The sequence below is a fragment of the Rhizobium sp. 768_B6_N1_8 genome (assembly GCF_051811225.1).
In the GTDB taxonomy this organism is placed as follows: Bacteria; Pseudomonadota; Alphaproteobacteria; order Rhizobiales; family Rhizobiaceae; genus Rhizobium.
The window spans coordinates 4,646,040-4,757,530 of record NZ_JBPWPV010000001.1 but is presented as its reverse complement, the minus strand read 5'-3'; the positions used below and the strand labels follow the sequence as shown (position 1 = coordinate 4,757,530).

At 60.1% G+C, this 111,491-nt stretch carries 117 protein-coding genes, 1 tRNA gene and 1 pseudogene (2 of these 119 cut by a window edge); 76 read left to right on the top strand and 43 right to left on the bottom strand.

Annotated elements, in window-relative coordinates; genetic code table 11:
- Positions 1-237, top strand: partial view of an AAA family ATPase gene (locus AB8B33_RS24065; protein WP_439017123.1) — the 3' portion only. The gene continues 2,061 nt to the left of window position 1, outside the view; 237 of the gene's 2,298 nt are visible here — the last part of the coding sequence; its start codon lies off the left edge, out of view; the stop codon is at positions 235-237.
- A 274-nt stretch (positions 238-511) separates the two neighbouring features.
- On the top strand, positions 512-979 hold the full coding sequence (locus tag AB8B33_RS24060) for a toll/interleukin-1 receptor domain-containing protein (protein WP_439017122.1): 468 nt from the start codon (positions 512-514) through the stop codon (positions 977-979).
- A 267-nt stretch (positions 980-1,246) separates the two neighbouring features.
- Here AB8B33_RS24060 and AB8B33_RS24055 read toward each other — a convergent pair whose 3' ends face one another.
- From AB8B33_RS24055 to rsmI, 6 genes and pseudogenes are all read right to left on the bottom strand, one after another.
- The gene (locus tag AB8B33_RS24055) at positions 1,247-2,977 is read right to left on the bottom strand and encodes a recombinase family protein (protein WP_439017121.1); all 1,731 of its coding nucleotides are present in this window, start codon (positions 2,975-2,977) and stop codon (positions 1,247-1,249) included.
- A 46-nt stretch (positions 2,978-3,023) separates the two neighbouring features.
- Positions 3,024-3,125: pseudogene (locus AB8B33_RS24050) on the bottom strand (ATP-binding protein); the annotation flags it as partial.
- A 307-nt stretch (positions 3,126-3,432) separates the two neighbouring features.
- Positions 3,433-4,380 carry a glutathione synthase gene (gene gshB, locus AB8B33_RS24045; RefSeq protein ID WP_439017120.1) on the bottom strand — a complete coding sequence of 316 codons (948 nt, stop codon included), beginning with the start codon at positions 4,378-4,380 and terminating at the stop codon, positions 3,433-3,435.
- A gap of 96 nt (positions 4,381-4,476) precedes the next feature.
- Positions 4,477-4,980 carry a cupin domain-containing protein gene (locus AB8B33_RS24040; protein WP_439017119.1) on the bottom strand — a complete coding sequence of 168 codons (504 nt, stop codon included), beginning with the start codon at positions 4,978-4,980 and terminating at the stop codon, positions 4,477-4,479.
- Positions 4,981-5,115: 135 nt separating this feature from the next.
- Positions 5,116-5,484, bottom strand: coding sequence for a YraN family protein (locus tag AB8B33_RS24035; protein ID WP_439017118.1), 369 nt, complete (start codon positions 5,482-5,484; stop codon positions 5,116-5,118).
- Positions 5,477-6,391, bottom strand: coding sequence for a 16S rRNA (cytidine(1402)-2'-O)-methyltransferase (rsmI, locus tag AB8B33_RS24030; protein WP_439017300.1), 915 nt, complete (start codon positions 6,389-6,391; stop codon positions 5,477-5,479). Before rsmI ends, AB8B33_RS24035 begins: the two co-directional genes overlap by 8 nt.
- A gap of 247 nt (positions 6,392-6,638) precedes the next feature.
- Between rsmI and dnaN the strand changes: the two genes are divergently transcribed.
- From dnaN to AB8B33_RS23995, 7 genes are all read left to right on the top strand, one after another.
- On the top strand, positions 6,639-7,757 hold the full coding sequence (dnaN, locus tag AB8B33_RS24025; RefSeq protein WP_113324395.1) for a DNA polymerase III subunit beta: 1,119 nt from the start codon (positions 6,639-6,641) through the stop codon (positions 7,755-7,757).
- Positions 7,758-7,868: 111 nt separating this feature from the next.
- Positions 7,869-8,462, top strand: a complete 594-nt coding sequence (pmtA, locus tag AB8B33_RS24020) for a phospholipid N-methyltransferase PmtA (RefSeq protein ID WP_439017117.1) — start codon at positions 7,869-7,871, stop codon at positions 8,460-8,462.
- Positions 8,463-9,044: a histidine phosphatase family protein gene (locus tag AB8B33_RS24015; protein WP_439017116.1), complete on the top strand. Its 582-nt coding sequence runs from the start codon at positions 8,463-8,465 to the stop codon at positions 9,042-9,044.
- 5 nt (positions 9,045-9,049) lie between these two features.
- Entirely contained in the window at positions 9,050-9,757 is a 708-nt protein-coding gene (pyrF, locus tag AB8B33_RS24010; RefSeq protein ID WP_439017115.1) for an orotidine-5'-phosphate decarboxylase, read from the top strand.
- Positions 9,758-9,782: 25 nt separating this feature from the next.
- Positions 9,783-10,070, top strand: a complete 288-nt coding sequence (locus AB8B33_RS24005) for a DUF1330 domain-containing protein (protein ID WP_007813455.1) — start codon at positions 9,783-9,785, stop codon at positions 10,068-10,070.
- Positions 10,071-10,180: 110 nt separating this feature from the next.
- The gene (locus tag AB8B33_RS24000) at positions 10,181-11,161 is read left to right on the top strand and encodes a complex I NDUFA9 subunit family protein (RefSeq protein ID WP_439017114.1); all 981 of its coding nucleotides are present in this window, start codon (positions 10,181-10,183) and stop codon (positions 11,159-11,161) included.
- 285 nt (positions 11,162-11,446) lie between these two features.
- On the top strand, positions 11,447-11,599 hold the full coding sequence (locus AB8B33_RS23995) for a hypothetical protein (RefSeq protein WP_007813451.1): 153 nt from the start codon (positions 11,447-11,449) through the stop codon (positions 11,597-11,599).
- A gap of 83 nt (positions 11,600-11,682) precedes the next feature.
- Here AB8B33_RS23995 and AB8B33_RS23990 read toward each other — a convergent pair whose 3' ends face one another.
- A complete protein-coding gene (locus AB8B33_RS23990) occupies positions 11,683-12,480 on the bottom strand; it encodes an undecaprenyl-diphosphate phosphatase (protein ID WP_439017113.1) in 798 nt (265 codons plus the stop codon).
- Positions 12,481-12,758: 278 nt separating this feature from the next.
- Here AB8B33_RS23990 and AB8B33_RS23985 point away from each other — a divergent pair, with 278 nt between their 5' ends.
- From AB8B33_RS23985 to AB8B33_RS23965, 5 genes are all read left to right on the top strand, one after another.
- Entirely contained in the window at positions 12,759-13,451 is a 693-nt protein-coding gene (locus AB8B33_RS23985; protein WP_192728435.1) for a glutathione S-transferase family protein, read from the top strand.
- A gap of 12 nt (positions 13,452-13,463) precedes the next feature.
- Positions 13,464-14,624, top strand: a complete 1,161-nt coding sequence (gene queG / locus AB8B33_RS23980; protein WP_439017112.1) for a tRNA epoxyqueuosine(34) reductase QueG — start codon at positions 13,464-13,466, stop codon at positions 14,622-14,624.
- Complete coding sequence (locus tag AB8B33_RS23975; protein ID WP_439017299.1) at positions 14,624-15,493, top strand: SDR family oxidoreductase; 870 nt, start codon at positions 14,624-14,626, stop codon at positions 15,491-15,493. Before queG ends, AB8B33_RS23975 begins: the two co-directional genes overlap by 1 nt.
- A gap of 409 nt (positions 15,494-15,902) precedes the next feature.
- On the top strand, positions 15,903-16,265 hold the full coding sequence (locus AB8B33_RS23970) for a septal ring lytic transglycosylase RlpA family protein (RefSeq protein ID WP_037070615.1): 363 nt from the start codon (positions 15,903-15,905) through the stop codon (positions 16,263-16,265).
- 167 nt (positions 16,266-16,432) lie between these two features.
- The gene (locus AB8B33_RS23965) at positions 16,433-17,722 is read left to right on the top strand and encodes an RsmB/NOP family class I SAM-dependent RNA methyltransferase (RefSeq protein ID WP_439017111.1); all 1,290 of its coding nucleotides are present in this window, start codon (positions 16,433-16,435) and stop codon (positions 17,720-17,722) included.
- A 3-nt stretch (positions 17,723-17,725) separates the two neighbouring features.
- On the opposite strand, the gene AB8B33_RS23960 is transcribed toward AB8B33_RS23965, so the two are convergent.
- Entirely contained in the window at positions 17,726-18,235 is a 510-nt protein-coding gene (locus AB8B33_RS23960; protein ID WP_113321750.1) for an HPP family protein, read from the bottom strand.
- 231 nt (positions 18,236-18,466) lie between these two features.
- On the opposite strand from AB8B33_RS23960, the gene AB8B33_RS23955 reads away from it, so the two are divergent.
- Genes AB8B33_RS23955 through AB8B33_RS23940 form a run of 4 tightly spaced genes read left to right on the top strand, consistent with a single transcriptional unit; the run spans position 18,467 to position 23,538 of the window.
- Positions 18,467-19,744 carry an imelysin family protein gene (locus AB8B33_RS23955; protein WP_439017110.1) on the top strand — a complete coding sequence of 426 codons (1,278 nt, stop codon included), beginning with the start codon at positions 18,467-18,469 and terminating at the stop codon, positions 19,742-19,744.
- Between the two features lie 47 nt (positions 19,745-19,791).
- Complete coding sequence (locus AB8B33_RS23950; protein WP_439017109.1) at positions 19,792-21,330, top strand: di-heme oxidoreductase family protein; 1,539 nt, start codon at positions 19,792-19,794, stop codon at positions 21,328-21,330.
- On the top strand, positions 21,330-22,433 hold the full coding sequence (locus AB8B33_RS23945) for an imelysin family protein (protein ID WP_439017108.1): 1,104 nt from the start codon (positions 21,330-21,332) through the stop codon (positions 22,431-22,433). Before AB8B33_RS23950 ends, AB8B33_RS23945 begins: the two co-directional genes overlap by 1 nt.
- A 4-nt stretch (positions 22,434-22,437) precedes the next feature.
- Positions 22,438-23,538 carry a DUF1513 domain-containing protein gene (locus AB8B33_RS23940; RefSeq protein ID WP_439017107.1) on the top strand — a complete coding sequence of 367 codons (1,101 nt, stop codon included), beginning with the start codon at positions 22,438-22,440 and terminating at the stop codon, positions 23,536-23,538.
- On the opposite strand, the gene AB8B33_RS23935 is transcribed toward AB8B33_RS23940, so the two are convergent.
- The 4 genes from AB8B33_RS23935 to AB8B33_RS23920 all read right to left on the bottom strand — a co-directional run bounded on the left by AB8B33_RS23935 (position 23,517) and on the right by AB8B33_RS23920 (position 26,942).
- Positions 23,517-24,599 (bottom strand): DUF2252 family protein, encoded by a 1,083-nt coding sequence (locus tag AB8B33_RS23935; RefSeq protein ID WP_439017106.1) that lies wholly within the window; start codon positions 24,597-24,599, stop codon positions 23,517-23,519. The genes AB8B33_RS23940 and AB8B33_RS23935 overlap by 22 nt on opposite strands.
- Positions 24,600-24,725: 126 nt before the next feature.
- Positions 24,726-25,733: an aldo/keto reductase gene (locus tag AB8B33_RS23930; protein ID WP_439017105.1), complete on the bottom strand. Its 1,008-nt coding sequence runs from the start codon at positions 25,731-25,733 to the stop codon at positions 24,726-24,728.
- 40 nt (positions 25,734-25,773) lie between these two features.
- Positions 25,774-26,070 carry a putative quinol monooxygenase gene (locus AB8B33_RS23925; RefSeq protein WP_113321757.1) on the bottom strand — a complete coding sequence of 99 codons (297 nt, stop codon included), beginning with the start codon at positions 26,068-26,070 and terminating at the stop codon, positions 25,774-25,776.
- A 71-nt stretch (positions 26,071-26,141) separates the two neighbouring features.
- Positions 26,142-26,942 (bottom strand): type 1 glutamine amidotransferase domain-containing protein, encoded by an 801-nt coding sequence (locus AB8B33_RS23920; protein ID WP_439017104.1) that lies wholly within the window; start codon positions 26,940-26,942, stop codon positions 26,142-26,144.
- 116 nt (positions 26,943-27,058) lie between these two features.
- Between AB8B33_RS23920 and AB8B33_RS23915 the strand changes: the two genes are divergently transcribed.
- From AB8B33_RS23915 to guaA, 4 genes are all read left to right on the top strand, one after another.
- Positions 27,059-27,967, top strand: coding sequence for a LysR substrate-binding domain-containing protein (locus AB8B33_RS23915; RefSeq protein WP_439017103.1), 909 nt, complete (start codon positions 27,059-27,061; stop codon positions 27,965-27,967).
- A gap of 153 nt (positions 27,968-28,120) precedes the next feature.
- Positions 28,121-28,570 carry a PaaI family thioesterase gene (locus tag AB8B33_RS23910; RefSeq protein WP_113321776.1) on the top strand — a complete coding sequence of 150 codons (450 nt, stop codon included), beginning with the start codon at positions 28,121-28,123 and terminating at the stop codon, positions 28,568-28,570.
- Positions 28,567-29,205, top strand: coding sequence for a 5'-methylthioadenosine/S-adenosylhomocysteine nucleosidase (locus tag AB8B33_RS23905; protein WP_310379595.1), 639 nt, complete (start codon positions 28,567-28,569; stop codon positions 29,203-29,205). Before AB8B33_RS23910 ends, AB8B33_RS23905 begins: the two co-directional genes overlap by 4 nt.
- Positions 29,206-29,297: 92 nt before the next feature.
- Positions 29,298-30,860: a glutamine-hydrolyzing GMP synthase gene (gene guaA / locus AB8B33_RS23900; protein ID WP_439017102.1), complete on the top strand. Its 1,563-nt coding sequence runs from the start codon at positions 29,298-29,300 to the stop codon at positions 30,858-30,860.
- Positions 30,861-31,087: 227 nt separating this feature from the next.
- Here the strand turns inward: guaA and AB8B33_RS23895 are convergent, their stop codons facing one another.
- Together AB8B33_RS23895 and AB8B33_RS23890 are read right to left on the bottom strand one after the other, a co-directional pair.
- Positions 31,088-31,687: an NADPH-dependent F420 reductase gene (locus AB8B33_RS23895; RefSeq protein WP_439017101.1), complete on the bottom strand. Its 600-nt coding sequence runs from the start codon at positions 31,685-31,687 to the stop codon at positions 31,088-31,090.
- A gap of 172 nt (positions 31,688-31,859) precedes the next feature.
- Positions 31,860-32,594 carry an SDR family oxidoreductase gene (locus AB8B33_RS23890; RefSeq protein WP_113321762.1) on the bottom strand — a complete coding sequence of 245 codons (735 nt, stop codon included), beginning with the start codon at positions 32,592-32,594 and terminating at the stop codon, positions 31,860-31,862.
- A gap of 291 nt (positions 32,595-32,885) precedes the next feature.
- On the opposite strand from AB8B33_RS23890, the gene AB8B33_RS23885 reads away from it, so the two are divergent.
- From AB8B33_RS23885 to ybaK, 8 genes are all read left to right on the top strand, one after another.
- A complete protein-coding gene (locus tag AB8B33_RS23885) occupies positions 32,886-33,782 on the top strand; it encodes a LysR family transcriptional regulator (RefSeq protein ID WP_439017100.1) in 897 nt (298 codons plus the stop codon).
- Positions 33,783-34,118: 336 nt separating this feature from the next.
- Positions 34,119-34,838: an AAA family ATPase gene (locus AB8B33_RS23880; protein ID WP_439017099.1), complete on the top strand. Its 720-nt coding sequence runs from the start codon at positions 34,119-34,121 to the stop codon at positions 34,836-34,838.
- A 256-nt stretch (positions 34,839-35,094) separates the two neighbouring features.
- Complete coding sequence (locus tag AB8B33_RS23875; RefSeq protein ID WP_439017097.1) at positions 35,095-35,595, top strand: 2'-5' RNA ligase family protein; 501 nt, start codon at positions 35,095-35,097, stop codon at positions 35,593-35,595.
- Positions 35,596-35,665: 70 nt separating this feature from the next.
- The gene (locus AB8B33_RS23870; protein ID WP_439017096.1) at positions 35,666-36,727 is read left to right on the top strand and encodes a peptidase M14; all 1,062 of its coding nucleotides are present in this window, start codon (positions 35,666-35,668) and stop codon (positions 36,725-36,727) included.
- Between the two features lie 104 nt (positions 36,728-36,831).
- Positions 36,832-37,962: a TIGR03364 family FAD-dependent oxidoreductase gene (locus tag AB8B33_RS23865; RefSeq protein WP_113321766.1), complete on the top strand. Its 1,131-nt coding sequence runs from the start codon at positions 36,832-36,834 to the stop codon at positions 37,960-37,962.
- The gene (phnX, locus tag AB8B33_RS23860) at positions 37,959-38,738 is read left to right on the top strand and encodes a phosphonoacetaldehyde hydrolase (protein WP_439017095.1); all 780 of its coding nucleotides are present in this window, start codon (positions 37,959-37,961) and stop codon (positions 38,736-38,738) included. The genes AB8B33_RS23865 and phnX overlap by 4 nt, the downstream gene beginning before the upstream one ends.
- A 70-nt stretch (positions 38,739-38,808) precedes the next feature.
- Positions 38,809-39,159: an ArsC family reductase gene (locus AB8B33_RS23855; RefSeq protein WP_439017094.1), complete on the top strand. Its 351-nt coding sequence runs from the start codon at positions 38,809-38,811 to the stop codon at positions 39,157-39,159.
- A gap of 3 nt (positions 39,160-39,162) precedes the next feature.
- Complete coding sequence (gene ybaK / locus AB8B33_RS23850; protein WP_439017093.1) at positions 39,163-39,636, top strand: Cys-tRNA(Pro) deacylase; 474 nt, start codon at positions 39,163-39,165, stop codon at positions 39,634-39,636.
- On the opposite strand, the gene AB8B33_RS23845 is transcribed toward ybaK, so the two are convergent.
- The gene (locus AB8B33_RS23845) at positions 39,637-40,080 is read right to left on the bottom strand and encodes a MarR family transcriptional regulator (protein WP_113321770.1); all 444 of its coding nucleotides are present in this window, start codon (positions 40,078-40,080) and stop codon (positions 39,637-39,639) included.
- 101 nt (positions 40,081-40,181) lie between these two features.
- On the opposite strand from AB8B33_RS23845, the gene AB8B33_RS23840 reads away from it, so the two are divergent.
- Together AB8B33_RS23840 and AB8B33_RS23835 are read left to right on the top strand one after the other, a co-directional pair.
- Positions 40,182-40,865, top strand: coding sequence for a glutathione S-transferase family protein (locus tag AB8B33_RS23840; RefSeq protein WP_439017092.1), 684 nt, complete (start codon positions 40,182-40,184; stop codon positions 40,863-40,865).
- Between the two features lie 127 nt (positions 40,866-40,992).
- A complete protein-coding gene (locus AB8B33_RS23835) occupies positions 40,993-42,246 on the top strand; it encodes an aminopeptidase (protein WP_439017091.1) in 1,254 nt (417 codons plus the stop codon).
- Here the strand turns inward: AB8B33_RS23835 and AB8B33_RS23830 are convergent.
- Positions 42,194-43,117, bottom strand: coding sequence for an EamA family transporter (locus tag AB8B33_RS23830; RefSeq protein WP_439017090.1), 924 nt, complete (start codon positions 43,115-43,117; stop codon positions 42,194-42,196). The two genes, AB8B33_RS23835 and AB8B33_RS23830, sit on opposite strands and share 53 nt — an antisense overlap.
- An 81-nt stretch (positions 43,118-43,198) precedes the next feature.
- Between AB8B33_RS23830 and AB8B33_RS23825 the strand changes: the two genes are divergently transcribed.
- A complete protein-coding gene (locus AB8B33_RS23825; RefSeq protein ID WP_439017089.1) occupies positions 43,199-43,696 on the top strand; it encodes a MarR family winged helix-turn-helix transcriptional regulator in 498 nt (165 codons plus the stop codon).
- On the opposite strand, the gene AB8B33_RS23820 is transcribed toward AB8B33_RS23825, so the two are convergent.
- Positions 43,697-44,287, bottom strand: a complete 591-nt coding sequence (locus AB8B33_RS23820) for an NAD(P)H-dependent oxidoreductase (RefSeq protein WP_439017088.1) — start codon at positions 44,285-44,287, stop codon at positions 43,697-43,699.
- Between the two features lie 2 nt (positions 44,288-44,289).
- On the bottom strand, positions 44,290-45,870 hold the full coding sequence (gene xseA / locus AB8B33_RS23815; protein ID WP_439017087.1) for an exodeoxyribonuclease VII large subunit: 1,581 nt from the start codon (positions 45,868-45,870) through the stop codon (positions 44,290-44,292).
- A gap of 578 nt (positions 45,871-46,448) precedes the next feature.
- Here xseA and AB8B33_RS23810 point away from each other — a divergent pair.
- A complete protein-coding gene (locus tag AB8B33_RS23810) occupies positions 46,449-46,691 on the top strand; it encodes a hypothetical protein (RefSeq protein ID WP_112541918.1) in 243 nt (80 codons plus the stop codon).
- Positions 46,692-46,702: 11 nt separating this feature from the next.
- Here the strand turns inward: AB8B33_RS23810 and AB8B33_RS23805 are convergent, their stop codons facing one another.
- Positions 46,703-48,550, bottom strand: coding sequence for a hypothetical protein (locus AB8B33_RS23805; protein ID WP_439017298.1), 1,848 nt, complete (start codon positions 48,548-48,550; stop codon positions 46,703-46,705).
- Positions 48,551-48,706: 156 nt separating this feature from the next.
- On the opposite strand from AB8B33_RS23805, the gene AB8B33_RS23800 reads away from it, so the two are divergent.
- Both AB8B33_RS23800 and AB8B33_RS23795 read left to right on the top strand, forming a co-directional pair.
- Positions 48,707-49,702, top strand: coding sequence for a glycosyltransferase (locus tag AB8B33_RS23800; RefSeq protein ID WP_310379635.1), 996 nt, complete (start codon positions 48,707-48,709; stop codon positions 49,700-49,702).
- Positions 49,699-50,088: a GtrA family protein gene (locus tag AB8B33_RS23795; protein WP_310379637.1), complete on the top strand. Its 390-nt coding sequence runs from the start codon at positions 49,699-49,701 to the stop codon at positions 50,086-50,088. Before AB8B33_RS23800 ends, AB8B33_RS23795 begins: the two co-directional genes overlap by 4 nt.
- Here AB8B33_RS23795 and AB8B33_RS23790 read toward each other — a convergent pair.
- On the bottom strand, positions 50,085-51,071 hold the full coding sequence (locus AB8B33_RS23790; RefSeq protein WP_439017086.1) for a Gfo/Idh/MocA family protein: 987 nt from the start codon (positions 51,069-51,071) through the stop codon (positions 50,085-50,087). The two genes, AB8B33_RS23795 and AB8B33_RS23790, sit on opposite strands and share 4 nt — an antisense overlap.
- A 177-nt stretch (positions 51,072-51,248) precedes the next feature.
- Between AB8B33_RS23790 and AB8B33_RS23785 the strand changes: the two genes are divergently transcribed.
- Positions 51,249-52,196 (top strand): aldo/keto reductase, encoded by a 948-nt coding sequence (locus AB8B33_RS23785; RefSeq protein WP_439017085.1) that lies wholly within the window; start codon positions 51,249-51,251, stop codon positions 52,194-52,196.
- Between the two features lie 14 nt (positions 52,197-52,210).
- On the top strand, positions 52,211-52,654 hold the full coding sequence (locus AB8B33_RS23780) for a GNAT family N-acetyltransferase (RefSeq protein WP_439017084.1): 444 nt from the start codon (positions 52,211-52,213) through the stop codon (positions 52,652-52,654).
- Here AB8B33_RS23780 and AB8B33_RS23775 read toward each other — a convergent pair.
- The gene (locus AB8B33_RS23775; protein ID WP_439017083.1) at positions 52,644-53,261 is read right to left on the bottom strand and encodes a hypothetical protein; all 618 of its coding nucleotides are present in this window, start codon (positions 53,259-53,261) and stop codon (positions 52,644-52,646) included. The two genes, AB8B33_RS23780 and AB8B33_RS23775, sit on opposite strands and share 11 nt — an antisense overlap.
- 145 nt (positions 53,262-53,406) lie before the next feature.
- On the opposite strand from AB8B33_RS23775, the gene AB8B33_RS23770 reads away from it, so the two are divergent.
- Together AB8B33_RS23770 and AB8B33_RS23765 are read left to right on the top strand one after the other, a co-directional pair.
- The gene (locus AB8B33_RS23770) at positions 53,407-53,907 is read left to right on the top strand and encodes a YciE/YciF ferroxidase family protein (RefSeq protein WP_439017082.1); all 501 of its coding nucleotides are present in this window, start codon (positions 53,407-53,409) and stop codon (positions 53,905-53,907) included.
- A 118-nt stretch (positions 53,908-54,025) separates the two neighbouring features.
- Positions 54,026-54,385, top strand: a complete 360-nt coding sequence (locus AB8B33_RS23765) for a nuclear transport factor 2 family protein (RefSeq protein WP_113182234.1) — start codon at positions 54,026-54,028, stop codon at positions 54,383-54,385.
- 50 nt (positions 54,386-54,435) lie between these two features.
- Here the strand turns inward: AB8B33_RS23765 and pheT are convergent, their stop codons facing one another.
- From pheT to infC, 5 genes are all read right to left on the bottom strand, one after another.
- On the bottom strand, positions 54,436-56,859 hold the full coding sequence (gene pheT / locus AB8B33_RS23760) for a phenylalanine--tRNA ligase subunit beta (protein WP_439017080.1): 2,424 nt from the start codon (positions 56,857-56,859) through the stop codon (positions 54,436-54,438).
- Between the two features lie 15 nt (positions 56,860-56,874).
- Positions 56,875-57,957 carry a phenylalanine--tRNA ligase subunit alpha gene (gene pheS, locus AB8B33_RS23755; RefSeq protein ID WP_439017079.1) on the bottom strand — a complete coding sequence of 361 codons (1,083 nt, stop codon included), beginning with the start codon at positions 57,955-57,957 and terminating at the stop codon, positions 56,875-56,877.
- Positions 57,958-58,105: 148 nt separating this feature from the next.
- Positions 58,106-58,510 (bottom strand): 50S ribosomal protein L20, encoded by a 405-nt coding sequence (gene rplT, locus AB8B33_RS23750; RefSeq protein ID WP_007813309.1) that lies wholly within the window; start codon positions 58,508-58,510, stop codon positions 58,106-58,108.
- A gap of 39 nt (positions 58,511-58,549) precedes the next feature.
- Positions 58,550-58,753: a 50S ribosomal protein L35 gene (rpmI, locus tag AB8B33_RS23745; RefSeq protein WP_004108077.1), complete on the bottom strand. Its 204-nt coding sequence runs from the start codon at positions 58,751-58,753 to the stop codon at positions 58,550-58,552.
- A gap of 298 nt (positions 58,754-59,051) precedes the next feature.
- Positions 59,052-59,588, bottom strand: coding sequence for a translation initiation factor IF-3 (gene infC / locus AB8B33_RS23740; RefSeq protein ID WP_113325702.1), 537 nt, complete (start codon positions 59,586-59,588; stop codon positions 59,052-59,054).
- Positions 59,589-59,768: 180 nt separating this feature from the next.
- Here infC and AB8B33_RS23735 point away from each other — a divergent pair, with 180 nt between their 5' ends.
- Together AB8B33_RS23735 and AB8B33_RS23730 are read left to right on the top strand one after the other, a co-directional pair.
- Entirely contained in the window at positions 59,769-60,566 is a 798-nt protein-coding gene (locus AB8B33_RS23735) for an alpha/beta hydrolase (RefSeq protein ID WP_439017078.1), read from the top strand.
- A gap of 210 nt (positions 60,567-60,776) precedes the next feature.
- Complete coding sequence (locus AB8B33_RS23730) at positions 60,777-61,376, top strand: transglutaminase-like cysteine peptidase (protein ID WP_113325690.1); 600 nt, start codon at positions 60,777-60,779, stop codon at positions 61,374-61,376.
- Positions 61,377-61,441: 65 nt separating this feature from the next.
- On the opposite strand, the gene mbfA is transcribed toward AB8B33_RS23730, so the two are convergent.
- The gene (mbfA, locus tag AB8B33_RS23725) at positions 61,442-62,425 is read right to left on the bottom strand and encodes an iron exporter MbfA (RefSeq protein WP_113325689.1); all 984 of its coding nucleotides are present in this window, start codon (positions 62,423-62,425) and stop codon (positions 61,442-61,444) included.
- 172 nt (positions 62,426-62,597) lie between these two features.
- Here mbfA and AB8B33_RS23720 point away from each other — a divergent pair, with 172 nt between their 5' ends.
- Complete coding sequence (locus tag AB8B33_RS23720; protein ID WP_113325688.1) at positions 62,598-63,065, top strand: truncated hemoglobin; 468 nt, start codon at positions 62,598-62,600, stop codon at positions 63,063-63,065.
- Positions 63,066-63,069: 4 nt separating this feature from the next.
- On the opposite strand, the gene AB8B33_RS23715 is transcribed toward AB8B33_RS23720, so the two are convergent.
- From AB8B33_RS23715 to AB8B33_RS23705, 3 genes are all read right to left on the bottom strand, one after another.
- Complete coding sequence (locus AB8B33_RS23715; protein ID WP_439017077.1) at positions 63,070-63,963, bottom strand: EamA family transporter; 894 nt, start codon at positions 63,961-63,963, stop codon at positions 63,070-63,072.
- A 93-nt stretch (positions 63,964-64,056) separates the two neighbouring features.
- Positions 64,057-64,608, bottom strand: coding sequence for a recombination regulator RecX (gene recX / locus AB8B33_RS23710; protein WP_439017076.1), 552 nt, complete (start codon positions 64,606-64,608; stop codon positions 64,057-64,059).
- A 10-nt stretch (positions 64,609-64,618) separates the two neighbouring features.
- The gene (locus tag AB8B33_RS23705) at positions 64,619-65,644 is read right to left on the bottom strand and encodes a histone deacetylase family protein (RefSeq protein WP_439017075.1); all 1,026 of its coding nucleotides are present in this window, start codon (positions 65,642-65,644) and stop codon (positions 64,619-64,621) included.
- A gap of 153 nt (positions 65,645-65,797) precedes the next feature.
- Here AB8B33_RS23705 and AB8B33_RS23700 point away from each other — a divergent pair, with 153 nt between their 5' ends.
- Positions 65,798-66,424: an HAD-IA family hydrolase gene (locus AB8B33_RS23700; protein ID WP_113325660.1), complete on the top strand. Its 627-nt coding sequence runs from the start codon at positions 65,798-65,800 to the stop codon at positions 66,422-66,424.
- On the opposite strand, the gene AB8B33_RS23695 is transcribed toward AB8B33_RS23700, so the two are convergent.
- Together AB8B33_RS23695 and AB8B33_RS23690 are read right to left on the bottom strand one after the other, a co-directional pair.
- The gene (locus tag AB8B33_RS23695; protein WP_439017074.1) at positions 66,406-66,924 is read right to left on the bottom strand and encodes a GNAT family N-acetyltransferase; all 519 of its coding nucleotides are present in this window, start codon (positions 66,922-66,924) and stop codon (positions 66,406-66,408) included. The genes AB8B33_RS23700 and AB8B33_RS23695 overlap by 19 nt on opposite strands.
- A gap of 29 nt (positions 66,925-66,953) precedes the next feature.
- On the bottom strand, positions 66,954-67,523 hold the full coding sequence (locus tag AB8B33_RS23690) for an XRE family transcriptional regulator (protein ID WP_113325661.1): 570 nt from the start codon (positions 67,521-67,523) through the stop codon (positions 66,954-66,956).
- A 130-nt stretch (positions 67,524-67,653) separates the two neighbouring features.
- Here AB8B33_RS23690 and tenA point away from each other — a divergent pair, with 130 nt between their 5' ends.
- Both tenA and lepA read left to right on the top strand, forming a co-directional pair.
- Positions 67,654-68,352 carry a thiaminase II gene (gene tenA, locus AB8B33_RS23685; protein WP_439017073.1) on the top strand — a complete coding sequence of 233 codons (699 nt, stop codon included), beginning with the start codon at positions 67,654-67,656 and terminating at the stop codon, positions 68,350-68,352.
- A 76-nt stretch (positions 68,353-68,428) separates the two neighbouring features.
- A complete protein-coding gene (gene lepA, locus AB8B33_RS23680; RefSeq protein WP_439017072.1) occupies positions 68,429-70,261 on the top strand; it encodes a translation elongation factor 4 in 1,833 nt (610 codons plus the stop codon).
- Between the two features lie 67 nt (positions 70,262-70,328).
- Here lepA and AB8B33_RS23675 read toward each other — a convergent pair whose 3' ends face one another.
- Positions 70,329-71,378 (bottom strand): GH25 family lysozyme, encoded by a 1,050-nt coding sequence (locus AB8B33_RS23675; protein WP_439017297.1) that lies wholly within the window; start codon positions 71,376-71,378, stop codon positions 70,329-70,331.
- Between the two features lie 185 nt (positions 71,379-71,563).
- On the opposite strand from AB8B33_RS23675, the gene AB8B33_RS23670 reads away from it, so the two are divergent.
- The gene (locus AB8B33_RS23670) at positions 71,564-71,857 is read left to right on the top strand and encodes a SelT/SelW/SelH family protein (RefSeq protein WP_439017071.1); all 294 of its coding nucleotides are present in this window, start codon (positions 71,564-71,566) and stop codon (positions 71,855-71,857) included.
- A 3-nt stretch (positions 71,858-71,860) separates the two neighbouring features.
- On the opposite strand, the gene AB8B33_RS23665 is transcribed toward AB8B33_RS23670, so the two are convergent.
- Positions 71,861-72,268, bottom strand: a complete 408-nt coding sequence (locus AB8B33_RS23665) for a BA14K family protein (protein ID WP_439017070.1) — start codon at positions 72,266-72,268, stop codon at positions 71,861-71,863.
- Between the two features lie 169 nt (positions 72,269-72,437).
- Between AB8B33_RS23665 and AB8B33_RS23660 the strand changes: the two genes are divergently transcribed.
- The 16 genes from AB8B33_RS23660 (at position 72,438) to AB8B33_RS23585 (ending at position 86,283) form a co-directional block, all read left to right on the top strand.
- Positions 72,438-72,524, top strand: a tRNA-Leu gene (locus tag AB8B33_RS23660).
- A gap of 167 nt (positions 72,525-72,691) precedes the next feature.
- The gene (locus tag AB8B33_RS23655; protein WP_162831968.1) at positions 72,692-72,844 is read left to right on the top strand and encodes a hypothetical protein; all 153 of its coding nucleotides are present in this window, start codon (positions 72,692-72,694) and stop codon (positions 72,842-72,844) included.
- 321 nt (positions 72,845-73,165) lie between these two features.
- Entirely contained in the window at positions 73,166-73,939 is a 774-nt protein-coding gene (rfbF, locus tag AB8B33_RS23650) for a glucose-1-phosphate cytidylyltransferase (protein ID WP_439017069.1), read from the top strand.
- Positions 73,930-74,994, top strand: a complete 1,065-nt coding sequence (gene rfbG, locus AB8B33_RS23645) for a CDP-glucose 4,6-dehydratase (RefSeq protein WP_439017296.1) — start codon at positions 73,930-73,932, stop codon at positions 74,992-74,994. The genes rfbF and rfbG overlap by 10 nt, the downstream gene beginning before the upstream one ends.
- A complete protein-coding gene (locus AB8B33_RS23640; protein WP_439017068.1) occupies positions 74,991-76,226 on the top strand; it encodes a methyltransferase domain-containing protein in 1,236 nt (411 codons plus the stop codon). Before rfbG ends, AB8B33_RS23640 begins: the two co-directional genes overlap by 4 nt.
- Positions 76,223-76,765 carry a dTDP-4-dehydrorhamnose 3,5-epimerase gene (gene rfbC, locus AB8B33_RS23635; protein ID WP_439017067.1) on the top strand — a complete coding sequence of 181 codons (543 nt, stop codon included), beginning with the start codon at positions 76,223-76,225 and terminating at the stop codon, positions 76,763-76,765. Before AB8B33_RS23640 ends, rfbC begins: the two co-directional genes overlap by 4 nt.
- Positions 76,762-78,006 (top strand): glycosyltransferase family 2 protein, encoded by a 1,245-nt coding sequence (locus tag AB8B33_RS23630; protein ID WP_439017066.1) that lies wholly within the window; start codon positions 76,762-76,764, stop codon positions 78,004-78,006. Before rfbC ends, AB8B33_RS23630 begins: the two co-directional genes overlap by 4 nt.
- Positions 78,007-78,122: 116 nt before the next feature.
- Positions 78,123-79,271 (top strand): DegT/DnrJ/EryC1/StrS family aminotransferase, encoded by a 1,149-nt coding sequence (locus AB8B33_RS23625; protein WP_439017065.1) that lies wholly within the window; start codon positions 78,123-78,125, stop codon positions 79,269-79,271.
- Between the two features lie 31 nt (positions 79,272-79,302).
- Complete coding sequence (locus AB8B33_RS23620) at positions 79,303-80,058, top strand: cephalosporin hydroxylase family protein (RefSeq protein WP_439017064.1); 756 nt, start codon at positions 79,303-79,305, stop codon at positions 80,056-80,058.
- A gap of 78 nt (positions 80,059-80,136) precedes the next feature.
- Positions 80,137-80,862 carry a WbqC family protein gene (locus tag AB8B33_RS23615; protein ID WP_439017063.1) on the top strand — a complete coding sequence of 242 codons (726 nt, stop codon included), beginning with the start codon at positions 80,137-80,139 and terminating at the stop codon, positions 80,860-80,862.
- On the top strand, positions 80,859-81,716 hold the full coding sequence (locus AB8B33_RS23610) for a phytanoyl-CoA dioxygenase family protein (RefSeq protein ID WP_439017062.1): 858 nt from the start codon (positions 80,859-80,861) through the stop codon (positions 81,714-81,716). The genes AB8B33_RS23615 and AB8B33_RS23610 overlap by 4 nt, the downstream gene beginning before the upstream one ends.
- The gene (locus AB8B33_RS23605) at positions 81,713-82,870 is read left to right on the top strand and encodes a class I SAM-dependent methyltransferase (RefSeq protein ID WP_439017061.1); all 1,158 of its coding nucleotides are present in this window, start codon (positions 81,713-81,715) and stop codon (positions 82,868-82,870) included. The genes AB8B33_RS23610 and AB8B33_RS23605 overlap by 4 nt, the downstream gene beginning before the upstream one ends.
- Before the next feature lie 131 nt (positions 82,871-83,001).
- Entirely contained in the window at positions 83,002-83,733 is a 732-nt protein-coding gene (locus tag AB8B33_RS23600) for a class I SAM-dependent methyltransferase (protein WP_439017060.1), read from the top strand.
- Complete coding sequence (locus AB8B33_RS23595; protein ID WP_439017059.1) at positions 83,730-84,605, top strand: NAD-dependent epimerase/dehydratase family protein; 876 nt, start codon at positions 83,730-83,732, stop codon at positions 84,603-84,605. The genes AB8B33_RS23600 and AB8B33_RS23595 overlap by 4 nt, the downstream gene beginning before the upstream one ends.
- An 11-nt stretch (positions 84,606-84,616) precedes the next feature.
- Positions 84,617-85,594, top strand: a complete 978-nt coding sequence (locus tag AB8B33_RS23590) for an ATP-grasp domain-containing protein (RefSeq protein ID WP_439017058.1) — start codon at positions 84,617-84,619, stop codon at positions 85,592-85,594.
- Positions 85,591-86,283 (top strand): metallophosphoesterase family protein, encoded by a 693-nt coding sequence (locus AB8B33_RS23585; protein WP_439017057.1) that lies wholly within the window; start codon positions 85,591-85,593, stop codon positions 86,281-86,283. Before AB8B33_RS23590 ends, AB8B33_RS23585 begins: the two co-directional genes overlap by 4 nt.
- Before the next feature lie 53 nt (positions 86,284-86,336).
- Here the strand turns inward: AB8B33_RS23585 and AB8B33_RS23580 are convergent, their stop codons facing one another.
- On the bottom strand, positions 86,337-86,663 hold the full coding sequence (locus tag AB8B33_RS23580; RefSeq protein WP_439017056.1) for a hypothetical protein: 327 nt from the start codon (positions 86,661-86,663) through the stop codon (positions 86,337-86,339).
- A gap of 70 nt (positions 86,664-86,733) precedes the next feature.
- A complete protein-coding gene (locus AB8B33_RS23575; protein ID WP_439017055.1) occupies positions 86,734-88,356 on the bottom strand; it encodes a GumC family protein in 1,623 nt (540 codons plus the stop codon).
- Positions 88,357-88,486: 130 nt separating this feature from the next.
- Here AB8B33_RS23575 and AB8B33_RS23570 point away from each other — a divergent pair, with 130 nt between their 5' ends.
- The 12 genes from AB8B33_RS23570 (at position 88,487) to AB8B33_RS23515 (ending at position 103,795) form a co-directional block, all read left to right on the top strand.
- Positions 88,487-89,542, top strand: coding sequence for a glycoside hydrolase family 5 protein (locus AB8B33_RS23570; RefSeq protein ID WP_439017054.1), 1,056 nt, complete (start codon positions 88,487-88,489; stop codon positions 89,540-89,542).
- Position 89,543: 1 nt separating this feature from the next.
- Positions 89,544-90,815 (top strand): hypothetical protein, encoded by a 1,272-nt coding sequence (locus AB8B33_RS23565; RefSeq protein WP_439017053.1) that lies wholly within the window; start codon positions 89,544-89,546, stop codon positions 90,813-90,815.
- Positions 90,816-90,869: 54 nt separating this feature from the next.
- Positions 90,870-91,886, top strand: a complete 1,017-nt coding sequence (locus AB8B33_RS23560; RefSeq protein ID WP_439017052.1) for an acyltransferase family protein — start codon at positions 90,870-90,872, stop codon at positions 91,884-91,886.
- Positions 91,887-92,100: 214 nt separating this feature from the next.
- Entirely contained in the window at positions 92,101-92,985 is an 885-nt protein-coding gene (gene purU, locus AB8B33_RS23555) for a formyltetrahydrofolate deformylase (RefSeq protein WP_310379717.1), read from the top strand.
- Positions 92,986-93,091: 106 nt separating this feature from the next.
- The gene (locus tag AB8B33_RS23550; RefSeq protein WP_439017051.1) at positions 93,092-96,019 is read left to right on the top strand and encodes an aminotransferase; all 2,928 of its coding nucleotides are present in this window, start codon (positions 93,092-93,094) and stop codon (positions 96,017-96,019) included.
- Between the two features lie 520 nt (positions 96,020-96,539).
- Positions 96,540-96,734 (top strand): hypothetical protein, encoded by a 195-nt coding sequence (locus AB8B33_RS23545; protein WP_025669973.1) that lies wholly within the window; start codon positions 96,540-96,542, stop codon positions 96,732-96,734.
- Positions 96,735-96,872: 138 nt separating this feature from the next.
- Positions 96,873-97,868 carry a P1 family peptidase gene (locus tag AB8B33_RS23540; RefSeq protein WP_439017050.1) on the top strand — a complete coding sequence of 332 codons (996 nt, stop codon included), beginning with the start codon at positions 96,873-96,875 and terminating at the stop codon, positions 97,866-97,868.
- A 44-nt stretch (positions 97,869-97,912) separates the two neighbouring features.
- Positions 97,913-98,833: a LysR family transcriptional regulator gene (locus tag AB8B33_RS23535; protein ID WP_439017049.1), complete on the top strand. Its 921-nt coding sequence runs from the start codon at positions 97,913-97,915 to the stop codon at positions 98,831-98,833.
- A 150-nt stretch (positions 98,834-98,983) separates the two neighbouring features.
- The gene (locus AB8B33_RS23530) at positions 98,984-100,513 is read left to right on the top strand and encodes an ABC transporter substrate-binding protein (RefSeq protein ID WP_439017048.1); all 1,530 of its coding nucleotides are present in this window, start codon (positions 98,984-98,986) and stop codon (positions 100,511-100,513) included.
- Between the two features lie 43 nt (positions 100,514-100,556).
- Positions 100,557-101,504: an ABC transporter permease gene (locus tag AB8B33_RS23525; RefSeq protein ID WP_439017047.1), complete on the top strand. Its 948-nt coding sequence runs from the start codon at positions 100,557-100,559 to the stop codon at positions 101,502-101,504.
- On the top strand, positions 101,504-102,367 hold the full coding sequence (locus AB8B33_RS23520; protein WP_439017295.1) for an ABC transporter permease: 864 nt from the start codon (positions 101,504-101,506) through the stop codon (positions 102,365-102,367). The genes AB8B33_RS23525 and AB8B33_RS23520 overlap by 1 nt, the downstream gene beginning before the upstream one ends.
- 36 nt (positions 102,368-102,403) lie before the next feature.
- A complete protein-coding gene (locus AB8B33_RS23515) occupies positions 102,404-103,795 on the top strand; it encodes an amidase (RefSeq protein WP_439017046.1) in 1,392 nt (463 codons plus the stop codon).
- Between the two features lie 15 nt (positions 103,796-103,810).
- Here the strand turns inward: AB8B33_RS23515 and AB8B33_RS23510 are convergent, their stop codons facing one another.
- The 3 genes from AB8B33_RS23510 to AB8B33_RS23500 all read right to left on the bottom strand — a co-directional run bounded on the left by AB8B33_RS23510 (position 103,811) and on the right by AB8B33_RS23500 (position 106,647).
- Positions 103,811-104,665, bottom strand: a complete 855-nt coding sequence (locus AB8B33_RS23510) for a C40 family peptidase (RefSeq protein WP_439017045.1) — start codon at positions 104,663-104,665, stop codon at positions 103,811-103,813.
- A gap of 51 nt (positions 104,666-104,716) precedes the next feature.
- Complete coding sequence (locus tag AB8B33_RS23505; RefSeq protein WP_113298189.1) at positions 104,717-105,067, bottom strand: MarR family transcriptional regulator; 351 nt, start codon at positions 105,065-105,067, stop codon at positions 104,717-104,719.
- 188 nt (positions 105,068-105,255) lie between these two features.
- Complete coding sequence (locus tag AB8B33_RS23500; protein ID WP_310379737.1) at positions 105,256-106,647, bottom strand: leucyl aminopeptidase family protein; 1,392 nt, start codon at positions 106,645-106,647, stop codon at positions 105,256-105,258.
- 138 nt (positions 106,648-106,785) lie between these two features.
- Here AB8B33_RS23500 and AB8B33_RS23495 point away from each other — a divergent pair, with 138 nt between their 5' ends.
- Entirely contained in the window at positions 106,786-107,619 is an 834-nt protein-coding gene (locus AB8B33_RS23495; protein WP_113320572.1) for a tetratricopeptide repeat protein, read from the top strand.
- A gap of 1 nt (position 107,620) precedes the next feature.
- On the opposite strand, the gene AB8B33_RS23490 is transcribed toward AB8B33_RS23495, so the two are convergent.
- From AB8B33_RS23490 to AB8B33_RS23475, 4 genes are all read right to left on the bottom strand, one after another.
- Positions 107,621-108,253 carry a LysE family translocator gene (locus tag AB8B33_RS23490; protein WP_037100579.1) on the bottom strand — a complete coding sequence of 211 codons (633 nt, stop codon included), beginning with the start codon at positions 108,251-108,253 and terminating at the stop codon, positions 107,621-107,623.
- Positions 108,254-108,437: 184 nt separating this feature from the next.
- Complete coding sequence (locus AB8B33_RS23485) at positions 108,438-109,421, bottom strand: type II secretion system F family protein (RefSeq protein ID WP_113320571.1); 984 nt, start codon at positions 109,419-109,421, stop codon at positions 108,438-108,440.
- Between the two features lie 15 nt (positions 109,422-109,436).
- Positions 109,437-110,444, bottom strand: coding sequence for a type II secretion system F family protein (locus AB8B33_RS23480; protein WP_439017044.1), 1,008 nt, complete (start codon positions 110,442-110,444; stop codon positions 109,437-109,439).
- 1 nt (position 110,445) lies between these two features.
- Positions 110,446-111,491, bottom strand: the 3' portion of a protein-coding gene (locus tag AB8B33_RS23475; protein WP_439017043.1) for a CpaF family protein. It continues 442 nt past the right edge of the window; 1,046 of the gene's 1,488 nt are visible here — the last part of the coding sequence; its start codon lies off the right edge, out of view; it ends in the stop codon at positions 110,446-110,448.

The following is a 111,491-nucleotide window of genomic DNA, read 5'->3' as shown; positions in this document are numbered from 1 at the left end:
GGGCTAACCGGTCAGATGGCCAAGCTTTACGCGGACTATACCGAGCTCGATCGCGACAAGTTGATGGCACTCGAACGACTAGCTCAAGTCGAATCGCATTCGGACAATTTGGACGATTTGCTATCCTTCTCTTCAATGACGCTGGAGGAAACACAAGCCGCGGCCGGCGCGCTAATCGAAATGATGGAGCAGGTCGACGGGAAGCATTTGACGGGGTTGAAGAAGCTCTGCCGATAACGTGCAGGTTTGATGAAGAATAGGAGAAGGTTTCAAAATGGCTCGATGCACAGCACCATCACGGGGCCACCGCACAGCGAGTGGTAGAGCAGAGTGCCCTGCTTGCGGCGGCAGCTCTAGCCGATATGGAGGCTATGGGTATGGGGCGTTTTCGTCCCCGTCCCGGTCTTACTCCTCCCCGTCTTACTCCTCTTCGTCGGGACGTAGCGGCGGCGGGTCCAGCACTGTTAGAGCGAGGTGGTCAAAAGCCGGCTCAACAGTTTTGTATACGCCCGTGGAAGCTAAGGCACTCGAACCGATCCGCGAAACCGTCGAGAGGCGCGCGGAACTACCTGATCTTCGTGATGTCTTCCTATGCCATGCGTGGGCCGACCGGCTGGAAGATGCCACGGAACTCTACAATCAGCTCAAAGCGCGCGGCGTATCCGTCTGGTTCAGCGAAAAGGACATTCCTCTTGGATCGTCGTTCCTTCGCGAAATTGATAGGGGATTGGCAAAGTCGCGCATCGGGATCGTGCTCGTGACACCCGCGCTTCTGCTTCGCCTTCCAACGGGAGGTGTTGCGGACCGAGAGCTTTCAGCGCTTCTTGCGACTGACCAACTCGTACCTATTATTCATAATACGACTTATGATGCTCTCCGCAACGTCAGTCCGCTGCTTGCCTCGCGAAATGGCCTGAGCACCGGGGAGGACACGCTAGCAATCGTGGCTGATAAGCTCGCTGAGCTCATAGCCACATAGCTCTATTGCGATGTTGGCTACAACGCCCGGTCTCGTCGTTTTACGACAGGTCTCGCTGAGCGTCCGAATTCGCGATATAGGCCCATAGTCGGCTGAAGCTATAGCCCGCTGACCATGGGCATATAGCCAACGTCCGATTACGGGCGCATGGCAAACACGTCACAATGACTGCGATTGGGGCGCAAAGCGGTCGCAGCAATTCAAAATATCAAGACATGTTGGCGGAGTTTCAGAAGATTTCGGAAACCCGCAAGGCGGCTTGAGAGTTCAGCTCGTTCCCTCTATCCCCCAGTTGTCATCGTCGGCGAATGTCATAACGATATGTTTGGTGGGATCATCTCGATCAACCTCGACTGCTCGAAACCTATGACCGCCGAATGAGACTGAAAAGCGCCGGTGGGACCCGTCAATCAGTGCGTTATGCCGCTTTGTAAACGCGATTGAAGCATCCAGAAGCTTGGCAACATCCGGGTCCAAACTTGCGGACATTCGCTCTATTTCGCGCCGAGGACCTTCGAGTCCGTCAGGATAAATCCTCATCTGCTGTACGTTGCGGCGAATCCAATCCGCGACCGCAATTCGACTGTCCTGATTTTCTTTTGGTCCGGCCGAGATAGCTTCAATAAGGATTTGAACGTCAAGATCGCTATCGGCCTGTCGCGCGAGTTCCTGCTTAGCCTCAGAATTGAGTTCTGCCAGCTCTTTCTCGAGCCGCTGTATTTCGCTTGCCAAGTCAGCAAGCTTTTCTCTGACGAAGTCGGTGCCAACGCTGTCATCGGATAAAAGATCGAACGCGCTCTCCCGCATTTTTTTCTTCTTCGTCAATTCGTTGGAGATCGCGGCCAGTTGCCCTTCCGCAAGCAATCGAGCGTCCTTGGCCGAAGATTCGACGATCAAGGACTGCAAATCCAATTCCTTCACAAAAAAGAGGAAGGCAGTTTCGAGGTGCTTTAGCGGCCACATCGCCGCCCAGCATTCGTTTCCACGACGGGCATTGTCACACCGAATGTAGATCCCGCCCTTTGGTCCAGAGCCCTTGTCTACAATCATCATCTTACCTTTGCAGTAGCCGCAAGTCGCCACGCCTGAAAAGAGGTTGATGTTGTTACGACCCTTGCGACCACTCCCCCGGTTCTTTCTCACAGCGCGACCAGCCTGTATCCGTTCAAACTGGTCTCGCGAAATAACAGCAGGAAAATAATCGGCGATTGGATCACTCGCCGGTGTGCGCTTGCCTTCGATATATCGATGAGGCTGAAACTCACCTAGCACGGCGCGGTTGGTCAGAAGCTTCGAGACGTAAGATTCATGCCAGCCTTGCGACGGAGCGAATGTCGGCACGCTGTCCAAATTGAGTTTTCGAGCGATCTGATAAGAACCCTTGCCGTTGTCAGCATCGTTGAAGATGGCCTGCAAAACCGCGACACGCTCAGGGATTACATCGAAAGCCCGTCGATCTTCGGATAGGCTCAGCCACGCAGGTGCGACTTGCGTGAGTTTCTTCTCGTGGATGTTCCTACGCTTGTTCTCCCATGCCGCGCCAACGCGCAGACCCTTGGTGCGAGATTCCTCATAGGCGCGAGCCATGATCACGACAGAGAGAAGGATATCAGCAACATCGGCGCTACCGGACTTGTAAACTCGCCGATCGGTTAACGTGACTATGTCGACGCCTGATTCCAGAATTTGAAGAAATAGCGCAACTGCCGTCTGAGGTTTTTCACGACTGATGCGGTCAAGAGATTCGACTATTAGAAACGACCCCTCCGGGATCAAACCATCTTCAGCAAGAGATAGAAATCTACCAAGCTCACCCTGCGCTACGTTCTTGCCGCGATAAGCGGAGACACCGATATCCTGGAGTTTGAAATCTTCGACCAGTTCGAGGTCGTTTTCGTCGCAGTAACGCTTAGACTCTTCAGTCTGTCTGCGTAGGCTGTCGCCCTTTAACTGAACATCAGTCGACATGCGGATGTAAGAATAGGCTTTTGGTTTCATGCTTTCTCCTTAAGACAAAGCACTTACCTCATAAATTAATCCACCTCAACATGTGGATTCCCATTTTACCGGGAGCGACCATGACCTGGACCTCGACCGGCACACCTTCAATGCCCTGAAATGCAACCGTGCTGACGCGCGCGACCATGCCCCTGCCCCGTAACCCTGAACCCCAACCTATGAAGGCGGTCACAATCTGGCATGGAATATGGAATAAAACAAGAACGATAAGCGAACGAATTCAGCTATCCGCTGCAATCAAATTGCAGCAGGTTGCAAAGCCGGAACGAAGGCGATCAAAGGCGGAACACTTGGAGCATTTCCGTTTTTCTTCGAAACACGAAAATTCTCTATCTCTTTGTTTTAACAAAAAAATCTCTGCACAGTTTTGCCGCAATTCCGAACGCAAAACCACTATGCACTTTTGTTGGCATTGCACTTTTGCTGGTATTGCTTTAGCCGCGCTTGCGCTCGATCGCATCCCACAACAGGCTTGCGATATCGGCGCCACCGAACTTCTTCACTTCCCGGATGCCTGTCGGCGAGGTTACGTTGATCTCTGTCATATAATCGCCGATGACGTCGATGCCGACGAGCAGGAAGCCGCGTTCGCGCAGAGCCGGGCCGATGCGCTCGCAGATTTCCTTTTCGCGCGCCGTCAGTTCGGTCGGCTCGGCGCGGCCGCCGACATGCATGTTGGAGCGACTGTCATGCTCGGCCGGGACGCGATTGATGGCGCCGGCAAATTCGCCGTCGACGAGGATGATGCGCTTGTCGCCCTTGCGCACGTCAGGCAGGTATTGCTGAGCGATGAAAGGCTCGCGGAAGAGATGGCCGAACATTTCGAGCAGCGAGGACAGGTTGCGATCGTCCTTGGTGGAATGGAAAACGCCGGCGCCGCCATTGCCGTAGAGCGGCTTCAGGATGATATCGCCCATCTCGTCGCGGAAGCGGCGGATCTCGCCCGGATCCTTGGTGATCAGCGTCTTCGGCATCAAGTCGGAAAATTCGGTGACGAAGATCTTTTCCGGTGAGTTGCGCACCCAGGCCGGATCATTAACGACGAGCGTCTTCGGATGGATGCGCTCCAGAAGATGCGTCGAGGTGATGTAGGACATGTCGAAAGGCGGGTCCTGGCGCAGCAGGACGACGTCCATGGTCGACAGGTCGATGCGCTCAGGGGCGCCGAGTTCATAGTGATCGCCCTTGACGTCGCGCAGCACCATCGGCTCGACGGCGGCATAGAGCTTGTCATCGCGGAAGCTCAGGCGATCGGGCGTGTAATGGAAGAGCTTGTAGCCACGCGCCTGAGCCTCAAGGCTCATGGCGAAGGTGGAATCGCCCGCGATATTGATGCCGGAGACATGGTCCATCTGGACCGCTACGTTCTTGATCTTGGCCATTTCCGTCCCTTGAGCTGATGCCGCCCAGATGTAGGTCGGTCAGGCGTCAAACGCAACGGCAATCAATGGCTTCGCGCGCCTCCGCCGGCGCAATTTTCAGGCCGCGATGCCGGTACCGCCGCCGTTGCGCAAGAGGTTGCGCAGGCGATAGGCAATGGCGAGCGGCTTCGGGAAAGGCTTGCGCAGGAAGGCGACCTTGCGGACATAATTGTCGACCCGCCAGTTCGCCCAGGTGCCGCCGGCAAAGAAAGCGACATCGCCCACCTGCAGCGTGCGTTCCAGGCCATCTTCGGTGGTGACGTGCACTTCGCCTTCGAGGATCATGACCGTCTCGTCCCAGCCGAAACGCCAGCGGAATTCGCCCGATGTGCAATCCCAGATCGCCGTCAGCGATGCCTCGTCATGGCCGCGGGAATGTTCTGCCGTGCGCGCCTGCGGATTGCCGCTGATGATCCAGTCCGGATTGATCGGCGTCGACTTCAGCACCATGCGGTCGCTTGCCTGCGCAACGAACGATTTGCCAGCCGTCTTCAATGCGGCGTAAGGCACGGACCGCGCAGCCATGGCGACGGCGGTTGCAAGCATCATCTTCAAGGCCATGAATTACCCCCAGTTTGCTACCCCTAGCTGAGCCGTGGATAACAAAAGAGTCGTAAAAGCCCGTTCAAGCAGACGCTAAAATTTTAACGAAAGCTTATTCGTCAGTTTTTAGCCGCCTGCGGAATTTAGCGCCCCCTAGAAAGCATCGGGGAAATGACGAGGCAGTTTTCCCGGCAATATCGCAACGATATCATAGCGCTGTGAGAGCCGGGAATAGTCCCTCTGGCGGGCGAGCCAGAGATCGCTCGCAGCCCGGATGCGTTTTTGCGAGGCGAAGGACACAGCATCCACGGCGCCCATTTCGTCGGCGCGCGCCTTGACCTCGACAAAGACGGCCAGGTCTCCCTTGCGAGCGATAATATCGATCTCGCCGAGCTTCGTTTTGTAGCGCATGGCGAGAATGCGATAGCCTTTCAGCATCAGGAAAATGGCGGCAATATATTCTGCCGCCGAGCCGCGACGCAGCGCCTTTCTCCTGCGGAGCGTGGCTTCGCCGTCAGCCATTCGCCGCCTTCATGTCGAGAAGCTTCTGGTAGAGCACCTTGCGCGGCAGGCCGGTCAAGCGGGCAGCCTCGGTCGCGGCCCCGGCGGTTGGCAGCGATTTTGAGAGATCGGCGAGAATGGCGTCGACATCCGCCGCAGTTGCCGGCTCGTCCTTCGGCGGGCCGATGACGAGAACAATCTCACCCTTCACATTGTCATGCTCTTCATAATAGGTGACGAGCTCGGCAAGCGTGCCGCGGCGGAATTCTTCATAGGTCTTGGTCAGTTCGCGGCAGACAGACGCCTCGCGTTCAGCGCCGAGCACATCGGCAGCAGCCAGCAGCGTTGCGCCGATGCGATGGGGCGATTCAAAGAAGATCAGTGTGGCCGGTGCGTTTGCGAATTCTGCGAGACGGTCGCGACGGGCCTTGTCCTTGGTCGGCAGGAAACCGGCAAATAGAAAAGCATCGTTCGGCAGCCCTGAGCCGACGAGGGCCGCAAGCGGTGCGGAGGCGCCGGGAATAGGAATGACGCGGTAACCTGCTTCGATCGCCTGCTGCGCCAGGCGATAGCCGGGATCGGAGACGAGCGGCGTGCCGGCATCGGAAACCAGCGCCACCGACTTGCCGGCTTCGAGCGCCTGCAGGAGCCGCGGCCCGGCCTCATCGGCATTGTGTTCATGATAGGCAAAGGGGCGGTTCTGAATGCCGTAGCGATCGAGCAGGACGCGGGTAACGCGTGTATCCTCGCAGGCGAGGACATCCGCACCGGCAAGCGTTTCCAGCGCCCGCAGCGTGATATCGCCGAGATTGCCGATCGGCGTTGCGACGAGATAGAGAGCCGGTTCGAGCGGGCGCGCCGGCACCGCGATATTGTGCAGGCGAAAGCCGCGCCGGGCGCCAGTTTCCGCTGTCGTCTCTTCCGTCATGTCATTCGCTTTCATTCCGCCAGCCTCTTCCCTTTATGGGCGAGCGGTGTGGCTTCGACAAGGGCCGCAATTTCTGTGAGCATTGCACTGCAAAACGGCATTTGCGGGCTTGCGGGCAGCCATGCCTCTTGCAATCGCTGGCAAAGTTCTGCCATTTTGCCCGTCCACTCCCCTCTCCCAAAGGGGAAAGCAGTGACGCGGCGCTTCCGAGCGCCCGGACAATAAAGGTCGAAAGCGGTAGCATCCCATGCGTATTACTATTGAGCGGTCAAACCTTTTGAAGTCGCTGAACCACGTGCACCGCGTGGTCGAACGCCGCAACACGATTCCGATCCTGTCCAACGTGCTGCTGAAGGCCGATGGGCAGAGCCTCGACATGAAGGCGACCGACCTCGATCTCGAAATCACCGAAGCGACGCCTGCCAATGTCGAGCAGGCCGGCGCCACCACCGTTCCCGCCCATCTTCTTTACGACATCGTGCGCAAGCTTCCCGATGGCGCGGAAGTGCTGCTTGCCACCTCCCAGGATGGCGGCTCGATGACCGTTCAGTCCGGCCGTTCGAAGTTTTCGCTGCAGTGCCTGCCGGAATCCGACTTCCCGGATCTGACCGCCGGCACCTTCACGCATTCCTTCAAGCTGAAGGCAAGCGATCTGAAGATGCTGATCGATCGCACACAGTTTGCGATCTCGACCGAAGAAACCCGCTACTATCTGAACGGCATCTTCTTCCACACGATCGAGAGCAGCGGCGACCTGAAGCTGCGCGCCGTTGCGACCGACGGCCACCGTCTCGCCCGCGCCGATGTCGACGCCCCCTCCGGCTCGGAAGGCATGCCCGGCATCATCATTCCGCGCAAGACGGTTGGCGAATTGCAGAAGCTGGTCGATACGCCTGATGCGATCGTCACCGTCGAAGTTTCCGATGCCAAGATCCGGGTCACCCTCAGTTCCATCGTCATGACCTCGAAGCTGATCGACGGCACCTTTCCGGATTACCAGCGCGTCATCCCGACCAATAACGACAAGGAAATGCGCGTCGACTGCACGAGCTTTGCCCAGGCCGTCGACCGCGTTTCGACCATTTCATCCGAGCGCGGCCGCGCCGTGAAGCTCGCGCTCTCCGATGGTCAGCTTCTGCTCACCGTGAACAATCCGGATTCCGGTAGTGCCACGGAAGAAGTCGCCGTCGGCTACGATACGGATCCGATGGAAATCGGCTTCAATGCCAAGTATCTGCTCGATATCACCGCGCAGCTTTCCGGCGACGAAGCGATCTTCCTTCTGGCCGATGCAGGTTCGCCGACACTCGTGCGTGACACCGCCGGCGATGACGCGCTCTACGTGCTGATGCCGATGCGTGTTTAAACGCGCGTCGCTTTTGCAGTTGAAACTTTCCTGATCGCGACATCGCCTCTTGTTTTTGCTTCACCCTCCTGCAATTAAGGGAAAGTTGACCGGCAGGCATGGGAGGACGGCATGGCATTGCGGCTCAAGGAACGGCTCGGCAAGAAGTTTGACGAGGAGATCCGCTTCTTCAAGGGCATGATGCAGGGGCCGAAGACCGTCGGCTCCATCGTTCCGACTTCCTCGATCACTGCCCGCAAGATGGCAAGCGTCGCAAATCCGCATTCGGACCTGCCCGTGCTTGAACTTGGTCCCGGCACCGGCGCCATCACCAAGGCGATCCTTGCCCATGGCGTGAAGCCGGAAAAGCTCGTCGCTATCGAATATTCGACGGACTTCTACGAACACCTTATGCAGCTTTACCCCGGCGTGAGCTTCATCAACGGCGATGCCTTCGATCTCGACAAAACGCTCGGCTCACTCAAGGATCAGGAATTCGATTCCGTTATTTCGGGTATACCGCTCCTGAACTTCCCCATGCAGGCGCGTATTGCGCTCTTGGAAAGCCTGCTCGACCGCATGCCGGCAGGCCGGCCGATGGTACAGATCTCCTATGGCGCGGTCTCGCCGATCGTTGCCAATGCCGATCGTTACAGCATTCATCATTTTGATTTCATCGTGCGCAATATTCCTCCTGCTCAACTCTGGATCTATCGGCGCGGATAAATGTTTGGACTTTATATCACCCACCCTCAGGTCAAGATCGACCCGCAGGTTCCCGTTCCCAAGTGGGGTCTTTCCGAGATCGGCGCCGAACGCGCCCGCAAGGCTGCCTCGAGCGACTGGGCGAAGCGGCTGACCCGCATCGTCTCCAGCAATGAGACGAAGGCGATCGAGACGGCGGAAATCCTTGCTGCGGCCTCAAGCGTGAAAATCGAGATCGTGCATGGCATGCACGAGAACGACCGCTCCGCCACTGGTTTCCTGCCGCCCGACAAATTCGAGGAGGCGGCCAACTGGTTCTTCGCCCACCCGCTGGAGAGCTTCAGAGGCTGGGAGCGGGCCGCCGATGCGCAGGCCCGCATCGTCTCCGCCGTCGAGACCGTCCTATCCTCGCATGAGGCAAATGCGCCGATCGCCTTCGTCGGGCATGGTGGCGTCGGAACGCTGCTCAAGTGCCATCTGATGGGCGCACCGATTGCGCGTGATCGCGACCAGCCAGGCGGTGGTGGCAATCTCTATGCTTTCGGCCTTGCGGATCGGCGCTTATCATGCGACTGGACACCCATTGAAGACTGGCGGGGATGATTGAGATGGACGCACGCGAGCGGTTGATCGTCGGGCTTGATGTTCCAACGATTGGCGAAGCGGAAAGATTGGTTTCCACGCTCGGCGACGACATTCTCTTCTACAAGATCGGCTATCAGCTCGTTTTTGCCGGCGGGCTGGAATTTGCCCGCGATCTCGCGGCCAGCGGCAAGAAGATCTTCCTCGACATGAAGCTGCTCGACATCGACAACACGGTCGCATCCGGTGTCGAGAACATCGCCAAGATGGGCATGTCGATGCTGACGCTGCATGCCTATCCGAAAGCGATGAAGGCCGCCGTCGAAGCGGCCAAGGGCTCCAGCCTCTGTCTGCTTGGCGTTACGGTGCTGACCTCGATGGACGCCGATGACCTCGTCCAGGCCGGCTATCAGTACGATCCGAAAACATTGGTCGCGCGGCGTGCGGAACAGGCGCGCATTGCCGGGATGGGCGGTATCGTCTGCTCTGCCGAGGAGTCCGCCAGCGTCCGCGAGATTGTCGGACCTGACATGGCGATCGTCACCCCAGGCATCCGCCCGACAGGCGCCGAGAGGGGCGATCAGAAGCGGGTCATGACGCCTTCGGATGCACTGAAGGCCGGTTCCACCCATCTCGTCGTCGCCCGGCCGATCGTCAAGGCGCCGGAGCCGCGGGAAGCGGCTCGCGCAATCCTCAATGAAATGGTCGCCGCACTCTGGCCGGCGAATCGCTGACACATCCGCTGAAGGGGAGATAAAAATGCCCAAGGGATACTGGATTGCTCGCGTCGATGTGCGCGACCTCGAGCGCTACAAGGATTACGTTGCAACCGCAAAGCCTGCCTTCGAGAAGTACGGCGCGAACTTCCTCGCCCGCGGCGGCGCGATCACCGAGCTTGAAGGCAAGGCGCGCGCCCGCAACGTCGTTATCGAATTTCCCTCGATGCAGCATGCCGTCGACTGCTATAATTCGCCGGAATACCAGGCCGCCGCAAAAATCCGCCATGAGGTGGCTGATGCGGAAATGGTCGTGGTCGAAGGCGTCTGAGCCAGTTTCGAACGGGTAAGAACTGCGGCGCGATGGCCCTTTTCGTCGCGTCGGTATTCGGCTAAGACGAAAACAATCACAGCATTCCAAAGCCTTTCGAGGAGCCTGCCATGACCCTTGCCAACCTGCCGCCGCTCGTTACCGTGTTCGGAGGGTCCGGCTTCATCGGCAGACATGTCGTGCGTGTGCTCGCCAAGCGTGGCTATCGCATCCGCGTTGCCGTGCGCCGCCCTGACCTTGCCGGCTTCCTGCAGCCGCTCGGCAATGTCGGCCAGATCTCTTTGGTCCAGGCCAACCTGCGCTACCGCAACTCGATCGACCGGGCTGTCGAAGGCGCCGACCATGTCATCAACTGCGTTGGTATTCTCTTCGAGAGCGGCCGCAACACCTTCGACGCCGTGCAGGAGTTCGGCGGTCGTGCTGTGGCGGAAGCCGCCCGCAATGCCGGCGCAACGTTGACCCACATTTCCGCCATTGGCGCCAACGCCGGTTCGAACTCCAACTACGGCCGTACCAAAGGCCGCGCGGAAGCCGCCATCCTGTCGATCAAGCCGGATGCGGTGATCTTCCGTCCGTCTGTCGTCTTCGGCCCGGAGGACAGCTTCTTCAACAAGTTCGCCGATATGGCGCGTACGTTCCCGGTCCTTCCGCTCGTCGGCGGCGGCAAGACGAAGTTCCAGCCCGTGTATGTCGAGGATGTCGCAGAGGCCGTTGCCCGTGCCGTCGACGGCAAGGTCGAAGGCGGCAAGATCTATGAGCTCGGCGGTCCTGAGGTCCTTACCTTCCGCGAATGTCTCGAAACCATACTCAAGGTTACGGTACGCAATAATCGGCTCGTTTCCCTGCCCTTCAGCATCGCATCGCTGATTGGCAGCATCGCCTCGCTCGTGCCGTTCATCGCGCCGCCGATCACGCCGGACCAGGTCAAGCTTCTCAAGCACGACAACGTCGTTTCCAATGAAGCCGAAGCCGAGGGCCGCACGCTGAAGGGCCTTGGCATCACGCCGACGATGGCGACTTCGGTGCTCGACTCCTACCTCGTGCAGTATCGTCCGCACGGCCAGTATACCGGCTCCGGCAAAGCTGCCTGATCAATCGATAGAAGACAATTCAAACGCCGTTCGCGAGCTTTCGCGGGCGGCGTTTTCCATTTTCGCGAGGCGCCAATCCGGCACAAGCCTGGCGTGTTACGCTGCATCTCATGTTGTGTGACGTTGCATAAAAGACGCATAGGAAATTTAGTGGAATTAACACCAAATTTAGCAGGAACATTTATTGCTATTTGCTATTCCACTGACTAAACACCCCCGCGCGTCTCCAGACAGACTCAAGGCGCCTCGCAGGCGTGCGGCAATCACTGTGAAAGGCTATTTCTGATGGGTAAGTCAATCGCGCTTCTTTTTGCGTGTGCGGCACTGGTAATCCTCGCAGGCTCCTTCATTGCGCCGGGCTCCGTCGCAGCGGTGAAGGGCAGTTGCTCGCCGGCTTACGGCGTCGATCCCTGCTCAACGGCCTCCATCACCCACTAACAGAAAAGCCGGTCCTTTCGAACCGGCTTCATCTTTTCTCTCGGGGTGAGCGATATATATCGCTCACTCGCGTGTCCGGTCATTCAGTTGATCATGCCGGCCATCGCCATGCCGAGCAGCACAACACCCAGAATGATGCGATAGATCGCAAATACCGTGAAACGGTTGCTCCTGATATAGGCCAGCAGCCACTTGACGGCGACGAAGGCGACAATTGTGGAAACGACGAAGGCAATACCGAGCGCGGTCCAGTCCTCGTTTGCCGCACCGCCATCCTTGAAGGTTTTCAGCAGCGAAAAGGCGCTTGCCGCATACATGGTCGGAATGCCGACGAGGAAGGCAAATTCGGTTGCCGCGGCGCGGTTAGCCGTACCCGCCAGCATGGCGACGAAAATCGTGGCACCCGAGCGGGACGTTCCGGGGAAGACGCCGGCAACGACCTGGGCAATGCCCACAAGAATGGCGACGAGCCAGGTGATCTGAGTGCTCGGCGGGCGGCGGGCGGCAGCCCATTCGGCAAAGATCATCCAGATACCGCCGATGATCAGCGCCCAGGCAACCGGCGTTGCGTTCTCAGGCAGTTCGAAACCGAGCTTCTTGACCAACAGTCCGAGAACCGCCGTTATCAGAAAGGCGACAATCAGCTTAAAGGCATAATCGCGGTTTTGCGGATCGCGCCAGCCAAGCAGCAGATCGAGCAGACGACGCCAGTAGATGATCGTAACGGCGAGGATCGCTCCTGCCTGAATGACGATGTTGAAGGTGTCGCTACGGGCGCCGAGCCACTGCTCCGCAATGATCAGATGGCCGGTGCTCGAAATCGGCAGGAACTCTGTGATCCCTTCTATAATGCCCAGAATTATAGAGTTTATGTAGTCCATAAAGTGTCTCCGGTTTGGGGTTCGGTCGGACTGGAATGGCGGTCAGGCTATATTGCACTGCACAATCATCATTCGCCAGAGCGGGAGGCAAGAAAAGGCGAGCGGGGAGTTGCGATCGTTCAGGCAGCCATGTTTTGTCCCTTGTCAGGCAGGTGTGACCCGATTCGCTTGTATTGAAGGGGCCAAGCTCCTATAGCTTCAACTAATGAGTCATGACTAGGGCGGTATAATCGGGGCGCCCCTGAACCCATGCACAACAATCAAAAGTCCGAGTATCGATGCCCACGCTTTATCATCATCCCATGTCGTCCGCGTCTCGCTTCGTCAGGCTCATTCTGGCGGAATACGGCTATCAGGCAGAGCTGATCGAAGAACAGACCTGGGAGAAACGCCGCGACTTCCTGGCGCTCAACCCGGCTGGCACGCTGCCCGTCTATGTGGACGACAGCATGCGTGCACTCTGCGGCGCGACGGTGATTTCGGAATATCTCGACGAGACGCATGGCGTGCTGAAGCGCGACCGCAGGCTGCTCGCCGAAGATCCGTTCCAGCGCGCGGAAATCCGTCGCCTGACGGAATGGTTCATGCAAAAGATGGAAAACGACGTCACCAAGCCGCTGGCGCGCGAGCGCGTCTACAAGCTGCAAATGACGGCCGACCAGGGCGGCGGCGCCCCGGATTCCAAGATGTTACGCACGGCACGCGCGAATATCCGCCAACACATGCGTTATCTCACCTGGCTCGCCGGCTCGCGCCAATGGCTCGCCGGCGAGCGGATGAGCTATGCCGATCTTGCCGCTGCAGCCTCGATCTCTATTCTCGATTATCTCGGCGAGATCGACTGGTCGGAATCGCCGCTCGCCAAGGACTGGTACCAGCGGCTGAAATCGCGCCCCTCCTTCCGTCCGCTGCTCACCGAGCGCGTGCGCGGTCTGACGCCGGTTTCCCATTACGCCGACCTGGATTTCTGACGAGGGCGTTTGATGCCCGAACCGAAAACCGAAGATATTAAGGAGCGGAAGCGCCGCGACAATTTGACCGCCTTCCTGAAGAGGGAATCGGCCGCTCTCGGCTTCGATCTCTGTCGTGTCACCCGTCCGGATTCGATCCCTGACGCAAAGCAGCGACTCGGCCAATTCATCGATGCCGGCCGGCATGGAACAATGGAATGGATGGCGGAAACGCGCGAGCGTCGCGGCGATCCGCGCACGCTCTGGAGCGATGTGCGCTCTGTTGCCGTCTTCGGCCTCAATTACGGGCCGGACGAGGATCCTCGCGGCATTCTCGACAGGAAGGATAGGGCGGCAATCTCCGTCTACGCCCGCAACCGCGACTATCATGACGTCATGAAGGGCCGACTGAAAGAGATCGCCACGCGCTTCGCAGCCAAGGCTGGCGCAGACGTGAAGGTCTTCGTCGATACCGCACCCGTCATGGAAAAGCCGCTGGCCGCGGCGGCCGGTCTCGGCTGGCAGGGCAAACACACCAATCTCGTCAGCCGCGAGCATGGCTCCTGGCTTTTCCTCGGCTCGATGTTCACGACTGCCGATCTCAATATAGATGCCTCGGAGGCCGATCATTGCGGCTCCTGCCGCGCCTGCCTCGATGCCTGCCCGACGGCTGCCTTTCCTGCGCCCTACCAGATCGATGCGCGCCGCTGCATTTCGTATCTGACGATCGAGCATAAGGGGCCGATCGATCCCGAGTTCAGGCCGCTGATCGGCAACCGCATTTACGGCTGCGACGATTGTCTTGCCGCATGCCCCTGGAACAAGTTCGCAAACGAAGCGTCGGAAATGAAGCTGAAGGCGCGTGAGGATCTGAAGGAACCTTCGATCGTCTTCCTTTTGACCCTCGACGACCCAACCTTCCGTACGTTCTTCAGCGGTTCTCCGGTCAAGCGCATCGGGCGTGACCGCTTCATTCGTAATGTGCTGATCGCTGCCGGCAATTCCGGCGATCGTAGCCTGATCGAGCAATGTCGTGCGCTCGCCGCCGATGCCTCTCCTGTCGTGCGCGGCATGGCAGTTTGGGCACTGTCGCGGCTCATGGAGGCTGGTGAATTCGAAGCCTTTGCCGCACAAAGGGAAAATGAGTCGGACGAAGAAGTCCTCAACGAATGGCGACTGGCGGGGGTAAGCTGATGCATGTGATGATCTTTGGCTGCGGTTATTCCGGTACGGCGATCGCCAGAGCCTTTGGTGACAGCGGCATGCGCATCTCCGGCACGACCCGTTCGGAGGAAAAGGCGGAAGAGCTGCGGAGATCCGGGATCGAAGCCTTCATCTTCGACGGCGAAACCCTGAGCGACGATCTGCGTGCGGCGATGGCCGGCGTTACGCATCTCGTGCAGTCGATCGCTCCGCGCGATGCCGATCCGCTGCTTGCATTGCTCGGCAAAGACAGCACGGTGCTTCTGCCGAAGCTGCAATGGATCGGCTATCTCTCCACGGTCGGCGTCTATGGCGACCACAAAGGCTCCTGGGTGACCGAGGAAACCCCTTGTGTGCCGGTCTCCGGCCGCTCCAAGGAACGTCTGGACGCTGAGGACGCCTGGCTTGCGCTCGGACGTGCCCGCGACGTACCGGCCGCAATATTGCGTCTTTCCGGCATTTACGGACCAGGACGCAACGCCTTCATTAATCTGGATCGCGGCACGGCGCGCCGCATCATCAAGAAGGACCAGGTCTTCAACCGCATCCGCGTGGAGGACATCGGCGCTTCCACCCGCTTTTTGTCAGAGCATGCGCTCGGTGGCATCTATAATGTCACCGACGACCAGCCCGGCCCGCCGCAGGATGTCATCGTCGAAGCCGCCCGCCTGATGGGCGTCGCACCGCCGCCAGAGCAATCTTTCGAGACGGCCGAGATGACGCCCATGGCCCGCTCCTTTTATGGAGAGAATAAGCGGGTTTCCAATGCCAAACTGAAGGCCACGGGCTTCCGTTTTGCCTTCCCGAACTATCCGATGTCGCTCGCCCAGCTCTGGCAAAATGAGGGGTGGCGGGGCTGACGATACCCTCCCATTCGGGTGAGAGGGCTATAATTCAAAAAGAGTAGAAATTTCCTACTTTCTTATTTTAGCGACGCGAATTTCGCTCCGCATTATGGTTAACGGCCTCTAAATTTGCGCAAATGTGGCAGCAAATATGGCGGTATGAGCAAAAATTTTTTGTGATTTCCGGCGGCCATCAAATGTTTACCGCTTTCCCGAAAAAATCGTTCGGATTTTAGCTGATTTCATTAGGTTTTTTCCACAATTCGTCAAAGCGGTGTCCTGCTACCGCAATGTTACCAGAATCACAAATGTTACAAGCTGTAACGTTCCGTGATCGCGATCGGCACTTTTTCGCCACTTTTCCCCGGATTGAAGCCCCACCGCCTGTGAAGGCGCAAGTTCAATAGTTGAGGGACAATCCGTTTTGAAGAAAATCTGCCGTTCTCTAATCACTACCGCAGCCATTGCAGCCTGCTCTTTCATCCTCCCGGCGGAAGGATTTGCTGCTAACGGATGTGGCGGTGCTTCGTGGTACGCACTTCGCTCCAAAACTGCTTCCGGGGAACGCATGAACCCGGCCATCTATACTGCCGCACATCGCTCTCTGGCGTTCGGCACCAAGGTGAAGGTCACCAACCGCAACAACGGCCGCAGCGTCGTCGTTCGCATCAATGATCGTGGTCCGTTCATCCGCGGTCGCGTACTCGACCTGTCACGCGCTGCTGCCCAGAATATCGGCATGGTCTCCACAGGTACTGCGAAGGTTTGCTACGAAGTCATGAGCTGAGGCTACGTCCTCCGCAAAATCCCTGCGCCGGATGCGGCGCTTGCTCTTGCCGTCAATCGCGGGTAACCACGCGGTTGAGACTTGTAAACAATCTGCCCCGCCATCAGGCTTCCTGAGGCTCTTTCCGCGCGGATCGTTCACTAGCCAAGGCAACAGGAGAAGTTTGAATGCGTTTGGGCGGCCGCCTCGAAGGGGCGATTTCGGTTCTGGCTGATATCGATGCCCGTAAAAGGCCTGTCGCCGATGCGCTGAAGGACTGGGGCCTCGCTCACCGTTTCGCCGGTTCCGGCGACAGGGCGGCGATCGGCAACATTGTCTACGATGCGCTGCGCATGCGACTGTCCCATGCCTATCTGATGGACGACGACAGCGCCGTTGCCATTGCCCATGCCGTCATGTTCCGCCAATGGGGTTTCACGCCCGAAACGCTGGCCGCCGAACTTGCTGACGACAAGTTCGCGCCGACGCCGCTTTCGGCCGACGCACTCGCGGCCTTTACGAGCCGCTCTCTTTCCGACGCAGCCCCGCATGTTCAGGGCGATATTCCAGAATGGGTGCAATCCTCCTTCGAACAGGCTTTCGGCGACGAATGGCTTTCCGAGGCCCAGGCGCTCGCTGGACGCCCGACGCTTGATCTGCGTGCCAATATCCTGAAGGCCACCCGCGAAAAGGCCGTCAAGGCGCTGGAACGCGCCGGCGCCAATGAGGCGAAGATCGCACGCTACGGCATCCGGATTCCCGCCGGCGAGGGTGCCTCACGTTTGCCCAACGTGACGGCCGAGCTTTCATTCCAGAAAGGCTGGTTTGAAGTTCAGGACGAGGGATCGCAGATCGTTGCGGATCTGGTTTTGCCTGGGGATGGCGAGCAGGTGCTGGATTATTGTGCCGGCGGCGGCGGCAAGACGCTCGCCATGGCGGCTGCGATGCATAACAAGGGCCAGGTCCATGCCTATGATGCCGACCGCAAGCGGCTTGCGCCGATCATCGAGCGGCTGAAGCGCGCCGGCACACGCAATGTCCAGGTCCATGACGATATCAGAGGCCTGACCAGCCTGCGCGACCGCTGCGATAAGGTGCTAGTCGACGCGCCCTGCACCGGCACAGGCACGTGGCGCCGGCGCCCGGATACGAAATGGCGACTGACGGCCAAGAACCTCGACGAGCGCACTGCCCAGCAGCAGGACGCGCTGACGCAGGCGCGCAGCTTCGTGCGCCCCGGCGGCGAACTGATCTACGTTACCTGCTCGGTGCTACCGCAGGAGAACGAAGAACAGGTGCGGCGCTTTGCCACCGACAACAGCGACTTCGAAATCGTCAGCGCCCTGCCCGCTTGGGACAGCCTGTTCGGCAAGGATGGGACGCGCCCACGTTCTTCCGACGGCAAGACGATCACGCTGACGCCGGCCTCGACGGATACGGACGGCTTCTTCTTCTGCCGCCTCAAAAGAACAGGCTGAGCCTTACGGCGACGGCGCCCGCAGCGGATATTGATGCCGCGGTGGGATGAAGTGATGCACGACGGCGATCGCGACCAGCAGGACGCCGCCGAACAGGACGACTGCAAAAAGCGTCAATCCGCCGAGATGCGAGCCGAGAGCAACAAGCGGCACGGCGCCTGCCGGCGGATGCGTGACCCTCAGCGCCAGCATGCCGGCGATTGCGATACCGACGGCGATTGCCGCGACCCACCAGAGACCCGGAAAGAAGAAAGCGGCTGCGGCGCCGACCGCCGCAGCAAGAACGTAACCACCAATGACATTTGCCGGCTGGGCGAGCGGGCTCTTCGGCTGCCCAAAGATCAGCACCGCCGTTGCGCCGAAGGGCGCAATCAGCAGCGGAATGCCTGTCGTAACAGCAAGGATGCCGACCGAAACCATGCCGATGACGGCACCAATTCCGGACTTCAGATGCGCATGGAACGCGCCCTTCGGCTCGTGGCGATGAATGAAATGCCTGATGTGATGACGCATGAAGGCCGGTCGGATGAGGTGTTCAGGAGGATCGGATGAAGGATTAAGCAGGGTGCGCAATTAATAGCGCGCCTCTTGCTGAATTTTCAAGCAAATGCTTTTCAAATAGACAGGCTCCTCGCGGAAATCCATCCTTAAAACCATTCCAAACTAGAGTGTTTGACACCAGTTTGCTTTTGGGCGAAGAGACGAATGCCGGATTCAGACGGAAATCCGTCACAGGAGAGGATTATGAAGCTCAACCGCACATTCCGAGCAGCTGCGCTGGCGATTGCCCCCGCCGCCCTGCTCGCCCTTCCCGCGTATGCGGCAACCGACGCAGCCGCTGTCGTGAAGCATTACGCCGAGGTCGCGCATGCCAAGTATGAAGATTCGCTGACAACAGCCAAGGCGCTCGACGCGGCCATCGACGCGTTTCTGAAGTCGCCTGATGATGCGACGCTGAAGGCCGCCAGGGATGCCTGGATCAAGGCACGCGTTCCCTATCAGCAGACGGAAGTCTATCGCTTCGGCAACCCTGTTGTCGACGACTGGGAAGGCAAGGTCAACGCATGGCCGCTCGACGAAGGCCTGATCGACTACGTCGATCCCTCCTATGGTACGGAAAGCGACGAGAACTCCCTCTATGTCGCAAACGTCATCGCCAACAAGACGATCAAGATTGACGGCAAGGATGTCGACGCCTCCAAGCTGACGCCGGAATTCCTCTCCGGTACGCTTGCCGAGGCCGGCGGTATCGAAGCCAACGTCGCGACCGGCTACCACGCCATCGAATTCCTGCTCTGGGGCCAGGATCTGCATGGCACGGGACCAGGCGCCGGCGAGCGTCCTGCTACTGACTATGATCTCAAGAATTGCACGCACGGCAATTGCGACCGTCGCGCCGAATATCTGAAGTCGGCTTCCACGCTGCTTGTTTCCGACCTGCAGGAAATGACCGATGACTGGGCGCCGGGTGGCGAAGCGACGAAGCACGTCGAAGCCGATCCGAAGGCTGGCCTCGTCGCCATCCTGACGGGTATGGGTTCGCTCTCCTATGGTGAACTGGCCGGCGAGCGCATGAAGCTCGGCCTGCTGCTGCACGATCCGGAAGAAGAACATGATTGCTTCTCGGACAATACCTACAATTCGCATCTGAACGACGCGATCGGCATCGCTGCTGCCTATACGGGCGAATATACCCGCGTCGACGGCACCAAGCTGACCGGCCCGTCACTGCACGACCTCGTCGTCGCCAAGGATAAGGCTCTGGACGCCGAGATGACCGGCAAGCTCAACAAGACGCTGGATGCCATGCACGCTATGGCCAAGCGCGGCGAGACGGTCGAGAAGTACGATCAGATGATCGGCGAGGGCAACAAGGAAGGCAACGCCGTCGTTCAGGCCGCCATCGACGGTCTCATCGACCAGACGAAGTCGGTCCAGCGCGTTATTGCCGCACTTGACCTCGGCACCGTCGAGCTTGAAGGTTCCGACAGCCTGGATAATCCTAACGCTGTCTTCAAATAAGCAAAAAGGCGGGCCGCTCCGAAACCGGAGTGGCCCGGACCCTTGAAATGTCGCATAACCCGGCCAGACGTCTCTTTGTCAGCGCAGCTTTCTGCGCTCTGCTCGCCGGACTTCCCGTCGCTATTGCCGGTAGTTTCGATCTTCCGACTGGACGTACCGATCTTTCCGATGCGGATTTGAAGCGCGTCGTCGATGTCACGCGGCCGACCGGCGATTTCACCAAGGCCGAACCCTACGAGGCGATGCAGGCGGGTGCGGCAACCTCTATCGATCCGGTCACCGAAGACAGTTTCTCGCACATCTCGGCCAATATCCCTTTCGAGGAAGAGCAGAATTTTCGGCTCGGCAATGCGCTCTTCCGCAAGCTCTGGGTTTCCGCGCCCTCCTCGACGCAGGCATCCGATGGGCTTGGTCCGCTCTTCAATGCCCGCTCCTGCATGAGTTGTCATGCCAATGACGGCCGCGGCAAACCACCGGATGGCGGTCCGAGCGCTACCTCGATGGTCCTGCGCGTGGCCCGTGCGGCAAAGACACTTGAGGAAGAAAAAGCGATCGCCGACGCCGATGTCGTCAATTTCCCCGATCCGGTTTACGGCCACCAGCTTCAGGATCTCGCCGTTCCAGGACTTGCCGCCGAGGGCAAGGTCGCGGTCACCTACACCGAAGAGACGATCACGCTTGCCGGCGGCGAAACGGTGAAGCTGCGCAAGCCGGCCTATTCCGTCAAAGACCTCGCCTACGGCCCGCTCGACCCGGCGACAACGATCTCGGCGCGCGTCGCCCCGCCGATGATCGGCCTCGGGCTGATCGAAGCAATTCCCGAGGCCGATATTCTGGCCCATGCCGATCCTGATGATCTCGATCATGATGGCATTTCCGGTAGGGCCGCGATCGTGCGCGATCATCGCACCGGCCAGATCGCACTCGGCCGTTTCGGCTGGAAAGCGCAAAATGCCACAGTTCGCGACCAGAGTGCGGATGCCTTCTCCACCGATATCGGCATCTCGACGCCGGATGCGCCAAACGCTGATGGCGACTGCACCGCGGCCGAGACAAAGTGCCTCGCCATGCCTGATGGCGTGCAAAAACGGCTCGGCAATGAGGAGGCACCAGGACCGGTGCTCGATCTCGTTACCTTCTATTCCGAGAACCTCGCCGTGCCGTCGCGCCGCAAAGCAAGTTTTGCCGGGACCCTGCGCGGCAAGCAGCTTTTCTACGAATCCGGCTGTATTTCCTGCCACGTGCCGAAGTTCGTCACCCGCCGCGATACGGCTGAGAAGGCCCAATCCTTCCAGCTCATCTGGCCCTATTCCGATTTCCTGCTGCACAACATGGGCGATGGCCTGGCCGACGGACAGCAAGTAGGACTGGCCGGTGGACGTGAATGGCGCACGCCGCCGCTATGGGGTATAGGACTGACCCGGACTGTCAGCGGACACAGCTTCTTCCTGCATGACGGCCGCGCCAGAAATCTCACCGAAGCAATTCTCTGGCATGGCGGCGAAGCTGAAAAAGCCCGTAGCGCATTCTCCTCGCTGTCAAAAGAGGATAGAGAGGCCCTGATTACATTCCTGGAGTCACTTTGATGCGCCCCTGGCACACCCTGCTTTGCCTCGCTTTGACCGGCCTTGCCACATCGGCTGCCGCCCAGAGCGCCGCACCACCCGCTTCGGGCCTCAACGAGGATGCTGTGCCTTCAGTCATGCAGCGCGCTGTCGACGAGGTCATCCGCCCCGGCTATCGCAATATGCAGCAATCATCCGCGCGCCTGACGACGGCCATGAACGATCTCTGCGCCTCCGGGACGCAGCAGACGCTCGACCGCGCCAAGTCAGCATTCGACGATGTGATCCGTTACTGGTCGACGATCGAGATCGTGCAGACCGGCCCGGTCATCCAAGACAATCTCTTCGAACACATCCTCTTCTATCCCGATCGCAAGGGCGTCGGCCTCAAGCAGGTTCAGGCGCTGATCGCCAAGGCCGATCCGAAGGACGCGACCGTCGATGCCATTGCCGGCAAGAGTGTGGCGCTGCAGGGCCTGACCGCACTCGAATATGTGCTATATGGCAACGGCTCCGACGACCTCATCAAGCAGAAGGGCGGCTTCCGCTGCCTCTACGGCCAGGCCGTCGCCGGTAATATCCAGCGCGAGGCCGGCGAGGTGGTCGCCGCCTGGGAGAAGCCTGACGGTGTGCAGGCGAGCTGGAAACATCCCGGCCCGCAGAGCGACGATTTCATGGACAACAAGGAAGCCGTCACCGCGCTGCTCGGCATCCTCGTCCACGGCGCCGAGAATGTCCGCGACCAGCGGTTGGAGCAGTTCTACAAGGGCAAGGATACGCCCGCTCGCCCGCGCATGGCGATTTACTGGCGTTCGAAGAACACCTGGAAATCGATGGCCGCCAATCTCGAGGGCATCCGTACGCTCTGGCAGAAGGCCGGCATGGCCGAACTGCTGCCGCCAGAGAAGAAGGCGGTTGCCGATTCAATCGACGCTAAGCTGAAGACGATCATCGACGGCGTCTCGAAGCTGAACCCGGATATCGAAGTCGCGGTCAGCGATGCGGAAAGGGCCAAGCTCGATACGTTGCTGACCGAAAGCCGCGATCTCATCACCACGATCAGCGATCAGTATGGAGCGGCAATCGGCCTGTCGGCCGGCTTCTCCTTCTCGGACGGAGACTGAGCCGATGTGGCGCAGCGCCGCCATCGACCGACGCGGCTTCATCAAGGCCGCCGGTATCGGCTTTCTGGCAGCGCTGAAACCTGAAGCGCTGCTGGCGCTCACCCGCGCCGATGCTGTCTACGCCTCCGGTATCCGCACCGCCAACGGCTCCTTTGCCGTGGCGACGGTCACCGAGCGTGGGGAGATCGTCGATCAGGTGCCGCTGCCCGCTCGCGCCCATGGCATGGCCCATAGCAGCGCAACAGGGCGCACCGTCGCCTTCGCCCGCCGGCCGGGCACCTTCGCTATGATCTTCGACCCCTGGAACAAGGGCGAACCCGTCGTCATCACCTCGCCGGAGGGCCGGCATTTCTACGGCCACGGCGTTTTTTCCCCGGATGGCCGGCTGCTCTATGCCAGCGAGAACGACTTCGACAATAACAGGGGCATGATCGGCCTCTATGATGCGACGAACCGCTTTGTCCGTATCGGCGAATATGAGACCTATGGTGTCGGCCCGCATGACATGACGGTTTCCGATGACGGCCGCATGCTCGTTGTTGCCAATGGCGGCATCGAGACACATCCGGATTTCGGCCGCACAAAGCTCAATCTCGGCAATATGCAGCCGTCGCTGGCGCTTATCGATGCGGCGACCGGCGTGCTGATCGAAAAACATACCCTGCCGCCGCAATGGTCATCCGTCTCGACACGCCATGTCGATGCCGATGCCGGTGGCCGCATCTGGTTCGCCTGCCAATATGAAGGCCACCGCAAGGACCTGCCGCCACTCGTCGGCCATTTCGCCAAGGGCGAAGACTTGAGCTTCATCGACCTGCCTGAGGAGACGACCCGACGACTTGCCAATTATGTCGGAGCGATCGCAGTCAACCGAAAGGAAGGTCTGGTCGGCGTCACCTCGCCGATCGGCGGCGCATCTGTCACCATTGATGCGAAAACGGGCAAGGTGCTGCGTGAGGACAGCGTTCGCGATGCCGCAGGCATTGCGCCTGCTCCCCGCGGCTTTGCCGTTTCCTCCTATGATGGCGATTTCCTGTCGGCTCATAGCGATGTCTCCTGGGATCAGCATATCGTGCGGATCACTCAGCCGGTGCTGATGCGGTAGTCTTTCCATTCCTTTTCAATGACTTCGGCGGCTGCCCGCGCCGCCTCATAGAGCCAGTCCTCACTGCGGGAGTGCAGGTCATTGCGAATTGCCGCAGCACCTGCCGCGTCGTCTGAATGGCAATTGGCGATCTCGAAACCCATCAGTTCCAGCATGGCGCCGTCCAGGAGCGTCTTCGCATCGGTCGCGATCTCGATCTTGCGGCTGTTCGGCGAAAGCCGGCGAACAAGAATGCGGCCCGACACTGCGAAATGAGGATCTGGGCTGCGCATCCGCCCGGCGGCGATGACACCGGTTCTGATGACGCGATCTCCTGATCTTGCCAGCGACCAGGCCGAGGGCACAAGCGCCTTTGCTTCACGCAGCACAGGCCCACCGCGCCACTCCTTCACATAGGCGACGAAACGTGGCCGCCCGAGGCTGCCCGTTCCCTTCTTTTTGACTGGTAGGGGCGTAAAACTTCCTGCACCCCTCGGCAGGGCATTCCTCAGAGCATCAACGAAACGGCCGGGAGCCGGCTTTTCATCGGGTTTACGCTTCTCCCATTTCTTCCAGAACTCCTTCCGCTCATCCTCCGAAAGCAGCAGCTTGTCGCGCAGCCAGGGATGATCACGCTCCAGGACGATGGGATTCGCATGCTCAAGGCCGCGCACATATCCTGCGAGAATGAGCTCGGCGATCGCCCTGCCAGAAACCCCGGCGTCCGGCTGAGCGAGAATGGCGCTTGCCACCAGCCGCACGAGATCCAGCCCGTAGGGCATAATCGCTGCATCGTCGAAATCATTGGCGCCCCAGACGAGCCGCCCCTCGATATCCCGCCAGGTGCCGAAGTTCTCCAGATGCGTATCGCCGATCGACAGCACTTGCGGCATGTCCGCAAGCTCCGGCCTGACGTCGTAGATGATCTCCGCCCAGCGCCAGTAGGTAGCGCGCAAGAAGGAGAATGCCTCCTCGCGCATCTTCCGGTGTTTCTCGTCGATACCCTCCTGTACGAGCTCGCCCTGCAGCTCGTGTGCCAGCCACGCCTCGTAGTCGCTCATAGATTGAGAAAATCTCTTCATCGGCTCGCCCTCAGGTTTGATTGATCATAATCCTGCGGAGCCTTATTCAGAAGAGGTTTTAGGATGATCCCAAGACGGATGCGACACGGCTCACCATGCTAAGATGAACCGCGCCGATCAATGTGATCATACGGGAAGCGGAGCTTCGGCGTTTACGAGATCCGCCTTGCGAAGCTCTCGCCAGAAATCACCTGGGACCACCTCGTCGAGTGCGGCCCGATCCTCCGCTATGCGGTCCGGTTTGCTTGCGCCGGGGATGACGGCGGCGACAGCGGGATTGGCGAGCGAGAATTGCAGCCCGGCCGCTTTCATGCTGATGCCGTAACGATCGGCGATTGACTTGATACGCGCGACCTTGTCGAGGATCGCGGGTGTGGCGGGCGCATATTCGAAGTTCGGACCGCCGACCAAAGCGCCGGAACTGTAGGGGCCGCCGACGACGACGCCGAGACCACGTTCGGCAACCATCGGCATCACGCGCTGCAGCGCCCGATCATGATCGAGCAGCGTGTAGCGGCCGGCCAGCAGAAAACCATCCGGCCGCGGTTCTTGCAGGGCCAGCAGCAGTTCGATCGGTTCCACGCGATTGACGCCAAGACCCCAGGCCTTGATGACCCTTTCGTCGCGCAGACGATCCAGTGCCTTGAAGGCGCCCTTGCGTGCGCTTTCGAAGATAGCCAGCCACTCGTCACCGTAAAAATCCTGTGCCACATCGTGGACCCAGGCGATTTCGATATGGTCGGTCTTCAAGCGTTTCAGGCTGTCCTCGATCGAGCGCAGGGTCGCATCTTCCGAGTAATCGTTGACGATCTTGTTGGGGCGGCCGTATTTGAAGACTTCGCCCTTCTCGCCGAGATCGCGGGTGCTGACGTCTTCGATCTCATCAAGGATCACACGCCCAACCTTGGTGCTGATCGCATATTGATCCCTGGGCTTACCAGCGAGCGCCTCGCCCATGCGGAGTTCGGCAAGTCCTGCGCCATAGAAGGGCGCGTTGTCGAAATAGCGGATACCATCGTTCCAGGCGGCTTCCACGGTTGCCAATGCTTCCTGCTCCGGAATATCACGGAACATGTTGCCGAGCGGAGCGGCGCCGAAGCCGAGCTTGCCCGGGAGAATGTCTTTGAGTGCCATTGTCTAGTCCTCGAGATAGTTGGGAACGTTCATCGACCTGTCAGGCAATCTGTACGGGATCGAGCACCAGCGCCCTGCGTTCGGCGAGGTCATTGATGACAGCGAAATAATCCCGGAAATGCGGCGTCTCGCGATGGGCGGCCACGGCGGCGTTGTCCGCGTAAAGCTCATCCAAGATCAAGATGTCAGCATTGGCCTGATCTTGCCAGATATCCCAGCGCATATTACCGGGTTCTGCCCTGCTGGGGCCGATCATGCCGGCGAGAAGCGCCTTCAATTCATCGGTCTTGCCCGGTCGGGCGGTCAGGATCGCCACGATCTTTATGGGATTGGACATGATTGCTTTTCCTTCCTCAGATCGGGTTCCCGCGGGATACGGAATGGTCGCACCCCACGGATTTCTTCAGATCATGCCATGGCTAGCGAACGTTCGAGCGCTGCCACGAATTTTCCTGCGAGCGCACGGTCCGAGCGCGGATTCTGGCCGGTTATGAGCTCACGGTCTTCAACCACATGCGGCTCGAAGTCGGTCGCTGTCGTGATGACCTTGCCGCCGGCGGTCTGCAGCGCGTCGACCACGTTGAAATAGAGCTTGGCGTGCAGGATGTAGTCCTCGACGACCTTTTCTTCGCTGTTGGAAAAGACGGTCATCCTGTATCCAGCGTATTGCCAGTCTTTGGCCCATTCCGCGGCCTTGGCAGGTACTCCGGCAATCAGAGCGGCACGGAACTCGCGGGCATGCGGCATCGCGGCTGCGACAGCTATCGGGCCGTGGCAGAGAAATGCGGTCGGCTTGGAGCGCTCATGGAAATGGCGCAGGACTTCACCCATATCCGGATCCTGCATCAGATCGACTACCGGCGCCTGACCGCCCGGCACGAAGACACCGGCGTAATTGTCGAGACCCTCTTCAACGATGGAACGCAGCGTGCGAACCTCATTCATGGCAGGGTCATTTGCATAGAAGGTCTTGGCGCGTTCGTAGGCAGCCTCGTCGCCGCCGAAATGATCCGGCGTGTCCGAGGCCTCGTCGATATGGGGCTTGGTGCCGTCAGGCGTTGCCAGAACGATTTCGTAGCCAGCCTCGACGATTGCCAGTGCCGGCACGACAGTCTCGTTGAGATACTGGCCGGTGGCTCCCGTGCGGCCGCCTTGGATTTCGATGCGGGTAGCGTTGGAGCCGATCAGAAGTACTTTTGCCTTGCTCATTGTCATCTCCGTTTGCCGTGGTTGGCATCCTTTTGGATGGCCTGATCATGCTCCGGGACGACATATTCCAGAAGTTTATTTCTATGATATCAGATATTCATGTGACATTATAAGTCATGCGATATGACCTCAATCTGCTACCCGTCTTCATCACGCTGATGGAAGAGCGCAGCGTCACCCGCGCCGCCAATCGGCTGGGCATTACGCAGCCGGCGCTCTCCAATGCATTGGCCCGTCTGCGCGAGATGATCCAGGATCAGCTCTTCATCCGTGAGCGCTACGGCATTCAGCCGACGCCTATGGCGTTGGAACTGGCGCCAGTCATTGCCGCGGCATTGGCAAAGATCGATGACGCCATCCTCGGCCAACAGGATTTTGATCCAAGGCAGGCCGAGCGGCTGATGACGATTGCGCCGAACAGCTATGTGGAGTTCGTGCTGGTGCCGGCGATCGTCGCGCGGCTTCGCGAGGTTGCGCCGGGCATCCGGCTTCGCCTCACGCCCTTCGGCACCGATCTCGGCGAGACCGGTGTGATGTCCGGCACCACGGCGATGGTGTTCGGCCGCATCATCGATCCGCCTGACAATCTGGTCGTGCAGCATCTGATGGATGAAGGCCTTGCCTGCGTGGTGCGTGCCGATCACCCTGAGATCGGGGACAGCATTTCCCTAGAGCAATATGAGCACATGCGGCACGTCAACGTACTTCCGCCCGGGCGGCTGCGCGTCGGCCTGTTTACAGCACTGGAACAACAGGGGATCAAGCGCGAGGTTGCAGTCTCCGTTACCCATTTTCTGGCGGTGCCGGAAATGATTGCGGTGACGGATTATTGCGCGACACTGCCGAACAGGATCTGCCAGCGTCTCGCCGCAGACCGTCGTCTGAAAGTCCTGCCGACGCCTGTCGATCTCGGCACATTCCCGGTCGAGATGGCCTGGCATGTCCGCTACCGCAATGACCCCGCGCATCGCTGGCTGCGGACACTGATCAGCGACATCGTCAAAGAAGCCCCGGACGCGAAGTAGTCGGGACGAATAATTCCTTATTCCCGCAAGCAACACAGCTCGGCGCCGCGTGATCGAAAACTTGTATCGAAAGACAAAACCTTTGTCAGCCGGATTGAAACCTTGTCGAATCCAGCCGGCCATGCCACTTTCGCGATCGCAAGAGGGACCATGATGAACGACACCGACAGGGGCGATTTCCGCGAGCGGATCAGCCAGAGTTTTTCCCGCCAGGCGGCCATGCACACCATCGGCGCGGAGTTGACGCGTGTCGAGCACGGCATGGTGGAAATCGAGCTTCCCTTCGACGTCAAACTGACACAGCAGCACGGCATTTTGCACGCGGGCATCATTTCCGCAGCGCTCGATTCGGCCTGCGGTTTTGCGGCCTATAGTGTCATCGATGCCGAAGCCTCGATCCTCACGATCGAGTTCAAGGTCAACCTCATGTCGCCGGGGCGCGGCGAACGCTTCCTCTTCAGAGGCGAGATCACCAAGCCCGGCTCCAACATCATCGTCGCCGATGGGCGAGGTTATGCGATCAGCGACGGGCCTGCCAAGCTCATCGCGTCCATGACCGGGACGATGATGGTCATTCGCGGAAGAGAGGGAATTACGGGATGAAATTCGAACTGAAGTCGGTCGCAGGCAAGTCCATCCTGTTCGTCATGGCCGCGGAGGCCGAATATGGCCCGTTCCTGCGCTCGCGCATCGAGCCGCTGATGACCGGCGTCGGCCCGGTCGAGGCGGCAATCGCGATCACCAAGTCGCTCTCCCGTCTCGATGCATCAGACGACCTGCCCGATCTCGTGGTTTCGCTCGGCTCGGCCGGTTCGGCACGCCTGCAGCAGACCGAAGTCTATCAGGTCACCTCCGTTTCCTACCGTGACATGGATGCCTCGCCGCTCGGCTTCGAAAAGGGCAAGACGCCCTTCCTCGACCTGCCGGCGGACCTCGACCTGCCGCTGCGCATTCCCGGCATTCCCGAAGCCACACTTTCGACCGGCGGCAATGTCGTTTCCGGTACCGCCTATGCCAATATCTCAGCCGACATGGTCGACATGGAAACCTATGCGGTGCTGCGCGCCTGCCAAGGCTACAAACTGCCGCTGATCGGCCTTCGCGGCATTTCCGACGGTGCGGTCGAGCTGCAGCATATTTCCGGCTGGACCGAATATCTGCATATCGTCGACCGCAAGCTTTCCTATGCCGTGGACAGCCTTTTCACCGCCCTGGAGGACGGCGTTTTCTGGTTCTGAGGGCTGAAAACAGGGACAATCGGGACAATAAAACCCGGCTGCGGCCGAATTCCCGCATTGCAAGAAGAGGCGCTTTTCATTAAAGGCTCGCCATGACCCAGACAGAACATCCCGACAGCGTTCTCATCGTCGATTTCGGCAGCCAGGTGACCCAGCTCATCGCACGACGCGTGCGTGAAGCCGGCGTCTATTGCGAGATCGTTCCCTTCCAGTCCGCCGAAGAAGGCTTCAAGCGCCTCCAGCCGAAAGCCGTGATCCTGTCCGGCAGCCCGGCTTCGACGGTCGATGAAGGATCGCCGAGGGCACCGCAGATCATCTTCGACAGCGGCCTTCCGGTGTTCGGCATCTGCTACGGCCAGCAGACGATGTGCATGCAGCTCGGCGGTTTGGTGGAAAGCGGTCATCACCGCGAATTCGGCCGCGCCTTCCTGGAGGTCGACGAGGACTGCGTCCTCTTCGAAGACCTCTGGTCCAAGGGTTCGCGCCATCAGGTCTGGATGAGCCATGGCGACCGCGTGACGAAGCTGCCCGAGGGCTTCAAAGTCGTGGCGACATCCTCCAACGCGCCTTACGCCTTCATCGCCGACGAGAAGCGCAAATATTACGGCGTGCAGTTCCATCCTGAGGTCGTGCATACGCCCGATGGCGCCAAGCTGATCGCGAACTTCATCCACAACATCGCCGGTATCAAGGGCGACTGGACCATGTCGGCGTACCGTCAGAAGGCGGTCGAGGACATTCGCCGCCAAGTCGGTGACAAGCGCGTCATCTGCGCCCTTTCGGGCGGCGTCGACTCCTCAGTCGCGGCTCTGCTCATTCACGAGGCTGTTGGTGACCAGCTGACCTGCATCCTCGTCGACCATGGCCTGATGCGCAAGGACGAGGCCGCAGGCGTGGTCGCCATGTTCCGCGAGCATTACAACCTGCACCTGATCCACGTCGATGCCTCCGACCGCTTCATCGGCGAGCTCGAAGGCGTTTCCGACCCGGAAACCAAGCGCAAGATCATCGGACGCCTGTTCATCGAGACATTCGAGGACGAGGCAAAGAAGCTCGGCGGCGCCGATTTCCTCGGCCAGGGCACACTCTATCCCGATGTGATCGAGTCCGTTTCCTTCACCGGCGGCCCCTCGGTCACCATCAAGTCGCACCACAATGTCGGCGGTCTGCCGGAGCGCATGAAGATGCAGCTCGTCGAGCCGCTGCGCGAACTCTTCAAGGATGAAGTGCGCGCGCTCGGCAAGGAACTCGGCCTGCCCGACAGTTTCATCGGCCGCCACCCCTTCCCGGGTCCGGGCCTAGCCATCCGCTGCCCCGGCGGCATCACGCGTGAGAAGCTCGAGATCCTGCGCGAAGCCGATGCGATCTATCTCGACGAGATCCGCAAGGCCGGTCTCTACGATGCCATCTGGCAGGCCTTTGCCGTGCTGCTGCCCGTCCAGACCGTCGGCGTCATGGGCGACGGCCGCACCTACGAATTCGTCTGCGCACTGCGCGCCGTCACCTCGGTCGACGGCATGACGGCGGATTTCTACCACTACGACATGGAATTCCTCGGCCGCGCCGCCACCCGCATCATCAATGAAGTGCGCGGCATCAACCGTGTCGTTTATGATGTGACGAGCAAGCCGCCCGGCACGATCGAGTGGGAGTGACGGGAAGTACCGTGGAGTAGTATCGGATAGCGCAGTCGATAGATTCTAGGCGACCCGGAGATCTGCAGCTCTGTCGGGCGTCTCCCCGCTCTTCGAACGGCGCCCATACGCCGTCAGGCCCGGCCCAACCTTCGCGAGTTTTTTGCCTTCAAATATTTGGTCGCGCGCCGCTCGAAGAAGTTAGCGCGCGACCAGTCGTCGGCGTCGATCACACGGTCGTAGATCGACTACTGCTCCTTCTTGAATAAGTCCTGGAAGATGAGCTGGCCCCAGATGCGGCCGCGCGCGTGCACCAGCGCGCCACCCTCGTTGAGCTTTCCCAGCCTGACGGGTGCGAACCCGAGTTGTTTGGCCAAGTCCGCCACGGGAGCGATCGCGTCCTCGTGGTCGCTCGACAGAAAGACCACCCGATGGCCGCCCTCGACGATCGGATCGGCAGCCAGGGTGGCCGCAATCAGGTGATTGAAACCTTTCACGAACTTGGCGCCGGTGAACGCCTTCGCAGCGAAGGCGGAGGACAGGAGGCCGTCCAGCTCCTCAAGGGGAACCAAGGCGTTCATCGCGTCGATGACCGTCTTGCCTTTCCAGCTCGGCAGGATCTTCGCGACCTCGCGATGTTCCCCGAACGGGACCGCCAAGATGATCGTGTCGGCCTCAAGTGCATCCCGCAGCGACTTGGCGACGACCGTGGGTCCAATCGCCCGAGCCTGCGGCGCCAACGCCTCAGGCGTCCGGCGGCTCGCGACGGTCACCTCGATGTTTTTACGGGCGAAGGCGTGGGCGAGGGCCTGGCCTATCTTACCGAATCCTACAATCGCATAGCTCATAATGTTTCTCCGATCTGTGTTGATATTGATTCCCCTGCCTCAACGGCACTGGGTTATCCGTTTGCCTGCATGGCGACCTTCGCGTAGACGTCACGCCGTGAACGACTTCGCGCGGCCGGCCCGGCCGTTCAGCGCCGAAGTCGTTCTACCATTCCCGCGATCCGACGCGATTTCAGATGGCCGAGAAGCCGCCGTCGACAGACAACTCCACCCCATTCACGAAGCTTGAATCGTCTGAAGCAAGAAACAGCGCGACCGCCGCAATTTCCTCAGGACGACCCATCTTTCCCCGCGGGATCAGAGATTCGAACATCTGCTTCGCCTCCTCTGTGAGAACTTGGTCCTGCATCGGTGTGGCGATCGGCCCCGGGCTCAGCACGTTCACCCGGATATTCCTGCCCTTCAGTTCGTTGAGCCAAGTGCGTGCGAATGAGCGCAACGCCGCTTTGCTCGCCGAATACACGCCGTAACCAGGAAAACCTTTCACCGAAGCAACTGACCCGGTCATGAAGATCGATCCGCCATCGTTGAACAGCGGCAAGGCCTTCTGAACCGTAAACAGCGTGCCGCGCGTATTCAGGCCGAAGGCCGCATCGAAATGCTGCTCGGTAATCTCGCCCAGTGGGACGGCTTCGCCCATGCCGGCGCTCGCGTACAGGACGTCGATCCTGCCCTTTTCCCGCTTGACCGTGTCGAACAGACGGTCGAGGTCGTCAAGATTGGACGCGTCGCCGCGCACGCCGGTCACGTTCCGGCCGATCAGCTTGACGGCCTCGTCCAGCGACTCCTGTCTCCGGCCCGTGATGAAAACATAGGCGCCTTCTTCAACGAACCGCTTGGCGCTCGCCAGCGCCATGCCGCTCGATCCACCCGTGATGACTGCAACCTTACCCTCAAGCTTTCCCATGACTTTTCCTTTCAGACTCCGTATTTGGTCCTTCGGGGAGACCCCCCGAGACCCTCGAAATGGGTCTGCGGGCGTCGGGCGTTGAGTGCGGAAGCGCGCATATCGGTGGTGCGAAATCGATCCGGCTGGATGACTGACGCCAGCCCGCATATCGGTGTCCGCCGTTCGGAATTGCGCCCCGCTTGTCGGCATGGGCTATGATGACCGCCCGTGCTACTCACATAGGAGATGCTGTTCGACGTATTGGACACGGGCTTTGGAAGGCGCACCCGAGCGGTGCTGGATTGCACCATGATCGACTGGGATGACGTTCGCTACTTTCTTGCCGTCGCGCGCGGAGGCTCGGTGCGGGCCGCCGCCGAGCGCCTCGGGGTGAACCACTCGACCGTGCTGCGGCGCGTCGCCCAACTGGAGGAACGGCTCGGAGCCCAGATGTTCGAAAAGCTGCCTTCGGGCTACCGCCTGACGGCTGCAGGGGAGGAGGTCCTCGAGCTCGCTGACCAGATGGAGGCGTCGTCGCACCAGTTGGAGACGCGCGTCTTTGGCCGCGACCAGAGCGTGCGTGGGCTTCTGCGCGTGACACTGGCACCGCCCCTCGCGACACACCTGCTCATGCCGGACTTCTCCGATTTCGCGCGTCTGTATCCGGACATCGAGATGGAAATCTTGTCGTCCGGCGAGCTGGTAAATCTGACCAACCGAGAAGCCGACGTCGCGATCCGCGTCGTCTACGACCGCAAAACTCTGCCGCTCAATCTCCATGGCCTGAAGGGACCGGATATATTCGGCGGTATCTATATGTCCCGCGATCTGCTAGCCGCGTGGCGTGCGGGCGCGCCTGATCCCATCCGGTGGATCGTCATAAGCATTCATGGAATCCCGGACTGGGCCCACGAGGGTGAGGTTCGCACCGCCGAGGTTCCGTTCAGGGTCACGGACGGTGAGGCGCAGATCGTCGCGGTGCGGCAAGGGCTCGGGATCACGACGCTGCCGTGCTTCGTCGGAGATGCCGACCCGCTACTGGTGAGGGTGCCGGGTACCGACCTGCACATGTACGGAACGCTCTTCCTTCTCACACAGGGGGAGACACGCAAGACGAAGCGCGTGCGGCTCTTCACGGAGTTCGTATCAGGCAGGCTCGCCGCGTACGCTCCGCTTCTCGGGGGGCTATCCATATCGCGCGACTGACGCCCCGCAGGTCGCCTCGCGACGCTTGAAGCGCCGTCGTTCAATCCGCGCTGTTACGCCGTGTCACACCCGACGCGAGGGCCACACTACCGACGGCGACGGACTTCACCATCGCTGACGGTCTTTTTGGCAGGCTGGAGGCGCGGCTGACCTATTGCCCGCCCCTCAATGATTGCACCCAAAAAAATCAACCTCAGACAGCATGGCTAAACAGCGCCACGCAAGGTTGCTGTTTGACCTTTTCATCTCATCACTGTGAAAGTCGCTGTTCCTTAAAGCCCGAGACGCGTCTCTCCCAGGGATGACTGCCGCCAACTCATCAACCCGAGGTAATCGATGCCAATCATTACATTTGCGAATACGAAAGGAGGGGCCGGCAAGACAACGGTCGCTCTTGTTCTTGCCACAGAACTGGCTCGCCGTGGCCATCGCGTTTCCGTTCTGGATGCCGATCCCCAGCAGTGGGCCGGCCGCTGGCACCGTCTGACCGGCGACGCAGCCGAATTCGCCGTCATCTCCGGTGTCAGCGAAGATACTATCGAACAGCAGATCAAGGACCTCAAGAAGCGCGGTGGTTATATCATCATCGACTTGCCGGCCGGTCTGAGCCCGCTGATGGCGAAGGCCATCGGCTTTTCCGATCATGTAATGGTTCCGGTGCAGGGCTGCGCCATGGACGCGGTCGGCGGCGCCCAGGTGCTTGAGATCATGAAGCAGCTTGCTGCCCAGCATGATATCCGCATCCCGCATTCGGTCGTGCTGACGCGCATCAGTTCGATCATCACCACGCGTGCATTGCTGGCGGTCAAGGGTCTGCTCGCAAAGCAGCAGGTCAATGTCATCGACACGGCGCTGATCGAGCGTGCCGCCTATCGGGACATGTTCGTTTCCGGCGGCAGCCTCTACACGATGGACCCTGCCCGTGTCAGCAATCTCGACAAGGCGCAAGACAATGCCCGCTTGCTGGCAGACGATGTTCTTCGTCTCGCACCGCCGAAGGCAGCCCGCGCCAAGTCTTCCAAGAAGGCTGTTGAGCCCGTCAAAGACGCCGCTTAAGGAGCGTGAGCTTTGCCCCTTATACAGACGCCAGCAAACGGCTGCCCATCGGCAGCCGTTTCCGTTCGCGTTTTGTTCTTGACATAATAGCCAATACTGATAGGCTCCTCCTTGGTTAACAAGGAGGCGGGCGATGTAGTCCGTAGTTCAAATGCCTCATTTTCCACTCGATCCGAATGGCGCTGATCCCCGGAAATCAAGCCCTGTCGGGAAGCCTCACCACACGATCTTCTTCGCAGTTCGACCGACCCCCGAAGTGACATCCGGAGCACTGGAGGTCGCGCAATTCTACCGCGATGCCCATTTTCTGACTGGTCCTTCGCGCCCCAGCCCCGTGCTCCATGTCACGCTCAACGGCATCGGCTCTTACCGTCGGCTACCGGATGATATCGTATTCGGCGCGGAACAGATCGCCGCCGCAGTCCGTGCTGAACCCTTCGAACTTGTGCTCGACGAAGTTATGAGCTTCCGCCATCCGGGCCAGTCACAAGCCTTCGTCGTCTGCAGCAGACAAGAAAACGGGGCGCTGATGGACCTTAGGCGGCAAATTCAAGACGGTCTGTTCGAGGCCGGACTGCCCTATAATGTCGGCGGCCATCTGACGCCGCACATGACGCTGCTCTATGATCGCAAGACCGTTCTGCCTGAAAAGCTTGACCGACCTCTCCGGTGGACGATCCGGGAGTTCCTGTTGATCCACAGCATCTACGGGAAGAGCGAGCATCACGTCATCAACCGCTGGCCTCTGCTCGGCTGAGCTGCGCTTGCACCGCGGGTGGGGATTCGCATAAAACTCCCCACTCAATATGCACATGCGGAGCAAGACAGTGGACGTTTCAGAGATCATCATCCCCGGCGATACGCCCGGCATCGAATGGCGGTTGCCGGTCATGCGCTTCAGGGGAAGCAATCCGGCGGCGCCTAAGGTCTATATCCAGGCCGCATTGCATTCCAATGAACTGCCGGGAACCGCGCTGGCGCATTTTCTCTGCCTTCAACTCAGGCAATCAGAAAGCGAAGGATGGATCGCCGGCGATATCACGCTCGTGCCGCAGGCAAATCCGATCGGCGCGGCGCAATCTCATTTCGGCGAGTTGCAGGGCCGTTTCGATTTGGGATCGCGGACCAATTTCAATCGGGACTTTCCGCTGATCTCGGTTCGCGACCGGGAGGAATTGCTTGGCGGCCTTGATGATTATCCGGCTACGGATCGATTGAAGCGAGAGCTGATTCATATGGCGCTCGGGGCCGATCTGGTGCTCGATCTGCATTGCGATGATGAATCGCTGCAATATGCCTATATCGACGAAGCCTTCTGGCCGGAGGCAGCGGACCTTGCCAATGCGCTCGACATGGAAGCGGTGCTGCTTTCGGATGGCGAAAGCTCCGCCTTCGAAGAAGCGGTCGGTTTTGCCTGGAAATATGAGGTGCCGGGCGAGCGTAAGGCCAAGCTTCCGGGCAAGCTTTCGGTGACGGTGGAACTGCGCGGCCGCCGCGACGTCTATCCCGATATGGCCGAGAAAGACGCCGAAGGCCTGCTGCAGTTCCTGATCGGGCGCGGTGTTGTCAACGGCGGGGCAGCCGGAGACAAACCCTTCTCCGGACCAGCCGTGCCGCTCGACAATGTCGAGATCGTGCGTGCGCCGCAGGGCGGTACCGTGCTCTTCCACCGCAATATCGGCGAGCGTGTCTCGGAAGGAGAGCTTCTGGCGACGATCGTCACCCGGCCCGGTTTTACCGAGGGCGATATCGACATCCGGGCGCCGCAGGACGGACTGCTGCTGACCCGCACTTCCGACCGGCTGGTGCGCCGGCGCGGCGACCTGATGAAGATTGCCGCCGACAAGCCGAGCAAGGCAACGCGAAAGGCCGGCACGCTGGAAGACTGAACCAGCGTTCTTTTCCACACGCGGATGTAAGGCTCCGCGCAACTGTCACACAGGCTTCAAGAAAATCCGCCAAGCCGTTGCAGACATGTTGCGAAGGAGCTTTTATGCCGCATTACGACATTGCGATCGTCGGCGCGGGAATTGTCGGGCTGGCGCATGCGCTGGCGGCGGCAAAGCGCGGCAAACGGGTCGTCGTTATCGACCGCGACGCACAGGCAAATGGCGCCTCGGTGCGCAATTTCGGCTTTGTGACGGTGACCGGCCAGCAGGCCGGCGACTGCTGGAATAAGGCACGCCAGGCCCGCGATATCTGGGCCGAGATTGTCGACGACGCCGGCATCGACGTCCTGCAGCGCGGGCTGCTCCTTGCCGCAAGGCTCGACGAATCCGAAGCCGTGATCGACGCCTTCCTGCGCACAGAGATGGGCGAAGGCTGCGAAAGGCTGACGATCGAGGAGGCGCGGCGGCTTGTGCCGGCACTGCGGCCGGAGGCGGGGCGCTTCACACTCTATAGCCCACATGAACTGCGGGTCGAATCCCGCACGGCCGTTCCGCTGCTCGCCCGCTATCTCGAAGTCAAATATGGCATTGAGTTCCGCCGCTCGACAGCAGTGAGCGCCGTCGAGCCGCCCCGGATCGAGACGTCAACCGGCCTGATCGAGGCGGAGACGGTGGCTGTTTGCCCCGGCGACGATTTCAAGAGCCTGTTTGCGGATCGGATCGCTGCATATAACGTGACACGCTGCAAGCTGCAGATGATGCGTGTCGTGCCGGCGCAACGGGTCTCGCTCAGCACCGCCGTCATGTCTGATCTCGGTCTCGGGCGTTATCTCGGTTATGCCGAATTGCCTGAGGCGACCGCCCTGAAGGCGCGGCTTGACCGGGAATTCAAGCCGGAGCGCGAGAACGGCATCCACCTGATCATTACGCAGTCGGAAGACGGATCGCTGATCGTCGGCGACAGCCACCATTACTCCGAAACGCCCGATCCCTTTGGGCTGGAGCGGGTTGACCGGCTGACCCTCGACGAGATGGATGCCGTGCTCAACCTGCCTGGTCGCTTCATCACCGAACGCTGGATTGGCACCTATGCCTCCGCCCCGGACCGCTGGCGGTTCACCGACAAGCCTTCCGATGCGCTGCGCATCGTCGTGGTGACGGCAGGCTGCGGTGCCTCGACCGCCTTCGGTATCGGCGAGGAAACCATCGAAGATCTTTACGGGAGCGCAGCATGACGCAATTCAAGGCAGTGGTCTTCGACTGGGCCGGCACGGTCATCGATTTCGGCTCCTTCGCACCGATGGGCGCCTTTGTAGACACCTTCGGCAAGTTCGGCGTCGAGGTGACGATTGCCGACGCACGCAAGCCGATGGGGCTCCCGAAGCGTGCGCATATCGCAGCGATGTTGGCCGAACCGCATATCGCCGCCCGCTGGCAGGCGGCACAAGGCGCGCTTCCGGACGAGGCGGCCATCGACCGCGTTTACGACCTCTTCGTGCCGCTCAACGAAGCTGTCGTGACCGATTACTGCGCGCTGGTGCCCGGTGCGATCAAGACGATCGAATACCTGCGCGAACGGCAGATGAAGATCGGCTCGACGACAGGCTATACGCGCTCGATTATGGAGCGCGTGCTGCCGCTTGCCGCTGAACAGGGTTATGCACCCGATAATCTGATCTGTGCCGACGATCTGCCGCTTGGCCGGCCGACGCCGATCGGCATGTACAAATGCTTCCTCGACCTGATGGTCTATCCGGCCTCTGCCGTCCTGAAGGTCGATGATACCGAACCCGGCATTGCCGAGGGTGCCGCCGCAGGCTGCGTTACCGTTGGCGTGACGCTCTCCGGCAATGAGGCGGGTCTGACGCCTGAAGAGGTGGATGCACTTTCGCCGGAGGCGCGAGCCGAGTTGCACAAGCGGATCGGCGAGAAGCTGATTGCTGCCGGCGCCGACTACGTCATCGAGACCGTGGCCGACCTGCCAGCACTCATCGAAGAGCTCGAGGGATAAGGGCCAGACGGCGTTTGCAGCTTTCATCCAGGGTGATATCTCCCCTGAGAAATAGGGAGATCGAACCGGCATGGCCATCACCATCTACGGTATCAAGAACTGCGACACGATGAAGAAGGCCCGCAACTGGCTGGACGAACACGGCGTCGCCTACGACTTTCACGATTACAAGGCCGTCGGCATCGACCGGGCGCATCTGGAACGATGGATCGACGAGACAGGCTGGGAAACGGTGCTGAATCGCGCCGGCACGACCTTCCGCAATCTGCCTGACGCCGCGCGCGAAAATCTCGACCGCGAAAGGGCGATCGCCCTGATGCTCGACCAGCCATCGATGATCAAGCGACCGGTACTGGAAACCGGCGGCAAGCTGCTGATCGGCTTCAAGCCGGAGATTTACGCGCGGACATTCGAGGGCTGAGCCATGTCCAAGACCACCCGTGCCACCCAGGTTCTCACGCAGGCCGGCGTCACCTTTACGGTTCATGCCTATGACTATGATCCAAACGCCGAGCGAGTCGGGCTGCAGGCGGCCGAAGCGCTGGGCGAGGAGCCGCATCGCGTGTTGAAGACGCTGATGGCGGAGGTGGACGGAAAACCGGTCTGCGTGGTCGTGCCCTCCGACCGCGAGGTCAGCATGAAGAAACTCGCGAGCGCCTTTCATGGCAAATCGGCCAATATGATGAAACCGGCCGACGCCGAGCGGCTGACGGGCTACCATGTCGGCGGCATCAGCCCGTTCGGGCAGAAAAAGATCGTGCCGACAGCGATCGAGGAAGCCGCCCTTGCCGAACCGCTCGTCTATATCAATGGCGGGCAACGCGGGCTGCAGGTGCGGCTCGATCCGAAGGAAGCGTTGAAGGCACTGAAGGCCGCCGCATCGCCGCTGATCGCCTGATCAGAGGAAGCGGTCCAGCAGGCCGGCAATCGTCTTCGCCTCGCCTTCGGCAAGCTTGCAGCCGATATGAGTTTCGATCGCTTTGCCATAGACGGTCCACATGCGCTCCCGAAGCTGCCGGCCGGCATCAGTGATCACCACCCAGCGGCCGCGCCCATCCTGTGCGAAGATCTCGCGGCCGACCAAGCCCTCTCTTTCAAGCCGGTCGATCAGGCGGGAAAGATTATACTGCGCCAACAATGTCCGCTCCTCGATCTCATAGGGGCGCAGCTTTCCTGATTGCGAGCGTGCCAATTCCCAAAGCACATCGTACCAGGCAAGCGGCGGCATGCCGGCCGCCTTCAGATCAGCTTCGATCATGCCAAGCAGTCGCTCGCGGGCGCGCATGAGGCGCGTCCAGGCTGAGACGACGGCTTCGCTCGGCTTCTTCATATTCTCAGACATAAATGCAACTACATCTATCTTGAATCTCATCGCAAGCGTTATTAGATGCATCTGCATTCATATTAAACCGGCCGATCCTTGCAAACCACCAGGAGACTTTCATGAGCAGGCTCACCCTCATCAGTCATCACCTCTGCCCCTACGTGCAGCGCGCAGCGATCGCACTCCTTGAAAAGGGCGTGCCATTCGAGTGCATCAACATCGATCTTGCCGACAAGCCGGATTGGTTCCTGAAAATCTCACCCCTCGGCAAGGTGCCGCTGCTCCGGATACATGAGGACGATGGCCGCGAAGAGGTGTTATTCGAAAGCAGCGTCATCTGCGAATATCTGGAGGAAACGCAGGCGGGTGCTGCCCTGCATCCCACCGACGCGCTGACCCGCGCTCGCCACCGCGGATGGATGGAATTCGGCTCTTCCGTGCTTTCCGATCTCTGGGGTTATGAGATGGCGCAGGATGCCGCGCAACTGGAAGCCAAGCACAAGGCGCTTGTCGCCAAATTCGCGACGATCGAGGGCGCGCTGTCGGAGGGACCCTATTTCGCCGGGGCTAACTTCAGCCTCGTCGACGCGGTCTTTGGGCCGATATTTCGGTACTTCGATCTGTTCGATACACTCGGCGACAGCCCCATCTTTGACGGGCTCGAGCGGGTCAATCGCTGGCGCAAGGCGCTGTCGGAGCGGGCAAGCGTCCGGGGCGCCGTTGGCAAAGACTATCCGCAGCGCCTGATGGAATTCCTCGAGAAGCATGACTCGATCCTGCTCAGGCTGCCCGCCGCTGCTTGACGCGCACGCACAAGCGGCCGGCATGCATCCGGCCGCCTTCAAATCGGATTCGGCGCGCTTCATTTTCGCCGTAAAGGGGTCTAAGTCTTTCACCTCCCGTCGCAGATATCAGAAGGCAGGTTGACCCATGATGTTTATGCCCCAGAGCCACAGCTCCGTCGATCCCGGCAAACTCGAGAAACTTGCGGAAGTCGCCATCAAGGTTGGCCTGCAGCTTCAGCAAGGGCAGGATCTCGTCATTACTGCACCCGTCGTGGCGCTGCCGCTGGTGCGATTGATCACCAAACACGCCTATCTCTCAGGCGCTGGCTTGGTTTCGACCTTCTATTCCGACGAGGAGACGACGCTTGCCCGCTACCAGTATGGCAGCGACGAAAGCTTCGATCGGGCTTCCGGCTGGCTTTATGACGGCATGGCGAAAGCCTACGAAAAGGGTGCCGCCCGCCTCGCCATTGCTGGCGACAATCCGATGTTGCTTTCTGAGCAGGATCCCAGCAAGGTCGGCCGCGCCAATCGCGCCAATTCCACGGCCTATAAGCCGGCGCTGGAGAAGATCTCCAACTTCGACATCAACTGGAACATCGTCTCCTATCCCAACCCTTCTTGGGCGAAGGTCGTCTTCCCCGACGATCCGGAAGCGATCGCCGTTGCCAAACTCGCCAAGGCGATCTTTGCGGCATCGCGCGTCGATGTGCCTGATCCGATCGCCGCCTGGTCCGAGCACAATGCCAACCTGCGCAAGCGCTCGTCCTGGCTGAACGGAGAGCGTTTCGCCTCGCTGCATTTCACCGGGCCGGGCACGGATCTGACCGTCGGCCTTGCCGACGGCCATGAATGGCATGGCGGCGCCTCGACGGCGAAGAACGGCATTACCTGCAATCCGAACATCCCGACCGAGGAAGTCTTCACCACGCCGCATGCACTGCGCGTGGAAGGCCATGTGTCCAGCACCAAACCGCTCTCACATCAGGGCACGCTGATCGACAATATCCGGGTTCACTTCGAAGGCGGCCGTATCATCGAGGCCAAGGCCTCGCGCGGCGAGGAAGTGTTGAACAAGGTGCTTGATACGGATGAAGGCGCGCGTCGGCTGGGTGAAGTTGCGCTGGTGCCGCATTCCTCGCCGATCTCGGCAAGCGGCATCCTTTTCTACAACACGCTGTTCGACGAGAATGCCTCCTGCCATATCGCACTCGGCCAGTGCTATTCGAAATGCTTCCTCGACGGCGCTTCGCTGAGCCAGGAGCAGATCAAGGCGCAGGGTGGCAATTCCAGCCTGATTCATATCGACTGGATGATCGGCTCCGACAAGGTCGATATTGACGGCATCAAGCCTGATGGCTCGCGGGTGCCGGTAATGCGACAGGGCGAGTGGGCGTAACAACGGCCGCCTTCGGCATCAGGCTGCGCTGGCTGAGCCAGACGCTGACCAGCACCATGGCAAAGCCGGAAAGCTGGGTTGGTGTCAGGCTCTGGTCGAGCGCCAGCCAACCGAGCAGGGTCGCGACAACGGGGCTCAAGAAGCCGAGCGACGCTGCGGCCGATGGCTCTATGCGCGAGAGGCCGCGGAACCACAGCAGATAGGTGAAGGCAGCACCAACGAGGCCAAGATAGGCAATGCCGAGGATATTGGCTGTCGTCGGCACAGGAAGCGCCGGTTCCAGGAAGATGGCCACTGGCACGAGCAGAATGCCGCCTGCGGTCAATTGCCAGGACGTAAAGATAAGGCTGGATACCGGCGGCTGCCAATGGCGGGTCAGCACCGTGCCGAAGGCCATGGAGACCGCGCCGGCGAGACCTGCGGTAACACCAACGGGATCGAGAGTCGCCTTCGGGGTCAGCACCAGAAGTGCCACACCCGCCATGCCGATCAAGCCGGCAATAACGGCAATGAAGCGGATCGGCTTGCCGAGAAAGAGACGCGAGAGCGCAATGACGATCAGGGGCTGTACGGCGCCGACCGTTGCGGCCACACCGCCCGGCAGGCGATAGGCCGAAACGAAGAGCATCGCCCAGAAGAACGAGAAGTTCAGTGCGCCAAGAATGAAGGCGCGGCCCCACCAGATGCCCGTCGGCAATTTCCGGACAATCAGCAGCAGAAACAGCCCTGCCGGCAGCGCCCGTAGCATCGCGACCGTCAGCGGGTAGCCCTGCGGCAGGAAGGATGTAGTGACGAAATAGGTGCTGCCCCAGATGGCGGGCGCAATCGCAGTCATCAACACATCGGCGACGTATCGAGTATTTGTCTTCATCTCAAGAATCTCTACTTCAAGATAAATTCAGAATAACGTGTTTTATCTTGACGTCAAGATACCTTCTGATATCGATGCAGCATGGATAAGGAGAAATCAGATCACGTCGACATGATCCTGGCGCAATGGCGGCGCGAGCGGCCGGAGCTGGATGTCGAACCCATGGGGATCTTCGGCCGGCTGAAGCGGCTGACGACGCATATCGGCCGCGAAGTAGAAGCGGTTCTGCTCAAGCACGGCCTCTCCTCCTCCGCTTTCGATGTGCTGGCCACGCTTCGCCGCTCCGGCGCGCCCTACCGGCTGTCGCCCGGAGAGCTGCTCGGCATGACGATGGTGAGTTCCGGCACGATGACGAACCGGATCGACCAGCTGGAAAAGGCCGGCTTCGTGGAGCGCCTGTTTAACCCCGAAGACCGGCGCAGCGTGCTGATTGCGCTGACCGAGAAGGGTCTGGCAACGGTGGAAGAAGCGGTCGGCGCGCATGTCGCAAACCAGCAACGGCTGACGCGCAACCTGACGGCCGACGACAAAGCCGAGCTCGACCGGCTGCTCAAAAAATTCCTGTCGGATTTCGAATAATCAGACGGCGGCGAGCGCCTTGCGGACGCGCTCCAGATACGCCTTGCGCCTGGCATCCGTCGCGCGGTCCATGTCGTGCAGGCTCAGCATCCGGAACTTCAACCGCTTGGCGCAGAAATTGGCGATGCCGCGCTTCAGCAGGCGACAGACGGGATTGCCCATGTAGACATGCACCAGCCACCAGGGCGAACCAGTTGTCGTCAGCGCGTAGAGCAGCTTGATATTGGTGAGCCGCGGCACGATACGGCCGCCGGCAGCATCATGGGTGAAGGCGACGCCCGGCGCAAAGACGCGATCGATGAAACCCTTCAATATGGCCGGGAAGTTGAACCACCACTGCGGAAAAACCAGAATGAGACCGTCAGCCGCTTTCAGCCGTGCAACGATACCGGCGACGGCGGACGTATCGTAAGGCACATCGAAATAGCCGCCCCGCTCTGCCTTGGACAGCCGCGGGTCAAAATCCTCTTCATAGAGATCCAGAAGATCGACAGTATGGCCGGAGGCTTCGAGTGCCTCGCGGGCTGTCCGCGCCACAGAAGCGGCAAAGCTTTCTGGCAGCGGATGGGCGAGAACCAGCAGAATGTGCATTGCTAGAACAGGCTTCCCTGCTTCGGTGGCTCGCCGGCCCTGACCGTGCGCTTCCTGGCTCCTGATGGAGCAGCGCCGCCTTCCGTCGTCATGGCGCCGACGCGGCCGTCGGCGAACTCAATGGCGATGCCCAGGCCGGCAGAGAGTGCTGATGCCTGCGAGACCGGCCTGTTATCCTCATCGCGGATGACGGCATAGCCGCGCTTCAGCACGTTCTTGTAGGAGAGAGACTGAAGAACGCGGTCCTGCGCGGAAAGCTCGGCGCGGGCACGCGTCAGCTGATGGCGGATTGCCGTATCGGCATGACGCGAGAGGTTGCCGAGGCGCTCACGACCGCGGTCGGTCTGTGTCTTCAGCCGGGCCGGAAGCGAGGCGAGGATGGCCTCTGCGCGTTCGATGCGAGACTTCGAGCGGTCTAGCAGGCGCTCGACGGTGCGTTCGGCCCGGGCCATACGTTCGTTCAGGAGCTGCCGACGCTCTGTGATGCGGTTGGACAGCACGTCCGGCCGCAGATGTGAGGCGACACGCTCGAAACCGCGGCGCTTGTTGATGGTGTTGAGCTCCAGCCCGCGGCCAAGGCCAGTGGCCGCCTCATCGAAGCGGCGGCGGGGCAGCGCCAGAAGCTGATCGAGTGACGGCAGGGCGCGCATCAGAGCACGGACGGACTGGCGTCGCTGATCCATCTGTCGGCTCATGCAGCCCTGCAGGCGGGCAGTGAGACCTGCACCCTGGGCTTCAAGCTCGGCCTTGACGGGCACGGCCATTTCGGCAGCACCGGTCGGTGTCGGGGCGCGGACATCGGCGGCGTAATCGATCAGCGTCCAGTCGGTCTCGTGGCCGACAGCCGAGATCAACGGAATCCGGCTATCGGCTGCGGCCCGCACGACGATTTCGTCGTTGAAGCTCCAGAGATCTTCGAGACTGCCGCCGCCGCGGGCGACGATCAGCACATCTGGGCGTGGAACATCGCCGCCAGGCTCCAGGGCGTTGAAGCCGTTGATAGCGTTTGCCACCTCCTCGCCAGAGCCTTCGCCCTGAACCTTGACCGGCCAGACGATGACATGGACGGGGAAACGATCGGAGATACGATGCAGGATATCGCGGATGACGGCGCCCGTCGGCGAGGTCACGACGCCGATTACCTTAGGCATGAAAGGCAGGCGCTTCTTGCGTGAGGGATCGAAAAGGCCCTCGGCGCCCAACCTACGCTTGCGCTCCTCGATCAGCGCCATCAATGCGCCGGCGCCGGCAGGCTCCAGCGTCTCGATGACGATCTGGTATTTGGATGAGCCGGGGAAGGTCGTGACCTTGCCGGTCGCGATCACCTCCATGCCCTCTTCCGGGCGGAACTTCAGGCGAGAAAAAGTGCCTTTCCAGATGACTGCATCGATACGCGCGCGGTCGTCCTTCAGCGAGAAGTAAGCGTGGCCCGAGGAATGCGGGCCGCGGTAACCCGAAATCTCGCCGCGTACACGCACCTGATCGAAGGCCGTCTCGACGGTCCGCTTGATGGAACCGGAGAGCTCCGAGACCGAATATTCCGCAAGGTTAGTAGGCGAATCGCCGTCAAAGACATTGCTCATCCCCCCTTTCTATTTTGATCGCCCCTAAACGGAAAGGTCGGGGTAGGAGAAGGGCGAATTTTTATACAAAAATCGGTGGGAGACCCAAGAAATAGGGATATCGCTACTCCAAAAAAAATCTTAGTATCATTCACGTTCGTAGGGAGTGGCGAACACCGACCCGAAAAATGAGCATGCTGGTGACAGTGAGTATTCCCCGCCGATGGAAGGCGCGGGAGGGATCGCTTCTTTCATCGTCGCTATGTTCAACCATTATAGGTATCGGCTCGCCCTCTTTCCGAACAACCAGTCGATCAGGCGCCGATCGAATAGTCAGCGTGATGCTGCTTCGCTCTACGTCGTTGCCGTTGAGGGGGAGTTCCGTTTACGTAAATGAGAAAGTAACGGAACTTTTCAGCCTGTAACAGAGTTGACTTATATCGAAACGCATGCCCGGCGCAAGCCGGAGGAAATGCCGTCAGGTGAACGCATCCGTAACCATGGCTGCAATTGCAGCTTTCATTAAGGGTGGCCAATAAACTTTTGTTAGCGGAGGGCCCCTAGGCTCCTCGCAAACGACCTGAAGAAGAGGTGACGACATGATCATCCTGACAGCAACCACCCTGGGCCTCACCGCTGGCCTTATGCGCTCAGCCGGCGTCATTGCAATCGTCGCCATGCTGATCGCCGTAACCTTTGCCATCGCCGCGATTGTCTCGGGCGGTGCGGTTTCATTCCTGGCGCTTTTCTACACGATCATCGGTTACAATGCCGGCCTGCTGCTTTATCTCGGCGGCCTCTTTACCACCGATCGCCTGCGGGCTGTGCTCGTCCACTCCTGAAAGACAGGACGTCAGTCCGACGCCGGCCGGTAACGGAAGAACTGGACGCCGCTGCCCGCAGCTTTTGGCAACGGGTCGAGATACGCAGGGATACTGCCCTTCCCCAGCTGCGCATAGAGCCCGTCGGGCTTCAATCTGGCGATTTCACTTGTCTGCAGATCATCCGGGCAGAAGGCAAGCACAGTGACGCCCGCTCCCTTCAGAAATGCCTCTGCTTCCTGCGGCTCGGCCAGACCGATATGCATCTCGGTCAGCATGCCGCCCTGGTTGCGATGATAGGGCGCCGACAAAACACGGTTGGCGGTGTAGCGCAGGATTGGCACACCCATCTCCGACGGCGCCGAGACGAGACCGGCAGGCAGGACGCCGAGCGGCGCGAGTGCCTGCCTGGAGGAACATGAAGGGCCCTCTGCCTCGTCTGCATTCTTTGTCTTGTTGACCTGCATCTCGACGAGCGCGCCGCCGACGGCCCATACCGCCGGCACACTTGCGAGAACCGTCACGATATAGACGAGGGCAGCTGCGGCATTTTCGCTGTCGCCGTTCGACATGCGGCGCACATCGATGATCAGCAAGGCAAGCGGCAGGATGGACAGGAGGTTTGAGAAGACGGCTCCACGGACCTGGACCAGTGCGACGGCCCAGCTGACGCTCAAGAGCGCCAGAAGGACGAGATGGACCTGCACGCGATCGCCCTGCACGGAGCGGAAAATGCAGACGGCGATCGCGAGCAGGCCAGGCGCATAGAATGCGCCGATGGAAAAGGGATCTGTCCGGCTGAGCGCGAGAATGGATTGCGCTTCCGAGACATTGCGCAGCCAGAGCTCGACCAGCATAGGATCGAGATCGGCAAGCGGATTGCGCAGGCATTCAGGCGCAATGACCATAACCGAACCGAAAACGGCGGCACCGACCGCCGCAAGCACTGCGAAACGCAAGCCGCGGCCGAGACGGCTGGCAAAGATCGCGGAGGCAAGCAGCATGCCACCGCCAATCGTCGCCAGGCTGTAGAAGCCGAGCGAGAGATTGTCGCAAGTCACCGCCGAATAGTGCTGTGGCGGCACCGTTGCAAAGAAGAGGATGCTGATCGCAACAGCGAGGCTAAGGCCGAAAGCCCTGGTGGCGGCGGCGAACGGCTCGCCTTCCCAGACCCAGAGAAATGCCACGACCAAGCAATAGATGGCAACGAAGGGCGTGGTTTCCGCACCGATCGCAATCGCCAATGCGGCTGACACGCCAGCGACGGCGTAGTTCCAGGCGCGCTGTTTTTCATCGAAGAGCATCGCCACCATGGTCGCGACGAGCGCGAGCTGGGCATTGTGATGATCGATGGCGCCGGGCGCAAAACGATTGCCAGTATAGATCGCCATGCCGGCAAAGCAGAAAGACAGGTGCATGCCGGCAAGGCCGCCGACACGACGGCCGGCAAGGCCCATGGCAAGCATGGCAGGAAAAACGAGCGACAGGGGCCAGACCACGAGTGCAGCAGCTTCCGCAGCATCATGGCCGAGGAGGAGGCCGAAGAAGCGAATGAGCGCAGCGATCGGCAGGTCGATCAGCCGCGACCAGTGCATGAGCGTGCCTTCCCCCAGACCGAGCCGATACTGCATCAGATCGAACCAGCCCTGCCCGTTCAGGAAATCCCTGACCTCCACCAAGCGCATGCCGTCGTCATTATCGGGGCCGACATAATCGACCGGACCTCCGGCATATTTCATGACGGTGATAATGCCGATCAGGATAACGGTGTAGATGAGAGCGGATGGCAGGAGACGCGTCAGCATCTGCCGGATACTGCCGACGAATCCAGTCCTGGCTGATGCGGATTGCGCCTTGGCGATCGGCTGCACTGCGTTCATCATGATAGCCAGGTCGTTGCGTGATGGGCAAACCTTAGCCTTGGCTTGTCAAGAAAGTGTAAACCACGGGACGTGACAGCTTTCGTTTCTTATAGGGGCTTGTTAACGCTGCATGGCGTAAATTCGCCGCGGTTTCTTTGTAACGAGTGTAACCTCATGGCGCGATCGCTCAGCGAAAGTCCTGATATTGCCGTTCTGCTTCCCTGCTACAACGAAGCGGCGACGATCGGGGCTGTCGTCAGGGGTTTCCGGGCGGCACTGCCCGATGCGCATATCCATGTCTACGACAACAATTCCACCGATGGCACGGCGTTGCATGCCATGCTCGCCGGCGCGCATGTCGTGCGCGAGCGGCGCCAGGGCAAGGGTCATGTGGTGCGGCGCATGTTCGCCGATATCGATGCCGACATCTACATCATCGCCGACGGCGACGGGACCTATGCGCCCGAGGATGCCGAAGAGCTGGTGCGGACGCTGCTGACGGAACGGGCCGATATGGTGGTCGGCACGCGGCGCGGCGTGCATGACGATGCCGGCCGGCAGGGACATGCCCTCGGGAACCGGCTGTTCAACATCCTCTATCGCGCGATCTTCGGGCCTGACTTCACCGACATCTTCTCCGGCTATCGAGCCTTCTCACGCCGTTTCGTCAAGAGTTTCCCCGCGGTTTCCGGCGGCTTCGAGATCGAGACGGAAATGTCGGTGCATGCGTCGCGGCTGAAATTGCCTGTCAGTGAACTGGAACTGCATTACGGGAGGCGCCCGGAAGGCTCGCATTCGAAGCTGTCGACCTTCCGCGACGGCGGCAAGATCCTCTGGATGTTTGCCATGCTGATGAAGGAAACGCGGCCCTTCGCTTTCTTCGGCACGATCAGCGCCCTCTTCATGCTGGCAAGTCTCGGCTTCATGGGGCCGGTGCTGGCAGAATATTTTGCAACCGGCCTCGTCAGCCGCATGCCGACCTGGGTGCTTTCGACGGCACTGGCGATGATCTCCATCATGCTGTTTACTGCCGGTGTAATCCTCGATTCCGTTGCGCGATCGCGGGCTGAGCAGTTGCGCATCCATTATATGAGCCTTGCGGCACCGGTTTCGGTAAAGGATAAAACCTCAGCCATAACGCTTGATGGCAAGAAAGCGGATGCCGCATGAAGAAGCTCGTTCGTTTCGCGATCGCCGGTGGGCTGGGTTTTATCGTCGATGCGGGCGTGCTTGCGCTGCTCCTGCACGTGACGCCACTCGGTCCCTTCATCGCCCGGCTGTTTGCCATTGCGCTCGCGATGGCGACGACATGGGCCTTCAACCGGACTTTCACGTTCGACCGATCAGGCCGGTCGCTGGCCGCAGAAGGCTTCCGCTACGGGTCGGTCGGCGTGACGGCCGCCCTCGTCAATTATGGGCTCTACTCGGCGCTGCTTCTATCGCTACCGGCGCTGCAGCCGCTTGTCGCGATGGTGCTCGCGACCGCAGCGTCGATGTTCTTCAGCTTCTTCGGCTATTCCCGCTTCGTCTTCCGCGGCAAAGCCGAGAAAAATTAAACGGCTTCCCAACCATCCTGCTCGCTGGCGCGGTAGATGGCGTCGATGACCTTCTGGTTGAGCTTGGAATCTTCCAGCGTAACGATCTCTTCCTTTTCGCCTGCAGCAGCGCGGGCAAAAGCTTCCGCCTGGCACCTGTACTGGCGGCTGTCCTGGAAACGGATGATCTGGGATTCGTTATGACCACGATTGGTCACTTCGATCTCCTCAGGGCCCCAGCGATTGGCGTTGAAGGGCGACTTGACCTCGATATAGCCGTCGGTGCCGTGGAAGACCATGATCTGGCGGCCGGCCATCTGGGTGGAAATATAGAAGCTCAGCTCGAAATCGCCGAAATCGGCCTTCACGCTGGAATAGATATCGGTGCCGAACTCGGCATCGCGCTCGGTGATCGCCTGGACCCAGGACGGCTCTTTGCCGGTGGAGAAGCGGGTGCTGATGACGGGATAGACGCCGATGTCAGGCAGGCCGCCGCCACCAAGCGCCGGGATGTTGCGCATGTTGCCGGGGTCGCGGTTGTAATAGGTGAAGGCGCCCTGCACATGCCGAAGCTCGCCGATCGCGCCATCCTGGAGAAGCGAGCGAACCTTCCGCCAGACCGGCGAATAGGTGACCATGAAGGCTTCGCTGATGATGACCTTGTTGCGGTTGCGGGCGGCGATGAGATCGTCGATCTCGGAGGCCTTCAGCGCAATCGGCTTTTCGCAGAGTACATGCTTGCCGGCATCCGCAGCCTTGATCGACCATTCGATATGCTGGGAGGTCGGCAGCGGAATATAGACGGCATCGATCACGTCGGACGCCAGCATTTCCTCGTAGGAGCCGAAGGCATGCGGCACGGAGAAGCGGTCCGCCATGTCACGGGCGCGCGCAAAATCACGGCTGGCAATAGCGGTAATAACGCAGTTTTCCGCATCCTGAATGGCGGGAACGACATTGTCCCGGCCGATCTTGGCCGTTGAAAGTATACCGAAACGCAACATGAAAGGTCCTCCTGAAATCCATCGGGCGCACCTTATTCAGCCCTCTCTTGCGGCGCAATGGCGCGACGGCCGATCACGGAAGTTTGGTTTCCTTCCAGGACACTCCGCGCTAGGTTACCGATGGACGGCGTTCTGCCGTTTCAGATTTCAATCACTTCAGCATTTTGGGAGAGCGCCATGGAAATGCGCCGGCTTGGAAAAACAGGTCTTTCGATCTCGCCGATCGTCTTCGGCGGCAATGTCTTCGGCTGGACGGCCGACGAGAAAACGTCCTTCGATATTCTGGACGGCTTCTTCGATGCGGGTCTCAACACGATCGACACCGCCGACGTCTATTCCGCCTGGGTGCCGGGCAATAAGGGCGGCGACTCTGAAGAGATCATCGGCAAGTGGCTGAAGAAGGGAAAGGTCTCCCGCGACAAGGCCGTGATCATCACCAAGGTCGGCTCCGACATGGGGCAGGGCAAGACGCTGAAGGCCAACTATATTCTGAAGGCAGTTGAGGACTCGCTGCGCCGGCTGCAGACCGATTATATCGACCTCTATCTGTCGCACTGGCCGGATGCCGATACGCCGCATGAGGAATCGCTTGGCGCCTATGCCAAGCTGCTCGAACAGGGCAAGATCCGCTCCGTGGGCTGCTCGAACTATGATGCGAGCCTGCTGCAGGCCTCCTTCGACGCCGCGGACAAGGCCGGCCGGCCGCGCTATCAGGCGGTGCAGCCGGAATATAACCTCTATGAGCGTTCGAGCTTTGAAGGCCCGCTTGCCGATCTCTGCGTGAAGGACGATATCGGCGTCATCACCTATTTCAGCCTCGCAGCCGGGTTCCTGTCCGGCAAATACCGCAGCAAGGCGGATACGGAGGGCCGGGCCCGCGAAGGCCGCGTTGCCCAGTATCTCAACGACAAGGGCATGCGCATTCTCGCGGCACTCGACAAGGTTTCGGCCGAGACGGGCGCCAAGCCGGCGGAAATCTCTCTCGCCTGGCTCTTGCGCAAGAAGGGCGTGACGGCGCCGATCGCCAGTGCTACCAGCCTTTCGCAGCTTGAAAGCCTGGTGAAATCGGCAACGCTCAAGCTCTCCGACGAGGCAATGGCGCTGCTTGACGAGGTAGGCGCCTGAAACGAGGTGATGGCATGACCGTGACGATCCGCGATGCGAGACCCGAAGACGAGACGCGCTGGCGTGCTCTCTGGGCCGACTATCTCGCGTTCTACGAGGTCACCGTCGATGCCGATATTACCGATTCCACCTGGCGCCGGGTCTTCGATCCGGCGTCGGCAATCTTCATGCGAGTGGCGGAACTCGACGGCGAAGTCGTGGGCTTTACACTCTGCCTGACACATGAAGGCACATGGATCCGCGGTAGGGACTGCTATCTCGAAGACCTGTTCGTATCAGAAAATGTGCGCGGCAAGGGTGTCGGCCGGGCGCTGATGGACGACCTCGTAGCCCTCTGCAAGAAGAACGGCTGGTCGCGGCTCTACTGGCATACGAGCGAGCAGAACAAGACGGCCCGCGCGCTCTATGATACATACGTCAAGAGTGACGGCCACATCCGCTACCGCATCAATTTTTGAGTTGCGGAAAGCCCTCATACCATTCGGAATGATCACCTTCCCAATTGGCCATGCCCGGCTTGGTCAGGATGCCGCGCGGGCGCACATAGCTCTGGATCACCCGCTTCGGCCGCTCATGCCACTGGATGTTGAAGGCCCATAGTTTCGGGAAGAAGCAAAGCGAGGCATAGGGTAGGTGGTCATGGATCCACCAGGCGAGCCTCTGCCAATTGCTTTCGTCACTATAACGATCGACCACCCAGGGAACGGCGATGCAGGCGGCCGCTCCCATGCAGCCGTCGAAGTCGCGCATGTCCCAGATATGATGGGCGGCGGTGGCGGCATTGGTCGAGCAGTTCAGGTTGTTCTCATTGCCGAAGCGATTGACCGCAGGCGAGCGGTAGCCGGAGCGGATATGAAGGCGCCCGAACGTCGCTTCCAACGGCTCCAGCAATTCCTCGCAGAGACGCCGGCCCGTTTCGACGGCAAGATCGGGATCGTCGGGGATGTTCGGGATGCGATAGAAATCGGCGATCTCTGAGTGGAGGAAATCGCGGAAGAAGAAGTTCCGAGACAGGCGCACCCGACCGAGATCCTCCAGTCCCTTCATCGATCCCGGGCTCTTCATGCACTGTCCTCCCCGATTGCTCCAGACATCATTGCCCGGAAAATGGAGCCGTTCCACCCGAAATGCGCCGGGAACAATTAGCGCGGTATTCGCTTCTAAGAGTGTCGCCGAAAGGGCGCGAATCCCCTAACGAAGGAACGGAACAATGGCCAAGGAAAAGACACTGGAAGATCTGTTTTACGATACGCTCAAGGACATCTATTTCGCCGAACGGCAGATATTGCGCGCCCTGCCGAAGATGGCGCGCGCTGCCCAGTCCCAGGAACTGAAGGCGGGTTTCGAGAAGCATCGCGAAGAAACCGAAGGTCATGTCGAGCGGCTGCAGCAGGTCTTCGAAATCATCGGCAAGCGCGCCCAGGGCAAGACCTGTGAGGCGATCCAGGGCATCATTGCCGAAGGCGAGGAAATCATCGAGGATTTCAAAGGTACTGCCGCGATTGATGCAGGCCTGATCTCCTCGGCTCAGGCCGTCGAGCATTATGAAATCGCTCGCTACGGGACACTGAAGACCTGGGCGCAGACGCTGGGCTTCAAGGGAGCCGTCACGCTTCTCGATCAGACGCTGCAGGAAGAAGGCAAGACCGACCAGCTTCTGACGAAGCTTGCAACGACTGCCGCGAACCAGAAAGCGTCTCGCGCAGCCTGATACTTGTCCTCATACCGGCAAGGAGAGCGGCCGGCGCCGGCCGCTCTCCTTCTCCCAGCCTTGCCTTCGCCGACGACCCCGCTATCATTTCCTTCAGAATGTGAGGCGAGGTGTCGATATGGCCGACAGGCAGGCAATCGAAGCGACGGTTCATCTCTATGTCGAGGGCATGGCCTTCGCCAATGAAGCAGCCCTGAAGAAAGCCTTTCACCCGAAGAGCTCGATCATCGGGCACTATCAGAATGCGGTGGAATGGCTCTCGCGCGATGAATTCATCGCGGCAATCCTTGAGGAAGGGGCCGCACCACCCGGAACTCAGCCTTATATGGACATCGGCAGCATCGATATTTCCGGCGATGCGGCGACTGTGAAAGTGACCGACGATTTTGCCGGCATGCGCTTCACCGACTATCTGTCACTATTGAAGATCGACGGACGCTGGACGATCGTCAGCAAGCTCTATCATCTTCACATATAAAAGACCGGCAGCTTGCGCCGCCGGTCTTCTCAAACTTTCTGTTAGCCGGATCAGCTTCTGAGGACGCCGCCGGTGAACTTGGCGACGCTGGCGACGATCTTCTGCGTCAGCGCTTCAAAATCCTCGTCGGTCAGCGTGCGGTCGGCCGGCTGGATCTGGACCTCGATCGCAACAGATTTCTTACCCTCGCCAACCGAGGCACCTTCGAAAATATCGAAGACGTTGACGCCAGTGATAAGCTTGCGATCGACGCTGGTGGCCGCCTTGATGATGGCGCCGGCTTCCACCGTCTTGTCGACGACGAATGCGAAGTCGCGCTTGACCACCTGGAAGGGCGAAAGTTCGAGCGCCGGCTTGGTGCGGGTCGCCTTCTTCTTCGGCTCTGTCATGGCATCGAGATAGACTTCGAAGCCGCAGAGAGCACCGGACACATCAAGCTTTTCAAGCGTGGTCGGATGGAACTCGCCGAAATAGCCGAGGATCACCTTCGGACCCATCTTGATCGTCCCGGAACGGCCGGGGTGATACCATTCCGGACCACCCCGCTCGATCTGGATATTGCCCGTCGGCAGGCCGCAGGCTTCGATAACGGCAAGCGCATCGGCCTTGGCATCGAAGACATCGACCGGCTGGCCGCCGCCCTTTGCCGCATTCGACCACATGCGGCCGGCGCCGGAAAGCGATGCCGTGCCACGGCGGATGCCGCCGGCGACGCGCCGCTGGCCTTCCGGCGTGTCGTTTTCGTAGGTGCCAGAGACTTCGAAGATCGCCACATCGCCATAGCCCTTATCGGCATTGCGCTGGGCGGCCGTCAGCAGACCCGGCAGCAGCGAGGGGCGCATGTCCGACATTTCGGCTGCGATCGGATTGGCAAGCTTGAGGGCCGGAGAACCACCGCCGAAGAGCTTTGCCTGATCTTCCGGAATAAAAGACCAGGTGACGGCTTCCAGCATGCCGCGCGAGGCGAGCGCGCGCTTGGCGGAGCGGGTGCGGATCTGCAGCACCGTCAGGATGCGACCGTTGACAGCAGCATGACTTTCGAGCGGCGCTGGCTTGATGTTGTCGACGCCGTGGATGCGCATGACCTCTTCGACGAGATCGGCCTTGCCGTCCACGTCAGGACGCCAGGAGGGAACCGCCACGGAGACGCGTTCGCCGGAGCCGGAAACCTTGAAGCCGAGACGGGTCAGGATCGTGTTGCTTTCGTCCGTCGAGACCTCGAGGCCGGTCAACCGCTTGACCTCCGAATAGGGGAAGTCGACGATCTTCGGCTCGTAACCCTTGTAGCCGACGATCTCCGCCTTTGCCGGGGCGCCGCCGCAAAGTTCCAGCACCAGTTCCGTCGTGCGCTCGAGGCCGGGAACCATGTATTCCGGATCGACGCCGCGTTCGAAACGGTAGCGCGCATCGGTGATGATGCCGAGCGCGCGGCCAGACTTGGCGATGTTCATCGGATCCCAGAGAGCGGATTCAATCAGCACGTCAACGGTGTTTTCATCACAGCCGGAATGTTCGCCGCCCATGATGCCGCCGATCGATTCAATACCGTCCTCGTCGGCGATGACGACATTGTTCGGGCCGAGCTTGTACTCGCGCTGGTCGAGCGCCAATACCGTCTCGCCTTCTTTGGCGCGGCGCACAGTCAGGTTGCCCTTGACCTTGGCGGCGTCAAAGACGTGCATCGGCCGGCCTTGATCGAAGGTCATGTAGTTGGTGATATCGACGAGCGCATTGATCGGGCGCAGGCCGATGGCGAGCAGCCGCTGCTGCATCCAGCGCGGGCTCGGACCATTCTTCACGCCGCGCACGAGCCTGAGGCTGAAGCCCGGGCAGAGCTTTGCATCATCGAGCTCGAGCGTCAGCTTGACCGGCGTTTCGCCTTCGACGGCGAAGGACGGCGCGGGGCGCGTCTTCAGCGTGCCGAGGCCGGAGGCTGCGAGATCGCGCGCGATGCCATAGATCGAGGTGCAGTCCGGACGGTTCGGCGTCAGGTTGATCTCGATGACCGGATCGTCGAGATGGGAATAGGCGGCGTAGCTCGTGCCCACGGGCGCATCTTCCGGAAGGTCGATGATGCCGTCGTGATTGTCGGAGATCTGCAGTTCCTTTTCCGAGCACATCATGCCGCGGCTTTCGATACCGCGGATATTGCCGACCGACAGCGTCACGTCGATGCCGGGAACATAGGTGCCAGGAGCAGCAAAGGCGCCGACGAGGCCTGCACGCGCATTCGGTGCGCCGCAGACGACCTGCACCGGAGCACCCTCACCGATATCGACCATCAGCACCTTCAGGCGATCGGCCTGCGGGTGTTTTTCGGCCGAGAGAACCTTGGCGATGACGAAGGGCTTGAAGGCCGCCTTGTCGTCGACATCTTCCACTTCCAGCCCGATCTCAGTCAAGCGGATGCAGATCTCATCGAGCGTGGCATCCGTTTCCAGATGATCCTTCAGCCAGGAAAGCGTGAATTTCATAGGTCCAATCCTCCCTTAAACGCTGAGACCGCCGAACAGCGTCGGCATGTCGAGCGGGCGGAAGCCATAGTGATTCATCCAGCGGACATCGGCATTGAAGAAGTCGCGCAGGTCGGGCATGCCGTATTTCAGCATGGCGATACGGTCGAGGCCCATGCCCCAGGCAAAGCCCTGATATTCGTCCGGATCGAGCCCGCCATAGCGCAGCACGTTCGGGTGGACCATGCCGCAGCCGAGGATTTCCATCCAGTCGGTGCCTTCGCCGAACTTGACGATCGGACCGGAGCGGTCGCACTGGATGTCAACCTCGAAGGAGGGCTCGGTGAAGGGGAAGAAGGACGGGCGGAAACGCATCGTCACGCTGTCCACCTCGAAGAAGGTCTTGCAGAATTCTTCGAGCACCCAGCGGATATTGGCGACATTGGCCTTCTTGTCGATGACCAGGCCTTCGACCTGATGGAACATCGGCGAATGCGTGGCATCGGAATCCTGGCGGTAGGTCTTGCCGGGAATGATGATGCGGATCGGCGGCTTCTGCGATTCCATCGTGCGAACCTGCACCGGCGAGGTATGCGTGCGCAGAACCTTGCGCTCGCCCTTCTCATCCGGATTGAAGAAGAAGGTGTCGTGCATCTCGCGGGCCGGATGTCCCTCGGGGAAGTTCAGAGCCGTGAAATTGTAATAGTCGGTCTCGATATCGGGGCCTTCGGCAATCGAGAAACCCATGTCACCGAATATTGCGGTGATTTCGTCGACAATCTGGCTGATCGGATGGATGCGGCCGCGCTCGGCCGGTGAGGAACGGACCGGCAGACTGACGTCGACCGTTTCAGCCTTCAGGCGGGCGTTGATCGCAGCTTCCTTCAGCACCGATTTGCGGTCGGCCAGGGCGTCGGTTACTTCGTTCTTCAGTGCATTGATTGCTGCGCCGCGGGTCTGTCGCTCTTCCGGCGTCATGGCGCCGAGCGTCTTCAGCAGCTCAGAAATCGAGCCCTTCTTGCCGAGCGCGGAAACACGAACGGTTTCGAGCGCAGGCTCGTCATTGGCGGCGGCAATTTCGGCAAGCAGAGAGGATTTAAGCTGGTCGATATCTGACATTGTCTTCTTTCCGTCCAGATCAGGCGGCGTTCGAAAGGCGGGCGCGGCAAGGCCGCGCAAGCAGTACAAAGAAAGAAAAACCCGCGCTAGCCCAAACCAGCGCGGGTTTCCCAAAATTCAAAAAAGCGTCAAGCTTGGGAAGCGCTGGTTAACGAACCGCGCCTTCAAACTCGTTAGCCGTGCCGGTTTCCTTGAGATATTCAAGGGCCTTCTTGGCGGCAGCAACCAGGGCACCGAATGCTTCCGGCTCATGGATTGCCATGTCGGAGAGAACCTTGCGGTCTACTTCGATGCCAGCCTTGTTCAGGCCGTCGATGAAGCGGCCATAGGTCAGGCCGAATTCGCGGACGGCAGCGTTGATACGCTGGATCCAGAGGGCGCGGAAGTTGCGCTTGTTAACCTTGCGGTCGCGGTATGCGTACTGCTTGGCGCGGTCAACGGCAGCCTTGGCGGTACGGATGGTGTTCTTGCGGCGGCCGTAGAAACCCTTGGCCTGCTTCAGAACCTTCTTGTGCTTGGCGTGGGCGGTGACGCCTCTTTTTACACGTGCCATTTCATGATCTCCTTAATCTAACGCGTTACCGGAATAGTCTCAGAGACCGTTCGGCAGATAGTTCTTCACAACCTTGCGGCCATCGGGTTCTGCCAGAACCATGGTGCCGCGTGCATCGCGAATGAACTTGTTCGTGCGCTTGATCATGCCATGGCGCTTGCCAGCGGCAGCCGCCTTGACCTTGCCGGTGGCGGTGATCTTGAACCGCTTCTTGGCAGAGGACTTCGTCTTCATCTTGGGCATTTTGCTACTCCGTTCTGAGAGCTCCTCACCCGCTTCATCAAAGAAGCCCTTCTGCGAAAGCCCTGTCACGGTCTTCGCCAAAGGCGCGGGAGCGTTTGTTGTTGATCTGCGGGGCCAGTGACGAAACCTGCCCGCAAGCATTCGAAACTGCCACGGCATGCCCTGCCGGTCAGTTCGGACGCGCGCTTATAACCGCAGCGTCGTGAAAGTGCAACGGGGAGGATGATGATTCTTGCACCCGCAAGAAACACAAAAGCCGCCCTGTTGGACGGCTTTGAGCGAAAGGATGCGACACCGGTTACTTCGGCGCCAGCACCATCATCATCTGGCGGCCTTCGAGCTTGGGCTCGGCTTCGACCTTGGCAATCTCAAGCGTGTCGGCCTTGACCTGCTGGAGAAGCTTCATGCCGAGTTCCTGGTGGGCCATTTCGCGGCCACGGAACTTCAGCGTTACCTTCACCTTGTCACCTTCGTCAAAGAAGCGGCCCATCGCCTTCATCTTCACTTCATAGTCATGAGTGTCGATGTTCGGACGCATTTTGATTTCTTTGACTTCAACCACCTTCTGCTTCTTGCGCGCCTCGGCGGCCTTCTTCTGGTTGGCATATTTCAGCTTGCCCAGATCGAGGATCTTACACACCGGCGGCTCGACATTGGGAGAAATTTCGACGAGGTCGAGGCCGGCTTCTTCCGCCATTCTCAAGGCCTGGTCGGTAGGCACGACGCCCAGATTCTCACCGTTCGCCCCAATCAGCTGAACTTTGGGAATGCGGATTTCACGGTTCGAACGCGGTCCATCCTTTACGGGCGCGTCGGTTTTAAAGGGTCTGCGAATGGTCGTATTCTCCTCGCGTTGTTCGGAACGTTGCAGCTTCGTGTCCCAGTTCGAAAGGGGGCACAAACGGGTCACGCCATCACTGCAACGGATTCAATAACATCCTATAGCGGAAAAATCACCTGCTGTCAGCCTGTCAAGAATCTGTTTTATAGACCAAAATAATAGGAGTTCTGCCCGATGTCCGACGAGATGCCCATTCTTCAGCCGAAGTTCCTGACAGTCGGTGAAGACGAGGACGCACGGCAGATCGCCATGCTGCTGCGGCCGGCGCGGACAGGCGCCGACCTTCCCGCCCTCGTCTGGCTATCCGGCTACCGATCCGACATGAGCGGCAGCAAGGCCGTCGAAATCGACCGGCTGGCGGAGGAACTGGGTGCCGCCTGCATCCGCCTCGACTATTCCGGTCACGGGCTTTCCGGCGGTACCTTCACCGACGGCACGATCTCGCGGTGGCTGCAGGAGGCGCTCGCGGTGATCCGCGATACCGCCCCCAAACGGATGATCCTCATCGGCTCTTCGATGGGCGGCTGGATCGCACTCAGAGTGGCGCAGGAGCTTGCGAAAGACGGCGGTCCAAAGCTCGAAGGCATGGTGTTGATAGCGCCGGCGCCGGACTTCACCTCTGATCTCATCGAGCCGCACCTCAAGAAGAAGGAACGCGCCTCGCTGGAGGAGCGCGGCTATTTCGAGGAACGCTCGCAGTATAGCCCGGAGCCCAACATCTATACACGCGCCCTCATCGAGGACGGCCGCCAGAACCGGGTGCTGACCGGCATTATCGAAACAGGCTGCCCAATCCATATCCTGCAGGGCATGAAAGATGCTGACGTGCCCTATCTGCATGCGATGAAACTCGTGGAACATCTTCCTGCCGACGACGTGGTGCTGACCTTCATCCGCGACGGCGACCACAGGCTGTCGCGCCCCCAGGACATCGAGCGGCTGCGCAGCGCCGTCAAAGGCCTCATCCGATAGACTGAAGCCAGTCGTCCACCAAAGAATATGCAACTGCCCGAATAGAGGACTTTGGTTGAGCAAGTTATGCTCAGATATCCCTAAGGTTATGTTGCATTTTAACCATGTCTACGAGTTGCAAGGCCCTCCCAAGAAGTAACGATTGACTCCTTTCAGCCCTCTCCGTTAACTGTTTGTTAATAAATGAAGGGCGATGCAGGGAAGTAGGGCGTGCGGATCAAGGGTTTCCTCGTGGCCATGATGGCCGTATTTGCAATGGCGCCGGCCGCTATTCCGGCTCCTAGCAAAAATGCCTCCATGGTGACCGGCAATGCGACATCGCAGCCGGTCGGTCATTACGACTTCTGTCAGACGCACCGCAGCGAATGCGGTGCCAACCGCAATGCCGGTCCGCTCGCCATGACCGGCGCCAAGTGGGCCACGGTCCGTTCGGTCAACGCGACCGTCAACCGCACCATCACGCCGATGACCGACAAGGAAATCTACGGCAAGGACGAGGTCTGGGCCTATCCGACCACGGCTGGCGACTGCGAGGACTTCGCGCTTCTGAAGCGCCGTATCCTCATCCAGCGTGGCTTCTCACCTGCCGATCTGCTGATGACAGTTGTTCGCAAGCCTGATGGTGAAGGTCACGCGGTGCTGACGTTGCGTACTGCCGAGGGCGATTTCGTGCTCGACAACCTGGCTTCCGACGTCAAGCCGTGGTTTGCGACGCCCTATAGCTTCATCAAGCGCCAGTCGAGCTTCAATGCTGGTCGCTGGGTCACCATCGAGAATGGCCGCGACGTTCTGGTCGGCGCTCTGAAATAATTAATTTTGAGGGGACTGTGGGAAAGGCCGGCGAAAGCCGGCCTTTTTCATTTCTGAGCTATGCTTCACGCGTTCCCGATGAAAATACCGGCTGCGAGCACGAGGCTGCCGCCGACGACCACCTGGAAGGCGGCGCGCAGGAACGGCGTCTCCATATATTTGTTCTGGATGAAGGCGATCGCCCAGAGCTCGAAGAAGACGATGATGGCGGCGGTAATGGTCGCGGTCCAGAAGTCCGGGATCAGGTAGGGCAGTGCGTGGCCGAGACCGCCGAGCGCCGTCATGATGCCGCAGGCAAGGCCGCGCTTGATCGGCGAGCCGCGGCCCGAGATCTTGCCGTCGTCATGGGCGGCCTCCGTGAAGCCCATGGAGATGCCGGCACCGACCGAGGCCGACAGGCCGACGAGGAAGGTCTGCCAGGTATCCTGCGTGGCAAAAGCCGCAGCGAAGATCGGCGCCAGCGTCGAGACCGAACCATCCATCAGACCGGCAAGGCCCGGCTGCACATAGGTCAGGACGAACTGGCGGCGCGCGGTCTCATCCTCCTCCTTTTTTACATCGTCAGGCGTGTGCTTGTCGCCCAGCATGCGGGCGATGTCCTCATGGCCCTGTTCGGCGAGAGCGAGATCGCCAAGCAACTGACGGGTGGAGGCATCGGAGGTCTGCTTGATCGCCTCGACATAGAAGCGGTAGGCCTGCTCCTCCATCGCCTCGGCTTCCTGCCTGATGGCATCGAGAGAGAGGTTGGCACGCAGCCAGTCCGGTTTGCGCTCGTAAAAGCCCTCGACATGCTCGCGGCGGATCAGCGGGATGCGTTCACCGAAGCGCTGGCGGTGAATTTCGATCAGCGACTTTCGGTGCGTGTCCTCCACCTCCGCCATATCTTCAAACACCTTGGCAGAGGCCGGAAACTCCTGTCGCAAATGCTCCGCGTAGGCGAGATAGATGCGGGCATCATCTTCTTCCGAGGCGATGGCGAGCGCCAGGATTTCCTGCTCGGAGAGAGAGCGGAAGGAACGTTTCGGTGATCTGAAAAAACGGGCCAACATAAGGAATCTCCAGTAATTTAGAATTATTCTAAATCTAAAGAGGCAACCCGCGTGGGTCAAGATCAAAGCCCGGCGGGATTGACAGAATGCCGCGATCTGCCGATCGCGCTTTGCTGAGGCAGCACGTCAACCTATATGGAAGCTGCTGCAGCACGCGGCACCGGGGTTAAAGATGAATAGCGAGATACAGGGACGAGCCGCGCATGTTGCCGCGATCCGTGAAAAAGCCGAGGCTGAGATGAAGGCGATCGGCGTGGACGAGGCCTTCATTTCGAAGCTGGTGGAGACTTTCTACGGGCGGGTGCTCAGGCATCCCGAGCTCGGACCTGTCTTTGATGCGCGGCTTTCCGGCCGCTGGCCCGAACATATGCAGAAGATGAAGAGCTTCTGGTCGTCCGTCGCCTTTCGCAGCGGCGCCTATGGCGGCAAGCCGGTGCAGGCGCATCTCGGCGTTGCGAACATGACGCCGGAGCTTTTCCCGAAATGGCTTTCGCTGTTTTCGCAAACGCTCGACGATGTGGCACCGACGCCGGAAGCCAAGGAGTGGTTCATGGCGACTGCGGAGCGGATCGCAAAGAGCCTGACGCTGTCGCTCTTCTACAATCCAGCGCTTGACGATCCCGCGAAGAAGATGGGCTGACGCTTTACTGCCTTGCCGAAAAGGTCGCGCCAGCGCTTGCGGCGACGACCAAAGCCGTTCCGGCCATCTGCAGAAGCGTCATAGGCTGTGCCAGAATGACGAAGCCTGCGAGGGCTGCAATGGCGGGTTCCAGGCTCATGAGGATGCCGAAGGAGGCCGTCGGCATGCGCCGCAGCGCGATCAGCTCCAGTGTGTAGGGCAGCAGTGGCACCAGAATGGCTAGGCCCGCCATTTCAATCAGGCCGTCGGCATCAAGCTTCGGCACCGTGCCAGCAAAGCCGAAGGGCGTTGCGACCACCGCGGCAACCATGAGCGACATGGAAAGTCCTTCAAGACCCTTGAAGCTTGCGCCGATCTTCTTCGTGAGCACGATATAGATTGCCCAGCCGGTTCCCGCACCAAATGCAAAGAGAACACCAAGGGGATCCCCAACCCAGCCTTCCCCGTCATGAGCGAGGGCCAGAACGCCGAAAGCGGCAATGAGCGGCCAGATGAGGCGCCGGCTCAATCCGTAGCCAATGGTCGCGACGGAAAGCGGTCCGAGAAAATCGATCGCGACGGCGAGACCGAGCGGAATGCGCTCGATCGACGAGAAAAAACTCATCGTCATCAGCGCCGTGGTCGTGCCGAGGACCAGGGCACTTGTCCACTGGGCGCGGCTGTAGCTGAAGATGCGCGGGCGCACCGCGATTGCCAGAAAGATGGCAGCGAAAGCGAGGCGCAGCCAGGTGGCACCGACCGGCCCATAGGTGGCGATGGCGGAGGAGGACAGCGCCGCCCCGAACTGGATGGAGGACATGGACATGAGGCACATCAAGCCGCCGGCAGCCACACCGCCAAATGCAGCAGGCGTCTTCGCCGTTAGCGTGCCCGGTCCGGCGCTCGTTCTTTCTTCCATTGATATCTCCGATTGCGCGCTCTTCATAGGAGAGCAGCGCATGAGCGACAAATTCAAACTTCTGATCGGGGCAGCAAAAGGCTTGATGCGATATCAGAGGCGGCCTGAGAGGATCACCTCTTCGGCGTCTTCGAAGCTCATACCGAAAACCTTCTTGCCGATCTCGAAGCTGAAGCCGTTGCGGGCGAAGGCAGAGAGCTCCTTTGCCTTTCGTTTTTCGTCAAGCTCGACGCGGCGGAACGGGCCGAAGGCGCGTTTGCGGGCGAATATCGCCGCGGCATAGAGATCGTCAGCCTCTTCGAGTGCAACCTCCACCTTGTCGCTGGAGACGCCTTTGACCGCAAGCTTCTGGGCAATGGCGCGCTTCGACTTGCCGCTGCGCACGGCGGAACGCGTGCTGATTTCAGCATAGGCGCTATCGTCGATCGCCTTGTTGTCATAGGCAAATTTGACGGCGAAATCGGCGACAGCCTTGATCTGCGCTGCGCTGATGTCCTCGAATTTCTCCTTCGCCTTGCGGGTGATGGCGTCAAAGAGCTGCTTTTCCGTCATCATGCGCCGCTCGAGACGATAGATGGTCGAGTTGCGTGCCCAGCTCAGCATGCGGGGCGTCGGGATATCGGATGGAACGGTCTCGTCGGTCATCAGGAGGAGATCAGACTTCCAGACCCTTGAGCACATTGGCGACATTGAGGCCGATCTCCGGCACTCCGTAGCCGCCCTCCATGCAGGTGACGACCGGCAGGCCGGCGGCTGAGATCATCTCGCCCATGCGAATGAAGTCCTCCGATTTCAGCTTGAAGAAGGAAATCGGATCGCGCTCGAACGTATCGACGCCAAGCGCCACGACGATGGCTTCCGCACCGAAGGCCTTGATGCGAGAAAGCGCATCGGCAAGGGCTGCCGACCAGACATCGAAACTGGTGCCGGGCGCCATCGGGTAATTGCGGTTGGCGCCCTCGCCCTGCCCTTCGCCGGCTTCATCGGCATGACCGAGGAAATAGGGAAAGGCGTGGATGGGATCGCCATGCAGCGAGGCGGTGAAGACATCACTGCGACGATAGAAGAGATCCTGCGTCCCATTGCCGTGATGAAAATCGACATCGAGCACGGCAACCTTCCTGGCGCCGTGATCCAGCAGACGCTGGGCCGCCACGCCGGAATTATTGATGAAGCAATAGCCGCCGAAGAGATCGATGCCCGCGTGATGGCCCGGCGGGCGGCAGAGCGCGAAGGCGAAGCGGTGGCCGGCATTCAGCCAGTCCGAACCTGTCATCGCGCAGCGCATGGAGGCAACAGCCGCCTCATAAGAGCCCTTGGTGATGGATGTGTCGGCGGCATTCGCATAATGGCCGATCACGCCGACGATGTTTTCGGGCACACGCTGGCTGGTGCGGCGGATGGGGAAGGAATTGGCGATCGCCTCGCCCTTATATCCTGCCGCCACCCAGCGATCCCACACTGTCGCCAGGAATTCCAGATAAGCCGGATCATGCACCTTGCGCGCCGTTTCGAGACCGTGCGGTTCGGGGGCGACGACATCCGAAAAGCCCGCCTCCCTCACTGCGGCGAGAATCCATTCCGCCCGGAACGGCGCCTCGAAAGGCGTCACGAGCTGGCCATCATGCAGCTCCGTCTTCGCATCACGCAGCTTGTGGTCTTCGGAATAGATGACGCGCACGAGTGTCCTCCGCAAATCAGTCTGTCAGACTCAAGCCTTACACAGGCCCGTCTAAAGAAAAAAGCGCTGAACACGCCTTGATCGCCACTGCAGATGACGCCACGTTCAACCCGATTTCAGAATGCGTCCCTTTTCCTCAAGAGATTAAGCCCGATGAAAATCCTGATGGTCGATGTCGATGGCGTGCTGGTTCACGGACGGCCGGCGGATGGTCTGCCGCTCTTCACTTATCTCGAGCGCGACCTAGGTCTGCCTGCGCCGTTACTTCAACAGGAATTCTTCAAGCCTTACTGGGTCGGCATCGTCACCGGCCAGGAGCCGATCGAACCCCGCCTGACGGAGGTTCTCGGCCGGATCGCACCGCATCTTAACGCCCAGACCTTGCTCGACTACTGGTTCGAAAACGACTCCCGCCTCGACCGGCAGCTGCTCGACGATCTCGCCCGCCTAAAGGACAAGGGCACGCTTCTTTACCTCGCCACCAACCAGGAACACCAGCGCGCTGCTTACCTGCGTGACGTGCTGGGGCTCGGCGCGCTTTTCGACGGCATGTTCTATTCTGCCGCACTTGGCGCGCGAAAGCCTTTCAGCGATTTCTTCCGGCTTGCTACGCAAGACGTTGGCGCTGCCCCTGATGACATCGGCTTCATCGACGATGTCGAGGAGAATATCGTGGCGGCCAAGGATTTCGGCTGGAAGGCTCTGCATTGGACGCCGGCTTCAAGACTGGCCGACGCGATAGACGCCTTTACACAACGCGATCAGGCCACGCGCTTGTAAAAGAAGGTGGTGGCGCACAGGCCACCTTCAGGCCAGAGCGCATAATCGGGAATGACGCCGACCCGCTCCCAGCCGAGACGTGGGTAGATGGCTTCAGCATCGCTGCCGGTTGCCGTGTCGAGGACGAGAATCGTCTTGCCGCGACGGGCCGCTTCCCGTTCGGCCATGTCCATCAGCAGGCGCGCCAAACCATGGCCGCGAGCGGAGCGGTGAACAAGCAGCTTCTTCAGATCGCCGCGGTGCGGCTGGTTCGGCATCTGCGCAGCGCCGACCTGGACGGTGCCGATTATTTTGCCATCCATTTCGGCGCCGAAGAGCAGAGTGGCGCCATCGGCCACGGCTTCAGCGACGCCGCGCCAATAGGGTTCAGCATCCGCAGGTGTATAGGGCTGCATGAAACCGACCGAGGCGCCGCCATTGACGCAATCGGCAAGCACGTCGCAGAGGTCGGGAATCGCCGCGTGTGCCTCGGCGGCGGAGAGAAGGCGGATGGTCGGCATGATAGGTCCCCTGTAAATGAGCGTGTGAATTAACGGTCGCCGCGGTCCAGCACGACACAATAGCGTGCCGGCGCGTGACCCGGATTGTGAAAGACATGGCCGTCGCCGACCGGCATGAAGAGACAGTCGCCGGGCTTGAGGCGATGGACGGTCTCGCCGGCGGTCATTTCCAACTCACCATCGAAGAGCCAGACGTGCTGTGTCATGCCGCGGCTGGCGGTATGCGGCGGGAAGCTGACCCGTGCGCCAGCCGGAAATTCGACATCAACGATATCGACATCCGAGGCTGTGCCCGGCGGCGAGACGGCGCGGCGCATATAGCCGGTTTCCGGATCGCGCCAGATCTGCTGGTCCTGACGACGCGAGAGCGGCGACGCTTCCTGCCCTTCATCGGCAAAAAACTCTGAAAGCGACAGGCCGAGCGCGGCGCAGACCCTCGCCAACAGCGAGGCCGTTGGGCTCGCTTCTGCGCGCTCGATCCGGGAGATCATCGCGCGGCTCACGCCGGAAGCAGTAGCGAGATCATCCAGTGTCAGCCCCTTTTCCGTCCGCAGCATGCGAATACGGATGCCGATTGCCTGCTCGAATTCCTGTTCCATTTGTCAATCCATGATTCCACTATAAGAGAAATACATGATCCAATGATGGAATCAAGTCCTCGCGAGCAGCCTTGCTTTCACCATGGCGGCGTCGATATATGGCAGCGGCGATTCAAGAGCGGAGAGCAAGATGGACGGTATTGCGCAAGGCACTGAGCCGGCGGAGAGCTTCACGGCTGCCGCCTGGGACAGGATCAAGCCCATCATGGCCGAGATCGAGCGATTGCCGCTGCTGGAACGACTTTCGAATGGCACGCTGCCACCGGAGGTTTTCCGCCAATACATCCTGCAGGATGCGATCTACCTGAAGCATTATGCTCGCTGCCTCGCCATCGTCGCGGCCAAGGCGCCCGACAATGCGCAGGTGCTGCGCTTTCTCGGGTCGGCTCAGAAAGCGATCACCGTCGAGCAGGGTCTGCATGCCGGTTTCCTGACGCAGTTCGGGATTTCGAGCGCGGATGTGACGGCGGCAGAGCCCTCGCCCTCGTGCTTTGCCTATACGAATTTCCTGCTGGCGACGGCCTATCACAGCTCCTATGCGGTGGCACTGTCGGCGATCCTGCCCTGCTTCTGGATCTATTGGCATGTCGGCGAAGGCATCAAGAGCAGGCCGGCGATCGAGGGCAATGTGTTCCAGGCCTGGATCAACACCTATGGCGATCCGCAATTTGCAGCCGGCGCGCGCGAAGTGATTGCGCTGACTGACATTGCCGCCCGCGCCGCCTCGCCGGTGGAGCGCCAGCAGATGATGGAGGTTTTCGTGCGCGCCTCCCAATATGAATGGATGTTCTGGGATTCGGCCTGGCGGCTGGAGACCTGGCCGGTCTGAGCCACACGCCACAGTCTGCAAAATAGGGTAAACCCCGGTATAATTACCGCTTTGCGGGCGATCTGCGCGCTGCTATATGGCGCGCATGAGCACCAATTCGACGACTCCGCTATCCCATATCCGCAACTTCTCGATCGTGGCCCACATCGACCACGGCAAATCGACGCTTGCTGACCGCCTGATCCAGACGACCGGCGGCCTTGCCGAGCGTGAGATGTCCGAGCAGGTGCTCGACAACATGGATATCGAGCGCGAGCGCGGCATCACCATCAAGGCACAGACCGTTCGCCTGCACTACCAGGCGAAGAATGGCGAGAAATACATTCTCAACCTCATCGACACGCCCGGCCACGTCGACTTCGCCTATGAAGTCTCTCGTTCGCTGTCGGCCTGCGAGGGTTCGCTGCTTGTCGTCGACGCCTCGCAGGGCGTGGAGGCGCAGACGCTCGCCAACGTCTACCAGGCGATCGACAACAACCATGAGATCGTAACCGTCCTTAACAAGATCGACCTGCCGGCCGCTGAACCGGATCGCATCAAGGAACAGATCGAGGAAGTGATCGGCATCGATGCGTCGGAAGCCGTGCTGATCTCGGCCAAGACCGGCCTCGGCATTCCCGATGTGCTGGAAGCGATCGTCCACAAGCTGCCGGCGCCGAAGAGCCCGGGCGGCGAAAAGGCGCCGCTGAAGGCGCTGCTCGTCGACAGCTGGTACGATACCTATCTCGGCGTCATGGTTCTGGTGCGCGTCATCGACGGTGTGCTGACCAAGGGCCAGACCGTGCGAATGATGGGCACGGATGCGAAATACCAGGTGGAGCGCGTCGGCGTGCTGACACCGAAGATGGTCAATGTCGACAGCCTCGGCCCCGGCGAAATCGGCTTCATTACCGCTTCGATCAAGGAAGTGGCCGATACCCGCGTCGGCGATACAATCACCGAGGACAAGCGGCCGACGGCTGAAGCGCTGCCGGGCTTCAAGCCGGCGCAGCCAGTGGTGTTCTGCGGTCTCTTCCCGGTCGACGCGGCCGATTTCGAGGATCTGCGCGCCGCCATGGGCAAGCTTCGCCTCAACGACGCTTCTTTCTCCTTCGAAATGGAATCGTCTGCTGCCCTCGGCTTCGGTTTCCGTTGCGGCTTCCTTGGCCTTCTGCATCTCGAAATCATCCAGGAACGGCTGGAGCGCGAGTTCGATCTCGACCTCATCGCAACCGCACCGTCCGTCGTCTACAAGATGTACATGACCGACGGCACGGAGCGCGAGCTGCACAACCCGGCCGACATGCCCGATGTCGTCAAGATCTCGGAAATCCACGAACCGTGGATCCGCGCGACGATCCTGACGCCGGACGATTATCTCGGCGGTATCCTGAAGCTCTGCCAGGACCGGCGCGGCATCCAGATCGAGCTCACCTATGTCGGTACGCGCGCGATGCTGACCTACGACCTGCCGCTCAACGAAGTCGTCTTCGATTTCTATGACCGGCTGAAATCAATCTCGAAGGGCTATGCCTCCTTCGACTACACGCTCACCGACCATCGCGAGGGCAACCTCGTGAAGATGTCGATTCTCGTTAACGGCGAGCCGGTCGACGCTCTGTCGATGATGGTGCACCGGACGGCCGCCGAAAAGCGCGGCCGCGACATGTGCGAGAAGCTCAAGGAGCTGATCCCGAAGCACATGTTCAAGATCCCGATCCAAGCCGCGATCGGCGGCAACGTGATTGCCCGCGAGACGATCTCGGCACTGCGCAAGGACGTGACCGCAAAATGCTACGGCGGCGACGCTACCCGCAAGCGCAAGCTGCTCGACAAGCAGAAGGCCGGCAAAAAGCGGATGCGCCAGTTCGGCAAGGTGGAAATCCCGCAGGAAGCATTTATTGCTGCGCTGAAGATGGGCGACGAGTAGGTTAAGCTATCCGGATTCAGCCCAAAATATGAACGAAAGGCTGGCCATCGAGCCAGCCTTTTGCGTTTTAAAGCCCGGCCACCCAGCGATGCCATTCTTCCTCGCTGCCGCGGAAGACATTGAGATCGATGCGGCCTTCGACGCCGTGTGACAGGCCCGAACCGGAATATTGCCAGAAGAGCCATTTACGGTTCGGATAGACCTTCGAAGGATGCTCGGCGACTGCGCGCAGCCAGAAATGATAGTTCTGGAAGGCGCCTTCGAGATTGTCGGCGTAGAAATCCGGGGCCGTATAGATGATCGGGCGCTTGCCGTAATGGCGCTCGATCTTTTCCATGAAGACCTGCATCTTTTCCAGGACGCGGGCGCGCGAAAGCTTCACCTTGCAACTCGATTCGCCGTTCCACTCCACGTCGATGACTGGCGGCAGCGCATCCGGATCGCGCGGGACGTTGCGGATGAACCAGTCAGCCTGTTCACCGGCCGTGCGGCACCAGTAGAAGAAGTGATAGGCGCCGCGCTTGATGCCGGCTTCCTTGGCGCGCCGCCAGTTGGTCTTGAACATCGGGTCAAGGTGATCGCCGCCATCCGTCGCCTTGATGAAGGCGAAGTTGGCGCCGCGGGTTCTGAGCGTTTCCCAGTCGATATCGCCCTGCCAGCGCGAGACATCGACGCCGTGGACGGCGAGCTTGCGCGGAGAGATCTTGCCGAAATTGATCGGCTTGGCATCGCGGAAACCATAGCCGTAAACGCGCGAACGGCCGCGGGTCGGCGGCTCGATGGCGGGTGAGGCCGCCATGGCGAATTCGACAGGGCGTTCGCTCGGAACCGGCATTCCGGGCTGCGATGTGGCTGAAGGCGTCACTGCCGAGAAGGCGCGGGACTCTGGCACGGGCGCTTCCCAGGCGAGGCTTGCCTGCGGCATTGCATCGTCCGTTTCAGTTGCAGCGAGTGTTGCCTGCGGCACAGGTGCCGGCGGCGGGGTAACGGAAGCCGTGATTTCCTTCGAAGGCTTCGAAGTGACGCCTGCTGAAAGACTTTCCGGACCGGAAGCCGACGAGCAGCCCGCCAGAGCGAGGCAGGCAACGAGGATCGCTGGGATAGCCGTGGAACGCATGAGCACCGTTACGCAAAACAAGAACCAGGGCGCTTCAGCCATTCTGCGAAGACACCAATCCGGAATAGCTAACGGAAAATTATCAAAAAAGACTGAATCCGAACTTTCGGTCCGCTGATTCGGCAGCGGGCACATTGCAGCGCCTTTTGCGAGCGTCTAGATCCCTCAGATAAAAGGAGATTCCCATGACCGAGAAAGCCCGTGTGACGATCCTCTACTGCACCCAGTGCAACTGGCTGCTACGCGCCGCTTGGATGGCGCAGGAACTGCTGCAGACTTTTGCGGACAGCCTTGGCGAGGTGGCGCTCATTCCCGGCACCGGCGGCAATTTCGAAATCCGCGTCAACGGCGATCTGATCTGGGAGCGCAAGCGCGACGGCGGTTTTCCGGGGCCGAAGGAACTCAAGCAGCGCGTGCGCGACATCATCGAGCCCGACCGCGACCTCGGCCATACCGACCGCGCTTCGCTGGAGAGCTGACGCTCAATTATAGGGCGAGTTGCAGGTCTTGTAGATGCCTTCATAGGTCAGGAAGCGATCGGTGCGCGGATTGTAGGACCGGTATTCGTTCCGGCACCATTGCTGATGGCGGGCCTGATTATCTGCCGAAGGCTGCACGCGTGGTGCCTGCGGCGGATCGTAGGTCAGCCGCGGCGGCAATTGTCCGGGCGGCTGGTAATATTTTGGACCGGCGGCATTCGGCGGGCGATAGTTCGGCTGCACGTAGGCTGGGCGATGCCACTGCTGCGGACCGAAGCCGAAGCAGCCACGATAATCGCAGATCGTCGACTGCGTATTGATAGGCCCAAGCGACGGCGAGGCGGCATTGGCCCCGCCCAACGGCACTGCGGCAAGCAAACCGGCAAGAAGAGCGGGGCGAAGGTCGAACATGGCGCGTTCCTTTCCAATGTCCTTTTATATAGGGTGGAGAAACAGGCCACGCCATCCACTGCCCCCTGGGGTGCGACCACGACTTCGTGAAGCTTTTTCACAGACTGTCAGGAAAACTTCAAAAACCCTGTTGACAGCAAAGAGCCACCCCCGTACATGGCTCTCCGTCGCCCAGATGGCGGAATTGGTAGACGCGCCAGCTTCAGGTGCTGGTACCCGAAAGGGTGTGGAGGTTCGAGTCCTCTTCTGGGCACCATTCCCATTGATCCTTAATGAGATCAAACAGATACAGGTTCTTCCTGTTATCTGTGCCCACCGTTGTGGTGGTCGTTTTCTGCGTCTTTATTCACCGACAATAATTTGATCTCGAGCGACGCTTGGCACTGCCACATAAATGCCGATATGCCGCATTTTGATGGAATCATGCGCATTCAAGTTTACATCATCGCGTTTCTTCTCAGCGCCATCATGTGGGGCGTGACGTTCGATGCTGCGCGCAATGCTTATCGCGCCGCGCATACGGCTGGTTTGATGCCCAATCTGCACATCCAGCATAAGATCGACCGGATTCTTTAAGCGCCTCGTTCCGAGCAGAGCGCTTTCTTACCCCTCAAAAATCATAGGCATGCAGCGTCGACGCAGAGCGTTGCAAAATAGCAAATAATTCCAAGAGACTATCGGGAAACCACTCAGCCGGGCGGACGGAAACCGCCCGGTTGTTGGTTATTTTCGCGCTGGCTAAGGCAAGCCTCGCACAAGAACGAAATCGGATACCGGCATCACGATGAAGTTACTGCCGTTGCGCTCAGTCGAGATCGTTGCCCGCATACCGGACATATTCGCCAGGCGCATACCGGCGGCAATGAATATTATCAGACACTTTGGAGTTCGCCTGGGATGAAAGTCGTAATTCTGGCAGGTGGTCTGGGTTCGCGCCTCGCCGAAGAGACCAGCGTGCGACCTAAGCCTCTGGTCGAGATCGGAGAAAAGCCGATTCTCTGGCACATCATGAACATCTATGCCCATCACGGCCTGAGTGATTTCATCATCTGCGCCGGATACAAGGGCTATATGCTCAAGGAATATTTCGTAAATCTGTTCCTGCATCACAGCGACATCACCGTCGACCTGGCCACCAACGCGATCGAATATCACAAGGGCTCAAAGCCCAGCTGGAAGGTGACCATCGTCGATACCGGCATGAACTCCATGACGGGCGGCCGTATCCGGCGCATCCGCGACCACCTGAACCCGGACGAGCCCTTCTGTTTGACCTATGGCGACGGCGTTGCCGATATCGATATCAGCTCGGAGATCGCCTTCCACCGCAGCCACGGCTTGAAGGCGACGATGTGTGCGGTGACGCCCCCGGGCCGCTTCGGCGCGACGAATATCGAGAACGATGTCGTGACCGCCTTCATCGAAAAGCCGAAGGGCGACGGCCAGCGCATCAATGGCGGCTTCTTCGTGCTGCATCCTTCCGTCATCGACCTTATCGAAGGCGACGACACGATCTGGGAAGCCGGTCCGATGCAGTGGCTGACGGCCAACAAGCAGCTGGCAGCCTTCCGTCACGACGGCTTCTGGCAGCCAATGGATACGCTGCGCGAACGCAACCAGCTCGAGGAGCTCTGGAGTTCCGGAAAGGCACCGTGGAAGATATGGGCCTGACGGATTTCTGGAATGGCAGGCGCGTGTTCCTGACGGGACACACCGGGTTCAAAGGATCCTGGCTTTCGCTGTGGCTGGAAAAGCTCGGTGCGGAAGTGGCGGCGGTCTCGCTCGAACCCGAGACCAGTCCCTCTCTTTATGCGCGGCTTTCGCCCTGGAACGGGCAGGGCCACCACATCGCCGACATCAGGGATGCGGCGGCTTTCAAGCAGCGCCTCATCGAATTCGAGCCCGAAATCGTCATCCACATGGCAGCACAGGCGCTGGTCCGGCGCTCCTATGAAAATCCGGCCGAGACCTTCGCAACCAATGTGATGGGTACCGCGAACGTTCTCGATGCAGTCCGCGATACGCCCTCGGTCAGGACGGTTCTCGTCGTCACCTCCGACAAGGTCTATGCCAATAATGGCAGCGGCGTTCCCTTTATCGAAAGCGATACGCTCGGCGGCAAGGACCCTTATTCCAATTCCAAGGCCTGCACCGAACTCGTCGTCCAGAGCTATCGCGACAGCTTCTTCAAGGGGCGCGACATCCGCGTCGCGACCGCGCGCGCCGGGAATGTAATCGGCGGTGGCGACTGGTCCAAGGATCGTCTGATCCCGGATTTCATCCGTGCTTTTGAAAGTAGCCAGCCGATCCTGCTTCGGTATCCCGAGGCGATCCGTCCCTGGCAGCATGTGCTGGAGCCACTCGGCGGTTATCTAGCGTTCGCTGAAGTGCTGACGTTTGCGGATGAGAAAAAGCTGCCCGAGGCGCTCAATTTCGGTCCGGATCCGCAGAGTTTCGCAACCGTTGCCGAACTTGCCGAGGCGCTCGGCCTTGCCCATGGGGTCAACGATGTCTGGAAGCTCGCACCCGGAACGCATCTGCCGGAAGCGCCGGCCCTTACGCTGAGCTCGGCCTTGGCGCTTTCCGCCATCGGCTGGCGTCCACGCCTGACGCTACAGCAGACAATCGACTGGACAGCCGCCTGGTACAAGGCCAACCGCGAAGGAGCGGACATGCGAGCCTTCTCGCTGAGCCAGATCGCAGCCTATGAGGAAGCAATATCATGACAGCGCATAATTGCCGGTTCTGCGGCGCTCCCTTGAAACATCGTTTCGTCGATCTGGGTTCGACGCCGCTTGCCAACGCATATCTGACGGAAGAGCAGCTCAAGCAGCCGGAACCGTCCTATCCGCTGCGCGCCTTCGTCTGCTCCGAATGCTGGCTGGTGCAGGCCGATGCTTTCGTCCCGCCGGAAGACATTTTCAGCCATTACGCCTATTTCTCTTCCTATAGCGATAGCTGGGTGGAGCATGCCCGTCAGTTCACCATCATGGCCCGCAAACGCTTCGGCCTCGACGACAAATCGCAGGTCATCGAAGTGGCGAGCAATGACGGCTATCTGTTGAAGCACTTCGTCGAGGCCGGTGTGCCCGTGCTCGGGATCGAGCCGGCCGAGAACGTTGCTGAGGTCGCCCGGCAGGTCGGCGTGCCAACGGAAGCTCGCTTCTTCGGTAAGGAAACGGCTGCCGATCTCGTCTCCCGCGGCCTTGCTGCCGACATCGTCATCGGCAACAACGTGCTGGCGCATGTCCCCGATATCAACGATTTCGTCGGCGGGCTCTCGGGCGTGCTGAAGGCTGATGGCGTCGTCAGCGTCGAATTCCCGCATCTACTGCGGCTAATGGAAAACATCCAGTTCGACACCGTCTATCACGAGCATTTCTATTATCTGTCGCTGCTGGCAGTCGAAAAGGTCTTCGCGGCGCACGGCCTGAAAGTGTTCGACGTGGAAGAACTGCCAACGCATGGCGGCAGCCTTCGCGTGCTTGCCTGCAGGGCGGCCTCTACCGCTCATCCGACCGGCCCCGGCGTCGCCAAGGTGCGCGCAGATGAGGCGGCTGCCGGCTTCGACAAGGTCGAAACCTACGAGGCCTTCCAGAGCCGCGTCGCGCCAATCAAGGACGGGCTGCTCGCCTTCCTCAACGAAGCCAAGCGTAACGGCAAGACGGTCGCTGCCTATGGTGCTGCTGCCAAGGGCAATACGCTCCTGAACTTCTGCGGCGTCGGCACCGACCTCATCGACTACGTGGTCGACCGTAACCCGCATAAGCAGGGGCATTTCCTGCCGGGCAGCAAGCTGCCGATCTATGCGCCGGAGAAGATGGACGAGACACGGCCGGACTACATTCTGATCCTGCCTTGGAACATCAAGAACGAAGTCGTTGCGGCCAACAGCAGGGTCGACGCCTGGGGCGGACGCTTCGCCGTCGCCGTGCCTGAACTGACGGTGATCGGATGAAATTCATTCCGACCGCGGTTTCGGGTGCTTTTATCGTAGAGGTCGACGGGCGCTCCGACGAGCGCGGATTGTTCGCGCGGACCTTCGACGCCAAGAGCTTCGCGGACCACGGTCTCGTGCCTGTCTACCCGCAGTGCAACGTCTCGCAGAACCACAAGCGGGGTACCTTGCGCGGCATGCACTATCAGGCCGAGCCGCGACCGGAGATCAAGCTGGTGCGCGCCACACGCGGCAGGGTCTTCGATGTGGCGCTTGATCTGCGACGGGATTCGCCGACCTATCTGAAATGGGCCTCGGTCGAACTCGATGCCAACAGCTACAACGCCTTCTATATACCTGCCGGCTGTGCACACGGCTTCCTGACGCTCGAGGATGATTGCGAGCTCTTCTACCAGATGTCGGAAGTCTATGTGCCGGAGCTTGCCCGCGGCGTCCGCTGGGACGATCCCGCCTTTTCCATCGCCTGGCCGTTTATGCCGAGCGTCATCAGCGAGCGCGACGCCGCGCTTGAAAGCTACAGCCAGGAGACGAGCCTTTGAGCGGTATCAAACTCAGCATCTGCATCCCGACCTACAATCGCGAGGCTTATCTCAGAAACGCACTGGAGCATTGCGAGAGCTACAATTTCAGCTTCCCCTACGAGATTGTCATTTCCGACAACGCCTCTACCGACAACACGACACAGGTTGTCGAGGAATTCATCGCCAAGGGGTTGCCTATTCATTATCACCGCCGCGCCGTCAACGGCGGGTCAGGCCCGAACCTTGCCTGCGCCTTCCACCACGCGGTCGGCGAATATTCGATCTACCTCGCTGATGACGACTTCCTGGTGCCTGCCGGCGTTGAAGCTGCAATGACCTATCTGGACGCCAATCCGGATGTCGTCGCGTGCCAGGCGCCCTGGTATCTCTATGATGAAGTCCACGATCGGGACCTCTCGCAATTCTATGAGATCGCCGAGAACACCAAGTTTCCGCAGCAGAATTTCATAGAGCTCTTCCAGTTCATCTTTAACGGACACATCTTTCCTGAGATCGGCATCTATCGCTCCTCTGCCCTGCGCTCCGCCTGGGTGCCACGCGATTTCTGCTTCTGGGCTTTTTCCTATCTCGCCCATTTCGTCGATCAGGGTGCCGTCACTTTCCTCAAGCAGCCCTTCTATCGCTCGGTAGCGGTTTCCAAGATCGCGCCGGCACGCCAGCAGGCCGGCAATGACGACGTGATGACCGCCTGGGACAAGTATCGTGGCGGTCTCGAATACTTCCTTTATATCGCCGCCAAGCGCGGCAAGCTGAATACCAGCCGCGAGGCGCGCACCATCTACGACGAGATGTGCAAGATCTTCACGCTGAACCGCATGTCGGTTGCCGTCCGTTTCTGGGTAGCGCGCAAGGACTTCATCAAGGCCTACGAGCTTTATACCCGCATGGCGCTCGGCGGGCTCGGCGAACATCCGGAAGTCGCCCAGCTTCGTCACAGCTTCCCGATGGCAGTGGCGATCCAGACGCTCACCTATCAGGTCAACGCGACCGCCGGTATCAACAGGTTGATTCTCAGCGGCATGGCCGATCCGAAATCGATCGGCGAGATGCTGCGCGACATCGGCCTGCTGCCGGAGATCGAAATCGTCGCCGACCCGCAGACGCACGATCCGGCTCTTCTGGAGAAGACGGCGATCTTTGCCGCCGACATGCCGCGGCGCGAGAACTTCCTAAAGCTCGGCTACAAGCCGAACCTTATCTTCATCGAAACCGACCTGACGCAGCACGTGCTCGTCTGATGCCTGAAATTGCGTCCGACGCTGCAAAGCCTCGCGCCAGTTTCACCCCCTAGTTTTTACAGAGTTCAGTGTGCCCCGATTGCGTGAGTCCCAGCCCCATCACAAAGAATTAAGGCATGACCAACAGGATATTCTACACCAAACCGTCGATCACCGAGCTTGAAACGAGCTATGCAGCCGATGCTGCTGCGAACGGCTGGGGTGCGCGCTGCTACGACTATATCATCCGCTTCGAGAAGGAATTTGCCGCCTATCTCGGCACCGGCCACGCGATTGCGACGTCGAGCTGCACCGGCGCCATGCATATGGGTCTTGCCGCGCTTGGCATCGGTGCCGGCGATGAGGTGATCCTGGCCGACACGAACTGGATCGCAACCGTTGCACCGATCAAGCATCTGGGCGCCGAGCCCGTGTTCGTCGACGTGCTTCCCGATACCTGGTGCATCGACCCGGCGGAGGTCGAGCGCCAGATTACGCCGCGCACACGCGCCATCATCGCAACCCATATCTACGGCAATCTCTGCGACATGGATGCGCTGCTCGACATCAGCCGCCGCACCGGCATCCCTGTTATTGAAGATGCGGCGGAGGCGATCGGCTCGGTCTGGCATGGCCGGCGTGCCGGCTCCATGGGCGTCTTCGGCACCTTCTCCTTCCACGGCACCAAGACGCTGACGACGGGCGAAGGCGGCATGTTCGTGACGAGCGACGCCGATCTCTATGAAAAGGTGCTGACGCTCAGCAATCACGGCCGCGCTCGCAGACAGAGGAAGCAGTTCTGGCCGGACGCAATCGGCTTCAAATACAAGATGTCGAACATCCAGGCGGCGCTCGGCTGCGCCCAGCTGGAGCGCATCGAGGAGCTCGTCTCCCGCAAGCGGGAGATCCTGGCAGCCTATATGGTGCGGCTCTCGACCCTGAACGGCATCAGCATGAACCCGGAATATACCGGCACGATCAACGGCGCCTGGATGCCGACAGCCGTCTTCCATCCCGCCACCGGCATCACCCGCGAAGTGCTGCAGCAGGCCTTCGAAGCCGCCAATATCGATGCGCGCGTCTTCTTCCACCCGCTTTCCAGCCTTTCGATGTTTGCGGAAAAGCAGGCCAACATCAACGCCTGGAGCATTCCGGAGCGGGCGATCAACCTGCCGAGCTATCACGACATGAGCGAGGCCGATATCGACCGCGTGGCGGAAACACTGATCTCGGTCGTCCGCAGCCATCAAGACAATGGCGCCGTTCACCTCCGTCAATCGGCCTGAGCGCAGAATATACAGAAGGTTTCAAAGAGTTATGACCACCAAGGACGATCGCCTCGAATTCGAAGCCCATAAGCGCGAAATGTCGCTTGCTCTCGGCAAGGACGAGGAAGCCTTTCAGCATTCGCTGAACACGCTGGTAGCGCTCGACAAGTATGACTACGCCTACCTCTGGTCCTGGATGGGTGTGCCGATCATTCAGATGCCAGCCGACGTGATTGCCACCCAGGAAGTGATCTGGAACACCAAGCCCGACGTCATCATCGAAACGGGTGTGGCGCGCGGCGGCTCGATGATCTTCATGGCTTCGTTGCTGAAGGTGATCGGCAAGGGCAAGGTGATCGGCGTCGACATCGATATCCGCGCCCACAACCGCGATTCCATCGAAAAACATCCGCTTTCGCCGTTGATCACCCTCATAGAAGGCCCCTCGACGACAGCCGAGACGCTTGCCAGGGTCAAAGCGGAAATTCCGGCAGGCGCTTCAGTCATGGTCGTACTCGACAGCGACCACAGCCGCGACCACGTTCTCGACGAGCTGCGCTGCTACGGCCCGCTGGTCACCGAGGGCCAGTATATCGTCGTTGCCGATACTCTGCTCGGCTACGGAAAAGATACGGCTCTGACCCCGAACAGGCGCTCGAAAATCTGGCATCCCGGTGACGAGCCCTACACGGCGCTCAACATGTATCTCGAGGAGACCGATCGTTTCGAGACCGACGAAGCGCTAAACGGCAAGCTGGTGCTTTCCAGCTCGCCGGGAGGATATCTCAAATGCATCGGCAAATGACGGAGGGCCATCGGCATGTGGCCGGCGGCATGACGCGCGACGTGATGCCATCCGAGCAGCGACTGGAGAAGGTGTGACATGACTGCCGTCGTCATTACGCAACCCATGCTGTTTCCCTGGCCGGGCTTCTTCGAACAGCTCATGATCGCCGATAGCTATATCTATCTCGACGATACGCAGTTTTCGAAAGGCAGCTTCACCAACCGCATCCAGCTTCTACGTGGTAACGACCGCTGCTGGATGACGATTCCGCTTGCCGGCAAGGGCAGCTTCCAGAAGATTTCAGAGCTTGCTGCGGCAGGCGAGGACTGGAAGGCGAGCCATCGCGCCCTGCTGCGCCAGTCGCTGCTTGGTGCGCCCTTCATAGACGATGCTCTTTCGATCTTTGATAGCGTTTACAGCCATTCCTCCCTGGTGGAGCTGCTGATCGCCAGCATCGAGGAGCCAGCCCGCTATCTCAGCGTCGGTGCGAACCGGACAATCGGGAAAACCAGCGATATGGGTGTCGAGGGCACTTCCTGGCAGCGCGTGCTCGACATCGTTCTGAAGGCTGGAGGCAACCGTTATCTCACGGGCCATGGCGCGGCGAATTATATGGATCACAAGGCTTTCGAACGAGCTGGCGTGCAGGTGGACTACATGGACTACAGCCGCACCCCTTGGCCGCAACCGGCAGGCTCTTTCACTCCCTATGTTTCTGTACTCGACCTAATCGCCCGAATGGGTCCGGAGGCACGTCACTGTCTCATCCCGACCACCGTGGCGTGGCAAGACTTCCTGAAGGAGGAAACGGTAACATCATGACCGACGCAATAACGTTCACCGACAGCCTGCGCGCTGAATTCGACAGCAAAGGCTACCTCGTCATCCGCGGTTTCTACGATCCGGCGACCGACATCGCGCCTATCCAGGAAGGTATTCGCAAGATCGTCGAAGCCATCTGCAGGAAGTACGGCGTCGACGCCCCGACCGAAACCACGCATGAGGCCATGACGATCGCCTATCCGAAGCTGATCGCCCAGAACCGTTCGTGGGGCGGCGAAGTCTATGATGCGGTGAAGCAGATCCCCGCCTTCATGCAGCTCGTGACCAAAGCGAAGAATGCTACGATATTCGAAGATCTGCGACCCGGGTCCGTGCCGGGCATCGCTGCCGGCGGTTACGGCATCCGTATCGACAATCCTGGAGAAGAGAAATTCCGCGCGCAATGGCACCAGGAATTTCCGGGCCAGTTGAGAAGCCTTGATGGTATCGTCTTCTGGACGCCGCTACTACCGGTCACCCCTGAAATGGGTCCGGTGCAGATCGCCGAAGGCTCCCATGCCGAGGGCCTGATCCCGGTCTATCGCGATAGCGCAGGTCTTGGAAAGACGGGCGCCTACGCACTGTTCATGGATCGCGTCGACGAACGGTTGGCGAAATATGACGTCGTCGCGCCACTCCCCAAACCGGGTGACCTCATTCTGATGGACTTCCTGACAATGCATCAGGGCGGCCATAACGTTTCGAAGACACCGCGGTGGAGCATTCAGTTCCGGTATTTCAATTTTGCCGAACCGCTCGGCGTTCGCATCGGCTGGTGCGGCTCCTTCGCCGCCGGCGTTGATTTCAGCAAGATCCTGCCGGAACTGGTGACCGATGGGGAGAACACCATATGACAGCGTGCCGCGTCTGCGGGTCGCATATCGCCGAAGCCGCATACGAGGCTTCGGCGCCGGCGCTCACAACGACCATGGCGTTCGTCGATATTCCGACGCTCGCCTTCGTTTGCGATGAATGCGGGCATGCGCAATCCGGCGATCTGCCCGATATCCAGGCCTTCTACGATACGTCCTACCAGATATCGATGGAGTCGGACGATCACGACCAGATTTTCGCCATCGGTGCAGACGATCAGCCGATCTACCGCACCGACCATCAGGCGGCCGTGAGCCTGCGTCTGCTCGACCTACCGCAGGGCGCCGCCATCCTTGACTACGGCGCGGCAAAATCGACGACCTTGCGCAAGATGCACAAGGCAAGGCCGGATCTGCGGCCGCACGTCTTCGACGTCAGCGCCGACTACAAGCCCGCCTGGCAGGGATGGGTCGCACCGGAAGATCAGGCGTCCTATACGATACCGGCCGAATGGGCTGGTCGCTTCCATGCGATCATGAGCCATTTCGTCATCGAACACGTGCCCGAGCCGGTCACCTTTCTCAGGGCCCTGCATGATCTCCTTGCTCCTGAGGGACGTCTTCTGCTGTCGATGCCGGATGTCGCCGCCAATCCAGGCGACATGGCGGTTGCCGATCACCTCAACCATTTCAGCATCCCATCGCTGAAACGGGCCTTCAGCCTTGCCGGCTTCAGCGTCGATACGATCGACAGCGAGGTTTTTCCTGGCGCATTCTTCGTCGTTGCGAAACGTGCAGCCGATTCTGTTCGCCTGATCGTGGACAGGGACGAGATCGTTACGGCGACAGAGAACGCCAGAGAGATTTGTGCTTTCTGGAAACAAGCCGCCATCCGTCTCGACGAGGCGGCGAAAGAGTTTGCCGGTCGCCGCGCGGCAATTTACGGCTCCGGCTTTTATGGAAGCTGGATCTGCAGCCGGATCGAAAGCGAAGTCGATCTCAGCGTCTTCCTCGACCAGAACCCCAACCTGCAGGGGACCAGCCATTTCGGCAGACCGGTCATAGCGCCTGCGACCCTCGCGGACGAGGTCGACGTGGTTTTTGTCGGACTCAATCCCCTTAAAGCAAAGGCAGCCATCGCGCAGCAGCCAAGTCTGCATCGCTCCGGACTGAACCTCGTCTGGATCGACGGCTAGCGTGCGAAGCTACCAGCAAGCCTGGGGCCTTATAAAAGGGCCATGAGCCGGACGATCGTCGTCGCCAACTGCGGAACCGAAAGAACCATATCGGTACATTCGGGAACCATCGACTCGAAGGAATTTGTATAATGACAGCAGCAGCCATAAACCTTGATGCGGTAACGTCAGAATATCGTCCGAACGGTGCAACGGCGATCGAGAACGATCTTATCCTCAACTGGTACCCCGAGCGGATCATCAAGCGCTTCGGCCATTGCGGCTCGCTGCTGGAATTGGGCATCGGGCATGGATACACGCCTGGCATCTTCAACGCTGCCTGCGATCGCCACGTCATCATCGAAGGGTCGCAGGTCGTCATCGATCTCTTCAATGAGAAGAGCCCTGACTTCTCGGGTGAGGTTGTCTTCTCCTACTTCGAGGACTTCGATACGGAAGAGCGCTTCGACGTCATCGTCATGGGCTTTGTTCTCGAGCATGTCGAGGATCCGGGCCTGGTTCTTGACCGGTTCAGAAAATTCCTGAAGCCGGGCGGCAAGCTCTTTGCAGCGGTTCCAAACGCAAAGTCGATGAACCGGAGACTCGGGGTCGAACTCGGCAAGATCGACGACATCTACAGCCTGAATGCGAACGATCTGGCACTTGGGCACCGTCGGCAATATTGCCGCGATACGTTCCAGCAGGAGTTGGAACGTCACGGGTATTCGATGACCTACCAGGAAGGGATCTATCTTAAGCCGCTTCCGCTCGGCGTTCTCAAAACACTGCCGGATTTCCAGGAAAATCTCGAAGCGATGCTCCACGTCGGCATCGAATTTCCCGATCTCTGCGTTGCTTTGCTGATGGAAGCCGAAGCGGCATGACGACAGCCCTCGTCATTGCTCCGCGGTCCATGCTGGGAAGCCAGATTATCGAGCGGCTGCGGGCGCTCGATATCAAGACATTGACCGCGGGACGATCGAGTGCAGACGATATCTTCCTTGATCTCGGCGTCTCCGGGGCCAAAATGCCGGAAGGACTTTCCGCCGATATCGTCTTTCACTGCGCAGCAAATTTTGCCGACGACAGTGACAAGGGGCGCAGGCAGAATTTCGACGTCAATACTGCCAGCGCTGTCGATGTCGCGCAGCTGGTCACGGAGCTCGGCGCCAGCGTTCTTGTTTATGCAGGCTCAGCCTCTTCCGACGAGAACTTGGATCCAGGCAATTTCACATCCTATGGTCTGACCAAGGGTCTCGCGGAGCAAGTCCTTGCCTGGGCGGCGCAAAAACAAGGGTTTCGGTTTTGCAGCCTGCGTTTTCCGCAGATCTACGATATGGAGGGACGCTGCTGCAGCCACCAGGCTTGGTTCGGCCGGATCATCGCGTACACCTCACGTGGCCAAAATATCCGCATGCCCCGGTCGCTTGGTATCCGAAACTTCCTTCATGTGAGGGATGCCGCCGATTTGATGATCCGCGCCGGCCAAATCGAGATTACCGGCATATTGAATATTTCCCATCCGGAAGCGATGACCTGCGATGAAATCGCGGTGGTCGCTTACGACACGTTTGGCCTCGGCGGCAATGTTATCGAAGCGCCGGAAAAGGCGCCGTTCCGGCGGATAAACTTCCCCGATGGCGCACAGGCATTCAGCCAACTCAACTTGTTGCCCTCGATCACAATGAAAGACGGCGTCGGCATGATACGGGATGCGGGGACCTCAAAGGCTTTCGGACCTATGGATATAACATGACGGCAGCAGGCATGAAGACAGCTCCTATCACGGTCGTCGTTACCGCGGTCGGCGCCATCATCGGGCAAGGAATCGCGAGTTCCTTACGGAAATCCGGACTATCTATCCGGATCATCGGCGTAGATCGCGATGCGAACGGTATAGGCCGATACTGGTGCGACGACTTCTCCGCCAAGCCACCATGCAGCGAAGACAGCCCCGAATATCTGGACTTTTGGAAAAATCTTCTGATTCGGGAAAATGTCGATCTCGTGTTCCCCGGGCTGGAGTCGGACGTACTGTTCTTCAATCGAAATCGGGCCCTGACCCAGGAGACAAACGCTCGGGTCGTCCTTAACAATCCCGATCTGATCGAACTTGCGCAGGACAAATGGGATTTCGGCGAAGGGCTTCAGCGCCTCGGCCTGCCGGCCATACCCAGTTGCCTGAGTGCGGACTGGGAAGGTGCGATCGATCGTCTTGGCGCCCCTCCGCTACTTCTGAAACCCCGGCGCGGAAACGGATCGCGCGGCATCGCCATTCTTCGGGACGAGCATGATTTTGCCTACTGGAGCAGGAAAAGCACCGACGATTTTCTCATCCAGAAATTCATCGGCAGCGACGACACGGAATTTACCGTCGGCGCCTTCGGCTTCGGCGACGGCACCGGCCTGCCGCCGATCATCTTCCGTCGTAAGCTGTCCGTTGCCGGCAATACCCAATATGCCGAAGTCGTCGAGCATCCGGTTCTGGCCAAGACGGTCGAGACGATCGCCGGCCTTTTCAAGCCATTGGGACCGACAAACTATCAATTCCGCGTGGATGGCGAGATCCCCTATCTTCTCGAAATCAATCCCCGGTTTTCCAGCAGTACTTCCCTGCGCACCGCCTTCGCATACAACGAAGCCCTCATGGCCGTAGAGCTTTTTCTTTGGGGCAAACGGCCCGCAGCACCGGAGATCCGCTCGGGTCGCGGCTGGCGATATTATGAAGACTATGTGGTGACATGATCGCAATCATTTCCGATATTCACGGCAATCTGCCTGCCCTCGAGGCGGTGCTGGAACGCATTGATGCACTCGGATGCCGCCGGATCATCTCGCTCGGCGATGTCGTGGGTTATTATGCGCAGCCAGGCGAATGTATCGATCTGCTGCGTGCTCGCGGGATCGTCAACGTTCTGGGAAACCACGACCACTATATCGTCAGTGGCGAGGGATGCCCGCGTTCGAAGCTGGTTTCGGATATCACCGACTATCAGAGAACGATCATTTCGCCGGAGCAGGTCACATGGCTGGCGACTTCGATGAGTTTCATCTCCAATAGTCCGATCCATTTCTACCACGGCGGCATGCGGGACCCTATCGATCAATATCTCTATGAGATCGGGCCTGGCGACATTCCGGACGACGCATCGATCCTCTTTGCTGGCCATACCCATGTCCAGACGTTGCTGGAACTGGGCGGGAAGCAATTCTGCAATCCGGGTGCCGTCGGACAGCCGCGCGATGGCGACCCGCGCGCCGCCTTCGCCACGCTTTCCGGCGATGTCATCGATCTGCATCGTGTCGACTACGATATCGACCGGACGGCATTTCATATGCGACAGACCGGCTTTCCGGCAAAGTGCTACGAGAATCTCTATATCGGAGCCCAGATCGGTGGCCGGATCGACAAGATCTCCCTGGCAGCTGCCTGACGGCTAAAAGTCGGCTTCAGGTTAAGGCTGTCAGCAGTACCCACCTCCGGCTTTCACCGCACCGGCTGGTAGTGGCCGCGCAGCGGCACGCGGCTGTCCATCGAAATCACACCGTCGCGTTCGCAGACATACATCAGTGTCGGCATGCCGCCCGAGCGGAAGATCTGGTCATGGCGGCGGCGGATCTGCACCGTCTCGGTGTGGCAATCATACGACTCCTCCACCTTCTTATCCGGCTGGGCCTTTACGCCCGGAAGATCCTTGTAGGGATAGAGCGGTTGCGCGGCCTGCTTGCCGGAATTCTGCCAATCGATGGCAAAGGCGGGCGCAGCCGAAGCGCCGGCAACAAGCGACAGCAGGAGAACCGCAACGAACCGCATCACAACCTCTTTCACGGGCGTCCTTCGTTCAGTACCCGTGTTCAGGATGTAGGAAGATTGGAAGTCGCCATCAAGCGGAAGCGCGAGCAGGCTTGCGGAAATAGCTCCTGATGACGGGGTGAGAGAAGAGGCCGGCGAGGATTGCAAAACCGGCGCCGACAGCAAAGCCGGCAAGCAAGCCACCGATCACGCCTGCGACCATGATGATTTTCTTACTCGGCCCATCCGCCTTAACAGGAACTTCGGCTGGCGAGACGACGCGGATATTGCTCTGGTTGAGGTTCTGCTCTTCGCTGGTCTCACCCGAGCGTTTCAGCACGGCCTCGTAAAGCTCACGGGCGGCAGTCGCCTTGCGCTGCAGTTCGTTCAGCTGAACCTGCTTGTCCGATGTCGTGGCTTGCAGGGCTTTCTGCACGGCCAGTTCCTTGGCAATATCGTCTTCGGCCTTCTTGGCCTGTTCGTATTCGGCTCTTGCCGAGGTCGCGACCCGCTGCAACTCGCCCCTGATTTCCACCCCGATGCTGTCGAGCGAAGAGCGCGCAGCCTGAAGGCGCGGATGACGCGAACCCATCTGGCTCTGCAGGCTGCCGACGACAGCGGCCTGGGCGGAATATTGCTGCCGCAGGCTCACGAGCGGCGATGTGCCCGTGGCGCCATCCGTCTGGCTGCCGGCAACGATATCTTCGACCCGCAGATTTGCAGCGGCATCGGCGCGGGCCTTAGCCTGAATTGTCTTTTCCTGGGCGGTGATGAGCAGCGTATTCAGGGACGAAAGGCGCTGGTCGGAAATCAAATTGCCCTCGGTCGCCGCCATGTCGTTGTCGGCGCGGAAGGTTTCGACCGCCTGCTCCGCTTCCTGCACCTTCTGGCGCAGATCGTCGAGGCGACCGCCGAGCGCTGAGGAGGTGGTCTCATAAAGGCCGGTTGATGCGCTGCTTTCCTCCTGCATGAAGGAGGTGACGACCTGGTTTGCGAGCTTTGCGGATTTTTCAGGATCGTGCGTCGTCGCGGCAAGCGAGACCACATAGGTATTATTCTCACGCGTGATCAGCAGGGCCTTTTGAAGAGCGCCGATGATAGCGGCACCATCCGTCCTGCCGCCGGTGAATTCCGGATCCTGATCGAGCTTCATGGCGTCGGCTACGCGACGCAATACGTTGCCCGAGGTCAGCAGCTGAACCTGGCTATCGATCAGCGTCGAAATCATTTCCGGTGACGGGGCCGCGGTCTGCGCGCCGCTGTCGGCAAGTCCGATCTGACGCGGATCGAAATAGAGGGCGGCAACGGCAGTGAATTTTTGCTGAATGCGAGGCGCGATCACCGCGCCGGCAGCGGCACCGACGAGGCAAAGACCGGCAATAATCAGGCGCCTGCTCCAGATGGCGGCAACCGCGGATCTGATATCCAGCAATGGTCCGACGACATCAGGTGCTTGCTGGACCACGGGTTCAGGCGCTGATGAGGGTTCGGGGATGGCAGGAATATCGCGGCGTGGCGGCTCAGCGGGGCGGCTTTCCGACGCTGCAGGGCGAACCGGAAGAGGACCAGGCTCGGGAGCCGGTGGAGGCGGAACGAAATCGGTCGGCCGGATGATAGGGCTGCGCGCACGGGTGCCTTCAGGCGCAGGCTGAGACGACTCATAACTGCGCCAGGCAGGCAGGCGGCTCACCCTGTTCCCGTCATACTGATTCATAAACACCGCATCCGCCCGGCAGGAAAGGATGGCCGAGACAGAGCGACTTTAGAAATTCTTAGCTAACGGACCGTTAAGATGACGGCATTGAAGCCGACGTGGCGACCTGCCGCGACCCGCGAGGATAGCCATGAAACGGAAAAGACTGCTGCACAGGCTGCTGGTTGCCGCCGTCATCACCATTTCGTCCACCGCCCATGCCGCGAGCGCACCACTTTGCTATTACGGCGTCAACCTCTCCGGCGCCGAATATGGCGAGCGCGGCGGCGTCTACGGCACGAACTACACCTACCCGACCGAAGAAACGATCCGCTATTTCGCCAAGAAGGGCATGACGATTATCCGCCTGCCCTTCCGCTGGGAGCGGCTGCAGCCGACGCTTGGTGCGCGGCTCGACGATGATGAATTGCAGCGCTTGAAGGATACGGTAGCACTGGTTCGCAAGCACAAGATGAGCGTGCTGCTCGATCCGCATAATTTCGGCTACTATGACAAGGATCAGGTCGGCAAGCCGCCCGTAGCGAACGCAGCCTTTGCCGATTTCTGGGCTCGGCTTTCCGTCGAATTTGCCAACCAGGACGGCGTGCTCTTCGGGCTGATGAACGAGCCGCACGACATTCCCGCGACCGATTGGCTGAAAGCCGCCAACGCCGCTATCCGCGGCATTCGAGCGGTTGGCGCGCGCAATCTCATCCTCGTTCCCGGTACGGCCTGGAGCGGAGCTGCCAGCTGGGAAACCGATGTGATCGGCGGCGCGAACGGAACCGTCATGCTCGGCGTGCGTGATCCGCTCGATTTCTACGCCTATGAATTCCATCAGTATCTCGACGCGGATTCTTCGGGCACGCACGAGACCTGCGAGGGCGCAAAGGCCGCGACCGATGCCGTCACTAATGTGACCGCCTGGCTGAAGAAGAACGGCAAACGCGGCTTCCTCGGTGAATTTGGCGCGTCTGCAAATGCGGATTGCCTCGATGGCCTGAAGATGATGTTCACCACCATGTCCGACAATAGCGATGCGTGGATCGGTTTCTCCTACTGGGCGGCTGGCGAATGGTGGCCGGCCAACGAACCTTTCAACGTGCAGCCGCGTGACACGCCTGAGCGCCCGCAAATGCGGCTGCTTGAGCAAATGGTACCCAAACATGCGCCCGTCTGCGCAGCGGTAAAGCCGGCGGGGAAGTGATATGGCAGCAGTCGGAGAGACAAGCACGAGATTCGAAACGGTTGCTGGTGCGGCCAGCCCGGCTGCGCGCCTCGATTACCCGATTCTGATCCTCGGGCTGCTTTCGGTTCTCTACAATGGCATCCTGGCCTTCATAAACCACAACGTCATGCCACTTTCGATGACGCACGTGGCGGCCAGCGAAGGCCTGATCATGGCGAGCGCAATCATCTACATCCTGCACAAGGGGATCTATGAGGAAGACCTTCCGGCCTTCCTGTTCATGCTCTTCACGCTGATCGTGACGGTCTATGTCAGCGTGATCAACCGCATGGCCTTCATCGATCATTTCCGCAACGTACTGATCATCTTCTGCTTCACGGGGCTTGGAGGCTGGTGCAACGAGCGGACGCTGAAGCTGATCTTCCGTGTGGCGTGTTTCATGGTGCTGCTTTTCCTGATCTTCGAGATCATCAGCGTGCCCTTCTATGTCAGTATCGTGCATCCCTCGGACTATTTCGCCAACACGCGCGGGCTGAAGCCGCTCAGTTTCAACACGACGGGCCTGTTCCAGAATGCACTCGGCTTTCCCGGCCGATTCTCATTCGGCATCATCGATCACCGCTCGTCCTCGATCTTTCTGGAGCAGGTGTCGCTCGCCAATTTCTGTGGCGTGATCGCGATCTACCTTATTTCGATGTGGGACCGGCTGACGCGGATCGACCGGGCGCTGGCCATTGCGACAGCGCTGCTGATCCTCACGACCAATGATACCCGCACGATGCTCATCTTCTGCATCTGCTGTATCGGCGGCTATTTCGTCTTTCCCAGAATCCCCAAGGCTTTCAATCTGGCGCTGATGCCGCTCATCGTTTGCGCCGGCTTTCTTGTCTACATGAAGGACCCCAATGCGATCGGCGACAATTTTACCGGGCGCATCAATCTGACGATGAAGAAACTGATGGATCTCGATCCACTGGCGATCCTCGGGCTTTCCGTCGATAAAGTCGCCGAATTCGCCGATAGCGGCTATGTCTACCTCGTCTATGGCGCAACGATCTTCGGCGTCATCGCCTTCTGGCTCTTCGTCTGCCTGTTTCCCGCGGGCACGACCCCGGCACAAAGGCGCTGCGCCCATTCACTTTCTCTTTTCATTTTTCTGAATATGATGATCGGGGGAACGGCAATCTTCTCGATGAAGATCGCCGGTCTCGTCTGGCTTGTCATCGGGTTCATGCGTTTCCGCGACACGCCACGTATCCGGCAGGGTCGTCCGGCAAATGTACTGAGTTGACGAAGCGGCTTGCCTGAAGGGCGATCCGCAGAGCCTGTGGGAGCAAGACACCAGATGCTTGTCCAGCTGCAATATCTGCGTGCCATCGCGGCGCTGATGGTCGTCTATTTCCACGCGATCCTGCAGCTTGCCAAGGTCAATCCCGCCATAGACGCGACCTCGTTCATCTATGGCGAAACGGGTGTCGATATCTTCTTCGTGCTCAGCGGCTTCGTGATGTGGCTGACGACAAGCGGACGAAACATGACGCCGGTCGATTTCGTCCGCAAGCGCGTCAAGAGGATCGTGCCGCTCTACTGGCTGGCGACGCTATTTTCGGCGGCTGTCGCGCTTATCGCACCGTCGCTTCTCAAGTCTACCGTTTTCGATCTGCCGCATCTCATGGCCTCGATGCTGTTCCTGCCGTGGATCAATCCGGTCGACCCGACGATGATCGCGCCCGTCATCGTGCCCGGCTGGACGCTGAATTATGAGATGTTCTTCTATTTCGTCTTCGCGCTGCTATTGCCGATCCGCGAGGACTATCGCCTGCCCGCCCTCTTCGGTGCCTTTGCAGCCATCCTGATCGTCTGCCACCTGCTGCCGGAAACGACAGCCACTAAATTCTATGGCGAACCCATCATCCTGGAATTCCTGGCCGGCGTGGCGCTCGGCTGGCTCTATGGCCAGAAGCTTCTGCTGCCGCAGCGCTGGGCCTGGGTTCTGCTTGCTGTCGGCTTCGCCTTCCTCTTCATCAACGAGGATCTGGTGCGGCCTGGAGACCGTTATTATGGCTGGGGCATACCGGCAATCTTCATCGTCTATAGCGCTATTTCCATCGACTTTTCGAAACTTCCCTTTGTGCGCTGGCTCAACTATCTCGGCGACGCCTCATACGAGATCTACATCACGCATGCCTTCACGCTGGCTTTCCTCCGGATCATCGCCAATCATTTCCCGGTCGGCGCGCTTCAGCAGCCTGTCATCTTCGTGATCCTCTGCCTCGCGCTCTCCTCCATCGTGGGAGCGATCATTCACGAAATCATCACGCCGCGCAGAAAAGCCCGGGTCGCCAGCCGGCCGGCCGTCTGACCTCAAACTATCAGAGGGCGAGGACGGGATTTCGAACGGCGCAGGCAGAACGGAATCCCGCGCGTCCTGTCATAAGCTTGCGGCCATGAAAGCAAATGCCGCAGGCATGAAGGTTCGGCTTGCAATTTATTGCAGAAATGAAAGCTTGCCGGCCTGTTCGCGGCCGGGGGTTTGATCTAAGGACGGCCCGGCGGCTTAAGAGAGGGAAGAGGACATGACGGACTACGTATTGACGGTAACCTGCAAGTCGACGCGCGGCGTCGTGGCGGCGATTTCGACCTATCTCGCCGAAAAGGGTTGCAACATCATCGATAGTTCGCAGTTCGACGACCTCGATACCGGCAAGTTCTTCATGCGCGTCAGCTTCATTTCCGAAGAGGGTGCAACGCTTGCCGAGATCCGCGAAGGCTTCAAGCCGATCTACGAGAAGTTCGGCATGGATGCGGAGGTACATGACGGGAGCGAGCGCCTGAAGGTGCTTCTGATGGTCTCCCGCTTCGGCCACTGTCTCAACGACCTGCTCTACCGCTGGAAGATCGGTGCGCTGCCGATCGACATCGTCGGCGTCGTCTCCAACCATTTCGAATACCAGAAAGTCGTGGTCAACCACGACATTCCCTTCCACCACATCAAGGTGACGAAGGAAAACAAGCCGCAGGCCGAAGCCCAGATCCTCGACATCGTCGAGCAGACCGGCACCGAACTCATCGTGCTTGCCCGCTACATGCAGGTGCTGTCGGATGCGATGTGCCGGAAGATGTCAGGCCGTATCATCAACATCCACCATTCCTTTCTGCCTAGCTTCAAGGGCGCCAACCCTTACAAACAGGCCTATGAGCGCGGCGTGAAGCTGATCGGCGCGACAGCGCATTACGTGACGGCCGATCTCGACGAAGGCCCGATCATCGAGCAGGATACGGCGCGCATTACGCATGCGCAGAGCGCCGAGGACTATGTTTCGATCGGCCGCGATGTCGAAAGCCAGGTGCTGGCGCGCGCCATCCATGCGCATATCCACCGCCGGGTCTTCCTGAACGGCAACCGCACCATCGTCTTCCCTGCAAGCCCCGGAAGCTACGCCTCCGAACGCATGGGTTGAGGTAAACAACCCGCTATCCGCGGCTGGCGCAATCTTCCGTTGCTTGTCGGCAAGTGCCTGATTATCTGTTTTAATAGACAGTCGAATCATGCCGCGGAGGGGTGCCATGACCGAGGAAGCGCTTGTGGACCGCATGGCGCTGCCGCGCCCGGATGTTACTGATTCCGAAGCCGCGGATATCCTCCTTTCCCATTACGGGCTTTCCGGCACGCTGTCCGAACTCGGCAGCCAGCAGGACCGCAACTACCGGCTCGACACGGAAGACGGCCGCTATGTGCTGAAGATCTGCCATGCCGCCTACGAGACAGAAGAGCTCGAGGCGCAGAATGCGGCGATCCACCATTTGCGCGCCAAGGCGAGTGCGCCGCGTGTTCCCAACGTGATGGCGTCCACCGAGGGGCAGGAGATCGTTTCCGTCAGCGTGCGGGAGCAGGATTATCAGGTCCGTTTGCTGGAATATCTCGAAGGCGAAGGCCTGACCCACCGTGCCTATCTGGCGCCCGCCTCGGTCGCGGCGCTCGGCGCGCTCTGCGCGCGGCTGGCTGAGGCGCTTGCCGATTTTACCCATCCCGGGCTCGACCGCAGCCTGCAATGGGACCTGCGCCGCGCCGGGCCCGTGGCCGTGCAACTGCTTTCGTCCATCACCGACAGCGCCGCGCGCGACAGGATCGCCAAGACGATGGTCATGGCTGTGCGCCGCATCCAGCCGCTTGCGCCGTCACTGCGGCTTCAGGCGGTTCATCACGACGTGACGGGTGACAATGTCGTCAGCCGCCCTGATCTGCATGGGCGGCCTGTTCCCGACGGCGTGATCGATTTCGGCGACATCATCCGCGGCTGGCTGGTCGGCGACCTTGCCGTGACCTGCGCCTCTCTGCTGCATCAGGCAGATGGCGATCCCTTTTACATTCTGCCGGCAGTGAAAGCCTATCACGAGATTTATCCGCTGATCGAGGACGAACTGAAGGCACTCTGGCCGCTCATCGTGGCGCGCGCCGTCATCCTCGTCGCCAGCAGCGAGCAGCAGATCGCGATCGATCCCGATAATGACTATGTCAGAGGAAATCTGGAGGGCGAACGGCGCATTTTCGATACGGCGATGTCCGTACCGTTCGAACTGATGGAAGCGGCTATCCTGAAAGCGGCCGGTCTCGATATTGCCGGTGTCAATACGACGGACTGGCAGCCGCTCTTGCCGGAGATCGATCCTGCATCCATCGCCTATGTCGATCTCGGCGTGCAGAGCCCGCATTTTTCTGACGGCAACTGGCTGGCGACCGACATGGACTGGCGGCTTCTTGCCCGTGCTGCGGCGGAAACGGGAACCGCGGCGACGCGTTACGGCGAATATCGCCTGTCCCGCGCCGGCCTGCACCGTGCAAAAGTCCAGGCGACCTATGCCCTGCATATGGATATCTGCCTTGCGGCCGGCAGTATCATTGCGGCACCCTTTGCCGGTCGGATCACCTGGTACGACCAACATCTGGTCCTCACAGGCGCCGATATGAAGCTGCATATCGACGGCATCGAGCTTTCAGTCGAGGACGGCAGCGAGGTCGCCGCCGGTCAGGGGCTCGGCACGGTCTCCGGCGAGACGTCCTCACTCGGCGGATTGCGCCTGCAGCTTTGCAGCATCGCCGGCTTCGAGCCGCCACTCTTTTCGACACCGCAACAAGCCGAGGCGTGGTCCGCGCTCTGCCCCTCGCCTTCGGTGCTCCTCGGGCCGGGTGCGGATGCACCAAAACCCGAAACGGCAGCGCTTCTCGAGCTGCGGCAGGCACATTTCGCCAGTCCGCAGAAGAATTATTACGCGCACCCGCCGCAGATCGAGCGCGGCTGGAAGGAGCATCTCTTCGATATCGAGGGTCGCGCCTATCTCGACATGGTCAACAATGTCACGATCCTCGGCCATGGTCATCCGCGCATGGCGGAAGCGATCGGCCAGCAATGGCTGATGCTGAACACCAATTCGCGCTTCCACTATGCCGCCGTCGCGGAATTCTCCGAGAGCCTGGCATCGCTGGCGCCCGACGGCATGGATGCCGTCTTCCTCGTCAACAGCGGCTCGGAAGCGAACGACCTGGCGTTGCGGCTTGCCTGGGCGCATAGCGGCCAACGCAACATGCTCTGCCTGCTGGAGGGCTATCACGGCTGGTCGGTGGCAAGCGATGCCGTCTCCACCTCTGTCGCCGACAATCCGCAGGCGCTGACGACACGGCCGGACTGGGTTCACGCCGTCGTCTCGCCCAATACCTATCGCGGCCAGTTCCGTGGGCCGGAAACCGCAGCGGATTATCTCGGCACGATAACACCGGTGCTGGAAGCCATCGATGCCAAGAGCGAAGGGCTGGCCGGCTTCATTGCCGAATCTGTCTATGGCAATGCCGGCGGCATTCCACTGCCCGACGGCTATCTCACGGAGGTCTACCGGCACGTGCGAGAGCGCGGCGGCCTCTGCATCGCCGACGAAGTGCAGGTGGGCTACGGGCGGCTCGGCCATTATTTCTGGGGTTTCGAGCAGCAAGGCGTCGTGCCCGATATCATCACCATTGCCAAGGGCATGGGTGACGGCCATCCGCTCGGCGCCGTCATCACAACGAAGGAGATCGCCGCTTCGCTGGAGAAGGAAGGTTATTTCTTCTCCTCGGCCGGCGGCAGCCCGGTCAGTTGCGTTGCCGGAATGACGGTTCTCGACGTCATGGCCGAGGAGCGGCTACAGGACAATGCCCGGGAGGTGGGCGACCATCTGAAGGCGCGACTGGCGGCACTCATCGACAGCTATCCGATTGTCGGCGCCGTGCATGGAATGGGCCTCTATCTCGGCCTCGAATTCGTGCGCGACAGAACGACGCTGGAGCCGGCGACCGAAGAGACGGTGGCGATCTGCGACCGGCTGCTGGAACTCGGCGTCATCATGCAGCCGACAGGTGATCACCTGAATGTGTTGAAGATCAAGCCGCCGCTCTGCCTCACCGAACAAAGCGCCGATTTCTTCGCCGATATGCTGGAAAAGGTGCTTCGGGAAGGCTGGTAGACAAGGGCTCCAGCCGTTTACTAATTCGGTCTTTTCAAGGCTTTCCAAATTTTAACCAAACGCCCCATTGCCGGAATCAGATCGGCCTCCTATCTCTGCTTCGGCGATTACGAGGCTACTCGGACCGTCACATGGGTTGCACGAAGACGTGATAGATTTCTTTCTGCAAACCGACGTGCGATGGAATGAAATTTTTCGGATCGCCGATATTTTGACACGTTTCGGAATATGTTTCTTATAGGCCATCGGCTATTCTCTACTAAGTTAGTAGATTAAAGAGATGGTCTTTCACCGGCCCCGGGCTCTACCGGGACCACGCAAGTGCAACGCCAATACAAGGAACGAGACATGATCGATTTCGCAATTCTCGCCAGAGTCCTTGGGCGATCTGTACTTGGCAATGACCGTCCGGGCGCCCTCTCCCGCCCGAACTGTCGAATGTGACGTTCGTCCCCTTTCAACGGTAACAGACAAGTCAATTCGCCATAGCCAGCGCATCCGCGCGGCAGGAGTTCTACGCATGAAAAAAGAAGTTATCGAATATGCAGGCATCCCGGTCGGGATCGTCATTCCGGACGATGACCGGTTGAAGTTCATTGCCGTCAAGTTCCATGTCCATGACCTCGACGAGCAGCATTTCAGCTCGCCCGCCGAGGTGAAGCTGGCCATTCACGACCTGATGACCCGCCGCCACCCGAAGCCCCTTCATGCCTGACGCAGAACGCGGCTTTAATACTCAGAGGATTTCCGACCGGCCCGGCAAAACGGGCCGGTCTTGTTTTTTGCCAGTCTTGTCTTTTAAACGCATTTGACTTCCTATCGGCGCGCTTCCCTTCAAGACAGGAGCCAGCGCTTGTCCGATCTTCTCAACCTCCTCACCGATATTGAAGGCGTCTCCGTCGGCCACGCAACCGACCTCTCGCTTGGTTCCGGCGTCACGGCCATTGTCTTCGATGAACCGGCAGTCGCTTCCGGCAGCGTGCTCGGCGGTGCGCCGGGCGGGCGCGATACAGCGCTGCTCGACCCTTCCATGGTCGTCGATGCTGTCGACGCCTTCGTGCTGTCGGGCGGATCGGCCTTCGGTCTCGACGCTGCGGGCGGCGTGCAAGCAGGCTTGCGAGAGATGGGACGTGGATTTCAGGTCGGCCCGGTTCGCATTCCGATCGTGCCCCAGGCGATCCTGATGGATCTGCTGAATGGCGGCGACAAGGATTGGGGCGTGCATTCGCCCTATCGCGAGATGGGCTATGAGGCCGTGAAAGCCGCCTGCAAGGGCGCGTTCGATCTCGGCACTGTTGGTGCGGGCACGGGGGCAACGACCGCGACCTTCAAGGGCGGGCTCGGCTCGGCAAGTGCGGTCAGCAGCGCCGGGCATCGCATCGCGGCCATCGTCGCCGTCAATGCCGTCGGTACGGCGACGATCGGCGAAGGCCCGCATTTCTGGGCCGCCCCCTTCGAACAGAATGCAGAATTCGGCGGGCTCGGCTTGCCCAGCCTGATGGACCACAGCCTGCGGCTGAAGGGCGTGAAGACGACGGCCACGACGATCGGCGCCATCGTCACCGATGCATCGCTGATCAAGGCGGAGGCGCACCGGCTTTCCATCGTCGCCCATGACGGGCTGGCCCGCGCCGTGTTGCCCGCCCACCTGCCGCTCGATGGCGATACGATTTTTGCGGCTTCCACCGGCAAACACAAGCGCAACGACATGGCAAGCCTGATGGAATTGTGTCATCTGGCCGGGATCGTCATGGCGCGGGCGATCGCGCGCGGCGTCTACGAGGCGACGGCGCTTCCGGTGCCGGATGCGCTGATGGCATGGCGCGACCGCTATCCGGCCGGACGCTAGTTGCCTAGATTACATAAAAGAGCCTCACGGCGGAGAACGGGTGAATGCAGATTCGGGCGCTGATGTATTTCGACGAGCTGGTGCGAACCAACTCCATGCGCCAGGCCGCCGAAAACCTGAATGTCGCGCCGACGGCCATCAGCCGGCAGATCGAGAACCTCGAATACCACTTCGGCGCGCCCCTTGTGGAACGCAGCGCCCGCGGTGTGAAGCTGACGGCTGCCGGCGAGCTGCTGGCGGCGCGTGCCGGGCGCACCCTGCGCGAGCTCGATCATGTGCAGCAGCTGATTGAGGATCTGAAGGGCCTGCAGCGCGGCCGCGTCAACATTTATGCAAACGGCGCAACCGTTGCTAATCTGCTTGCGCCTGCGCTGGCCGAATTCAGCCTGAAATATCCCAAGCTGCGCTTTGCCGTGACGATCACCAGCGCACGGGCGGCCATCGAAGCGGTCAACAGTGCGGAAGCCGATATTGGGGTGACCCTGTTTGCGCCGCCGATGTCCGGCACCAAGGTGCGGCTGCGCTCGGAAATCGCCTACGACCTCATCACCTCGCCGAGCCACCCCGCAGCGGCGCGTCCGGATATTCCCCTGAAGGAATTGGCCGATTACGCGCTGGCTCTGCCCGATCAATCCTTTGGTTTTCGCCAGGCCTTCGACGCGCTCTTCGAGAAGGAAGGGCTCAGCCTCGATCCGGTTTTTGTGACAAGTTCGCTGGAGATGCTCAAGGAACTGGTGTTGAGCAACGCGGCGGTGACGCTGCTGCCGGCGCTGACCGTTCGCCGCGAGATCGAGGCCGGGCAGCTCTGCGCCATTCCCTTTGCCGGCAAGACCAGCATCCGCACGCATGTCGATCTCTGCGTGGCGCCCGATCGACAGCTTTCCTTTGCCGCAACGAAGCTTCTCGATTTCATCGAACGCTTCATGCGCGAGCAATCGAACCGCAAGACCGACAGCAAAGAGTAGAACTCGCGGACTTGCATCAAGGCAAGAATTGCGGTGTAGCTTTTTCGGCTACGCTGAGCACACAAAATCGTCATTGTGTGTGCACTGCCGTAGTGTCACTCTACTCGCAAAAGGGATCCGCCAAGCAGCGGAACCAAACAGGGGAACAGGATGATCAAGGTCTCGCTCGTGCCGTCGGCGCGTCTCATGCGGCGTCTTTCCATTGGTGCGGCGCTTTTCGCCGGCATCATGATGCTGGCGCTGACGCCCGCCGAAGCCGCCAAGACCACACTCAATCTCGGTATGAGCGTCGAGCCTGCTGGACTCGACCCGACGATCGCCGCACCGGTCGCCATCGGCCAGGTCACCTGGCAGAATGTCTTCGAAGGGCTGGTCAGCATCGACGAGACCGGTAAGGTGCAGCCGCAGCTCGCCAAGAGCTGGGAAATTTCCCCCGATGGCCTGACCTATACGTTCAAGCTGCAGAGCGGCGTGAAATTCCACGACGGCGAGGCCTTCGATTCGGCCGCCGCCAAGTTCGCTCTCGACCGCGCCCGCGGCAAGGATTCCGTCAATCCGCAGAAGCGCTTCTTCGCGTCGATCGCCTCCATCGACACACCCGATGCCGAAACATTGGTGTTGCATCTTTCCGCCCCGACCGGCAGCCTGATCTACTGGCTCGGCTGGCCGGCCTCCGTCATGGTCGGCCCGAAGTCTGCAGCGGACGACAAGACGACGCCTGTCGGTACCGGACCGTTCAAATTCTCCACCTGGGCCAAGGGCGATCATGTGGAACTGGTCAAGAACGCCGACTACTGGAACAAGGACGGCACGGCCAAGCTCGAAAAGGTGACCTTCCGCTTCATCAACGATCCGCAGGCACAGGCGGCAGCACTGAAATCCGGCGATCTTGACGCCTTTCCGGAATTTGCCGCGCCGGAGCTGATGAGCTCCTTCGATGGCGACGCGCGTCTCGCGACCAAGGTCGGCAATACCGAGCTCAAGGTCGTTGCAGGCATGAACAATGCCCGCAAGCCTTTCGACGACAAGCGCGTGCGTCAGGCCCTGATGATGGCGATCGACCGCCAGACCGTCATCGACGGCGCGTGGTCCGGCCTCGGCACGGCGATCGGCAGCCACTATACGCCGAACGATCCCGGTTATCAGGACGCGACAGGCGTGCTGCCTTACAATGTCGAAAAGGCCAAGGCACTGCTTGCCGAAGCCGGCTATCCCAGTGGTTTCACCTTCACGATCAAATCGCCACAGATGACCTACGCCCCGCGCAGCGCGCAGGTGATGCAGGCGATGTTTGCCGAAATCGGCGTGACCATGAACATCGAGCCCACGGAATTTCCGGCGAAATGGGTGAAGGATGTGATGACCAGCCGCGATTACGACATGACGATCGTCGCGCATGCCGAGCCGATGGACATCGATATCTATTCGCGTGATCCCTATTACTTCAACTACAAGAACCCCGCCTTCAACGATCTCATGAAGAAGGTGCAGGAGACTACTGATACGGCCGAACAGGCCAAGATCTACGGCGAAGCACAGAAGATCCTCGCCGAGGACGTGCCGGCGCTCTACCTCTTCGTCATGCCCAAGCTCGGCGTCTGGGACAAGAGGCTGAAGGGCCTGTGGGAGAACGAGCCGATCCCGTCCAACGTTCTCAGCAACGTTTCCTGGGAAGATTAAACAACCGAGTGCGGGCGGCGACTGACAGGGTGATGAAGACGATATGATCGCACTGCTTTCCCGCCGCCTTGCCGGCCTTGCCATTACCCTTCTCGTTGTATCGCTGGTGATCTTCGCCGTCATGGATCTGCTGCCCGGCGATCCTGCTTCGATTATGCTCGGCACTTCGGCAAGCCCGGAGACACTGGCGGCGCTGCGGCATGAGCTCGGCCTAGACCAGCCGCTTCTGTTTCGTTACGGCCAATGGCTTGCCGGTGTCTTCTCGGGCAATCTCGGACAATCCTACACCTATGGCGTTCCGGTCGCCGGGCTGATTATCGAGCGGTTGGCAGTGACGCTGCCGCTCGCGCTGATCGCCATCATGCTCTCGGTTTTGATTGCCTTGCCGCTCGGCGTGCTGGCGGCGGCGCGGCGCGGCGGCATTGTGGATGCGATTGCCACGGTCTTCTCGCAGGTCAGCATCGCCGTGCCGGCCTTCTGGGTGGCGCTGCTGCTCATCATCCTGTTTTCCACTACGCTCGGTCTCATGCCGGCAGGCGGTTTTCCGGGATGGGACGCCGGGCTTCTGCCTGCATTGCAGGCGCTGGTGATGCCGGCCGTAGCGCTGGCTCTGCCGCAAGCCGGAGTGCTGACGCGCGTGACGCGATCTGCCGTGCTCGACACAATGCATGAGGATTTCGCCCGTACGGCCGTCGCCAAAGGATTGGCGCGCAGCACCGTGCTCTGGCGGCATATCGTGCCGAATGCACTGGTCCCGATCCTGACCATCCTCGGGCTGCAATTCACCTTTCTCGTTGCCGGCGCGGTTCTGGTCGAAAACGTCTTCAACCTGCCGGGGCTTGGCCGGCTTGCCTTTCAGGCGCTGTCGCAGCGCGACATCATCGTCATGCAGGATGTCGTGCTGTTCTTCGCGAGCCTCGTCATCGTCATGAACTTCATCGTCGATCTCTCCTATCTCGTGATCGATCCGCGCATGCGAAAGGCGGCATGATGGCACCCATCGTCTCCTCCGCCATCATTCCGCGACGCAGAAGCTTCAGGCTTAGCCGGCGAAAGAATCTGATCGCCGGAGCCGTGATCGTTGGCTTTCTGGCCGCGATAGCCCTGCTGTCGCTTGTCTGGACGCCGCTGCCTCCGGCAAAGATGCAGATCATTCACAAGCTGCAGCCGCCGCTTGCCTTCGGCCTGCTTGGCACGGACCAGTTCGGCCGCGATGTGCTCTCCATGCTGATGGTCGGATGCTGGAATTCGCTGTCGATCGCCGTCAGCGCGGTCGCCATCGGTGGGACGCTTGGCTCGATCGCCGGCATTTCCGCGGCTGCGATCCGTGGCCCCTATGAGACGCTGATGATGCGCGCCTGCGACGTGATCTTCGCCCTACCTCCGATCCTTTCGGCCATGATCCTCGGCGCCTTTCTGGGACCGGGGCGCTTTACCGCCATCACGGCAATCGCGGTCTTCATGGTACCTGTCTTTGCCCGCGTGACGCTCGCTACCTCCTTGCAGGCCTGGAGCCGAGATTACGTTCTGGCGGCGCAGGCGATCGGCAACAGCCGCTTCACGATCTCGGTCCGACATGTGCTGCCGAACATCATAAGCCAGATCATTGTGCATGCAGCGATCCAGCTCGGCTTGGCGATTCTTACCGAGGCCGGCCTTTCCTTCCTCGGCCTCGGCATGGCGCCGCCGGCGCCGACCTGGGGGCGAATGCTGGCGGATGCCCAGACCTTCCTTTCGCTGGCCCCTTGGCTGGCGATTATGCCCGGCCTTGCGATCGCGCTCACCGTCTTCGGCTTCAACATGCTGGGCGACGGGCTGCGTGATCTTTTCGACCCGCGCGAAGCGAGCCGCTGATGTCCTCCCAAGACAAAACGCCCGAAAGACCAGACCATGCTAGATACCGATTTCACCATCCACGAACTCAGGCGGCGCTTCACTGACAAAAGCCTCTCGCCGCTCGAATACTGGCTTGCCCTCGAAAGGCATATCGACGCCTGGGAACCTTCGATCGCAGCGCTTTATCTCTACGATCCGCAGGCGGCGCGCGAGCAGGCGAAGGCATCGAGCGAACGCTGGATGAAAGGCGGAACACTCGGTCCACTGGACGGCATCCCGGTCACGCTGAAAGAGCTGATCGCGACCAAAGGCCAGCCAGTACCGCTTGGCACGAAAGCGATCGAACTGAAGCCCGCGGAAGCGGATGCCCCGGCGGCGGCTCGTCTGCGGGAAGATGGCGCAATCATCTTCGCCAAGACGACCTGCCCCGATTACGGCATGCTCTCTTCGGGCCTTTCCAGCTTTCATCCTCTGAGCCGCAATCCCTGGGACATCACTCAAAACCCCGGCGGTTCGAGCGCTGGCGCCTCGGCGGCAACCGCTGCCGGCTACGGGCCGCTGCATGTCGGCACCGATATTGGCGGCTCTGTGCGCCTGCCGGCGGGCTGGACCGGCGTCTTCGGCTTCAAGCCAAGCCATGGGCGCATTCCGGTCGATCCCTATTATGTCGGGCGCTGTGCGGGGCCCATGACCCGCACCGTGGAGGATGCCGCCTATTCCATGGCGACGCTTTCCCGTCCCGACTGGCGCGACGGCACCAGCCTGCCGCCGAATGATTTCGACTGGCTGGATCTCGATATCGATCTCAGCGGCATGCGGATCGGGCTGATGCTCGATGCCGGCTGCGGTCTTGCCGTCGATGAGGATGTGAGGATAGCGGTCGAAGAGGCAGCTAGGCTCTTCGAGAAGGCCGGGGCAACGATCGTTCCAGCCGCACCGGTGCTGACGCGCGCCATGCTGGATGGGCTCGACACTTTCTGGCGCGCGCGTTTCTGGGGCGACATTGCCGGGCTCAGCGAGGAACGCCGCGAGAGTATTCTTCCCTATATCTACGAATGGGCGAAGGGCGGTGCCGATGTCAGCGGCGTGGACGCCGTCAAGGGTTTCAATCAGACGATCGAGATGCGCAAGACCTGCGGCCGGCTTTTCACCGAGGTCGATGCGGTGTTGTCACCGACCAATCCGATCGTCTCCTATCCGGCCGAATGGCCCTCGCCGACCAACGATCCGAAGCTGCCCTTCGAGCATATCGCCTTCACGGTGCCGTGGAACATGTCGGAGCAGCCGGCGTCGTCCATCAATTGCGGCTTCTCGAAATCCGGCATGCCGATCGGCCTGCAGATCGTCGGGCCGCGCTTCGATGACATGCGGGTGCTCAGGCTCTCGAAAGCCTTCGAAAACTGGACGGGTGGCGTGAAAGACTGGCCAAGGCCGCCAGCGGCCTGACGATTGCAGGTAACGTCAGAACGGACGGCGATAGCCGGTCGGCTGCTCGTATAGCCAGCCGATGCGCTCGACGGCCGCCTCGAAATTCTCGCGCGCAACGGTCATCGTATGGCCGTTGGCATGGATGATGGTTTCGGGATCTTCGAAAATCGCAACATGCCCCTTCCAGAAGACCAGATCACCGCGGCGCACATCCGAGCGCTCGATCGGCTCACCGAGATCAGCCGCCTGCATGTCTGTATCCCGCGGCGCGCTTCTGCCGGTCATCTGCAGCGCAAGCTGGACGAGGCCGGAGCAATCGATACCGAGGCCTGAACGGCCGCCCCAGAGATAGGGCGTTTCCAGAAAGCGGGCGGCGATATCGACATAATCCTGGCCGTCCAAGGCACCCAGCGGCAGCAGGTGCTTCGAGAAGATCGCGGTGCCGTCATCGAGCACCAGATAGCGATTGCCGCGCGCTTCCGCTTCGCCGGCAATATGAACGCGGCTACCCATGGAAAGCACTGTCTTATAGGGTTTGCGCAATTCCGGTTCGGGATAGAGGAAGGTGCGCTGCGGAACGACGATGTGGGTCGGGGTCATCGCTGCTTCTGCAATTGCGTCCTCGGGCAAGTAGCCGACATAGCCATCCGATGCGGCTTTGACCCAGCACCAGCCGTCAGCGCGATCGAATATCGTGATATCCTCGCCATAAAGCAGTTCCGTGTCTATGCCACGGGCAAAGTCCGGCTGGGGGCGCAAGGCAACGACCGGGACGCAGACACGGGCCGGCGTGCCGCTGACGAAACGCGTCGCCTCGACCTTGCCCTCGAGGCCGGCTTCCGCGAGATCCGGGCGATAAGCGTGGAGGCGGCGGTCGAGCATCGTCATGACATTCCTTTCAGATGGGCCTTTCAGATGGCCCTTTCAGTCGGGGGCCATTCAGACCGAAAGCTTGCGGCCCTGCTCGCGCACGAGGTCGCCGAGCTTTTCGAGATAAAGCGCACCGCCAACGGTGCGCTTGATGATGACGTTGCGCCGGTCGGCATCGTCGCGGACGCGATCGACGAGGCCCATTTCCCCCATCGTATCCAGCGCCCGGGTGATGACCGGCTTCGTCACGTTCAGCGTCGCAGCCAGTCCGCGCACGGTATGCGGCGGCGGCACCAGATAGATATGCAGCAGGATCGCCATCTGGCGCAACGTCAAATCTCTGTTGTCGTGACGGACCTGGTTGAGCGCCACACTGTGCCAGAGGCCCAGCGCCTGCGAGGCGGTCAGTTCGATCGGCACGGCCCCTCCGGAAATCGTTACGCTAACGTTTCATTTTCCGGCAGTTACAGCGCGCAAGCAAGAGGCGGCACAGAATGCCGCCTCACAAGGTGAATAAAATTTTAACGATCGGCTCAGCGAAGGCCTTTGTTTTCACATATCGCTATCGCAAAACCGCTGCACACTTTTGCTCGACATGCTTTGGCGGCTCAGCGGACGCTGTGGCGGATGTGATGGTAGAGCGCGCGGATGGCCTGCGCCTCGCCGCCTCCAGGCGAATGTGCGCGCTCGTTCGGTGCCCAACCGTAGATATCGAAATGCGCCCAGCTCTTTGCCTTGCTGACGAAGCGCTTCAGGAAGAGTGCCGCGGTGATCGCACCGGCCATGCCGCCCGCCGGAGCATTGGTGATATCGGCAAACTTGGTGCGGATGTCCTTCTCGTAGCCGGCGTACAGCGGCAGCCGCCAGAGCGGATCGTCCGTCTCGAGGCTTGCCTCCGTCAAGTCGTGAGCGAGGATCGCATCATCGGTGAAGAAGGGCGGCAGATCGGGGCCGAGGGCAACGCGAGCGGCACCCGTCAGGGTCGCCATGTCGATCAGCAGATCGGGTTCTTCCTCGTCGGCATAAGCGAGCGCATCGGCCAGAATCAGGCGGCCTTCGGCATCGGTATTGTCGATCTGGACCGTCAGGCCCTTGCGGCTCTTGTAGATATCGCCGGGGCGGAAGGCATTCGACGAGATGGAATTCTCGACGACCGGGATGATGACGCGCAAATCCACCTTCAGCTTGGCATCCATGATCATGAGCGCCAGGCCCATGACGTTTGCCGCACCGCCCATGTCCTTCTTCATCAGCAGCATGGAGGAAGCCGGCTTGATGTCGAGACCGCCTGTATCGAAGCAGACGCCCTTGCCGACCAGCGTCACCTTGCGGTGGCCCTTCTTGCCCCAGCGCAGCTCCAGAAGGCGCGGCGCATCGGCGCTGGCGCGGCCGACAGTGTGGACGAGCGGGAAGTTTTCCTTGAGCAGGTCGTCGCCAATGATGACCGACATCTCCGCCTTGTAGTGCTGGGCCAAGCCACGGAAGGCGGCTTCGAGCTGTTCCGGACCCATGTCGTTGGTCGGCGTGTTGATGAGGTCGCGGGCGAGGAAGACGCCGGCGAGCTGGCGCTTGATCTCGTTGCCGTCTGCATCGCGCGGGATCATCAGCGTCGCAGCCGGGGATTTTTCAGACTTGTAGCGGTCAAAGCGGTAGCTGCCGAGACCGAAGCCGAGCGCCAGGCGGTTGGCCGTCAGCGGTGCGGTCTCGATGTGCCAGTCGCCGGCCGGAAGTGCGCGGGCTAGCTTGCCGGTTATAAAAGGCTGTTCCGACGGATTACTGCCGAGCCCGAAGAGCGCGCCGCCGAGGTGACCCTCGGCGGTGGGGATCAGCAGCACCGAGCCGCTTTCCGCCTTGTAGCCGGCCTTGCCGGCCCAATCGAGCGCGATCGGATCGATCGTGCCGGTTTCGATATGGGCGGGCGTGACAGCGAAGATGGGCAGCGTCGACCCACCCTTGGTGTTGAAAGGCGTGGGTCTTTCGATGAACTGGAAGGGGGCCATGATTGTCCTTAAGCGGCGGGGCAGAATCATTTCTTAACGGTCTGTTAGGGTTAACAGACTATTGCTGGAGCGAAGATTGCGTCAAACCTTTCCCTGTTCCGCTTCGAGGTCAGGCGCCGATTTATTCAGGAACGCGCAATGCCCTTCTCGGCCTCTACCCCTTATAAGAAGCGTGTTTTTCAGGGAACCGTGGCTCTTCTCGCCATGCTCGCCCTCGGCGGCTGCTCGACGACATCAAAGGATCGGATGACAACCGGTTCGATCCCGAAACTCGACAGGCCAGTCGAGCAGATGGATGCCAACGAATTGCGGGCCGCCATCGACCGCGTCGGCCGGGCCTATGAGAAGAATCCGCGCGATCCCGTCAACGGCGTAAACTATGCGAATCTGCTGCGGATGAACGGACGCGACGCGCAAGCGCTTGCCGTCATGCAGCAGGTTGCCATCGCCAATCCCAGTGATCGCAACGTGCTTGCCGCCTACGGCAAGGCGCAGGCCGCTGCGGGGCAGCTTCAGCAGGCGCTGGATACGATCGGCAGGGCACAGACACCCGATCGGCCCGACTGGCGGCTGATCTCGGCGGAAGGCGCGATCCTCGATCAGATGGGCAAGCCAAGCGACGCACGCCAGCGCTACCGCGATGCGCTCGATATTCAGCCGAACGAGCCGTCGATCCTTTCCAACCTCGGCATGTCCTATCTTCTGACAGGCGATCTGCGCACGGCGGAAACCTATCTGCGCTCGGCCGCCGGCCAGCCTTCCGCCGACAGCCGCGTGCGCCAGAACCTCGCCCTCGTCGTCGGCCTGCAGGGCAGATTCCCCGAGGCAGAGCAGATTGCGCGGCGCGAGCTTTCGCCGCAGCAGGCCGATGCGAATGTCGCCTATCTGCGCGGCATGCTTTCCCAGCAGAATTCCTGGCAGAAGCTCGCGGCAAAAGACACGACGTCGTCTGCCGCCGCCAGTACCAACTGACCTATTTGCTGCTCAGTCCCGAGAGGATGAGACGCAGGCCAAGGCCGGCCATGACAGCGCCTGCCGCCCTGTCGATCCAGACCTTGGCGGCGATATAGAGCTTTCGCGGATGATGGGCCGAGAAGGCAAATGCCACAATCGCATACCATCCCGCCTCCACCAGGAAGACGCCCACCGGCAGCGCCAGCAAAAGCTCCGCCGGCACGGTTTTGGGCAGCAGTGCTGCAAAGATGCTGGCGTAGACAACAATCGTCTTCGGATTGCTCAACTGCGTCAACAGAGCAGCCGTAAAACTGCGTGCCGGCACGCTTTTGCCGGCGACATCGCCCGACAATACAAGCGGCTCGCTTGCTCCCTTCCAGATCGCGAAGGCGATGTAGAGCAGGTAGGCTCCGCCAGCGATCTTCAACACCAGATAGAGCCACTCGAATTGTGAAAGCAGCGCCGTCAAGCCGGCAAGCGCAAGGATAGCGAAGGTCACGCCGCCGATGCCCATGCCGAGTGCAGCGGCAAGTCCGTCAAAGCGGGAACGGGAAATGGCAATCCGCGAGACGACGACGAAACTCGGACCGGGGCTCATAGCGCCGATCATCAAAGCGCTGATGATGCTGATAAAGATGCCCAGAGAGGACATGGCAAAACTCCATTTTCACACAATTCCAGACGCAAAACCGCTGTATAGTTTTGCCGGTATTGCTCACGTGATCAAGGGTTGCCAAGCGGGTGGCGCGAAGTTCCGCCCTTATCGATGGGTCGCCATCCGTTTCGCCAGTCACGCGGAAAAGCGGGGTCATCGGATCTCTTGACGGCGGCAAGCGTCAGAACCTGTCGGCAACCTGGATGCCGGCGGGACCAAGGATGACGGCGATCAATACCGGCAGGAAGAAGAGGATCATCGGAACGGTCAGCTTCGGTGGCAGGGCAGCAGCCTTCTTTTCCGCCTCGTTCATACGTTCGTCGCGGCCTTCCTGCGCAAGCACGCGCAGCGCCGTCGCAATGGGCGTACCGTAGCGGTCCGCCTGCATGAGCGCCTGGGTGACCGAACGAACGAGATCGATCTGGGTGCGGGTTGCGAGATTCTCGAGTGCGGCGCGGCGATCCGGCAGGAAGGAGAGCTCAGCGGTCGTCAGCACCATTTCCTCGGCAAGCGGCGGCGATTGTTCGCCGAGCTCTTCGGAGACGCGACGCATGGCCGCTTCGATGGAAATGCCCGATTCCACGCAAATCAGCATCATGTCCAGCGCGTCCGGCCAGGCGCGCTTGATGGATAGCTGACGCTTGCCCATACGGTTGGAGATATAGATGTTCGGTGCATAGAAGCCGATATAGGCGATGCCGATGACGATGAAGACCCGTATCGGCAGGCCCTTCTCCGCAAGGTTGCCGAGTCCGAACATCCAGAATGCGGCAACGGCCAGGAAGAGAAACGGCAGAAGAAAGCGCGCGACGAGGAAGGTGTTCAACGCGTTTTCCGAGCGAAAGCCAGCTGCGCGCAGCTTGTTCATCGTGTTGTCGTCGACGAGCGCCTTGCGCAGGTTGAAACGCTCGACGATCTGGCGGACGGGCCGGTTGTTCTGGCTTCTGAGCGTGGCCTTGCCGCCGACGTCGGCATTCATACGGGCTCGCTCGCGGGCGCGGATCTGCTCGCGCTCGGTCGAGACAGCCTTCATGCGCTTGTTGAGATCGCCGCGCTCGAAAAAGGGAACGGCAAGCGTGTAGAAGGTGGCAAAGACGGCAATGGCGACGAGCACCGCGACGATCATGGCGGGGTCGGTCAATGTTGCGGCGAGTTCCTGCGACATGCTGCTTTGCTCCCGCTAGATATCGAAGTTGATCATATTGCGCATCACGAAGATGCCGATCGACATCCAGACCGCCGAAAAGCCCATGATGAAGTGGCCGCGCGGATCGGTGAACAGGATCATCATGTATTGCGGCGACGTCAGGTAGACGAGCGTGGCAACGATGAATGGAAGGGCGCCGATGATGACGGCAGATGCCTTGGCTTCCATCGACAGCGCCTTCACCTTGGCCTTCATCTTCTTGCGGTCGCGCAGCACCTTGGAGAGATTGCCGATCGCTTCCGACAGGTTGCCGCCGGCCTGCGACTGGATGGCGATGACGATCGCGAAGAAATTGACTTCCTGCAACGGCATCTGATTGGTCATGCGGGCACAGGCTTCGGGCACGCTGAGACCCACCTGCTGCGATTCGACGATACGGCGGAATTCGCCCTTGACGGGCTCGACCCCCTCGGTCGCAACGAGGCGGATCGCATCGTTCAGCGGGAGGCCGGAGCGGATGGAGCGGACGATGACGTCGAGCGCGTTCGGAAATTCATCGAGGAACTTGTTCTGGCGGCGCGAGACGAGGAAGCCCAGCACCCAGCGCGGCAGACCAAGCCCTGCGACCACGGGAATACCGAGCATGATCGGTGTCGATGCGCCGACGATGAAAAGCACGACCAGCAGCACAAACGCGAAGAGCGCGCTGAAAAGATAGAAACGGACGGGCGTGATCGGCAGTCCCGCCTGCACCAGGCGGGATTTCAGCGACAGTGTCTTCTTGGTCTTTTCGTGCTGCCGCTTTTCGAGATCCTTCAGGCTGTCCTGCATCGATTTGCGGCGCTTCGACAGTTCCTGCACACGGTCGCGGGCGGCCTTGACCTTGGTACGGTCGAGTTCGGCCGACTTGACGCGGTTGATGCGACTTGCCGATTTCTTGTCGCTCTCGATACGTGAGAACAATACGGCATAGCTCACCGCGGCCGCCGCAACGGCTGCGAGAACGACAATTGCCAGCACTGTCGGATCGATGCCAAACATCTCAATCCTTCGATTTCGATTCCATCTCGTCGAGCGCGGCGGCGAGGCGTTTTTCTTCGTTGTAATAGCGGGCGCGATCCCAGAAATGCGGCTTGCCGATACCGGCAGACATATGACGGCCAATCAGACGACCGCTCGCGTCCTCGCCTTCGATCTCGTAGCGCATCAGGTCCTGGGTGATGATGACGTCACCTTCCATCCCGACCACCTCGGTGATCTGGGTGATGCGGCGCGAACCGTCGCGCAGGCGCTGCGCCTGGATGATGACATCAATCGAGGAGGAGATGATCTCGCGCACGGTCTTTGCGGGCAAGGTAAAGCCACCCATGGCGATCATCGATTCCATACGGCTCAAGCATTCGCGTGGGTTGTTGGCGTGGATCGTGCCCATGGAGCCATCGTGGCCGGTGTTCATGGCCTGCAGGAGGTCGAAAACCTCCGGTCCGCGCACTTCGCCGACGATGATGCGTTCGGGACGCATGCGCAGGCAGTTCTTGACCAGATCGCGCATGGTGATCTCGCCCTCGCCTTCGATGTTCGGCGGGCGGGTTTCGAGACGCACGACATGCGGTTGCTGGAGCTGCAGTTCGGCCGTATCCTCGCAGGTGATAACGCGCTCGTCGCGGTCGATGTAGTTCGTCAGGCAGTTCAGAAGCGTGGTCTTGCCGGAACCCGTACCGCCGGAGATGATGATGTTGCAGCGGACGCGGCCGATGATCTGCAGGATGGTCGCGCCTTCGGGCGTGATCGCGCCGAAGCGCACCAGCTGATCAAGCGTCAGCTTGTCCTTCTTGAATTTGCGGATGGTGAGTGCTGGGCCATCGATGGAAAGCGGTGGCGCAATGACGTTGACACGTGAGCCGTCAGGCAGGCGCGCGTCGCAGATCGGGCTCGATTCATCGACACGACGGCCGACCTGGCTGACGATGCGCTGGCAGATCGAAAGAAGCTGCGAATTGTCGCGGAAGCGGATTTCGGATTCGATAGTCTTGCCGCCGACTTCGATGAAGGTCTGACCCGCACCGTTGACCATGATGTCGGCAATGT

Coding starts and splice junctions, on each gene's coding strand:
- AB8B33_RS24055 (WP_439017121.1), bottom strand. CDS start 2,977: ATGAAACCAAAAGCCTATTCTTACATCCGCATGTCGACTGATGTTCAG.
- gshB (WP_439017120.1), bottom strand. CDS start 4,380: ATGGCCAAGATCAAGAACGTAGCGGTCCAGATGGACCATGTCTCCGGC.
- AB8B33_RS24040 (WP_439017119.1), bottom strand. CDS start 4,980: ATGGCCTTGAAGATGATGCTTGCAACCGCCGTCGCCATGGCTGCGCGG.
- AB8B33_RS24035 (WP_439017118.1), bottom strand. CDS start 5,484: ATGGCTGACGGCGAAGCCACGCTCCGCAGGAGAAAGGCGCTGCGTCGC.
- rsmI (WP_439017300.1), bottom strand. CDS start 6,391: ATGACGGAAGAGACGACAGCGGAAACTGGCGCCCGGCGCGGCTTTCGC.
- dnaN (WP_113324395.1), top strand. CDS start 6,639: ATGCGTATTACTATTGAGCGGTCAAACCTTTTGAAGTCGCTGAACCAC.
- pmtA (WP_439017117.1), top strand. CDS start 7,869: ATGGCATTGCGGCTCAAGGAACGGCTCGGCAAGAAGTTTGACGAGGAG.
- AB8B33_RS24015 (WP_439017116.1), top strand. CDS start 8,463: ATGTTTGGACTTTATATCACCCACCCTCAGGTCAAGATCGACCCGCAG.
- pyrF (WP_439017115.1), top strand. CDS start 9,050: ATGGACGCACGCGAGCGGTTGATCGTCGGGCTTGATGTTCCAACGATT.
- AB8B33_RS24005 (WP_007813455.1), top strand. CDS start 9,783: ATGCCCAAGGGATACTGGATTGCTCGCGTCGATGTGCGCGACCTCGAG.
- AB8B33_RS24000 (WP_439017114.1), top strand. CDS start 10,181: ATGACCCTTGCCAACCTGCCGCCGCTCGTTACCGTGTTCGGAGGGTCC.
- AB8B33_RS23995 (WP_007813451.1), top strand. CDS start 11,447: ATGGGTAAGTCAATCGCGCTTCTTTTTGCGTGTGCGGCACTGGTAATC.
- AB8B33_RS23990 (WP_439017113.1), bottom strand. CDS start 12,480: ATGGACTACATAAACTCTATAATTCTGGGCATTATAGAAGGGATCACA.
- AB8B33_RS23985 (WP_192728435.1), top strand. CDS start 12,759: ATGCCCACGCTTTATCATCATCCCATGTCGTCCGCGTCTCGCTTCGTC.
- queG (WP_439017112.1), top strand. CDS start 13,464: ATGCCCGAACCGAAAACCGAAGATATTAAGGAGCGGAAGCGCCGCGAC.
- AB8B33_RS23975 (WP_439017299.1), top strand. CDS start 14,624: ATGCATGTGATGATCTTTGGCTGCGGTTATTCCGGTACGGCGATCGCC.
- AB8B33_RS23965 (WP_439017111.1), top strand. CDS start 16,433: ATGCGTTTGGGCGGCCGCCTCGAAGGGGCGATTTCGGTTCTGGCTGAT.
- AB8B33_RS23960 (WP_113321750.1), bottom strand. CDS start 18,235: ATGCGTCATCACATCAGGCATTTCATTCATCGCCACGAGCCGAAGGGC.
- AB8B33_RS23955 (WP_439017110.1), top strand. CDS start 18,467: ATGAAGCTCAACCGCACATTCCGAGCAGCTGCGCTGGCGATTGCCCCC.
- AB8B33_RS23950 (WP_439017109.1), top strand. CDS start 19,792: ATGTCGCATAACCCGGCCAGACGTCTCTTTGTCAGCGCAGCTTTCTGC.
- AB8B33_RS23945 (WP_439017108.1), top strand. CDS start 21,330: ATGCGCCCCTGGCACACCCTGCTTTGCCTCGCTTTGACCGGCCTTGCC.
- AB8B33_RS23940 (WP_439017107.1), top strand. CDS start 22,438: ATGTGGCGCAGCGCCGCCATCGACCGACGCGGCTTCATCAAGGCCGCC.
- AB8B33_RS23935 (WP_439017106.1), bottom strand. CDS start 24,599: ATGAAGAGATTTTCTCAATCTATGAGCGACTACGAGGCGTGGCTGGCA.
- AB8B33_RS23930 (WP_439017105.1), bottom strand. CDS start 25,733: ATGGCACTCAAAGACATTCTCCCGGGCAAGCTCGGCTTCGGCGCCGCT.
- AB8B33_RS23925 (WP_113321757.1), bottom strand. CDS start 26,070: ATGTCCAATCCCATAAAGATCGTGGCGATCCTGACCGCCCGACCGGGC.
- AB8B33_RS23920 (WP_439017104.1), bottom strand. CDS start 26,942: ATGAGCAAGGCAAAAGTACTTCTGATCGGCTCCAACGCTACCCGCATC.
- AB8B33_RS23915 (WP_439017103.1), top strand. CDS start 27,059: ATGCGATATGACCTCAATCTGCTACCCGTCTTCATCACGCTGATGGAA.
- AB8B33_RS23910 (WP_113321776.1), top strand. CDS start 28,121: ATGAACGACACCGACAGGGGCGATTTCCGCGAGCGGATCAGCCAGAGT.
- AB8B33_RS23905 (WP_310379595.1), top strand. CDS start 28,567: ATGAAATTCGAACTGAAGTCGGTCGCAGGCAAGTCCATCCTGTTCGTC.
- guaA (WP_439017102.1), top strand. CDS start 29,298: ATGACCCAGACAGAACATCCCGACAGCGTTCTCATCGTCGATTTCGGC.
- AB8B33_RS23895 (WP_439017101.1), bottom strand. CDS start 31,687: ATGAGCTATGCGATTGTAGGATTCGGTAAGATAGGCCAGGCCCTCGCC.
- AB8B33_RS23890 (WP_113321762.1), bottom strand. CDS start 32,594: ATGGGAAAGCTTGAGGGTAAGGTTGCAGTCATCACGGGTGGATCGAGC.
- AB8B33_RS23885 (WP_439017100.1), top strand. CDS start 32,886: ATGATCGACTGGGATGACGTTCGCTACTTTCTTGCCGTCGCGCGCGGA.
- AB8B33_RS23880 (WP_439017099.1), top strand. CDS start 34,119: ATGCCAATCATTACATTTGCGAATACGAAAGGAGGGGCCGGCAAGACA.
- AB8B33_RS23865 (WP_113321766.1), top strand. CDS start 36,832: ATGCCGCATTACGACATTGCGATCGTCGGCGCGGGAATTGTCGGGCTG.
- phnX (WP_439017095.1), top strand. CDS start 37,959: ATGACGCAATTCAAGGCAGTGGTCTTCGACTGGGCCGGCACGGTCATC.
- AB8B33_RS23855 (WP_439017094.1), top strand. CDS start 38,809: ATGGCCATCACCATCTACGGTATCAAGAACTGCGACACGATGAAGAAG.
- ybaK (WP_439017093.1), top strand. CDS start 39,163: ATGTCCAAGACCACCCGTGCCACCCAGGTTCTCACGCAGGCCGGCGTC.
- AB8B33_RS23845 (WP_113321770.1), bottom strand. CDS start 40,080: ATGTCTGAGAATATGAAGAAGCCGAGCGAAGCCGTCGTCTCAGCCTGG.
- AB8B33_RS23840 (WP_439017092.1), top strand. CDS start 40,182: ATGAGCAGGCTCACCCTCATCAGTCATCACCTCTGCCCCTACGTGCAG.
- AB8B33_RS23835 (WP_439017091.1), top strand. CDS start 40,993: ATGATGTTTATGCCCCAGAGCCACAGCTCCGTCGATCCCGGCAAACTC.
- AB8B33_RS23830 (WP_439017090.1), bottom strand. CDS start 43,117: ATGAAGACAAATACTCGATACGTCGCCGATGTGTTGATGACTGCGATT.
- AB8B33_RS23825 (WP_439017089.1), top strand. CDS start 43,199: ATGGATAAGGAGAAATCAGATCACGTCGACATGATCCTGGCGCAATGG.
- AB8B33_RS23820 (WP_439017088.1), bottom strand. CDS start 44,287: ATGCACATTCTGCTGGTTCTCGCCCATCCGCTGCCAGAAAGCTTTGCC.
- xseA (WP_439017087.1), bottom strand. CDS start 45,870: ATGAGCAATGTCTTTGACGGCGATTCGCCTACTAACCTTGCGGAATAT.
- AB8B33_RS23810 (WP_112541918.1), top strand. CDS start 46,449: ATGATCATCCTGACAGCAACCACCCTGGGCCTCACCGCTGGCCTTATG.
- AB8B33_RS23805 (WP_439017298.1), bottom strand. CDS start 48,550: ATGAACGCAGTGCAGCCGATCGCCAAGGCGCAATCCGCATCAGCCAGG.
- AB8B33_RS23800 (WP_310379635.1), top strand. CDS start 48,707: ATGGCGCGATCGCTCAGCGAAAGTCCTGATATTGCCGTTCTGCTTCCC.
- AB8B33_RS23795 (WP_310379637.1), top strand. CDS start 49,699: ATGAAGAAGCTCGTTCGTTTCGCGATCGCCGGTGGGCTGGGTTTTATC.
- AB8B33_RS23790 (WP_439017086.1), bottom strand. CDS start 51,071: ATGTTGCGTTTCGGTATACTTTCAACGGCCAAGATCGGCCGGGACAAT.
- AB8B33_RS23785 (WP_439017085.1), top strand. CDS start 51,249: ATGGAAATGCGCCGGCTTGGAAAAACAGGTCTTTCGATCTCGCCGATC.
- AB8B33_RS23780 (WP_439017084.1), top strand. CDS start 52,211: ATGACCGTGACGATCCGCGATGCGAGACCCGAAGACGAGACGCGCTGG.
- AB8B33_RS23775 (WP_439017083.1), bottom strand. CDS start 53,261: ATGAAGAGCCCGGGATCGATGAAGGGACTGGAGGATCTCGGTCGGGTG.
- AB8B33_RS23770 (WP_439017082.1), top strand. CDS start 53,407: ATGGCCAAGGAAAAGACACTGGAAGATCTGTTTTACGATACGCTCAAG.
- AB8B33_RS23765 (WP_113182234.1), top strand. CDS start 54,026: ATGGCCGACAGGCAGGCAATCGAAGCGACGGTTCATCTCTATGTCGAG.
- pheT (WP_439017080.1), bottom strand. CDS start 56,859: ATGAAATTCACGCTTTCCTGGCTGAAGGATCATCTGGAAACGGATGCC.
- pheS (WP_439017079.1), bottom strand. CDS start 57,957: ATGTCAGATATCGACCAGCTTAAATCCTCTCTGCTTGCCGAAATTGCC.
- rplT (WP_007813309.1), bottom strand. CDS start 58,510: ATGGCACGTGTAAAAAGAGGCGTCACCGCCCACGCCAAGCACAAGAAG.
- rpmI (WP_004108077.1), bottom strand. CDS start 58,753: ATGCCCAAGATGAAGACGAAGTCCTCTGCCAAGAAGCGGTTCAAGATC.
- AB8B33_RS23735 (WP_439017078.1), top strand. CDS start 59,769: ATGTCCGACGAGATGCCCATTCTTCAGCCGAAGTTCCTGACAGTCGGT.
- mbfA (WP_113325689.1), bottom strand. CDS start 62,425: ATGTTGGCCCGTTTTTTCAGATCACCGAAACGTTCCTTCCGCTCTCTC.
- AB8B33_RS23720 (WP_113325688.1), top strand. CDS start 62,598: ATGAATAGCGAGATACAGGGACGAGCCGCGCATGTTGCCGCGATCCGT.
- AB8B33_RS23715 (WP_439017077.1), bottom strand. CDS start 63,963: ATGGAAGAAAGAACGAGCGCCGGACCGGGCACGCTAACGGCGAAGACG.
- recX (WP_439017076.1), bottom strand. CDS start 64,608: ATGACCGACGAGACCGTTCCATCCGATATCCCGACGCCCCGCATGCTG.
- AB8B33_RS23700 (WP_113325660.1), top strand. CDS start 65,798: ATGAAAATCCTGATGGTCGATGTCGATGGCGTGCTGGTTCACGGACGG.
- AB8B33_RS23695 (WP_439017074.1), bottom strand. CDS start 66,924: ATGCCGACCATCCGCCTTCTCTCCGCCGCCGAGGCACACGCGGCGATT.
- AB8B33_RS23690 (WP_113325661.1), bottom strand. CDS start 67,523: ATGGAACAGGAATTCGAGCAGGCAATCGGCATCCGTATTCGCATGCTG.
- tenA (WP_439017073.1), top strand. CDS start 67,654: ATGGACGGTATTGCGCAAGGCACTGAGCCGGCGGAGAGCTTCACGGCT.
- lepA (WP_439017072.1), top strand. CDS start 68,429: ATGGCGCGCATGAGCACCAATTCGACGACTCCGCTATCCCATATCCGC.
- AB8B33_RS23675 (WP_439017297.1), bottom strand. CDS start 71,378: ATGCGTTCCACGGCTATCCCAGCGATCCTCGTTGCCTGCCTCGCTCTG.
- AB8B33_RS23670 (WP_439017071.1), top strand. CDS start 71,564: ATGACCGAGAAAGCCCGTGTGACGATCCTCTACTGCACCCAGTGCAAC.
- AB8B33_RS23665 (WP_439017070.1), bottom strand. CDS start 72,268: ATGTTCGACCTTCGCCCCGCTCTTCTTGCCGGTTTGCTTGCCGCAGTG.
- AB8B33_RS23655 (WP_162831968.1), top strand. CDS start 72,692: ATGCGCATTCAAGTTTACATCATCGCGTTTCTTCTCAGCGCCATCATG.
- rfbF (WP_439017069.1), top strand. CDS start 73,166: ATGAAAGTCGTAATTCTGGCAGGTGGTCTGGGTTCGCGCCTCGCCGAA.
- rfbG (WP_439017296.1), top strand. CDS start 73,930: ATGGGCCTGACGGATTTCTGGAATGGCAGGCGCGTGTTCCTGACGGGA.
- AB8B33_RS23640 (WP_439017068.1), top strand. CDS start 74,991: ATGACAGCGCATAATTGCCGGTTCTGCGGCGCTCCCTTGAAACATCGT.
- rfbC (WP_439017067.1), top strand. CDS start 76,223: ATGAAATTCATTCCGACCGCGGTTTCGGGTGCTTTTATCGTAGAGGTC.
- AB8B33_RS23625 (WP_439017065.1), top strand. CDS start 78,123: ATGACCAACAGGATATTCTACACCAAACCGTCGATCACCGAGCTTGAA.
- AB8B33_RS23620 (WP_439017064.1), top strand. CDS start 79,303: ATGACCACCAAGGACGATCGCCTCGAATTCGAAGCCCATAAGCGCGAA.
- AB8B33_RS23615 (WP_439017063.1), top strand. CDS start 80,137: ATGACTGCCGTCGTCATTACGCAACCCATGCTGTTTCCCTGGCCGGGC.
- AB8B33_RS23610 (WP_439017062.1), top strand. CDS start 80,859: ATGACCGACGCAATAACGTTCACCGACAGCCTGCGCGCTGAATTCGAC.
- AB8B33_RS23605 (WP_439017061.1), top strand. CDS start 81,713: ATGACAGCGTGCCGCGTCTGCGGGTCGCATATCGCCGAAGCCGCATAC.
- AB8B33_RS23600 (WP_439017060.1), top strand. CDS start 83,002: ATGACAGCAGCAGCCATAAACCTTGATGCGGTAACGTCAGAATATCGT.
- AB8B33_RS23595 (WP_439017059.1), top strand. CDS start 83,730: ATGACGACAGCCCTCGTCATTGCTCCGCGGTCCATGCTGGGAAGCCAG.
- AB8B33_RS23590 (WP_439017058.1), top strand. CDS start 84,617: ATGAAGACAGCTCCTATCACGGTCGTCGTTACCGCGGTCGGCGCCATC.
- AB8B33_RS23585 (WP_439017057.1), top strand. CDS start 85,591: ATGATCGCAATCATTTCCGATATTCACGGCAATCTGCCTGCCCTCGAG.
- AB8B33_RS23580 (WP_439017056.1), bottom strand. CDS start 86,663: ATGCGGTTCGTTGCGGTTCTCCTGCTGTCGCTTGTTGCCGGCGCTTCG.
- AB8B33_RS23575 (WP_439017055.1), bottom strand. CDS start 88,356: ATGAATCAGTATGACGGGAACAGGGTGAGCCGCCTGCCTGCCTGGCGC.
- AB8B33_RS23570 (WP_439017054.1), top strand. CDS start 88,487: ATGAAACGGAAAAGACTGCTGCACAGGCTGCTGGTTGCCGCCGTCATC.
- AB8B33_RS23565 (WP_439017053.1), top strand. CDS start 89,544: ATGGCAGCAGTCGGAGAGACAAGCACGAGATTCGAAACGGTTGCTGGT.
- AB8B33_RS23560 (WP_439017052.1), top strand. CDS start 90,870: ATGCTTGTCCAGCTGCAATATCTGCGTGCCATCGCGGCGCTGATGGTC.
- purU (WP_310379717.1), top strand. CDS start 92,101: ATGACGGACTACGTATTGACGGTAACCTGCAAGTCGACGCGCGGCGTC.
- AB8B33_RS23550 (WP_439017051.1), top strand. CDS start 93,092: ATGACCGAGGAAGCGCTTGTGGACCGCATGGCGCTGCCGCGCCCGGAT.
- AB8B33_RS23545 (WP_025669973.1), top strand. CDS start 96,540: ATGAAAAAAGAAGTTATCGAATATGCAGGCATCCCGGTCGGGATCGTC.
- AB8B33_RS23535 (WP_439017049.1), top strand. CDS start 97,913: ATGCAGATTCGGGCGCTGATGTATTTCGACGAGCTGGTGCGAACCAAC.
- AB8B33_RS23530 (WP_439017048.1), top strand. CDS start 98,984: ATGATCAAGGTCTCGCTCGTGCCGTCGGCGCGTCTCATGCGGCGTCTT.
- AB8B33_RS23525 (WP_439017047.1), top strand. CDS start 100,557: ATGATCGCACTGCTTTCCCGCCGCCTTGCCGGCCTTGCCATTACCCTT.
- AB8B33_RS23520 (WP_439017295.1), top strand. CDS start 101,504: ATGGCACCCATCGTCTCCTCCGCCATCATTCCGCGACGCAGAAGCTTC.
- AB8B33_RS23515 (WP_439017046.1), top strand. CDS start 102,404: ATGCTAGATACCGATTTCACCATCCACGAACTCAGGCGGCGCTTCACT.
- AB8B33_RS23510 (WP_439017045.1), bottom strand. CDS start 104,665: ATGACGATGCTCGACCGCCGCCTCCACGCTTATCGCCCGGATCTCGCG.
- AB8B33_RS23500 (WP_310379737.1), bottom strand. CDS start 106,647: ATGGCCCCCTTCCAGTTCATCGAAAGACCCACGCCTTTCAACACCAAG.
- AB8B33_RS23495 (WP_113320572.1), top strand. CDS start 106,786: ATGCCCTTCTCGGCCTCTACCCCTTATAAGAAGCGTGTTTTTCAGGGA.
- AB8B33_RS23490 (WP_037100579.1), bottom strand. CDS start 108,253: ATGTCCTCTCTGGGCATCTTTATCAGCATCATCAGCGCTTTGATGATC.
- AB8B33_RS23485 (WP_113320571.1), bottom strand. CDS start 109,421: ATGTCGCAGGAACTCGCCGCAACATTGACCGACCCCGCCATGATCGTC.
- AB8B33_RS23480 (WP_439017044.1), bottom strand. CDS start 110,444: ATGTTTGGCATCGATCCGACAGTGCTGGCAATTGTCGTTCTCGCAGCC.